General features: G+C 59.7%; 100 protein-coding genes, 1 tRNA gene and 2 pseudogenes (1 of these 103 only partly in view). 41 read left to right on the top strand and 62 right to left on the bottom strand.

Annotated features, from left to right (window positions below):
* From OIS53_RS04485 to mnmA, 3 genes are all read right to left on the bottom strand, one after another.
* A protein-coding gene (locus tag OIS53_RS04485) for a S8 family serine peptidase (RefSeq protein ID WP_264681197.1) crosses the window boundary here: on the bottom strand, positions 1-116 show its 5' portion. Its footprint begins 1,579 nt before the window's first position; 116 of the gene's 1,695 nt are visible here — the first part of the coding sequence; the start codon lies at positions 114-116; its stop codon lies off the left edge, out of view.
* A gap of 159 nt (positions 117-275) precedes the next feature.
* On the bottom strand, positions 276-1,022 hold the full coding sequence (locus tag OIS53_RS04490; protein ID WP_264681198.1) for a hypothetical protein: 747 nt from the start codon (positions 1,020-1,022) through the stop codon (positions 276-278).
* Positions 1,023-1,214: 192 nt separating this feature from the next.
* Entirely contained in the window at positions 1,215-2,363 is a 1,149-nt protein-coding gene (gene mnmA / locus OIS53_RS04495; RefSeq protein ID WP_264681199.1) for a tRNA 2-thiouridine(34) synthase MnmA, read from the bottom strand.
* Between the two features lie 235 nt (positions 2,364-2,598).
* Between mnmA and OIS53_RS04500 the strand changes: the two genes are divergently transcribed.
* The gene (locus tag OIS53_RS04500; RefSeq protein ID WP_264681200.1) at positions 2,599-3,222 is read left to right on the top strand and encodes a beta/alpha barrel domain-containing protein; all 624 of its coding nucleotides are present in this window, start codon (positions 2,599-2,601) and stop codon (positions 3,220-3,222) included.
* Between the two features lie 55 nt (positions 3,223-3,277).
* Here OIS53_RS04500 and OIS53_RS04505 read toward each other — a convergent pair whose 3' ends face one another.
* The 14 genes from OIS53_RS04505 to OIS53_RS04570 all read right to left on the bottom strand — a co-directional run bounded on the left by OIS53_RS04505 (position 3,278) and on the right by OIS53_RS04570 (position 18,215).
* Positions 3,278-4,117 carry a maleylpyruvate isomerase N-terminal domain-containing protein gene (locus OIS53_RS04505; RefSeq protein WP_264681201.1) on the bottom strand — a complete coding sequence of 280 codons (840 nt, stop codon included), beginning with the start codon at positions 4,115-4,117 and terminating at the stop codon, positions 3,278-3,280.
* Positions 4,118-4,363: 246 nt separating this feature from the next.
* Positions 4,364-5,026, bottom strand: coding sequence for a tRNA (guanosine(46)-N7)-methyltransferase TrmB (gene trmB, locus OIS53_RS04510; protein WP_264681202.1), 663 nt, complete (start codon positions 5,024-5,026; stop codon positions 4,364-4,366).
* A 130-nt stretch (positions 5,027-5,156) separates the two neighbouring features.
* Positions 5,157-6,458: a bifunctional folylpolyglutamate synthase/dihydrofolate synthase gene (locus OIS53_RS04515; RefSeq protein WP_264681203.1), complete on the bottom strand. Its 1,302-nt coding sequence runs from the start codon at positions 6,456-6,458 to the stop codon at positions 5,157-5,159.
* A gap of 177 nt (positions 6,459-6,635) precedes the next feature.
* Positions 6,636-7,520, bottom strand: a complete 885-nt coding sequence (locus tag OIS53_RS04520; RefSeq protein WP_264681204.1) for a hypothetical protein — start codon at positions 7,518-7,520, stop codon at positions 6,636-6,638.
* Between the two features lie 143 nt (positions 7,521-7,663).
* On the bottom strand, positions 7,664-8,068 hold the full coding sequence (locus tag OIS53_RS04525) for an ExbD/TolR family protein (RefSeq protein WP_264681205.1): 405 nt from the start codon (positions 8,066-8,068) through the stop codon (positions 7,664-7,666).
* Positions 8,069-8,187: 119 nt separating this feature from the next.
* Positions 8,188-8,925 (bottom strand): MotA/TolQ/ExbB proton channel family protein, encoded by a 738-nt coding sequence (locus OIS53_RS04530; protein ID WP_264681206.1) that lies wholly within the window; start codon positions 8,923-8,925, stop codon positions 8,188-8,190.
* A 98-nt stretch (positions 8,926-9,023) separates the two neighbouring features.
* Positions 9,024-10,205 (bottom strand): HU domain-containing protein, encoded by a 1,182-nt coding sequence (locus OIS53_RS04535; RefSeq protein WP_264681207.1) that lies wholly within the window; start codon positions 10,203-10,205, stop codon positions 9,024-9,026.
* Between the two features lie 204 nt (positions 10,206-10,409).
* Positions 10,410-12,104, bottom strand: coding sequence for a TonB-dependent receptor (locus OIS53_RS04540; protein ID WP_264681208.1), 1,695 nt, complete (start codon positions 12,102-12,104; stop codon positions 10,410-10,412).
* Between the two features lie 274 nt (positions 12,105-12,378).
* Entirely contained in the window at positions 12,379-15,561 is a 3,183-nt protein-coding gene (locus OIS53_RS04545) for a tetratricopeptide repeat protein (protein ID WP_264681209.1), read from the bottom strand.
* Between the two features lie 197 nt (positions 15,562-15,758).
* Entirely contained in the window at positions 15,759-16,004 is a 246-nt protein-coding gene (locus OIS53_RS04550; protein ID WP_264681210.1) for a hypothetical protein, read from the bottom strand.
* Between the two features lie 160 nt (positions 16,005-16,164).
* On the bottom strand, positions 16,165-16,899 hold the full coding sequence (locus tag OIS53_RS04555; RefSeq protein ID WP_264681211.1) for an ATP-grasp domain-containing protein: 735 nt from the start codon (positions 16,897-16,899) through the stop codon (positions 16,165-16,167).
* A gap of 24 nt (positions 16,900-16,923) precedes the next feature.
* Positions 16,924-17,187 carry a hypothetical protein gene (locus OIS53_RS04560; protein ID WP_264681212.1) on the bottom strand — a complete coding sequence of 88 codons (264 nt, stop codon included), beginning with the start codon at positions 17,185-17,187 and terminating at the stop codon, positions 16,924-16,926.
* Between the two features lie 104 nt (positions 17,188-17,291).
* Positions 17,292-17,750 carry an RES family NAD+ phosphorylase gene (locus tag OIS53_RS04565; RefSeq protein ID WP_264681213.1) on the bottom strand — a complete coding sequence of 153 codons (459 nt, stop codon included), beginning with the start codon at positions 17,748-17,750 and terminating at the stop codon, positions 17,292-17,294.
* A gap of 3 nt (positions 17,751-17,753) precedes the next feature.
* On the bottom strand, positions 17,754-18,215 hold the full coding sequence (locus OIS53_RS04570; protein ID WP_264681214.1) for an MbcA/ParS/Xre antitoxin family protein: 462 nt from the start codon (positions 18,213-18,215) through the stop codon (positions 17,754-17,756).
* 193 nt (positions 18,216-18,408) lie between these two features.
* On the opposite strand from OIS53_RS04570, the gene OIS53_RS04575 reads away from it, so the two are divergent.
* Positions 18,409-20,145 carry an alpha/beta fold hydrolase gene (locus OIS53_RS04575; RefSeq protein WP_264681215.1) on the top strand — a complete coding sequence of 579 codons (1,737 nt, stop codon included), beginning with the start codon at positions 18,409-18,411 and terminating at the stop codon, positions 20,143-20,145.
* A gap of 97 nt (positions 20,146-20,242) precedes the next feature.
* Here the strand turns inward: OIS53_RS04575 and holA are convergent, their stop codons facing one another.
* Positions 20,243-21,313, bottom strand: coding sequence for a DNA polymerase III subunit delta (gene holA / locus OIS53_RS04580; RefSeq protein WP_264681216.1), 1,071 nt, complete (start codon positions 21,311-21,313; stop codon positions 20,243-20,245).
* Positions 21,314-21,531: 218 nt separating this feature from the next.
* Between holA and tyrS the strand changes: the two genes are divergently transcribed.
* Complete coding sequence (gene tyrS / locus OIS53_RS04585) at positions 21,532-23,049, top strand: tyrosine--tRNA ligase (RefSeq protein WP_264681217.1); 1,518 nt, start codon at positions 21,532-21,534, stop codon at positions 23,047-23,049.
* A gap of 434 nt (positions 23,050-23,483) precedes the next feature.
* Here tyrS and OIS53_RS20355 read toward each other — a convergent pair.
* A pseudogene (locus tag OIS53_RS20355) lies at positions 23,484-23,651 on the bottom strand (histone H1); the annotation flags it as partial.
* A 244-nt stretch (positions 23,652-23,895) separates the two neighbouring features.
* Complete coding sequence (locus OIS53_RS04595; RefSeq protein WP_264681219.1) at positions 23,896-25,146, bottom strand: aminotransferase class I/II-fold pyridoxal phosphate-dependent enzyme; 1,251 nt, start codon at positions 25,144-25,146, stop codon at positions 23,896-23,898.
* A gap of 332 nt (positions 25,147-25,478) precedes the next feature.
* On the opposite strand from OIS53_RS04595, the gene accC reads away from it, so the two are divergent.
* On the top strand, positions 25,479-26,990 hold the full coding sequence (gene accC / locus OIS53_RS04600; protein WP_264681220.1) for an acetyl-CoA carboxylase biotin carboxylase subunit: 1,512 nt from the start codon (positions 25,479-25,481) through the stop codon (positions 26,988-26,990).
* Between the two features lie 169 nt (positions 26,991-27,159).
* Here accC and OIS53_RS04605 read toward each other — a convergent pair whose 3' ends face one another.
* From OIS53_RS04605 to OIS53_RS04655, 11 genes are all read right to left on the bottom strand, one after another.
* Positions 27,160-30,306: an STAND family AAA ATPase gene (locus OIS53_RS04605; protein ID WP_264681221.1), complete on the bottom strand. Its 3,147-nt coding sequence runs from the start codon at positions 30,304-30,306 to the stop codon at positions 27,160-27,162.
* Between the two features lie 278 nt (positions 30,307-30,584).
* A complete protein-coding gene (locus OIS53_RS04610; RefSeq protein WP_264681222.1) occupies positions 30,585-30,803 on the bottom strand; it encodes a hypothetical protein in 219 nt (72 codons plus the stop codon).
* Between the two features lie 120 nt (positions 30,804-30,923).
* Positions 30,924-31,601, bottom strand: coding sequence for a membrane-associated protein (locus OIS53_RS04615; RefSeq protein ID WP_264681223.1), 678 nt, complete (start codon positions 31,599-31,601; stop codon positions 30,924-30,926).
* A 288-nt stretch (positions 31,602-31,889) separates the two neighbouring features.
* Complete coding sequence (bshB1, locus tag OIS53_RS04620; RefSeq protein ID WP_264681224.1) at positions 31,890-32,609, bottom strand: bacillithiol biosynthesis deacetylase BshB1; 720 nt, start codon at positions 32,607-32,609, stop codon at positions 31,890-31,892.
* Between the two features lie 99 nt (positions 32,610-32,708).
* The gene (locus OIS53_RS20360; RefSeq protein WP_319805475.1) at positions 32,709-33,851 is read right to left on the bottom strand and encodes a M23 family metallopeptidase; all 1,143 of its coding nucleotides are present in this window, start codon (positions 33,849-33,851) and stop codon (positions 32,709-32,711) included.
* 135 nt (positions 33,852-33,986) lie between these two features.
* The gene (trxB, locus tag OIS53_RS04630) at positions 33,987-34,934 is read right to left on the bottom strand and encodes a thioredoxin-disulfide reductase (protein WP_264681225.1); all 948 of its coding nucleotides are present in this window, start codon (positions 34,932-34,934) and stop codon (positions 33,987-33,989) included.
* A gap of 336 nt (positions 34,935-35,270) precedes the next feature.
* The gene (locus OIS53_RS04635) at positions 35,271-36,134 is read right to left on the bottom strand and encodes a sigma-70 family RNA polymerase sigma factor (protein WP_022823752.1); all 864 of its coding nucleotides are present in this window, start codon (positions 36,132-36,134) and stop codon (positions 35,271-35,273) included.
* A 135-nt stretch (positions 36,135-36,269) separates the two neighbouring features.
* Positions 36,270-38,435: a polyribonucleotide nucleotidyltransferase gene (pnp, locus tag OIS53_RS04640; RefSeq protein ID WP_264681226.1), complete on the bottom strand. Its 2,166-nt coding sequence runs from the start codon at positions 38,433-38,435 to the stop codon at positions 36,270-36,272.
* A 214-nt stretch (positions 38,436-38,649) separates the two neighbouring features.
* Positions 38,650-38,925, bottom strand: a complete 276-nt coding sequence (gene rpsO / locus OIS53_RS04645) for a 30S ribosomal protein S15 (protein ID WP_264681227.1) — start codon at positions 38,923-38,925, stop codon at positions 38,650-38,652.
* A gap of 314 nt (positions 38,926-39,239) precedes the next feature.
* Positions 39,240-40,673 (bottom strand): LptF/LptG family permease, encoded by a 1,434-nt coding sequence (locus tag OIS53_RS04650; RefSeq protein ID WP_264681228.1) that lies wholly within the window; start codon positions 40,671-40,673, stop codon positions 39,240-39,242.
* 113 nt (positions 40,674-40,786) lie between these two features.
* Entirely contained in the window at positions 40,787-41,200 is a 414-nt protein-coding gene (locus OIS53_RS04655; protein ID WP_264681229.1) for an START-like domain-containing protein, read from the bottom strand.
* Positions 41,201-41,337: 137 nt separating this feature from the next.
* On the opposite strand from OIS53_RS04655, the gene OIS53_RS04660 reads away from it, so the two are divergent.
* Positions 41,338-41,411: transfer RNA gene (locus tag OIS53_RS04660), tRNA-Met, on the top strand.
* Positions 41,412-41,584: 173 nt separating this feature from the next.
* Complete coding sequence (locus OIS53_RS04665) at positions 41,585-42,019, top strand: hypothetical protein (protein WP_264681230.1); 435 nt, start codon at positions 41,585-41,587, stop codon at positions 42,017-42,019.
* A 158-nt stretch (positions 42,020-42,177) separates the two neighbouring features.
* Here OIS53_RS04665 and rplT read toward each other — a convergent pair whose 3' ends face one another.
* From rplT to OIS53_RS04715, 10 genes and pseudogenes are all read right to left on the bottom strand, one after another.
* Positions 42,178-42,522 carry a 50S ribosomal protein L20 gene (gene rplT, locus OIS53_RS04670; protein WP_264681231.1) on the bottom strand — a complete coding sequence of 115 codons (345 nt, stop codon included), beginning with the start codon at positions 42,520-42,522 and terminating at the stop codon, positions 42,178-42,180.
* A gap of 169 nt (positions 42,523-42,691) precedes the next feature.
* Positions 42,692-42,886 carry a 50S ribosomal protein L35 gene (gene rpmI / locus OIS53_RS04675; protein WP_264681232.1) on the bottom strand — a complete coding sequence of 65 codons (195 nt, stop codon included), beginning with the start codon at positions 42,884-42,886 and terminating at the stop codon, positions 42,692-42,694.
* 173 nt (positions 42,887-43,059) lie between these two features.
* Positions 43,060-43,617 (bottom strand): annotated as a pseudogene (infC, locus tag OIS53_RS04680) (translation initiation factor IF-3); the annotation flags it as partial.
* A gap of 343 nt (positions 43,618-43,960) precedes the next feature.
* The gene (gene thrS / locus OIS53_RS04685) at positions 43,961-45,904 is read right to left on the bottom strand and encodes a threonine--tRNA ligase (RefSeq protein WP_264681233.1); all 1,944 of its coding nucleotides are present in this window, start codon (positions 45,902-45,904) and stop codon (positions 43,961-43,963) included.
* A 303-nt stretch (positions 45,905-46,207) separates the two neighbouring features.
* Entirely contained in the window at positions 46,208-47,332 is a 1,125-nt protein-coding gene (locus tag OIS53_RS04690) for a tetratricopeptide repeat protein (protein ID WP_264681234.1), read from the bottom strand.
* A 48-nt stretch (positions 47,333-47,380) separates the two neighbouring features.
* Positions 47,381-48,244 (bottom strand): tetratricopeptide repeat protein, encoded by an 864-nt coding sequence (locus tag OIS53_RS04695; RefSeq protein WP_264681235.1) that lies wholly within the window; start codon positions 48,242-48,244, stop codon positions 47,381-47,383.
* 104 nt (positions 48,245-48,348) lie between these two features.
* On the bottom strand, positions 48,349-51,303 hold the full coding sequence (locus tag OIS53_RS04700; protein WP_264681236.1) for a DNA gyrase/topoisomerase IV subunit A: 2,955 nt from the start codon (positions 51,301-51,303) through the stop codon (positions 48,349-48,351).
* A 108-nt stretch (positions 51,304-51,411) separates the two neighbouring features.
* Positions 51,412-51,990, bottom strand: coding sequence for a PIN domain-containing protein (locus OIS53_RS04705; RefSeq protein WP_264681237.1), 579 nt, complete (start codon positions 51,988-51,990; stop codon positions 51,412-51,414).
* Positions 51,991-52,527 (bottom strand): hypothetical protein, encoded by a 537-nt coding sequence (locus OIS53_RS04710; protein ID WP_264681238.1) that lies wholly within the window; start codon positions 52,525-52,527, stop codon positions 51,991-51,993.
* Between the two features lie 24 nt (positions 52,528-52,551).
* Entirely contained in the window at positions 52,552-54,465 is a 1,914-nt protein-coding gene (locus OIS53_RS04715; protein ID WP_264681239.1) for a DNA topoisomerase IV subunit B, read from the bottom strand.
* A 196-nt stretch (positions 54,466-54,661) separates the two neighbouring features.
* On the opposite strand from OIS53_RS04715, the gene OIS53_RS04720 reads away from it, so the two are divergent.
* From OIS53_RS04720 to OIS53_RS04730, 3 genes are all read left to right on the top strand, one after another.
* Entirely contained in the window at positions 54,662-55,852 is a 1,191-nt protein-coding gene (locus OIS53_RS04720; RefSeq protein ID WP_264681240.1) for an AI-2E family transporter, read from the top strand.
* Positions 55,853-55,989: 137 nt separating this feature from the next.
* Positions 55,990-56,460, top strand: a complete 471-nt coding sequence (locus tag OIS53_RS04725) for a ferritin-like domain-containing protein (RefSeq protein ID WP_264681241.1) — start codon at positions 55,990-55,992, stop codon at positions 56,458-56,460.
* Between the two features lie 162 nt (positions 56,461-56,622).
* A complete protein-coding gene (locus tag OIS53_RS04730) occupies positions 56,623-58,116 on the top strand; it encodes an exonuclease domain-containing protein (protein ID WP_264681242.1) in 1,494 nt (497 codons plus the stop codon).
* Between the two features lie 175 nt (positions 58,117-58,291).
* On the opposite strand, the gene OIS53_RS04735 is transcribed toward OIS53_RS04730, so the two are convergent.
* Positions 58,292-59,899 (bottom strand): hypothetical protein, encoded by a 1,608-nt coding sequence (locus tag OIS53_RS04735; protein WP_264681243.1) that lies wholly within the window; start codon positions 59,897-59,899, stop codon positions 58,292-58,294.
* Between the two features lie 154 nt (positions 59,900-60,053).
* On the opposite strand from OIS53_RS04735, the gene OIS53_RS04740 reads away from it, so the two are divergent.
* On the top strand, positions 60,054-61,652 hold the full coding sequence (locus tag OIS53_RS04740; protein ID WP_264681244.1) for a hypothetical protein: 1,599 nt from the start codon (positions 60,054-60,056) through the stop codon (positions 61,650-61,652).
* 264 nt (positions 61,653-61,916) lie between these two features.
* On the opposite strand, the gene OIS53_RS04745 is transcribed toward OIS53_RS04740, so the two are convergent.
* Positions 61,917-63,047 (bottom strand): DNA topoisomerase IB, encoded by a 1,131-nt coding sequence (locus OIS53_RS04745; protein WP_264681245.1) that lies wholly within the window; start codon positions 63,045-63,047, stop codon positions 61,917-61,919.
* A gap of 662 nt (positions 63,048-63,709) precedes the next feature.
* Here OIS53_RS04745 and OIS53_RS04750 point away from each other — a divergent pair.
* Positions 63,710-64,519, top strand: a complete 810-nt coding sequence (locus OIS53_RS04750) for a M48 family metalloprotease (RefSeq protein ID WP_264681246.1) — start codon at positions 63,710-63,712, stop codon at positions 64,517-64,519.
* Between the two features lie 119 nt (positions 64,520-64,638).
* Here OIS53_RS04750 and OIS53_RS04755 read toward each other — a convergent pair whose 3' ends face one another.
* Positions 64,639-65,085, bottom strand: coding sequence for a PBECR3 domain-containing polyvalent protein (locus OIS53_RS04755; RefSeq protein ID WP_264681247.1), 447 nt, complete (start codon positions 65,083-65,085; stop codon positions 64,639-64,641).
* A 147-nt stretch (positions 65,086-65,232) separates the two neighbouring features.
* On the opposite strand from OIS53_RS04755, the gene OIS53_RS04760 reads away from it, so the two are divergent.
* Positions 65,233-66,396 (top strand): App1 family protein, encoded by a 1,164-nt coding sequence (locus OIS53_RS04760; protein WP_264681248.1) that lies wholly within the window; start codon positions 65,233-65,235, stop codon positions 66,394-66,396.
* A gap of 209 nt (positions 66,397-66,605) precedes the next feature.
* Here the strand turns inward: OIS53_RS04760 and OIS53_RS04765 are convergent, their stop codons facing one another.
* Positions 66,606-67,055, bottom strand: coding sequence for a YybH family protein (locus tag OIS53_RS04765; protein ID WP_264681249.1), 450 nt, complete (start codon positions 67,053-67,055; stop codon positions 66,606-66,608).
* A 118-nt stretch (positions 67,056-67,173) separates the two neighbouring features.
* Positions 67,174-67,923 carry a monofunctional biosynthetic peptidoglycan transglycosylase gene (gene mtgA / locus OIS53_RS04770; protein WP_264681250.1) on the bottom strand — a complete coding sequence of 250 codons (750 nt, stop codon included), beginning with the start codon at positions 67,921-67,923 and terminating at the stop codon, positions 67,174-67,176.
* 131 nt (positions 67,924-68,054) lie between these two features.
* On the opposite strand from mtgA, the gene OIS53_RS04775 reads away from it, so the two are divergent.
* Both OIS53_RS04775 and OIS53_RS04780 read left to right on the top strand, forming a co-directional pair.
* Positions 68,055-68,690, top strand: coding sequence for an LON peptidase substrate-binding domain-containing protein (locus OIS53_RS04775; RefSeq protein ID WP_264681251.1), 636 nt, complete (start codon positions 68,055-68,057; stop codon positions 68,688-68,690).
* Between the two features lie 107 nt (positions 68,691-68,797).
* A complete protein-coding gene (locus OIS53_RS04780; RefSeq protein ID WP_264681252.1) occupies positions 68,798-70,027 on the top strand; it encodes a metallophosphoesterase in 1,230 nt (409 codons plus the stop codon).
* On the opposite strand, the gene OIS53_RS04785 is transcribed toward OIS53_RS04780, so the two are convergent.
* Positions 69,995-70,921, bottom strand: coding sequence for a diacylglycerol/lipid kinase family protein (locus tag OIS53_RS04785; protein ID WP_264681253.1), 927 nt, complete (start codon positions 70,919-70,921; stop codon positions 69,995-69,997). The two genes, OIS53_RS04780 and OIS53_RS04785, sit on opposite strands and share 33 nt — an antisense overlap.
* A 125-nt stretch (positions 70,922-71,046) precedes the next feature.
* On the bottom strand, positions 71,047-71,856 hold the full coding sequence (locus OIS53_RS04790; RefSeq protein WP_264681254.1) for a M48 family metallopeptidase: 810 nt from the start codon (positions 71,854-71,856) through the stop codon (positions 71,047-71,049).
* Between the two features lie 181 nt (positions 71,857-72,037).
* On the opposite strand from OIS53_RS04790, the gene OIS53_RS04795 reads away from it, so the two are divergent.
* Positions 72,038-72,232 carry a hypothetical protein gene (locus tag OIS53_RS04795; RefSeq protein ID WP_264681255.1) on the top strand — a complete coding sequence of 65 codons (195 nt, stop codon included), beginning with the start codon at positions 72,038-72,040 and terminating at the stop codon, positions 72,230-72,232.
* A gap of 93 nt (positions 72,233-72,325) precedes the next feature.
* Here OIS53_RS04795 and OIS53_RS04800 read toward each other — a convergent pair whose 3' ends face one another.
* Positions 72,326-73,111 (bottom strand): murein L,D-transpeptidase catalytic domain family protein, encoded by a 786-nt coding sequence (locus OIS53_RS04800; RefSeq protein WP_264681256.1) that lies wholly within the window; start codon positions 73,109-73,111, stop codon positions 72,326-72,328.
* A 175-nt stretch (positions 73,112-73,286) separates the two neighbouring features.
* Here OIS53_RS04800 and OIS53_RS04805 point away from each other — a divergent pair, with 175 nt between their 5' ends.
* Positions 73,287-73,637: a hypothetical protein gene (locus tag OIS53_RS04805; protein ID WP_264681257.1), complete on the top strand. Its 351-nt coding sequence runs from the start codon at positions 73,287-73,289 to the stop codon at positions 73,635-73,637.
* Positions 73,638-73,816: 179 nt separating this feature from the next.
* Here OIS53_RS04805 and OIS53_RS04810 read toward each other — a convergent pair whose 3' ends face one another.
* Both OIS53_RS04810 and OIS53_RS04815 read right to left on the bottom strand, forming a co-directional pair.
* The gene (locus OIS53_RS04810; RefSeq protein ID WP_264681258.1) at positions 73,817-74,224 is read right to left on the bottom strand and encodes a hypothetical protein; all 408 of its coding nucleotides are present in this window, start codon (positions 74,222-74,224) and stop codon (positions 73,817-73,819) included.
* Positions 74,225-74,515: 291 nt separating this feature from the next.
* Entirely contained in the window at positions 74,516-74,989 is a 474-nt protein-coding gene (locus OIS53_RS04815) for a DUF4199 domain-containing protein (protein ID WP_264681259.1), read from the bottom strand.
* A gap of 292 nt (positions 74,990-75,281) precedes the next feature.
* Here OIS53_RS04815 and OIS53_RS04820 point away from each other — a divergent pair, with 292 nt between their 5' ends.
* Positions 75,282-76,904 (top strand): ABC-F family ATP-binding cassette domain-containing protein, encoded by a 1,623-nt coding sequence (locus tag OIS53_RS04820; protein ID WP_264681260.1) that lies wholly within the window; start codon positions 75,282-75,284, stop codon positions 76,902-76,904.
* Positions 76,905-76,923: 19 nt separating this feature from the next.
* The gene (locus OIS53_RS04825; protein ID WP_264681261.1) at positions 76,924-77,703 is read left to right on the top strand and encodes a hypothetical protein; all 780 of its coding nucleotides are present in this window, start codon (positions 76,924-76,926) and stop codon (positions 77,701-77,703) included.
* Positions 77,704-77,806: 103 nt separating this feature from the next.
* On the opposite strand, the gene OIS53_RS04830 is transcribed toward OIS53_RS04825, so the two are convergent.
* On the bottom strand, positions 77,807-77,974 hold the full coding sequence (locus OIS53_RS04830; protein WP_264681262.1) for a lmo0937 family membrane protein: 168 nt from the start codon (positions 77,972-77,974) through the stop codon (positions 77,807-77,809).
* A gap of 326 nt (positions 77,975-78,300) precedes the next feature.
* On the opposite strand from OIS53_RS04830, the gene OIS53_RS04835 reads away from it, so the two are divergent.
* Both OIS53_RS04835 and msrA read left to right on the top strand, forming a co-directional pair.
* On the top strand, positions 78,301-79,191 hold the full coding sequence (locus OIS53_RS04835; RefSeq protein ID WP_264681263.1) for a 3-hydroxybutyryl-CoA dehydrogenase: 891 nt from the start codon (positions 78,301-78,303) through the stop codon (positions 79,189-79,191).
* 276 nt (positions 79,192-79,467) lie between these two features.
* Positions 79,468-80,016: a peptide-methionine (S)-S-oxide reductase MsrA gene (gene msrA / locus OIS53_RS04840; protein WP_264681264.1), complete on the top strand. Its 549-nt coding sequence runs from the start codon at positions 79,468-79,470 to the stop codon at positions 80,014-80,016.
* Positions 80,017-80,156: 140 nt separating this feature from the next.
* Here msrA and OIS53_RS04845 read toward each other — a convergent pair whose 3' ends face one another.
* Positions 80,157-80,966, bottom strand: a complete 810-nt coding sequence (locus OIS53_RS04845; protein ID WP_264681265.1) for a hypothetical protein — start codon at positions 80,964-80,966, stop codon at positions 80,157-80,159.
* Positions 80,967-81,185: 219 nt separating this feature from the next.
* The gene (locus OIS53_RS04850) at positions 81,186-82,010 is read right to left on the bottom strand and encodes a 2,3,4,5-tetrahydropyridine-2,6-dicarboxylate N-succinyltransferase (RefSeq protein ID WP_264681266.1); all 825 of its coding nucleotides are present in this window, start codon (positions 82,008-82,010) and stop codon (positions 81,186-81,188) included.
* Positions 82,011-82,087: 77 nt separating this feature from the next.
* Here OIS53_RS04850 and OIS53_RS04855 point away from each other — a divergent pair, with 77 nt between their 5' ends.
* The 5 genes from OIS53_RS04855 (at position 82,088) to OIS53_RS04875 (ending at position 88,404) form a co-directional block, all read left to right on the top strand.
* A complete protein-coding gene (locus tag OIS53_RS04855) occupies positions 82,088-83,329 on the top strand; it encodes a glycosyltransferase (RefSeq protein WP_264681267.1) in 1,242 nt (413 codons plus the stop codon).
* A 98-nt stretch (positions 83,330-83,427) separates the two neighbouring features.
* A complete protein-coding gene (locus OIS53_RS04860) occupies positions 83,428-84,441 on the top strand; it encodes a 3-oxoacyl-ACP synthase III family protein (RefSeq protein WP_264681268.1) in 1,014 nt (337 codons plus the stop codon).
* Between the two features lie 159 nt (positions 84,442-84,600).
* Positions 84,601-85,260 carry a metal-dependent transcriptional regulator gene (locus tag OIS53_RS04865; protein ID WP_264681269.1) on the top strand — a complete coding sequence of 220 codons (660 nt, stop codon included), beginning with the start codon at positions 84,601-84,603 and terminating at the stop codon, positions 85,258-85,260.
* 237 nt (positions 85,261-85,497) lie between these two features.
* Positions 85,498-86,889, top strand: a complete 1,392-nt coding sequence (mnmE, locus tag OIS53_RS04870) for a tRNA uridine-5-carboxymethylaminomethyl(34) synthesis GTPase MnmE (RefSeq protein WP_264681270.1) — start codon at positions 85,498-85,500, stop codon at positions 86,887-86,889.
* Positions 86,890-87,114: 225 nt separating this feature from the next.
* On the top strand, positions 87,115-88,404 hold the full coding sequence (locus tag OIS53_RS04875; RefSeq protein WP_264681271.1) for a citrate synthase: 1,290 nt from the start codon (positions 87,115-87,117) through the stop codon (positions 88,402-88,404).
* Positions 88,405-88,511: 107 nt separating this feature from the next.
* Here OIS53_RS04875 and OIS53_RS04880 read toward each other — a convergent pair whose 3' ends face one another.
* The 5 genes from OIS53_RS04880 to OIS53_RS04900 all read right to left on the bottom strand — a co-directional run bounded on the left by OIS53_RS04880 (position 88,512) and on the right by OIS53_RS04900 (position 93,556).
* On the bottom strand, positions 88,512-88,874 hold the full coding sequence (locus OIS53_RS04880) for a hypothetical protein (RefSeq protein ID WP_264681272.1): 363 nt from the start codon (positions 88,872-88,874) through the stop codon (positions 88,512-88,514).
* Between the two features lie 201 nt (positions 88,875-89,075).
* Positions 89,076-89,456, bottom strand: coding sequence for a hypothetical protein (locus OIS53_RS04885; protein ID WP_264681273.1), 381 nt, complete (start codon positions 89,454-89,456; stop codon positions 89,076-89,078).
* Between the two features lie 298 nt (positions 89,457-89,754).
* Positions 89,755-91,707: an OmpA family protein gene (locus tag OIS53_RS04890; RefSeq protein WP_264681274.1), complete on the bottom strand. Its 1,953-nt coding sequence runs from the start codon at positions 91,705-91,707 to the stop codon at positions 89,755-89,757.
* Between the two features lie 14 nt (positions 91,708-91,721).
* On the bottom strand, positions 91,722-92,372 hold the full coding sequence (locus OIS53_RS04895; protein ID WP_264681275.1) for a 7-carboxy-7-deazaguanine synthase QueE: 651 nt from the start codon (positions 92,370-92,372) through the stop codon (positions 91,722-91,724).
* 278 nt (positions 92,373-92,650) lie between these two features.
* Positions 92,651-93,556, bottom strand: a complete 906-nt coding sequence (locus OIS53_RS04900; protein WP_264681276.1) for a bifunctional 5,10-methylenetetrahydrofolate dehydrogenase/5,10-methenyltetrahydrofolate cyclohydrolase — start codon at positions 93,554-93,556, stop codon at positions 92,651-92,653.
* Between the two features lie 107 nt (positions 93,557-93,663).
* Here OIS53_RS04900 and OIS53_RS04905 point away from each other — a divergent pair, with 107 nt between their 5' ends.
* A complete protein-coding gene (locus OIS53_RS04905) occupies positions 93,664-94,020 on the top strand; it encodes a DUF805 domain-containing protein (RefSeq protein WP_264681277.1) in 357 nt (118 codons plus the stop codon).
* Between the two features lie 64 nt (positions 94,021-94,084).
* Here the strand turns inward: OIS53_RS04905 and lepA are convergent, their stop codons facing one another.
* Positions 94,085-95,872 carry a translation elongation factor 4 gene (gene lepA, locus OIS53_RS04910; RefSeq protein ID WP_264681278.1) on the bottom strand — a complete coding sequence of 596 codons (1,788 nt, stop codon included), beginning with the start codon at positions 95,870-95,872 and terminating at the stop codon, positions 94,085-94,087.
* Positions 95,873-96,222: 350 nt separating this feature from the next.
* Between lepA and OIS53_RS04915 the strand changes: the two genes are divergently transcribed.
* From OIS53_RS04915 to OIS53_RS04950, 8 genes are all read left to right on the top strand, one after another.
* Positions 96,223-97,089: a carboxypeptidase-like regulatory domain-containing protein gene (locus OIS53_RS04915; protein ID WP_264681279.1), complete on the top strand. Its 867-nt coding sequence runs from the start codon at positions 96,223-96,225 to the stop codon at positions 97,087-97,089.
* 53 nt (positions 97,090-97,142) lie between these two features.
* Positions 97,143-97,745 carry a Uma2 family endonuclease gene (locus OIS53_RS04920; protein ID WP_264681280.1) on the top strand — a complete coding sequence of 201 codons (603 nt, stop codon included), beginning with the start codon at positions 97,143-97,145 and terminating at the stop codon, positions 97,743-97,745.
* 79 nt (positions 97,746-97,824) lie between these two features.
* Positions 97,825-98,691, top strand: coding sequence for a carboxypeptidase-like regulatory domain-containing protein (locus OIS53_RS04925; RefSeq protein ID WP_264681281.1), 867 nt, complete (start codon positions 97,825-97,827; stop codon positions 98,689-98,691).
* A gap of 87 nt (positions 98,692-98,778) precedes the next feature.
* Positions 98,779-102,273 (top strand): methylmalonyl-CoA mutase family protein, encoded by a 3,495-nt coding sequence (locus OIS53_RS04930; protein WP_264681282.1) that lies wholly within the window; start codon positions 98,779-98,781, stop codon positions 102,271-102,273.
* Positions 102,274-102,310: 37 nt separating this feature from the next.
* The gene (locus tag OIS53_RS04935) at positions 102,311-102,970 is read left to right on the top strand and encodes a hypothetical protein (protein WP_264681283.1); all 660 of its coding nucleotides are present in this window, start codon (positions 102,311-102,313) and stop codon (positions 102,968-102,970) included.
* The gene (locus OIS53_RS04940) at positions 102,967-103,134 is read left to right on the top strand and encodes a hypothetical protein (protein WP_264681284.1); all 168 of its coding nucleotides are present in this window, start codon (positions 102,967-102,969) and stop codon (positions 103,132-103,134) included. The genes OIS53_RS04935 and OIS53_RS04940 overlap by 4 nt, the downstream gene beginning before the upstream one ends.
* Before the next feature lie 96 nt (positions 103,135-103,230).
* A complete protein-coding gene (locus OIS53_RS04945) occupies positions 103,231-103,890 on the top strand; it encodes a phospholipase D-like domain-containing protein (RefSeq protein ID WP_264681285.1) in 660 nt (219 codons plus the stop codon).
* Between the two features lie 21 nt (positions 103,891-103,911).
* The gene (locus tag OIS53_RS04950; protein WP_264681286.1) at positions 103,912-104,607 is read left to right on the top strand and encodes a J domain-containing protein; all 696 of its coding nucleotides are present in this window, start codon (positions 103,912-103,914) and stop codon (positions 104,605-104,607) included.
* A 6-nt stretch (positions 104,608-104,613) separates the two neighbouring features.
* On the opposite strand, the gene OIS53_RS04955 is transcribed toward OIS53_RS04950, so the two are convergent.
* A protein-coding gene (locus OIS53_RS04955) for an IS5 family transposase (protein ID WP_264681287.1) occupies positions 104,614-105,416 on the bottom strand; the annotation gives its coding sequence in 2 pieces (ribosomal slippage) (positions 104,614-105,086 and positions 105,086-105,416; 804 coding nt in all).
* Between the two features lie 101 nt (positions 105,417-105,517).
* Here OIS53_RS04955 and OIS53_RS04960 point away from each other — a divergent pair.
* The 3 genes from OIS53_RS04960 (at position 105,518) to OIS53_RS04970 (ending at position 108,951) form a co-directional block, all read left to right on the top strand.
* Positions 105,518-105,802: a tetratricopeptide repeat protein gene (locus OIS53_RS04960; RefSeq protein ID WP_264681288.1), complete on the top strand. Its 285-nt coding sequence runs from the start codon at positions 105,518-105,520 to the stop codon at positions 105,800-105,802.
* Positions 105,803-106,428: 626 nt separating this feature from the next.
* Positions 106,429-107,367 carry a hypothetical protein gene (locus OIS53_RS04965; RefSeq protein ID WP_264681289.1) on the top strand — a complete coding sequence of 313 codons (939 nt, stop codon included), beginning with the start codon at positions 106,429-106,431 and terminating at the stop codon, positions 107,365-107,367.
* Between the two features lie 543 nt (positions 107,368-107,910).
* Positions 107,911-108,951, top strand: coding sequence for a Fic family protein (locus OIS53_RS04970; RefSeq protein WP_264681290.1), 1,041 nt, complete (start codon positions 107,911-107,913; stop codon positions 108,949-108,951).
* Between the two features lie 204 nt (positions 108,952-109,155).
* Here OIS53_RS04970 and OIS53_RS04975 read toward each other — a convergent pair whose 3' ends face one another.
* Positions 109,156-109,284, bottom strand: a complete 129-nt coding sequence (locus OIS53_RS04975) for a hypothetical protein (RefSeq protein WP_264681291.1) — start codon at positions 109,282-109,284, stop codon at positions 109,156-109,158.
* A gap of 625 nt (positions 109,285-109,909) precedes the next feature.
* On the opposite strand from OIS53_RS04975, the gene OIS53_RS04980 reads away from it, so the two are divergent.
* The 4 genes from OIS53_RS04980 to OIS53_RS04995 all read left to right on the top strand — a co-directional run bounded on the left by OIS53_RS04980 (position 109,910) and on the right by OIS53_RS04995 (position 113,994).
* Positions 109,910-111,004: an OmpA family protein gene (locus OIS53_RS04980; RefSeq protein WP_264681292.1), complete on the top strand. Its 1,095-nt coding sequence runs from the start codon at positions 109,910-109,912 to the stop codon at positions 111,002-111,004.
* A gap of 25 nt (positions 111,005-111,029) precedes the next feature.
* Positions 111,030-112,295: a DUF3370 domain-containing protein gene (locus OIS53_RS04985; RefSeq protein WP_264681293.1), complete on the top strand. Its 1,266-nt coding sequence runs from the start codon at positions 111,030-111,032 to the stop codon at positions 112,293-112,295.
* Between the two features lie 301 nt (positions 112,296-112,596).
* Positions 112,597-113,424 (top strand): rhomboid family intramembrane serine protease, encoded by an 828-nt coding sequence (locus OIS53_RS04990; RefSeq protein ID WP_264681294.1) that lies wholly within the window; start codon positions 112,597-112,599, stop codon positions 113,422-113,424.
* A gap of 111 nt (positions 113,425-113,535) precedes the next feature.
* Positions 113,536-113,994 (top strand): hypothetical protein, encoded by a 459-nt coding sequence (locus OIS53_RS04995; RefSeq protein ID WP_264681295.1) that lies wholly within the window; start codon positions 113,536-113,538, stop codon positions 113,992-113,994.
* Positions 113,995-114,034: the final 40 nt, after the last annotated feature.

Genomic DNA, 114,034 nt, shown 5'->3' on the forward strand with positions numbered 1-114,034 from the left:
CGGACGGTGCCCGTCGGCCGATTCGAGGCTGGGGGCGGGTCGTGCGGACGCGTGGGGGCGGCCAGTGCCGCCGGCGCCCACAGGCTGGCCAAGAGAAGAAGCCGGGGGAAGTGCATAGGTATCACCAAGTCGCCTGGTAAGCAGGCGGAAGTTACGCAGGATTCCAGGAGAATTGCACTTTTCTGCCGAGCATCCGGGCCTGTTCAACGAGCAAGCGGCTGGCCCTACCCAGAACCAGCCGCTCGTAAAGCCTCTCTTTTCTTGCGGCAGCCAGGCTACCGGCCGCTTTCCACCAGGATTTCGCTGCGCGACTGGCCCTGGTGAATGTAGGTGGGCCGGGGCACGCAGGTAGGGTCGTTGCTGCAAAACGTGAAGCGGCGCCGCACCCGGTACACCGGCCCCACGCCCTGGGCAAACACGTCGCGCCGGATGGTGGCGTAGAACGCGTTGACGTCGTAGCGCACGTCGTTGATGGTAGTTACGGTGTTGGGGTACTGAAACTGCCGGCCGTTGCTGCTGACGGTCAGGGGCCGGCCCACGTGCACGTACAGGCGGTTTTCGGCCTCAATGGTGTCGAGCGTATTAAAGGCGTTCAGGTTCCAGACTTTGCCTTCTTCCACCGGAAACACCAGCTCCACGGTGCGGCGGTTGTTGCGCGCAAGCAGCACGTGCTTGGGCGTGGCCGTTACGGTAAACACACTGTCGAACTGCCAGCTGTCGGCCGGGGTGGCGCGGCGGCTGCGGATGATGCGGTAGGCCGGCTGCCCGGTGGCGTCGGGCTCCATCTGCGCATCTACCTGCTCCCGAAACTGGAAGCGGCTCACCGTGGGCACGTTGGCCCGAAAGGTGGTGTCGGCTACGTCGTAAATGCGGTACGAGCCCAGCTCCAGCGGGTAGTAGCTCTGGCCCTGGTCGGGGGCGGGCTCGGTTTCGGTCTGGCAGCTGGCCGCCAGCAGTCCGGCGCCAGCCAGCAGCAACTCCGCCACCTGCTTAATGCGGCGCGGGGCTTTCGTAATCATCATTGAAACGTAGGAATGGAACATATATTCAGGCCTTATACATGAGAATGTAGCGCGTAAACAGTGAATGCACTGCTAATCGGGCGTGGTAGTTTCTTCAGCCAGCAAGATACGCAGGGAACAGCCACCGCAGTTTGTCAACGGCCAGCTTCCGGCTAGTGGTATACCGGGAGCTGGCCGTTGAAAGAAACCACCTTAGCCAGCCGCGGCCACGGCCGCCGAGGGCTCGGGAATCTCGCCGATGGTGTGGCGCTCAATCCAGCCCCCGCCCAGCACGTCGGGCCCGTCGTAGAACACGGCGGCCTGGCCGGGCGTGACGGCGTGCACGGGCGCCTCGAAGTAGACGTAGATTTTGTCGCCGTGTTGCTCCAGGAAGGCCGGGGCCCCGTCGTGGTTGTAGCGGATTTTGGTGATGCTGGGCACCAGCCCGCGGCCTTCCAGCGTGGCGTACTTGCCCATGTTGAGCTTGCCCACCACCGTGCGGGTGCTGGCCAGCTCCTCGAAGTTGCCGAGCACCACCTGGTTGGTATCGGGGCGGATTTCGGTGACGTAGGCCGGGAAGCCCAGGGCCACGCCCAGGCCCTTGCGCTGCCCGATGGTGTAGAACGGGTAGCCCTCGTGGCGGCCCACCACGGTGCCGTTGCGCAGCACAAACTCGCCGCCGGCCACGCGCTCCTCCAGGCCCGGCACCCGGCGCCGCAGAAAGCCGCGGTAGTCGTTGTCGGGAATAAAGCAGATTTCGTAGCTCTCGGGCTTGTTTACCAGCTCCGTAAAGCCCCGTTGCCGGGCAAAGTCGTAGATGGCCGTCTTGCGCAGCTGGCCCAGCGGGAACAGCGTGCGGGCTAGGCTCTGCTGGGTGACGCCCCACAGAGCGTAGCTCTGGTCTTTGTTGTCGTCGAGGCCCTTGCTGATGACGTAGCGGCCGTTTTCATGGCGCACCTGGGCGTAGTGGCCGGTGGCAATAAACTCGCAGCCAAGCTGGTCGGCGCGGCGCAGCAGGGCGTCCCACTTGATGTGGGTGTTGCAGAGCACGCAGGGGTTAGGCGTGCGGCCGGCCAGGTATTCTTCGGTGAAGTTGCTGATGACAAAATCCCCGAACTCGTCGCGAATGTCAATGATGTAGTGCGGGAAGCCCAGGTCCACGGCAATCTGGCGGGCGTCGTTGATGGAGTCCAGCGAGCAGCAGCCGGTTTCCTTTTTGCTGCCGCCCGCCGAAGCGTAGTCCCAGGTTTTCATGGTCATCCCGACCACCTCGTAGCCTTGCTCGTGCAGCAGCACCGCCGCCACCGAGCTGTCGATGCCGCCGCTCATGGCAACCAGCACCCGTCCTTTCGAAGTTTGCATAGTAACTGAAAAAGCGCCCGAAGCGTGAAAGGTTCCGGCCGAATACGCAAAGGTAAGGGCTGGCGCGCGGTTCGTTTTTTTGTTGTTCGCCGTTCGTTTGTCGTCTTTTGCGGCTCGTTTCAGCTTTCGGCGCTTGGTTTCGGCTTGCTGAAAAGCGGCCGGCATCTGGCTCGGCCATGTCGTACGCGGCGTCCAGGCCCTTCTCGAACAACGAAAAACAAAAAACCAACTCCCTATGTCCTTGCTTGTTCCCGTCATGGTGCGTGGCATCAACAACCTGTCGGATGCCCGCTACTGCGCCGGCATGGGCGCCGACTCGCTCACCTTCCGCCTCGACCCGGCCCTGACGGAGGCCCTCACGCCCGAAGCCGTGCAGGAGCTGAGCGGCTGGGTGGCCGGCGTGCAGCTCATCGGGGAGTTCGACACGCTGCCGGTAGCCGACATCAGCGCCGTGGTGCAGCAGTGCGGCCTGCACGCCGTGCTGCTGCACCGCCGCCGCCCCGCCCACGAGCTGGCCCAGCTACCCGTGCCGGCCCTGCGCCTGCTGCCCTGGGTTCCCGACATGCTGCCCGAGGACGTGGACCTGCGCTTCCGCGAGTTGGCCTCGCACCACCACGGCTTCGTGCTGGCTGCTCCCCCCACCCCGCTGCCCACACCCGCCGACCTGGTTCGCCTCACGGAGCAGGCCCGCACCTACCCCCTGTGGCTGAGCGCCGGCTATGCCCCTACCACACTGCGCGACTTCGTTGAACTGGTGCAGCCCGCCGGCATCGTGCTGGAAGGCGGCGACGAAATCAAGCCCGGCCTGCGCGACTTCGACGAAATGGAAGCCGTATTTGAGCAGTTGGAAGAGCAATAGTCAAAAACAGAAACCGCCCCGCAGCCAAGCTCCGCAGCGGTTTCTGTTTTCTATCCTAACCCATTACTGTCACCAGGGAAAAAATGGGTTGCGTCAGCTCCGTGGGGCCTTGTAAGCGCAGGTGCGACGCGGCTTCGGCCGGGGGCAGGCTTTTGGTGAACAGCCGCCAGGCCACTAGCCCGTCCAGCTCTATTTCGGCTTGCACCGGGCCGGGGTAGTGCTGGCCCAGCGTCCATCCCGTGGCGGTACGCACCAGAAACCACGTATTGGCAGCCGGGCCGCTGATATGCAGGCGCACGGCCACACCGGGCGCGGCTGGCACCGGGCGGTAGTGGTGCGGTAAAGCCTGTACGCAGGTGGCCAGAAAAGGCCCGTACAATTCGGGACGCAGCAGCGGCTCCTCCTGCCCCACCGCCTGGCGAATCTGCTGCTGGTGGTGCCATTTTTCGGTGTACTCCCGCGCTACGTGAAAGTGGTTGGATGAAGTGGTTTCCCCAGCCCAGGCTACGGCGAAGGCGGCCGGAGTGGCTGGGTCCAGGGTGGCCAGGAAGCCGTTGTAGGCCGGCCCCACCAGCTCCAGCAGCCACGTCAGCACCGCCGGGCTCAGGCGCTGCCCGGCCTGCACCCAGGCACCGTTCAGCGCATTCAGGTAGCGCACCACGTCGGTGTACTCGCCGCTGGCCGGTCCCGTGCCGGCAACGTGGCCGTCGCGCAGCATCGACAACGTACGCAGGCTGCCATCGAGCAGGTGCAGAGCTACCTCGTGCACCCGCCAGCCAGGGGACAGCGTGGGCCACTGCCACTCAGCGGGCGGCAGGCCGCGCAGCACCTCCAGCAGCAGTCGGTCCAGTTCCGGGAATAAGGGCAGGGTTTCGGGGATGGGAGCCGCTTGCATGAGGTTGAAAAACAACGATGTGGAACACCATGCGGCGCAAATCGTACCCTGCCTCTTTCGGTAGGGCGACCTGGGGCGCTTAAGGAGCGGTTGGAGTTATTGGTCGAGAGGCCAGCGCGGGGTAGAGACGCGACCCTTCGCGTGTCCCCGCCGAACAGTACGCCCGCGAAAAGACCCAGGATGTTGCGTCTCTACACCGGTCAACCAACCTGGTAGCGTAACGCAAACCGCTTCTAACCCAGCCTTCTAACCCAGCCGAAATTGCAGGTACTTGATGGGCACGCCCAGGGTGCGGTATTTCCGCTCGAAGGTGGTCTGGATGTCTTCGGCGTGCGGGAGCAGCTCGGGGGTGGCGTAGAGGTCCTTGGTGTGGGCCAGGATGGTGGCGCCGGGGCGCCGCTGCACGGTGGCCAGGGTGAAGTCGAACAAGTCCTCGTTGTCGGTTTTGAGGTGGACGAGGCCGCCGGGACGCAGGAGCTGCTGGTAGAGGTCGAGGAAGCGCGGGGCGGTGAGGCGGCGCTTGATGTCCCGGTCGCGGGGGCGCGGGTCGGGAAAGGTAATCCAGATTTCGTGCAGCTCCTGGGGCGCGAAGTGCGTGAGCAGCTCGTGGGCCCGGGTGCGGATAAAGCCCACATTCAGCAGGCCCAGGGCCTCGGCGCGGGTGCTCCCCCGCCAGATTCGGTCGCCCTTGATGTCGAGGCCCAGGAAGTTGCGCGCGGGGTAGCGCGCGGCCAGGCCCACGGTGTACTCGCCTTTGCCGCAGCCCACTTCCAGGGTAATCGGGTTCGGGTTTCGGAAAAACGCCTCGTGCCAGCGCCCACCCAGCTGCTGGTAAGTAGGCTTGCCCGGTTCCACAACGTCGGCCCGCTGGGCATTATCGGCAAAGCGCTTCAGTTTAACGCGACTCACGGGGAAGTTAGAAAGGTAAGAAGTGGTGAAGTTGGGAAGTGAAGGTCAGCGGCGCGGCGTAGGCGTCCGAGCAGCAGGCCCGCTGGAAAGCAGGGTGCAGAATGGTGGTTGCCTGGCTTGCGCCGCGCGGCTACAGCCCCTCCACTTCCGCTACCACAAAAGTACTGCCCCCAATGAAGACCACATCTTCGGGAGCGGCGGCGGCACGGGCGGCGGCTACGGCGGCAGGTACCGGCCCCCACTCCTGCCCTACCAGGCCCACGGCCGCCGCTTGGCTGGCCAGCTCTCCGGCTGGCAAGGCTCGCGGAATGTTGGCCTGGCAGAAGTAGTATGTGGCTTCTTTGGGCAGCAAGGCCAGCATCTTGCTCATATCCTTGTCATTGACGACGCCCAGCACGAAGTGCAGCCGGCGGTAGGGCAGCCGCGCCAGCTGGCCCGTAATGAAGCGGATGCCCGCCTCATTGTGGCCCGTGTCGCAAACCACCAGGGGGCGGCGGCCCAGGACGGTCCAGCGGCCCCGGAAACCGGTAAGGCGACCTACCTCGCGCAGGCCCTCCCGCACGGCCGCTTCGGGCAGCTCGAACCCCTGGCGGCGCAGCTCATCCAGGGTGGCCAGCACGCCGGGCAGGTTCAGGCGCTGGTAGTCGCCCACTAGGCCTAGCTCCAGCTCATCCAGGTACAGGCGGCCGTCGTGGTCCACGCGCAGGAGCTGGGTGGCTTCGTCGGGGGCCGGCTCGCGCAGCAGGGTCACGCGGTAGTGCTGGTCGGCCAGCAGCAGCGGGGCTTGCTCCTGGGCGGCTTTCTGCTCGAACACGGCTTGCACTTCGAGCTGGGTCTGGCTGATGATGGCCGGCACGCCGGGCTTGATGATGCCGGCTTTTTCACTAGCAATCTGGGGCAGCGTGTCGCCCAGCAGGGCCTGGTGGTCGTAGCTGATGTTGGTGATAAGCGAGACCAGGGGCCGGATGATGTTGGTCGAATCTAGCCGCCCACCCAGGCCCACTTCCACCACGGCCACGTCTACCTGTTCGGCGGTAAAATAGTCGAAAGCCAGGGCCACGCACATTTCAAAAAACGAAGGCTGCACCTCGTCAAAGAGCCCGCGCCAACGTGCCACCCAGGCCACCAGGTAGTCCGGGGCCAGGTCCTGGCCGTTGACTTTGATGCGCTCCATGAACTCCTTGAGGTGGGGCGAGGTGTAGAGGCCTACCCGGTAGCCGGCGGCTTGCAACACCGCCGCCAGCAGGTGGCTGGAGCTGCCCTTGCCGTTGGTGCCGGCCACGTGCACGCAGTGCAGGCGCCGCTCGGGGTTTCCCAGGGCGGCGGCCAGTTGCTCGGTGCGCTCCAGCCCCGGCTTGTACCCCGCCGCCCCCACCCGCTGAAACATAGGCAGCTGCTGGTAGAGGTAGTCGAGGGTTTGCTGGTAGGTCATCTGAATCGCGGATTGAACGGATTTAAGGATTGCGCGGATTTTGGTGACGGCTTGGTTCAGCTAAGGCACGTTAGGCTACGGCCCGGTTCGGCTACGGCCCGGTTCGGCTACGGCATGTTAGTCTAGCTGCTTCGTAAGCAAAATCCGCACAATCCTTAAATCCGTTCAATCCGCGATTCAGCGCACCGTAATGCGGAAGGTGTAGAAACCCGTGGCCCCGCCCTCAGCCGAGCTGGTGCGGCGAAACTCCACGTTTTCCAGAGCGTCGCGGCAGGCTTTTTCCTGGGCCGGCGTCACGTTGCCCGATACTTTAGTTACGGACTCAATCTCGCCGTCGGCGTTAATCTTGATTTTGAAGCGCACAAAGCCCGAGGTATTGTCGATGGCCGGGGCTACGGGCTTGCTCACAAAGGCCCAGCCGGCCATTTCGAGGCCGCCGCTGCCGGGGCTGGTGCCACGGCCACCGCTGCCTGGTTCGCCGCTGTAGGCCGTGCCGCCGTAGGTGCCGCGCGGGTCACCCTTGTCGCCCACGGTGCCGGGGTTGTCGCCGTTGTTGTTGCCGGTGGGCGCGTTGCTGGTGCCGTTCACGCCGTTGCCGCCCCCGTCAGTGCGGTTGGCGCGGGGCGTAAATACGGCCCGCTGGTCTACTTTCGGGCGCGGGGGTTCGGGCTGAACTTCTTCCTTAGGCGGAGCAGGCTTTTCCACGGGCGGCACCGTCACGGGGCTTTCCTCGGCTTCGCTGGTGACGACTCGCTCCTCGCTGGGCGGGGTCGGGTCGGGTTGGGCTACGGGCTGGGGCGGCGTGGGGTCGGGCTGGGCGGCCGGCGGGCGGCTGTCCTCCCGGTTCGGTGACTCATTGGCCGGGGCCTGGCTCTGCACGTCGCCGGAGCCCACTTCGTCGACGCCGTAGTTCAGCTCCACGCCGTCGCCGCCCAGGGTTTCCAGCGGCGGGTCGGGGCCTTTGAACACGGTAAACACAAACAGCGCCGCCAGGGCCGCGTGCAGCACCACGGTCCCAATTACTGCCTCGCGCCGGTGTTCTTCCCGATACTCCATGTTCATTTTTCGTGGTTTGTTGCTAGCAGACCGTCCTGCTCCATCTGGCGTCCGCTTGTCGAAGCATCTCTACCGCTTCGTTGCAGTGCTATTGATTAGCCAGAGGGAGAGATGCTTCGGCTCCGCTCAGCATGACGGTCTTTTCTAACTCACTTCCCCTGCTGGGCCTGGGTGGCCATGACCATTTTTATCTTCAATCGGTTGCCAATTTCCAGGATGTCCACCAGCTTCTGGACGTTCAGCGAGGCATCTACGCGCAGCACGGCGGTGGGGCTTTCCAGGCCCTGTACGCGGCGGGCCAGCTCGGGTTCCAGCTGGGCCGGGCTGATGTTCTGCCGGTCGATAAAGTACTGCCCGGCCGCATCCACCGACACGGTAATGGGCTGCTTCATGGCCTGCTTGCCCGAGCGGGCATTGGGCAGCATGAGCTTGATGACATTGGGGTTCACCATCGTGGACACAATCAGGAAGAACAGCATCAGAAAGAACATGATGTCGTTCATCGAGCCCGTCTCGACGTGGGAAGAAAGCTTACGGCGCCGGCTGAGGTCCATGCAGTAGTTGAGAAGTTGGGAAGTTAAAAAGGTAGAAAGTGCGTGAGGTGCGTTAGAAGCAGGTGTCAATCAGTCCTTTTACTTCCTAACTTCTCAACTTTCTAACTTTTTAACTGACCTTAATTATCCTGAAGGATGTCCATGAACTCGATGGCGGAGTTTTCCATGCGGAAGACCATGCGCTCCACCATGATGCTGAGCCAGTGGTAGCCGATGTGGGCGATGATGCCCACGATGAGGCCGGCCGCCGACGTTACCATCTTCGTGTACAAGCCGCCGGAAATCTGGGCAATGCCGAAGTCGCCGGTGGAGCTGATGGCGTAGAAGATTTTGATTACGCCGATGATAGTACCCACGAAGCCCAGCATGGGCGCCACACCGGCCACGATGCCCAGCACGTTGATGTTCTTTTCGAGGCGGGCAATTTCGATTTTGCCCACGTTCTCCACGCTGGTTTCGATTTCCTTGAGCGGCAGGCCCACCCGCCGGATGCCTTTCTCTACCATGCGGGCCAGAGGCGTGGGGTTCTGGGCGCAAAGCATTTTGGCGCCCTGCAAGTCGCCCTTCACCATCAGTCCCCGGATGCCGGGCATAAACGACTCGGGCACGGCCCCGGCCTTGCGGATGGTGAGGTAGCGCTCCAGAATGATGTAGATGGAGATGATGGAGAGCAGAAACAGCGGCACCATAATCCAGCCCCCGGCCAAGATCAGGTCAATCAGCGACAAGTCCGAAGCGGCGGCGTTGGCCGTGGCATTGGCCGCCGTGGCGGCGGAGTCGGCAGCGGCGGGGGCGGCGGCGGCGGGGGCGGCGCCGCCCACTTGCATTTGGAGCAACAGAGAAAGCAAAAACGTCATGCGAGCTTGAAATGGGAGAGCGTAAACGGACAAAGTGAGAAGCGAGGGAGCTTAGGCCGTCCGCTTCTCACTTTCGCTGGCGTACTGCCCCGCGGTAGTTAATAATTCAGCACCCACAAGTTGCCCATGCGCTTGCGCAGGATGCTGGCCTGGCGGTCGGCGGAGGTGCGGTCGGCGAAATCGGCCACTGACAGCTTGAACTGGCGGCTGCCGGGCTGGGGCAGAATCACGCGGGCCGGGTGACCCAGCCGGGCCAGGGCCTGGCGGCCCTTTTCGGCGTTTTTAAGGCTGGTGTAGGAGCCGGCCACCACGAAGAAACGACCGGTGCGGCCTTTAATTGTCGTGGCCGCTGACCCGGCAGCAGCATTCGTAGCGGCGGCTTTTTCCCAGCCGGGAGCTTTGGGCTTGGCCTTGGCCGGGGTTTTGGCCGCGGGCTTGCGGCCCTGGCCGGCGCCCGTAGCCGCCAGCTTGGCGGCCCGCGCCGGGGTCTTGGCCTTAGCTGGCGCCGGCTTGGCGGCGGCTTTTGCGGGCTGGGCTGGGGCCACCGTGGGCGCCGGCGCGGCCGTCAGCTCCGAGGTAGAAGCCAGGGCATTGTTGCCGAGGGCGGCTTGCTGGCGCTGCATGGGCTGGGTGTCGGCAGCCGGCTGGGCGGTGGATTGGGATGCCGCCGACGCCGCGTCCGACAGGCGCCAGGATTCGGGCAGGTAGTTGTAGCGCTCGGCCACCAGGTAGTTGGCCGACAGCACCAGGCCGGTAATGACCACGGCCGCTGCTGCGCGAAACAGGCGCAGGGCGCGGGGGCTGCGGCCACTGGCCAGCAGGGGCGCCGGAGCCGGCCGCTCCCGCGCCAGCAAGGCATCGGTAGCCCGCACGGGCCTCGACACTAATTCGGGCAGGCCGAAGCTGGCGTTGAGCAGGTTTTGGGCGCCGGTGTACTCAAACTCCACCCCGCGGCCGGGGGCGCGGCGGAAGTTGCCCACCCCGCTCAGCTCCACGCGGCGGCCGTTTTCCAGCTCCTGCTGCATGCGCAGCACCGCTTCGCGCACCAGCTGCCGGGCCTGGGCCGTGCTCACGCGCAGCGCGCGGCTCAGCGCATCCACCAGCAGTCCGTCGTTGCGGGTCAGGGACTGGTTGAAGGCCACGCGCTTGGCCGGCGGGGCCAGCGTGTGCCGCACCGGATGAATCTGGGCGGGCGCGTAATCGGCAATCAGGCCGCCGAAATCGGGGATGATAACGCAGTCATGGTCCCGGAGCAAGGTGCGGATGTGGTCGGATAGCATGCTGGAAATGTGCAAAGGTGAAGGCGGAGCGAAGGCAGGCTGGCAAGCAAAGCACTTGTCGTCTAACGTACGCAGCGCGCAGGACCTGCTCACGCAAGAACGATGGTCGTACCAACGACCCGTTCTCACGTGAGCAGGTCCTGCGCGGTGCTCAGGATGACGGTTGATACTGCTGCTTACTGTCTTGCATCAAGTCCGGACAAGTTAAAAGTCGTAGGTAACGCCGGCCAGCACGTTGATCTTCTTCACCGGATAGTTCAGAAAACGCTCGTTGCTACGGCCCAGCAAATTGTTGCCCAGAGCAAAGATGGACAGATTTTCCAACATCCGATAGTCGGCCCGCAAGTTCAGGTCGATGACTGTCTCGGTGGGCTGCACCACTTCGCGGAAGGAAACCGGCAGTGGCGCCACGCCGCCCTGGCGGCGCAGCACCGAACCGTAGCTCGAGCTAATCGTGTACAACTCCGCGCCCAGCAGCAGCTTTTCGTACACGTTGTAGGTGCCGAACAGCACCGACTGGAAGGCCGGGCGGTGGAAGGCCTGGGCCAGGGTTTTCACGTTGTAGCCGTTGTAATCGGCCTTGAAGCCCAGGCGAAACTGCTCGGCCTGGTTGTAGATGATTTCGCCGTGGATGTTGACAAGCTGGGTGGCCTTGGGGTCGTACACCAAGTCGAACTTGCTGGAGTCGCGGCGGGAGTTGTTGTAGAAGTACAGGTTCCGGTCGTTGGCCAGGGTAAAGCGGGCGTTGACCTCCAGGTTGCGGGCGGGCGTGGCGTTCAGGCCGGCGTAGAACGTGGGCCCGCGGCGGGTGTCGGCCACGCGCACGTTGGGCGCCAGCCAGGGGTTTTCGGTGGTCAGGTCATACAGCGTCACGCGCTGGATGGCCCCGCCCAGGCCCGCAAACACTACCAGCTTATCCTCGGTCACGGTGTAAGCGGCGCGCAGGGCCGGGTAGGCGTTGAACTGCCGGGCCCGCTGGATGGTGTCGCCGGTGTAGCCCAGCGTGGCCCCGGCCGATACCACCAGGCGGTTCAGGGTCAGCTCGTAGGCCGGCGTCACCTGCACGAAGGGCCGCGAAACGGTCAGGGAATCCTTGTGCGAGATGAAAGACAGGTCGCCGTTGATGTTCACGCGGCTGGTTTCGGAGAGGCGGTAGCCGGAGCGCAGGGCGGCGTAGATTTTGCTTTCGCGGGCCTGGTAGTGGTCTTTCCAGAAGTTGTAGCCCAACGTTAGGTCGTACTGGAAAGCGGCATCGGCGGCCCGGTTGCGGGCGTACACTTTGAGGGCGGCCCGGCCAAACACCTGCTTGATGCTGTCCGGCTCGGGCAGCTCGCGGAAGTTGCGGTTGTAGCCGTAGAAGTTGTACCGCTCCCGGCCCAGGTCCAGGCGGGCGCCCAGGGCGGTGCTGCCGCTGTAGGTTTCGCCGTTCAGGCCCAGGCTGGTCTGGCTCTGGGCGGAGTTCCGGCGGTCCACCGGCCCCCGGCTCGACGACAGGTGCTGGAAGTTCAGCCCGTAGGAGGCGGCGTCGGAGCGGGTGTTGTGCAGGTAGCCGCGGGCGTAGAGAGTGCCGTAGTTGCCGAGGGCACCCTTGAGGTAGTTGCCGGTTTGCGGGGCCAGCTCCTCCTGCCGGATGGTCAGTACCCGCACCGAGGGGTTGAGCTTGTCGGCGGGCAGGCGGAAGTCAGGAAAGGTGTAGGAAACCTGCTTCTCGGTTTTGGTCGGGGCCTCAATCTTTACCTTTTCGAAGTTGCGGGTAGCTTCGGGCAGCTCGTTCACCCGCTCCTTCACAATCTCGATTTCGGCGTCCTCAATCTTGCCGCGCGACTTCTGCGCCCAGGCATCTGTAGCGGAAGCAGTGGCAGTGAACAGGGCCGCGGCGGCCAGCAGTTTATGGGTCATGTGGTAGGGACTTAGGGGCTTGGGGGCTTAGAGACTTGGGTGTTGTTTTGGCGGCATCTTTTCCCTATACCTCTCCCCTATTTATTTCTCTTTATCAGTTATTTGCGTACGCCTGCTTGATGTATTGGTGCAGACTGTAGAGACGCGACCCTTCGCGTCTCCTCGTCGGTGCCGGCTGGCTATTTCACTCGTTCGGCCGGGTGCGTCGCTGAGCAGTTGGCTGGGCACGATGACGTCCAGACGGCGCGGCCGGCCGGGCGCGTGCGACGCGCCCCTACTCCTCGGCCGGCGCGGCTGTGGAGTCGGCGGGCTGGGCGTTGGTGGGTACCAGGGAGTTGCGGCCGGCGGTTTTGCCGGGGGCCGGCCTGCCCGTGGGCTTGGTGGTCGGCTTGGTGGGAGCGGGTTTGGGCGCGGGCGTGGCGGCAGGGTCGGCGGGCAGGGCAGCCAGCTTCTGCCGGGCGGCTTCCACGATTTCGGCTACCGGGAATTTGTTGTCAATAATGGAGTTGAGCGTGGCGCGGGCCTGGAAGATTTCGTTCTGGGCCGTGTACACATCAGCAATCAGCAGGAAGGCCCGGCCCAGCCATAGGTCGTAGTTGGCGAAGTCGGAGTTGCTCTTGTAGGCGGCGTCCAGGGCTTCGGGAAACTTCTTCTGCTGGTACAGAGCCTCGGCCAGCAGGTACTGGGCTTCGGCGCCGCTTTCGTCTTTGGCGGTGCTGGCAGCGGTGATCAGCTCCGCAACGGCTTGGTCGAGGTTGCCGGCCCGGTAGCTGGCCTTGCCCAGGTAGAGCAGGGCCAGGTTGGTAGCGTTCAGCGAAGCCCCGCCCTGGGCTTGCAGCTCCTGGGCCACGCGGCGGGTGCCCTCGTAGTCGCCGGACTCGAAGTAGCTTTTCATCAGCCCGATGCCGGCGTTGGCCACCTCCCGCTTGTTCTGCGACACTTCGCGCAGGCGGGTGTAATACTTGGCGGCCTCGGCGTAGTTTTTATTTTCAAACTCCAGGTCGGCCACCCGGCCCACAGCCCGGTTCACAAACTCGCTTTTGCCTTCTTCGACCACGGCTTTCAGGCGCGGCAGGGCGTCGGCTTTGCGGCCGGTGCGCAGGTAGGAATCGGCCAGGAAGTAGCGGCCATCCACGGCCAGGGCGTTGTCGGGGTACTGCTTGAGGTAACTTTCCAGGCGCGGAATGGCCTGCTGGTACTTCTCAGCCAAATACAGCGACTTAGCCGCTTCAAACTCCACGCTCTGGGCGGCCTTGCTGTCGGGGTTCTGCTGGCGGAACGTGGCCAGGTACTGGTCAAACTCCTCGGTCTTGCCCTGGGCCGATAAGCTTTCCTGCAAGCTGTAGATGGCGCTCTGGGCGGCTTTGGTGCGCGGGTACTCGGCCAGCACTCGCTTGAAGTCCTCGGCGGCTTTGGCGTGCTGCTCCAGGTTCTGGTAGGCCACGCCCCGCTTCTGCAAGGCCGACGGAATCAGGGGGGAGTTAGGGCGGTTCTGAATCAGCTTGCTAAAGCCCTCCACCGCCGGCTGAAAGGCCCCGGCTTCGTAGTCGAGCTGGGCCTGCTGGTACACGGCGTCATCGGCGTAGCGGGAGGTGGGCGCGGTTTTGAGTAGGGTAGCCAGGGTGCGCGAGGCTTCCTCGCGGCGGCCCATCAGCCCCAGGGTCACGCTCTTCTGGTAGTAGGCGTAGTCCTTGTCGGCGGCGTTGGCCTGAATCACCTTGTCGTACTGCTCCAGGGCCTGGGCGTACTGCTTGCCGATGTAGTAGGTGTCGCCCAAGCGCAGGGTTACGTCGTAGTAGTTGGGGTCGGTGGGCTTGGCCGCCGGGTCTTGCAGCCAGGCCTGGAACTGCTGCCGGGCCCGGTCGTACTGCTTGGTGTTGTAGTAGGCGTAGCCCAGGCCGTAGCGGGCCTTCTGGTCGAAGTCGGTGGCGGCAGCGGCGCCGTCGCGGGCGGTGCGGGCGGCGGCGGTATAGGCCGTAATGGCGGGCTGGTACTGCTGGCCCACGGAATAGATTTCACCCTTGAGCACCTGAGCGGCGGCGCGCAGGGCGTCGTCCTGGGGGTGCTTCAGGCTCTTGTCGAGCACGGGCAGGGCCTCCTGGTAGCGGTTGTTGTTGTAAAGGGTGGCTGCCTGCAAATAGGCCACGCGCTGGTAGGTGGCGTTGAGGCGGGGGCTGCGCTCCTCCAGGTTGTCGAGGTAGGCCAGGGCCTGGGAGTAGTCGGAGGAGTTCAGGAAACTCTCGCTCAGAATATCGTCCACGGCCGCCTGGTTTTTGGAGCGCGGAAACCGTTTCGGGAAGTCGCGCACGGCGGCAATGACTTCCTGGGTGTTGCCCAGCTCGTAGCTGACCTGAGCGTAGCGCACGGTGGCGTTTTCGCTGATGTTCTTGTCGAAGCTGAGCTTGCGGGCCGCGTCAAACGAGTTCAGGGCCAGCTGCTTCTGGTTGGTTTTGAGGTAGCTCAGGCCCAGGTGGTAGGCCGCGTTCTGGCCCAGGGAGTCGCGGCGGGCGGCCACGCCTTTCAGGCTGCCGATGGCGCCCTTGAAGTCGCCCTGCTTGAAGTTAGCGTACCCGATTTTGTACTGCACCTCGGGGTCGATTTTCTTGCGGCCCGCGGCGTATTTGTCGAAGTACTCGGCGGCCTTGGCGAAGTCCCGCTGCTGGTAGTAGGCGTCGCCCACCAGCAGCTGAATCTCGTCGGCGCTCTGGGGCGGCGGGGTTTGCTTCAGGGCCGTGGCGGCGTAGTCAATCAGCCCGGCGTAGTCGCCTTCTTTATAGTAAATCTGGGCCATAACGGCCGGCACCACGGGGCGGTAGGCGTCGTTCTGCTCGGCCACGGCTAGGTCGGTGCGGGCGCCCTTGTAGTCGCCGGCCCGGTAGGCCAGGTAGCCGGCGTAGTAGGCGCTGGCGTAGCGGTACTGGTGCTGGCCCTGCTTGTTGCGGTCAAATTGCAGCTTGGCCTTATCGAACTCCTTCTGGGCGAAGTAGGCGTAGCCCAGCTTAAACTCCGACTCGGCCCGCTGCTCGTCGGTGAGGTTGTCGGGCCCCACCTTTTGCAGGTAGCTCACGGCGCGGGCGTAGTCCTTTTTGTCGAAGTAGAACTTGCCCAGCTCGAAGTAGGCCTGGGCGGCTTTGGGGTGGGCCGGGTTCTGGGAGGCGAAGCCCAGGATGCGGTCCTCAGCATCGGGCCGGAACAGGTAGAGGCCGGTGAGGGCGGTGTAGTATTCGGCGTCGATGGTGCGGCCGGGGGCCAGCTCGGCGTGGCGGCGCTGGGTCAGGTCGAGGTAGCGCTGAAAGGCCTGCTGGGCGGCGCCGTACTTGCCCCGGTCAAACAGCTCGAGGCCTTCCTGGAAGTGGCGCTCATCGTTGGTGAACACCTGGGTTTGCTGGGCCAGGGCGGCGGCAGGCGCGGCCGTGGTCAGCGTGGCGGCCAGCGCCAAACGGGGTATCAACTTCATTCTGGAGAGTTACGCGGAGAGAGGCCAAAGCCGCCAGGGCTTCGGAGCTAAACCAAAAGTAGCGAAAAGTTCGGCCGGGGTTGCCCCGGAAACGGCCTTTTTGCCCGTGGTAACGCGGTGCGGGGTGGGTTTGGTGTGGAAGATGGTTGGAGGCTGATGTAAGAAAAAAGCCTTGCTTTTACGGGCAAGGCTTCCATTCACTCCTGATTTTTTCGCTTCAGGGCTGCTCTACCTAATGAAAGCGCGCACCCCAGTGTAAAGAAAAGAGCGGTGAACTTTGCCGTGGCGCTTAAGAAACCAGGAATCAGGTTTATTAAAGACCCACCGCCGCGCTCTACGTATCGTGTCAACAGTAGCACCGCCACCATCAGCCCAGAATACCCCGCTATCTGTGGCAGGGTCTTCACCTCCTTCTTTATAATCTCTATGTCGAATAAAGGCATACACTGAGAGTTTGAAACAGGGTACAAGATAAAAAACAGGCCCGCCCTCTGTCTGCGCTTGTAAGTTAGTCGGCCTTTCCTATCTCCCGCCAGCACCAGGATACTCCGTCTGACCAAACCCGTTCGGGCCCAATTGACCGGAAGCAGTTGCTGGCTTCGCTCAGAAGTTACAGTAATCCTGGCTGCCCGTCATCTGTGCCCACCGCGCCGAGAGCAGCTTGGCGTAGCTCAGCGGCGTCAGGCCATAGGCGCCCAGCGAGTAGCCGTCATTGACTTCCACCACTACAGTGCGGCCGTCGTCCGTCAGGCCCACGTCGAGCGAGTAGCCGGCGGGTGCATCGGCGTAGGCGGCTACGGCCTGCTCGACTACGCGGGCGTCGAAGTGCACCCGCCAGTCGCCGCGGTAGTGGCGGGCGTCGAGCACCTGCCCGTAGCGCACAAAGCAGCGCCACTCGGCCACAAAGCTGACCGGCTCCGAGCACCACACGGGCGTGTCTTCCTGTTGGTCGCCGCAGCCTACCAGGTCGCGGGTGCCGCGCACGAGTACGCCCGTAAACTTCTTGGCCGCATAAATAGGCTTAACAAAGACCGGCCACAGCTCCGGGCTGCTGGCAATGGTGTTGATGGTAGATTGCCACAGCCGCCGTCCCAGCCAGGGCCGAATAGCCACCGGATAGCCCAGCTCGGCCGGCACGTCCCGGCCCAACTGCCGCAGGGCGTACCGCACCTGCCCAATGTGGCCTACTACCACTTCGTCGGGGGCGTTGCCTTGCAACTCACTGGCGCCGACGAACGGCACTATCTCCCAGCCCATAAGCCGGAAGCCTTCGAGGGCCACAAAGCCGTTGACGCTCGTGCATTCGCCGTCGGCCCCTTTCTGAATGTACACTTTCATACGTGGCGCCGAAGCTAGCTGAAATTACGCCACCCGCTCCAGCGTCACCTCGTCGCGGGTGAAGTCGAAGCGGCTTTTGTCGACGGGGCCGCGGCACACCACGGCGCGGGGCGGGGCCAGCTTGCCACGGCGGCCGGCTTCCAGCTCGGCTTCGCCGGTTACGTCCAGGGTGGCTACCAGCTCGCCGTTGCAGCGCAGTTCCCAGGACCCGGCCTGCACGGGGCCGGTAGGGTAGCCAATCAGAAACGTTTCCTGCGGGGAGAAGCGGATGATGTCGAGGACTCGCATAGGTGGGCGTGAGGCAGGAATAGTGTGGGGACAAGTGTCGTTGCACGGAGTTGCGTGGTAAAACCCCTATCGGCACAAGCTAAAGCGTGTGCTACAAGCATGTGCTACACCTCATCCGACTTGATGCGCGGGTCGAACCGAAACTCCTCGCGGCCCACGATGCGAATACGCTTGAAGTCGGGGTGGCGGCTGTGCAGGATGTAGTTGTGCTCCTGGGGCACGATGGACGAGGGCACGCGCAACACGGCCGAGGTGCGCCGCTCGTACCAGGCGCTGCCCAGGGGCTGGCACACGGCGTAGCGGCTGGCCCGCTCCCACTGCTCGGGCAACTCGGCCACCGGGATTTCCTCAACCAGCAAGTCGTCAGGTACGTCGATGATCAGCACCCGGAAGTGCTCGGTGAGGCCCTCTCCGCTGCGGTGCACCACGTTTTCGAGGCAGGCCAGGGCCCGACTGGCGGCGGTGTAGATGACAAACTGGTCTTTGTAGTTCCACCGCGCCCGGTAGCCCGAGGCAAACAGGTCGTCGGCGTAGCGGGCCAGGCAGATGCGGTAGATGAGCATTGCCTACGATAAGTCGCCGTAGGCAATGCGGGCCAACTCCTCGGCTACTAGGTCGATGCCGCCGCTGGTTTCGAGCAGGCGCAGGGGCAGCTCCCCGTCGAGGCCGTGGGCGGGCTTGCCCAGCCAGCGCAGGAACGCCGCCGCGTCGCCGAACACCTCCACTCCGCGGTGGTAGAGGCTGATGATTTTCAGGGTCTTTTCGCTGCTGGCGGCGCTCAACAGCTTGTTTTCCTGGGAGTAGGTGCGCAGGGTCTTAGTGGATAGCTCGTAAATGGCTTCCAACTCCGGCGCTTGCAACTGGTAGGCCTCCGCCACCTCAAACGCCGTGGCCGCCGGCACGCCCTTGCGGGCTTCCATTACCAGCGTAAACGAGTCGTGCCCGGCTTCGCTCCAAACGGCCCATTTCTGGCGCAGGAAAACCGGCATAACGGCCGTGATTTTAGGTTGGTGGGCAGCAGTGGGCATAAGCTTGTGATTAGATAAACCGAAGCTAGAGAAATTTTTCTTAGCAACATGGAAAAATTTCTCTGAGTTCTTATAGGCTCCCCATACGCCCGCTTTTACCCCAGGGTGGAAGGGACAAACATATCCAGTTGGTCGAAGTGCTTTCTTGCTGTTGTCACCAGTAAGTGGGGAGGTGTTTTCTAAATAGTGTATCTTGTTTTTAGAATATCAAGCAGATGTGATGAGGATTACTGGCCTACTGATTTTGCTACTCCTGCCTTTCGCAGTACCGGCTCAGGACCTGAACGCTGCCGTGTATGACCGTTACCTGGGAACATATCAAACGGCTGACCACAAGGAGCTAGTAATAGGCAGATCATTTGTCCGGCTATTTTCTTTTGACCCACAAACATTCGATTTCCGAGGACTGTACCGCTTAAACGATACGACGTGGTTTTCGGGGAAGACTATCCTACCGGACACTCCCAGGACTGCCTCCACCACCATTACATTCCTATCCGCTAGCCAAGGACCAGTACCGCAAGTTCTGGTAGCCAGCCCGGCAGGCACGGCGCAACGTGCGGTAAGAGCCACTCTGCTGTATCGGGAGGAAGCCGTACGCTTCAAGAATGGTAACACCACGCTTTCCGGCACACTGCTCCTACCTGACCAGCCGCGCCGAGTGCCTGCCGTCGTGCTCCTTCACGGTTCTGGCGAACAAAACCGGCACGGCTACGCCTCCTACATGCGCATTATTGCCGACCACCTGGCAAAAAACGGCATTGCGGTGCTCACCTATGACAAGCGCGGTTGCGGCAGCTCGACGGGCCGCTGGCAAACGGCTTCTTTTCGGGAGCTAGCGGAGGATGCACTGCAAGCCCGGCAGCTCTTGGCTCACCACCCGCGCATAGATCCGCGGAAGATTGGTTTTGGGGGCAGCAGCCAAGCTGGCTGGATACTGGCCAAGCTCACGGCCCTCCAGCCCGACACGCCTTTTATTTTTTGCCTGTCGGGCGCGGGCATGGGCACTAGCGCGGCTCAGCAAAACCTGTACAATACCGCCACTGAGCTGCGGGCCAACGGCGCAACCGAAGCCCAGGTAGCAGCCGGCGTACAGGCATGGCGCAATCTGTACAACTACGTCGGTTCCCGCCGCCCCGAGGACGCCAGCAAACTCGATGCTTCAGTGGCTGGCCTAGCCTCTACGAGCCCGGTGCGTGACTTCTTGCCGCCGCTGTCGACTAGCATCGACTTCCAGAAAACAGATCAGTGGTTTCAGGCCCTGGAAATCACCTACGACCCTACCACCGATTGGGCAGCCTACCGGGGTAGCTTGTTGGCTATGTTCGGCGAGCTGGACGCGTCTACTCCAGTACAGGAAGTAAGCCAGGCGTTAACTCGCAGTCTGACAAAAGGCCGGGCAAAAAAGTCTACTGTCATTATCTACCCCCAAGCCAATCACCTCCTGCTGCGCGCCTCAACGCGAAGTGACAGTGAGTTTGGACGACTAACGTCCTTTGAGCCGCACTTCCTGCCTGACTTGAGCAATTGGCTGCTGGCGGTAACTACCAGCGAAAGCGCAGCTATTACGCAGGTCAAGCAAGCGGAAAGAGCGTGGCTGACGGCTTACGAACAGGGCGACACCGCCGCCATGAAAAACATTCTGGCCGACACCTTTACGATAACCTTCCCCAATGGCCTGACGCAAACCAAGCAGCAGGTTGTGAAGGAACTACCCAACTTGCGCATCTGCTGCCCAGGCGCCAGGCTCTATACCTCCGTGCAGCGAGCCGCTGACCACGGAAAAACCGTGGTCCTAACGGGCGTCGTGACCACAGAATTCCTTAAAAATGGCGTGCCCGAGGTTATCCGGCAACGATACACCGATACCTACGCATACACCGGCCGCCGTTGGCAAGTAGTGACATCACGGCTCGTTGACTACAAGTAGCGTTTTACCCCGCTTTCAGTAGTCCAAGGCTACCGTGGTGCAGACAAGGCAAAATTTCCAGATGCCATACGTACCGCCGGTTTTTCGTAGCCTAAAACTACGCTCCCACCACCGCACTCAGCGGCACCGGGTGCAGAATCAGCCACACCAGCTCCCGCAGAATCTCGCCGTCGGTCATGGAGCCGGCGTCGATGCCTTTGCTTTGGGCGTCGGCGCGTCGTATCAGGTGCACGATGTCGCGGGTGCGGGCGAAGCTGAACACCTTCAAGCCGGTTTGGTAGTCGCGGCGGGCGAAGGTGCTAGCCAGGTTCAGGCGCTTCCAGTCGGCCTCGGTGGGGTTGGGCAGCTGGTGCAGGGCCAGCAGGCGGGAGAAGTAGTTGAACAGCAGCGTCAGGTTCGGGATGAGCGGATTGGCCTTGGGGTTGGCCTCGAAGTAGAGCAGGATGCGGTTGGCCTTGAGCACGTCGCGCCGGATAAGGGCGCTTTGCAGCTCGAAGATGTTGTACTCCTTGCTGATGCCCACCATGCGCTGCACCAGGTCCTCGTCGATGGCGTGACCGGGCAGCAGGTTGAGCAGCATCTTGTCCACCTCGTTGGTCAGGCGGCCCAGCTCGGCCCCGATGTACTCGGCCAGCATGGCCGTGGCCTGGGGCGTAATCTGCTGGCCCTTGCTGCGCACGTACTGCGTGAGCCAGGGCGCCACCTGGTTGTCGTAGAGCTTTTTGCTCGTCATGAGCACCGTGCCGGCCGGGGCGGGCTCCTTCTTGTCGCCGGTCAGTAGCTTGCCCAGCTTCTTGCGCGCATCCAGGGTTTTGTGCTTGTAGCACAGCACCAGCACCGTGCTGTGCAGCGGGTTCTTCAGATACGCCTCCAGAAACGGCCACGCCTTTTCCGACTCCAAATCAGCCACGGCCTGGGCCTCTTTCACAATAACCACCGAGCGGTCGGCCATCATCGGAAACCGTTTGGCCTGGCCCAGAATGCCGGCCACGTCGGTGTCCTTGCCGTAGAGCACCACCTGGTTGAAGCCCTTCTCGTGTTCTTGCAACACCGTGCGCTCCAGCAGGTCGCTTACCAGGTCGATGTAGTAGGGCTCCTCCCCTTGCAGGAAATACACGGGCGCAAACTGCCGCTGCTGGAGCTGCTTGAGAACTTCGTCGGGGGTCAATTTTTACTTGGTAAGTAAGAAGTAGCAAGTAAGAATTTACCTACGGCAGCTTGCTAGGCTATGCCGGCAATTCTTGTCCGCCAAAGGTACAGCCTGCCTCTTACCTTTGCGGCCTGACTGGTAAGAATCAGGTCTGATTGGCATTGCGTGGATGATCTTCTGTTGCTTGCGCCATCAGACAAATTCTTAATTACTAATTCCTAATTACTAATTCACCCTTGGACCTGATAGAAGAACTGCGCTGGCGAAAGATGCTTCATGACAAAGGCATGATGCCCGGCACGGCCGAGCACTTACGTGCCGGCGCGCCTGTTACTGGCTACATCGGCTTTGATCCCACGGCCCCGTCCCTGCACATCGGCAACCTGGCCACCATTATGCTACTGGTGCACCTGCAGCGGGCCGGCCACCGCCCCGTGGCCCTGGTGGGCGGCGCCACCGGCATGATTGGTGACCCATCGGGCAAGTCGGCGGAGCGCAACCTGCTGGACGAAGACGCCCTGCGCCGCAACCAGGCCGGCATCCGGGCCCAGCTGGAGCGGTTCATTGAGTTCAACGACTCGCCCACCGGTGCGCTGGTCGTCAACAACTACGACTGGTTCAAGGACTTTGGTTTTCTGCAGTTTCTGCGCGAAGTAGGCAAGCACCTTACCGTGAACTACATGATGGCCAAAGAATCCGTCCAGAAAAGAATAGGAATCAATAAGACCATGGAGCGTATCAATGTAGGTATCGATGACACGGTATCTTATGTTGACGGCATAATTAACTTGCTTGATGACCCAACAACAGACATTCAAAGTGTTCAAAAGAATTTGTCTGAGCTAAAAGGTGCGTTGCTAACTCTTAAGCACATTTCAGAGCCTGACTTTGAAAAAAAGGCTGAAGCATCCAGATCATTCCTTCAAGAAACCATTTTTCGCAAAGCAGAAGAGGCGGGCATCAGCTACACCGAGTTTAGCTACCAACTGCTGCAGGGCTACGACTTCTACCACTTATATAAGGAGTTGGGCTGTACCCTGCAAATGGGCGCCTCCGACCAGTGGGGCAACATCACTGCCGGCACCGAGCTAATACAGCGCATGACGGGCGGCGAGGGCAAGGCTTACGCCCTCACCGGCCAGCTCATCACCAAGGCCGATGGCACCAAGTACGGCAAGAGCGAAACCGGCACCGTGTGGCTCGACCCCACCCTGACCTCGCCCTATCAGTTCTACCAGTTCTTCCTCAACGCCGCCGACGCCGACGCGCCCCGCCTCATCCGCGTCTTCACGCTGCTCAGCCAAGAGGAAATCGAAGCCCTAGAAGCCGAGCACGCCCAGGCTCCGCATCGGCGGGTTCTGCAAAAAGCCCTGGCCCAGGACGTAACCACCCGCGTGCATGGGGCCGCAGCCTACGAAGCAGCTCTGGCCGCCTCGCAGGTGCTGTTCGGGGGCGGCGACCTGGCCTTGCTGGATGAGGCTACCCTGCTCGACGTGTTTGCCGGCGTGCCCCACGTGGAGGTGGCCCAAACCGAGCTGGCCGGTATGGACGTCCTCACGCTGCTGAGCACAGCCACCGGCAACGTTATCTTCTCCTCCAAAGGCGAGGCGCGCAAAATGGTGCAGAACAACGGCGTGAAGCTCAACCGCCAGAAAGTAACTCCCGACCAGTCGGCCACGGCCGTAGCGCCCCTGCCAGGCAACTACCTCGTTGCGCAGAAGGGGAAAAGCTATTTCCTCATTAAGCTGATCTAACCGGCCGCGTCTTTATCTAAGCAGCGGTTTGGATTAGCTAACTAGTTGGTTAGCCCACTGTAGAGACGCAAGATGTTGCGCCTCCTCGTTGAACGACCAGCGAAGAACAATGCCGTTCTAGTGGCGCGGACGCCGAGACGCGAACCGTTGGTCGGCGTAGCCAAGGGTCGCGTTTCTACAGTGGCTAGACGCTGCAACAACTAACGCCAACCGCTTCTAAGCTTTACATGAAAAAAGCCTCCCGAGTGGGAGGCCTTTTTATTGGGAGAGAGGTTCGTCCACAAAATCCGACTCATCCGAAAAATCCGGATGAATCCGTGGTCTTACTTCTTTTTCGCCGGAGCGGCTTTCTTAGCGGCGGGAGCGGCGGCTTTCTTGGCCGGAGCAGCTTTGGCAGCACCGTTGCTGGCGCCACCGGCAGCAGCACCGCCTTCGTTCTTCTTGTTCTGCACCTCGGTGCGGATGCTCTGGGCCATATTCTTCAGCTCCTGCATGCCCTTGCGCACGCGGGTACCAGCGGCAGAGTTGTTCTTGTCGTAGAACTTCTCGAAGTCAGCTTCCAGCGACATCACGAGGTCTTTCAGTTGGCTAAAATTGTTCATGGGGGAAGAGGGTTATGTGGTGTGGAAAAATGTGTTTAACGGGCCCTAATATACAGGGATTTCAAATACAAGCAAGTTGCCAACTTTTTTTATCAAACGCCCTTACCGGCTCGTACAGGGCATTTTTACCCCGCAATAGCTGCCCCTCTTCTCCCCTCCACTTAGCTTCTCACTAGGAATAGTCCTAAATACAAAAGCCGAGCACCCGCTGGACACCCGGCTTTTGTATTTAGCAAAGCACAGGCTAAGCCTGTAGCCCCGCAGGCACTTCGGCTTTGGAGTAAAGCCCTTTTGAGAGCTTTTCCTGCACCGCCTCAAAGGCCCGGATGGTGGTGGCTACATCGTCGAGGGTATGGACGGCGGTGGGGATAAGGCGAAGCATAATTACGCCCTTGGGCACCACCGGATACACCACAATAGAGCAGAAAATGCCGTGATTCTCACGCAAATCGAAGGTAATCTGCGTGGCGTCGGGAATTTGGCCCTCCAGCAGCACCGGCGTCACGCACGAAGTGGTGGTGCCGATGTTGAAGCCTTTTTCGCGCAATCCGCTCTGCAAGGCCCGCACGATAATCCAGAGGTTTTCCTTTAGCTCGGGGCGGGTGCGCAGCAGCTCCAGGCGTTTCAAAGCACCCACCACAAGCGGCATGGGTAGGCTTTTGGCGAAAATCTGGCTGCGCATGTTGTAGCGCAAATATTCAATTACGTTCTCGGGGCCGGCTACGAAGGCGCCGATGCTGGCCATGCTCTTCGCAAAGGTCGAAAAATATAGGTCGATGCCGTCCTGCACCCCCTGTTCTTCGCCGGTTCCGGCGCCCGTAGCGCCCATCGTGCCGAAGCCGTGGGCATCATCCACGAACAGGCGGAACTGGTATTTCTCTTTCAAGGCCACCACGCCGCGCAGGTTGCCCTGGTTGCCCGACATGCCAAACACGCCCTCGGTAATTACCAGAATGCCGCCGCCGGTTTCGTCGATGATGCGCTGGGCCCGCTCCAGCTGCTTTTCCAGGCTGCCCATGTCGTTGTGGGTGTACACAAACCGCTTGCCCTGGTGCAGGCGCACCCCGTCGATGATGCAGGCGTGCGACTCGGCGTCGTACACAATCACGTCGTGGCGGTTCACCATGGCATCGATAATGCTCACTACGCCCTGGTAGCCGAAGTTCAGGAGCATGCAGTCGGGCTTCATCACAAACTCAGCCAGCTCACTTTCCAGCTGCTCGTGCAGGTTGGAGTTGCCGGACATCATGCGCGCGCCCATGGGCAGGGCCATGCCGTACTCGGCGGCGGCCTCGGCGTCGGCGCGGCGCACCTCGGGGTGGTTGGCCAGGCCCAGGTAGTTGTTCAGGCTCCAGGTGAGCACCTCTTTACCGCGGAAAATCATGCGGGGCTTAATCTCGCCTTCCAGCTTGGGAAACGTGAAATAGCCGTGTGCATAGTGCGAGTGGCTGCCCAGCGGGCCGCGGTTGGCGGCAATCTTCTCAAATAGATCCACGAGGGAACGGGTTGAATGTGAAAGAAATCAGGAGGTTACACAGGGGCGTAACTCCCGGAAGATGTACAAAGTTATGGCAATCCGCAAAGGTAGCCGCCCGCAGGCCGGCAAACAACCGCCTAGGAATTGCCCGCGCGCGTTTTACGGTGCCAGTGGAATGACGTTTCTTTGGGTAATGAACAGCATTATTCAGCTGCCTTGAATAGGCATGTCATTCCGAGCGAAGCGAGGAATCTGAGTTAGCCTCTTGGAAGTAACCCAGATTCCTCGCCTCGCTCGGAATGACACCTTTTTCTACCGTACCTCTCTCCCACCCGCATCCGCTCCCTTACATGAAGAAAATTACCAAGCTGCTGGTCGCCAACCGGGGCGAAATTGCCTTGCGCGTGCTGCGCTCGGCCAAGGAAATGGGCCTGCACACCGTGGCCATCTACTCAGAAGCCGACCGCAACGCCCTGCACGTGCGCTACGCCGACGAGGCCGTGTGCGTGGGCCCGCCCGCCTCGAAAGACAGCTACCTGCGCGGCGACAAAATCCTGGAGGTGTGCCGGCAGCTCGGCGTCGATGCCATCCATCCCGGCTACGGCTTCCTGTCAGAAAACGCCGAGTTTGCCCGCATGGTGCAGGAGGCGGGGCTGATTTTCGTGGGTCCTTCGCCGGAGGCCATGAACATCATGGGCGACAAGCTGTCGGCCAAGCAGGCCGTGAAAGCCTACAACATCCCGCTGGTGCCCGGCACCGACGAGGCCATCCAGGATGTGGAAGAAGCCAAGCGCATTGCGGCGGGCGTGGGCTTTCCGGTGCTCATCAAGGCCTCGGCCGGGGGCGGCGGCAAGGGTATGCGCCTGGTACACTCCGAAGCTGAGTTCGAGGAGCAGATGCAGCTGGCCGTGTCGGAGGCCACGTCGGCGTTTGGCGATGGGGCGGTATTTATTGAGAAGTTCGTGACCGGGCCGCGCCACATCGAGATTCAGGTGCTCGGCGACGAGCACGGCAACATTGTGCACTTGTTTGAGCGGGAATGCTCCATCCAGCGCCGCCACCAGAAGGTGATTGAAGAGGCCCCCTCGTCGGTGCTGACGCCGGAGCTGCGCGCCGAAATGGGCCGCTGCGCCGTGGACGTGGCCCGCGCCTGCAACTACACCGGAGCCGGCACCGTGGAGTTTCTGCTGGACGACCAGCGCAACTTCTACTTCCTGGAAATGAACACCCGCCTCCAGGTGGAGCACCCCGTCACGGAGCAGATTACGGGCCTCGATCTGGTGAAAGAGCAAATCCGCGTAGCTGAGGGCCACCCCCTGCCCTTCCGCCAGGAAGACCTTACGATTCAGGGCCACGCCCTGGAGCTGCGCGTGTACGCCGAAGACCCGCAAAACAACTTCCTGCCCGACATCGGCACGCTGACTACTTACGTGCGCCCCCAGGGCCCCGGCGTGCGGGTGGACGACGGTTTCGAGCAGGGCATGGACATCCCGATTTACTATGACCCCATGATTGCCAAGCTCGTCACCTTCGGGGCCACCCGCCAGGAGGCCATCGAGCGGATGCTGCGCGCCATCGACGAGTACCAGATTACCGGCATCGAAACCACCCTGGGCTTCGGCCGCTACGTGCTGCAACACCCCGCTTTCGTGAGCGGCAACTTCGACACCAACTTCATCAAGGACCACTTCACCCCCGAAGCCCTCCGCCCCGCCGCCCCCGACGACTCCACCGCCAAGCTCGCCGCCGTGCTCACCGCCATGCTCCTCACGGAGAAGAAGCCCAGTTCTACTGCCGCTTCGGCAGATGCGCCGGCCGCTACGGGCTCGGCGTGGAAGCGGAATCGGTTGGGGGTGCGGTAGGGTAACGGGTTAAAAAACGTAGCTCGGTTTTGACTAGCTGGGCTGCGTTGTGAATCTTCACTTTTGACTTGCCTACTTCGCGGGGAAGTTTACATAATCAAAAGAGCCTCAGCAACATTAATTACTGAAACTCTTTTGATTAAAAGAACATAATAGACAAATTGATTTACTAACTAGACACTTTTTTTGCCCCACCTTTAATCATCTTGTGCGCTGGATTGACGCTCGATGAATTAATATACTTCACTTTAAGAACTGCACATGCTTGTTGTTTAACTGCAAAAGGCGTGTTAAAAAGATAAAACTGATTAAATGTTAAGCTTTTCAGCACTTCAAGCGCAAGTGTATTATTTTTTACTTTATCATAAGCTTTAGTCAACACATTAACTGGAAATGTATTAGAATGGTCAAAATTCAGCGAAGAGTATACTAGCTGAGTTGCGGGAGATGAATCTACCTCGATCATTTTTTCATAAACTTGAGTTAATTGCGGTGAGCCTATTGCATTCGAAATTCGTTTCACAATAGCATATGTGTTCATATGAACCACACTGAATAAAGATGCAATTGCCCTTTCTGTAGCATCGCGTTGAGTTAGATTAGGACTTTCATTTCGAAAAATCGTAGACATAGTTTCCAGAAAAAACTCTTTATTTGATTCCAATGAGTTCATCAGAGAAGCCAGTGTTCTAAAGCCAATACCTTTGCATTCATTCACAAGTATGGTTTTAGTCGGACCATCCATTGTACCAACATAGTTCTTCAATAATTGTCCTAGTATTTGTAACGTTTTCATTGCTACACCTATATTTTTCATATACTCTTCCTGTTCTTTTGTTATAGCTATAGTTTTTCCATCATCTTCCTTGTAGGACAATTCCTCTATCGCCTCAACTTCTTCAATATTTCTATCTTTTTGACTGTACTGCATTTCAATTTCATCTAATCTCTTATTCTTAGCATCTCTTGATTCTGTTACATCTCTATCTTCATAACTCGCCTCAATAAATGTATTCAAATCAGAAAATACGTTAACCTCCGATAGCATGTTTTCACTTTTGACAGATGAAAATACACCTTTAGCTGCAATTATCATCTGGTCGATTATAAATCTATCTTTTGTCAAGTGAGTCAAAAACAGAAGTATATTGGCACTTTCCTCCTCATGCAACGTAGACGCTAGCCGTGTAACATCAGCTTTCGCACCATCGTCAGAAAGTCTATCACGCAGGCTTGATGCAATGAAATAATAAAATATGTATGGGTACTTAAATGCATAAAAATCACCCCTAACTTCAATAAGGTGAGTTTGGATTAACACTTCAATTATTGACGAATAATTAACAGATATAAAATATTCATCTTCGTATCTTGAGTGGAATTCACGTAATTGTCGCTCTGTCAATCCACGCAATTCTTGCTCAAACATAAACTTGGCGAGAAATGTTAAATAGCCATTTTTAACATCAGAGGATACAACATTTACTCTTTCTGTTAAAGACTTAATAATAAGCAGCTCATAAAAGTACCCGTATGTACTAGCATTTGTATTTACTTTCTCATTATGCTGCTGCGCAAGTAACAGTGGTAAAAGCACTACTGGATAAGGGGGTATATAGTTGTTTCCAATTATCGTATCAAGCAACTTTTTGATTTCTTCAACTTTTCGAATAAACTCTCCACTATTTTCCTCCAATGTATCATCAAAGCCAATCCATTTTTTCACCAATAATTCTCGACGATAGTGACCAAATGGCTGTATTCTATATTGTTGAAAAGTTTTTTCTCCTTCAGTTATGAATGCAAAACCTTCACTTGCCATCTCGGACGCATGCAATGCTAAGTCATTCGAAAACAGTATTACATACTGCGCAAATCCAGTCATTAGCTCAACAACACTTTTGACGGACCTACCTCCCTTTTTGAATTTTATCTTATCGAAATTATCGATTATAATTATCCTTTTATCCTTATCTAATTGCCGATATTCCTCGGCGCTCATACCAGTATATTGCTCGGTAAATTCCGATAATATAAAAGCAATACCTCGCTCATCGCCTGCTATAGTTTTACCACTTCCACCATTTAGGTACAGTGGTATTATTCCTTTGTGATAAAACTCCTCAAAATATTGCTTGGCTAAAGTTGTTTTACCAGCATCATCCGTTCCTGATATAATAATTCTATTAAAATCGACAATTTTATCCAATATTTCTTCTCCTTTAATATAGCGTACAGATTTTTTTCGATAATTATCATCGCGCAAATCAGGGTATACAAATATATCATTACGTCTGAGCAAACCCTTATTGGGATGCCTAACCTGTAATCCAAGGTCAGACAACCATTTGGTCATAGATTCGCTTAACGCAAACTCATTTTTACTTCGTATACGATTAGGTCTATAGTCTGACCACACCAAGCTTTGTGTATTGCCATGATAAAGTCCTTCACTCCATCTGAATGGAATAATAGCATTACGCTTCTTATGTGTGTCTATCAGAATACAATTAAACTCGCTAGTCGTATTATTGTAAGAATCCTGCAATGCTCCTCCTTCAACATATGTATTGTGCTGGTGCCTACCGGAAGATGAAACTCGCTGAGTCATATCATGTTCATGTCCAGTTATAATAAGGTCAGACACCTCTTCTATCTTCTTCCTGAACTCTCGTCCATTATCCGGTGAAAGCCAGTTGTACGGATGGTGAAACATAGAAATTACGAATTCCGAACCAATACTTTGATTTGGAATATAGCTCACTGGATAGTACATCTCGCCTGGCTTTTCTCGAAGCTCAGAGTTCCAAGCAGTATTATAACATCTAAAAAGTAGTTCCTGGCCTTTTGCGTCGAATTTATATTCCCAATATAGTTTATTAAAAAAATGAACATTTCTTGAGAAATAAATTTTAAATAGCTCGAAAAAGTTATTTTGCACATTTGTGCAAATATCAATTATCGAATCATCAATAATATTGTTTACGCGCATAGACTTAATTATACTCTCACGAGCTAAACCAGGGTTACCAAAATCACAATCATGATTTCCTGGTATCGCGACCATATGAACAGGGACGGCAGTACCTAAGTCTTTCTGAAGTACGTGGCGTATATGCTCAAAAAGTTCTAGCGACTCTGCGTATTGCGTTTCACTGCCAGCATATGCTATATCACCTGTGACAGCAACAATACACATATCCAATTCAAAAGTCATATTCCGGACTGCTTCCGCAATCTTGGTCCTTCTTGCAAGAACTTTATCTTGTGCTCCCTTTATGTGAATGTCGCTGAGTTGGATGAGGAGAAGTTTCATGTACTGATGTCAATGATTGTGTACTGTTTCTTATTGAGCTGCTGGTGGTTAAATATTAACATCAAATAAACAAAAATAATATATAATATATAATTTTTGCTTATCGAATACTAGAATGCATAATACAACAAAAAAATCTGTTTATAAATAGGCTTTTTTTATATAACATCTAAAGCGTATGCTCTACAAAGCCGTATACACATCTAATTACAATTGGCAACACGGCCCGCGCCGGCAGCGCCTCGCCACGCCGAATGTGTTGAAGCACCAGGTTGGTATCAAAGACCATCTGCTTCCCGCTCGTCCTGCGTCAACTGGTCCATGCGCTGCTGCTCCTCCGGCGTGAATCCGAGGTCAGGAATGGCAAACGGGGTTTGAGGAGCCACTTCCGCCATAAACCGCTCTACCCCCCACCGTTTGATGTCTTCGGGACGAAATGTACTGACGCGGCCCAACTGCAGAGATGGTAACGCTTCAGGGATTTGCGGATTCAGCATATAGATGTTGTTACAAGCGGACAAATGGATTAGCAACACAATGTAGTCACAAATAAGTCTTCCCTATGCTTGATCCATATCACGTAGGAGCAGCGTCGCGCAACGTGTATATGTGTTCTACTAAGCTGCCACTGGCTCCATGGAACGGGGTACAGCAACTTCCTCCTTCTTTCCCAGCCACTTCCGTAGCACCAGGTGCGTGGGCAGGTACGCTACCACGAACAATGCCGCCATCCAGGCTACCAGGTACACCGGGGCGGGCAGCCAGGTTTGGGGGTGGGCGTCGTCGAAGCCGAAGACGTAGTTGATGTTGACGGGGATTTTGGGGTCGGGCATGACGGCGCCGGCGGGCGGCAGCAGGAAGTAGGCTACCAGGCACAGTCCCCAGGCCAGGCCGGTCCAGGCCCAGAGGGCGCGCCGGTCGTAGCCGAGGCGGCGCACCAGATACACCAGCAGGAACGGCAGCCAACCGTGGAAAAACGACAGGCCCCGCAGAAACAAGGAGCGGTTCGCATCGAACATGTAGGACGTCATGCCCAGCAGACGCACCCCGCACAACTCGCCCAGGAAATCGGCGCACCACAGGATTTGGGGCAGCAGGATGCCCACGGCGGCCATGGAAGCGGGCAGGCGCCGCTCGGTCCAGATGCTGATGAGGCAGAGCAGCAGGGCCACGTCGCAAAAGTACAGGAAGTTGGTAGGGCCATAATTGACCCAGTACACCGGCACCATGACGGCCAGGAAAGCGGTGAAAAGTAATTTTAGGCTGAGAGGAAGGCGGGGCTGCGTAGTGTGCATAAGGCGAAAAGCAGGAGGTGAATTCGTGAACTGCGGCCGGAAGTAGCAGAAAGGGTTTCACCTGCCCAGCTCAAGATTTCACCTCATCAGACTTTTCAGCACACTAGCTTTCAGCCCTATATTGGGCGTAAATTGGTTTACCTGCTTTGTAAATAGACTTTTTACGGGGCTTGTATTGCTTACTCATTTAAAGAGAAGCATGACGGTCATAGGCCCCGCTATTCCCCCGTCACCAATAAAAAAGCCCGGCCTGCTGAGCTGGGCTTCTATTTTCACTGCGCAAATTGCCTACAGCAGCTCCGTCACTTCACGCACGCCCAGGGGACGCTGGCGGGTGAAGCCCTCCCCGAATTCTACGCCAATCAGGTGGCCGAACTCTCTAGCCCGCGCTTCCATAAACTTGCTGAACTCAGGGCTCGACAGGTAGGTGGTGGGCTCGGTGCTTTCGGGGTCGTAGAACTGCGTTTTGTAAGCCCGAATGGCCTCCCACTTCTTGAGCCAGTGGGCGGTAATATCCACCACAAAGTCGGCGGGCAGCTGGCGGTCCTGGATGTAGTGGTATACCGCGCGGGGGCGCCAGGGCTCCTGCGGCTGGCCGTCGTGCCCGTGGGTTTCAATCCGGCGCAGGCCGCTCAGAAAGCAGGCGTCGGTGGCAAGCTGGGCGCCGCGGCCGTGGTCGGGGTGGCGGTCAGCGGTGGCGTTGCACAGCACCACGTCGGGCTGGTAGCGGCGCAGGGCGGTAATCAGGGGCAGCTGGTGCTCCCGGTCGTTGCGGAAGAAACCATCGGGCAGGCCCAGGTTTTCGCGGGCACTCAGGCCCAGAATGCGGCTGGCAGCCTCGGCTTCCTGGGCGCGGGTTTCCGCAGTGCCGCGGGTGCCCAGCTCACCCCGCGTAAAATCCACGATGCCAATCCGCTTGCCGGCCGCCGCCGCCGCCAGCAGGGTGCCGGCACACGACATTTCCACGTCATCGGGGTGGGCCCCGAGGGCCAGAATGTCAAGTTTCATTTTGTAGGGGCTTGGGGACTTAGGGGCTCGGGGACTTAGGGTTTGCTGAATGCCACTTGCACGTCAACCAAGCCCCTAAGTCCCCAAGCCCCTAAGTCCCTACTTTATTCTCAACGTGCGGCCGGGGCGCAGGGTACCGACGCTGCCATTCAGGCGGCGCAGCTGCGCCTGCGACACGCCATACTTATCGGCAATTTCCGACAGCGTGTCGCCCGGACGGATGCGGTGCGTGACCGTGCGCCGCGCCTGGGTGGGCTTGCCGCTGCTGCGGCTACTACTGCCGCTACCCGCGCCCGGTACGCTGCCGCCCCGGTAGCGCAGGGCCTTGCTGTAGTAGGCAAACAGAGCCGCCGTAACCTGGAAGTTGTCCTGGATAAGCTTGTAATCCGGGAAGTCGTACATCTTTTCCGGGTCGATGGGGTTGCCTTCGTAGCGCACCTCAAAGTGCAGGTGGGAGCCGGTGCTGCGGCCCGTGCTGCCGCCGTACCCAATCAGCTGCCCGGCTTTCACGAAGGTGCCCGGCGTCACCAGCGACTTCTGCAAGTGGCCGTACAGGGTCTCAATGCCGTTATAATGACGCACGAGGATGTAGTTGCCGTAGCCGGAGCCGTCCCACTTGGTTATGCGCACCACCCCGTCAAACGCCGCTTTCACCGAGTCGCCGGTGTTCAGGTCCAGGTCTACGCCGTAGTGCCAGCGGTAGCCGCGGAAGCCGAAGTCCGAGGTCAGGGGCGTGCTGTTCAGGGGCATCTTGGCGTAGCGCTGGCGCTCCGGCTCCGTGAGGCGCAGGTTCAGCGTGTCCTTGATGCGGCGGCCATCCACGCGGTAGGGGTTGATGTTGTGCGTGTCCCAGATGGCGTAGTAGCCGGCCACCTGTATCCACGACGAATCAATCTGCACCTCTTCCTTGACTTCCACAATTTCCTGCCCGCCCTCGTTGAGCGACGACGTATCCTCGCTCACGATGGACAGCTTTTTGGCCGGGTTGAAGAAGATGGACTTGGCCGCGTCCGAGCTTTCGTCGGGCAGCTCCTCCGTCTCAATCAGGATGGTGGTATCGGGCCGCACGTAGCGGATGGTCGGGGATTTGATGCGAAAGAAGTCCTTCCGCTTGCCGGCCGAACCCGCTTTGGCTTTTGGCTCGGGCACTTTGCGGCGCTGGGCCCGCAGCTGGCCGGGCAAGCCTACAAACAGCCCGATCAGTAGCAGCGGCAGCAGCCAGTGTCTTACAAAATATAGCAAAGGCGAAGAGTTAATGAGTGAATGAGCGAGTGAGCGAATGAGTGAAGGAAGAACGGGCAACCTGAACGTACCAACCCACTATCAAAGTGCAGTACCAACTTGCCTACTCACTCATTCACTCATCCACTCACTCACCTAATGGTCGCCTAGCGCGGCCAGGTAACGCTCGGCGTCGAGGGCAGCCATGCAGCCGGAGCCGGCGGCCGTCACGGCTTGGCGGTAGGTGTAGTCCTGCACGTCGCCGCAGGCAAACACGCCGTCCACGTTGGTTTTGGCCGTGCCGGGCAAGGTTTTCAGGTAGCCCTGCTCGTCGTGCGTCAGGTAGGGCTGGAAGATTTTGGAGTTGGGCTCGTGGCCGATGGCCACGAAAAAGCCCTTCACCGAAATCTCGCGGGTGCTGCCGTCCAGCGTGCTCTTCACCCGTACGGCTTCCACAGCGTGCTCGCCCAGGATTTCGTCGGTTACGGTATTCCAGAGCACCTCAATCTTTGGGTTGTCGAGCACGCGCTTCTGCATGATTTTCGAGGCGCGCATCTCCCCTTTCCGCACAATCATGTACACCTTGGAGCACAGGTTGGCCAGGTAAGTAGCTTCCTCGGCCGCCGTGTCGCCGGCGCCCACAATGGCCACGTCCAGCCCGCGGTAGAAAAACCCGTCGCACACGGCACAGGCCGACACGCCCGAGCCGTTCAGGCGCGCCTCCGAGGGCAGCCCCAGCCACTTAGCCGACGCGCCCGTGGCAATTATCACCGTGTCGGCGGTGAGCTGCTTGGTTTCATCCACGGTGATGCGGTGCGGATGGCCCGAAAAGTCCACGGCCGTCGCAATGCCGTACCGAATATCAGTGCCGAAGCGGGCGGCCTGCTTTTTCAGGTCTTCCATCATCTCCGGCCCCATGATGCCGTCGGGGTAGCCGGGAAAGTTTTCCACGTCGTTGGTGATGGTGAGCTGCCCGCCCGGTTGCAGGCCCTGGTACATCACCGGCTGCAAGCCCGCCCGCGAGGCATAAATAGCGGCCGTGTAACCAGCCGGACCCGAACCAATAATTAAACACTTTACGTGTTCCGAGGTCGTATTTTCCATAGGAGGAAGAAAGCTCAGGCCCAGGCCTGCGCCATGAAAGGTTTAGTTGGGACGGCAAAGGTAACACGAGCCGCTCGTGTGTAGCACGCGGCTGTCATTCCGAGCGCAGCGAGGCATCTGGGTGCTGACGCCTGAGTGGTATTGTCCTGCTGAGCTTGTCGAAGCATCTCTCCCGCTTCGTTGCAGCCGTTAGAGGTTAGCCAGCGGTAGAGATGCTTCGCAGGGCTCAGCATGACCGTTAGCTTCTGGTGTCAGCATAACATCTTAACACTCTCCCAAAGCACAACAAAAAACCCCAACCAGCGGCCAGGGTCTTTTGCAACGGGGTAAGAATCGTTACCCCAGATACGGTTTCAGCGCTTTGGAGCGCGAGGTGTGGCGCAGGCGGCGAATGGCCTTTTCCTTGATCTGCCGAACCCGCTCGCGGGTCAGGTTAAACTTTTCGCCGATTTCTTCCAGCGTGAGCGAATGTTCTCCGTTCAGACCGAAATAAAGCGTAATCACATCGGCTTCGCGCTTGGTGAGCGTGCTCAGGGCGCGCTGCACTTCCTTGCGGAGCGAGTCGTTCATCAGCCCCGTGTCGGGCGACTCTTCGTCTTCGTTTTCGAGCACGTCAAGCAGGCGGTTTTCCTCGCCCTGCACGAAGGGGGCATCCACCGACACGTGGCGGCCCGAAATCTTGAGCGTGTCCACCACTTCTGAAGTGGTTAGCTCCAGCACTTCGGCAATTTCCTCGGGCGAGGGCTCCCGCTCAAACTTCTGCTCCAGCTCCGAAAACGACTTGCTGATTTTGTTCAGCGAGCCAACCCGGTTCAGAGGCAGACGCACAATGCGGCTTTGCTCGGCCAGGGCTTGCAGAATGCTTTGGCGAATCCACCACACGGCGTAGGAGATAAACTTAAAGCCGCGGGTTTCGTCGAAGCGCTTGGCAGCTTTGATCAGGCCGAGGTTGCCCTCGTTGATCAAGTCGCCCAGCGACAGACCTTGGTTCTGGTATTGTTTGGCCACCGACACCACGAAGCGGAGGTTGGCCTTGGTCAGCTTCTCCAGCGCTTGCTGGTCGCCTTCCTTAATGCGTTGCGCCAGCGTCACCTCCTCATCGGGGGTCAGCAGGTCCACCTTGCCAATCTCCTGGAGGTATTTATCCAGCGACTGGCTTTCGCGGTTGGTGATCTGCTTGCTGATTTTTAGCTGTCTCATTGCGGGCGCGAGAAAGGTAAATTGGGGGGTTCTAGAAACGTCGTTAGTGAATAGTCCGGTATACGGAGGATACCTAACACGGGTATCAGGATGATGTTGAGAGCAACACCCCGATACCCGCGAAAGTTCGGCGGTTTACACCTGAGCCGTACCGTTGGAATCGGCGGCCCGCTCAGGCTTGGGCAGCAGCACCTTGCGCGAGAGGCGGTACTTGCCGGTTTTCTTGTCGATGTCGAGCAGCTTCACGTCAATCTCCTGCCCTACTTCCAGCACGCCGTCCAGCGAGGCCAGCCGTTCGTGCGCTACTTCCGAAATGTGGAGCAGGCCGTCTTTGCCCGGCATAATCTCCACGAAAGCACCGTAGGGCTGAATGCTGCGCACCTTGCCTTTGTAGGTTTCGCCTACTTCGGGCACGGCCGCAATGGCGCGGATGCGGCTGATGGCAGCTTCCATGTCCTCCTGGTTGGAGGCGAAGATGCTCACGTGGCCTTTTTCTTCTTTTTCTTCAATAATAACTGTGGCGTTGGTGTCCTTCTGAATCTGTTGAATGACCTTACCGCCGGGCCCAATAACCGCGCCAATAAACTCTTTATCGATGAGCATCTTGTGCGAGCGGGGCGTGTGCGGCTTGAGGTCAGCGGCTGGCTCGGCAATGGTCTTGGCCATTTCGCGCAGGATGTGCAGGCGGCCTTCGCGGGCCTGATGCAGGGCCGCGGTTAGGATTTCGCTGCTCAGGCCCTGGATTTTGATGTCCATCTGGCAAGCCACAATGCCTTTCTCGGTGCCCGTCACCTTGAAGTCCATGTCGCCGAGGTGGTCTTCGTCGCCCAGAATATCGGACAGCACGGCGTATTCGCCGGTTTCCCTGTCCTGCACGAGGCCCATAGCAATGCCCGACACGGCGGCGCGCATCTTAATGCCCGCATCCATCAGGGCCATGGAACCGGCGCACACCGTCGCCATCGACGACGAGCCGTTCGACTCCAGAATGTCCGACACCACGCGGATGGTGTAGGGGTTTTCGTCTTCCGGGGGCAGCACCTTCTTCAAGGAGCGCATGGCCAGGTTGCCGTGGCCTACTTCGCGGCGGCCGGGGCCACGGTTGGGCTTCACTTCACCGGTCGAGAAGGCCGGGAAGTTGTAGTGCAGCATAAACTTGTTGTAGCCCGACACCATGGCCGAGTCCACAATCTGCTCGTCGAGCTTGGTGCCCAGGGCCACCGAGGTCAGCGACTGGGTTTCGCCGCGGGTAAACAGGGCCGAGCCGTGGGCGCCCGGCAGGTAGTTGATTTCCGACCAGATGGGGCGGATTTCGGTCAGCTGGCGACCGTCGAGGCGGGTGCGCTCCTTGATCATCATGTCGCGGATGGCCTTCTTCTCGGCCGAGCCGTAGTAGCGCCCGAACATTTTCAGGTCCAGCTCCGGGTTTTCGGCCTGCAACTCTTCCAGCAGGGGCTTCTTGATAGCGCCGAAGCCTTCCTTACGGCCCGACTTGCTGGTGTTGCCCGACTTGGCTACCTCATAAGCCTTCTGGTAGACGGCCTGCGTGATGCGCTGCTTCAGCTCGTCGTTCTCGTCGTACTTGGGATAGTCGCGCTTCACGTGCGACTTCTCGATTTCGGCGGCCAGCTCCTGCTGCACGCGCACCTGCTCCTTGATGGCTTCGTGGGCGTAGGCAATGGCCTCTACCATTTCCTCTTCGCTCACCTCGTTCATCTCGCCTTCCACCATGGCCACCGAGTCGATGGTAGCCCCCACGATAAGGTCGATGTCGGCCCGCTCGATGTCGGCGGTTAGGGGGTTAATCTGGAGCTTGCCGTCGATGCGGGCTACGCGCACTTCCGAAATGGGACCCGCAAAGGGAATATCCGACACCGACAGAGCGGCCGAAGCGGCCAGGGCGGCCAGGGCGTCGGGCTGCACATCCTTGTCGGCTGAAATCAGCGAAATCATCACCTGCACCTCGTAGTGGTAGTCCTTGGGGAACATGGGGCGCAGAATCCGGTCCACGAGGCGCGAAACGAGCACTTCGTAGTCGGAGAGGCGGCCTTCACGGCGCTGGAAGGAGCCGGGGATTTTACCGGCCCCACCGAACTTCTCCTGGTAATCAACGGACAAGGGCAGGAAGTCCACGTCGCCGCGGGCGCTGGGCTGCGACACCACCGTGGCCAGCAGCATGGCGTCGCCGAGGCGCACGACCACGGCGCCGTCGGCAAACTTGGCCAGCTTGCCGGTTTCGATGGAAATCTGCCGGCCGTCCGGCAGGGCAATGTGTTTGGTAACCGCGTTGTAATTGGGCATCTTCTAAGGGTGCTTGAAAAAGCGTGCAGCGGGCGAGCAGCCAAAAAAACGGGGCCGCCAGTGGCCCCGCTTTGCTCTAGGGAGGAAGAGCGTTGTTCCTCGGGAAAGATAACACCGAAACCGGCGGCAACATTCAGCCGGCCCCGAATCTGGACTAAAAAAAGAGCAGGGAACCTCTCGTTGCGGAAAGGCTCCCTGCTCCGGGAACGGGGGCTTATTTACGGATGCCCAGTTCTTTGATAATAGCGCGGTAGCGGTTGATTTCGCGGTGCTGGAGGTAGTCCAGCAGGCGGCGGCGCTTACCAACAAGTTTCAGCAGACCCAGGCGGGTCGAGTAGTCCTTTTTATTCACCTTGAGGTGCTCCGTGAGGTGAGTAATGCGGTGCGTGAACAGCGCAATCTGCGACTCGGCCGAGCCGGTGTCGTTAGCGGACTTCTGTAGGCTATTTTTCTCGAAAATGGCCTGTTTTGCTTCAGTAGTGAGTTTCATCGGCAGATAGGTTTCCCCGTCTTGGATTTAAAATATGAGAAAAAATCACCCCGCACCTCGGGGTGGCCGCAAAGGTAAGCGGTTACTATGAGAAATGTGAAGTGAATGTGAAGAATGTGGTGGAATGTGAGAAATGTGGTGAATGTGGGAAATGCGTAGCCCCTGCGGGGTAACACCTACCGTCCATGAGCGGCTGTGTCCTTCCGGTGGGGCTTTGTCATTCTCATGTACTATTCATTGCCGATATGTCGCCCTACTGAGGCTACGCATTTCCCACATTCACCACATTTCTCACATTCCACCTCATTCACACCTTACGCTGCCTTCCAGTAGCCCCGCAGCGGCCAGCGCAGCCAGGTGGGCGCGAGGCGCTGCCAGTTTACTTCCAGCAGGCCGGAGTCGCGGCGGGCTTGGTAGAGGAAAAACAGCCCGGCGGGCAGCAGCAGCGCATTGGCCATCCACATTCCCACGCTTACCGGCAGGATAATCTCGCGGCCGTACTTCTCGCCCATGATGGAGAGGACGTAGTAGATGATAAAGAAGACAATTGAAATCAGAATGGGCACGCCCAGGCCGCCCTTCTTGATAATGGCGCCCAGCGGAGCCCCAATTAGAAACATCACCAGAATGGCTACCGACTGGGTGTACTTCTTGAATAGCTCGATGCGGTAGTTGGCTGTGTCGCGCTGCAGGTTGGTGAGCCGTTCGGCCGAAGTACCCAGATAGGACCGCACGTTGCGGGCCCGGTTGGCGGCGCGCTGGGCTACGTCGAGGTCGACGGCGTGCAGGCGCCGGGCGGGTACCTGCCAGCCCGCCACCCGCCGCGCAGCAGCCTGGTCGGTGGTGTCGAAGCGCACGTAGGTGTAGTAAGGCGTGAGTTGCTGCACCAGCTGCCCACGCTCCGTATTCAAGCGCATCCGCAGCGAGTCCGTGACGTGCGTCAACTGCTGGGTATTGAGCATCATCTTGTTCTGGTTGAACAGCTCCTTCTTGGTGCGGTCCAGGCCAAACGACGCCAGGGAAAATGTAATCAGGTTGCGGTCGAAATTCTGGCGGGTGAAGCTGGCACCCGAGCGGTTCTCGACGCTGGGTTGCTCCATGTAAGTACGCCCTTTAAATAGCTCCAACCCCAGGTACTGCCCCTCAAATCGGCTGAACATGCGCCCTGAATCAGCTAGGATAACAACACTACCTCCGCGGGTCTGAGTGTGCTCATAAATCATGATGCCCTTGAGCAGGTCACCGTTTTCGCCTAGCTTGCGGTTTACCTTGATGGTGTAGCCCGGAATGCCATTATAAAACACGCCCTCCCGGATGTCGAGGGCCAGTTTTTGCTGGCGCACGTCCCACAGCAGGCTGTAGGCTTCCAGATTAGCCAGCGGCACAATGGTGTTGTTGAACCAGAAGGCCCCGCCGGCCAGCAGGGCGCACACCACCATTACGGGCCGCAGAATGCGCGTCAGCGAGATGCCCGAGGTTTTGATGGCGGTTAGCTCGTGGTGTTCCCCCAGCGTGCCGTAAGTCATCAGCGAGGAGAGCAGCACGGCCAGCGGCAACGAAATCGGGACGATAAGCACGCTGAAGTAGAACAGCAGCTGCAGAATCACGCTCAGGCCCAGGTCCTTGCCCACCAGGTCGTCCATGTACTTCATCATGAACTGCATGAGGAAGATGAACTCCACAACGGCAAAGGTCAGAAAAAACGGACCGGCAAAGGCCCGCAGAATTAGCTTATCAAGTTTTTTCATACCACGTGGCCGCCCCTAAACCCGCGGGCAGCGGCCTATAAAAAGAAAGAGCAAACGGGAAACGAAGATACGCCTCGTTTCGCGTCTGCTCCCCTGCCAACGCTAAACCGCCGTTAGCCGCCTACCTGTTCCCGCAGCTTCTGAATCAGCCCGTCCCACATCTCCTGCAGCTCCACGTCGTCGGTTTCCTCGGAGTAGTCAATCACGCGCAGGTACACTTCCTGGGTGAGTTGCGACTCTTCCAGCAGAAAGTCCAGGTAGTTGGCGTCGGGCGTGTGGCGCTTGTTGTCGTCGAGGAACACGTAGCGCACCGAGCGGTTGGTGCGGTGCGAGTTCATCTCGGCGTAGTGGGGTTGGTTGTCCCAGATAAAGTTGTAATAGTGGTGGTCTTCCAGCCGCACATCCTGACAAAACCATTGCGTCAGCCCCGAGGCCGTAGCCAAGTACGGATACAGAATCTTGGGCGAAGCATTAATGGGGTATTCGACCGTAAACCGGTGTTTGAGGCGGGTGGCGGAAAGCGGCATAAGCTAAACGAGGTGAAGAATTACTGGGGTCGGCTTCCAGCTGGAAAGTCGCCCGGCAGCCAATATACGCGGGTTTTTTTTTGCACAACGCTTGCATTGGGTTAAATCTTGTCCCTACCTTTGCCCCACCAAAACGAGGCGGGGTAGCTCAGTTGGTTAGAGCACAGGATTCATAACCCTGAGGCCACGAGTTCAAATCTCGTCCCCGCTACACCACGCACCGCACTGGCTCTGGCTGGTGCGGTTTTTTGTTTGGGTGTTGGCAGGGGCAGGCAAGCTCGACAGTGCAGTTTTTAGCCTCGGCAAACGGGTATTCTACCGACGCAAAGGTGCTGTTAGTCTAAAAAACTTGTGCAGGCCGGGCCATCCTTCCTTCTTGGCTGCATGCGTCAAGAATTTGCCAACTCGTATGGCTCTACGTACCTAACCGTCGAGTACGACCACCAGAATAACTGGATTTACAACGACTGGCACGGGTTGCTCAGCACAGCCGACGTAATTGAGGGCGCCACGGGCGTGCTGCACGTGCTGGAGCAGTTGCGCTGCCCCTACATGCTGAACGATAATACGGCAGTGCTAGGCTCCTGGAAGCAGGCTAACGAGTGGATTGAGCAACACTGGATACCACCGGCCCTTAGTGCGGGCTTGCAGTACTATGCCCATATTGTGGCACCGGGCGTTTTCGGGCAGGCCTCTGCCGAAGACCTGCACCTGCGGGCGGGGCTTCGCATCGAAATGCGCCTGTTTGAAAATGGCCCCGAAGCCCGGCACTGGCTGCGCACCATGCAGCAAGCCAATCCACAAACCGCCCGCGCCTAAACTACCGACCTAGGTACAGGCAACGGTAGGCGCGCTTCCCTGACTGATGTGCTGTTTTGCGCGCTGCCAGGCGCACCTTGTGCGCTTCTGGTAGCATAAAAAAAGCGTCCGGCTCAGAAGAGCCGGACGCTTTTTCGTGTGTCTCAACCAAGCGGGGTCTACTTGATTTTCTCGATGATACCCCGGAACGCCTCGGGGTGGTTGAGAGCCAGGTCAGCCAGCACCTTGCGGTTCAGGTCGATGCCGGCTTTTTTCAGGCCGCCCATGAACTGCGAGTACGACAGGCCGTGCTCACGGGCCCCGGCGTTGATACGCTGAATCCAGAGGGCACGGAACTCGCGCTTCTTTACTTTCCGGTCGCGGTAGGCATACAGCAGACCTTTCTCAACCGCGTTTTTAGCAACGGTCCACACGTTTTTGCGACGGCCGTAATAGCCTTTCGCCAAACGCATTACTTTCTTCCGACGGTGGCGCGAGGCCACGTGGTTGACACTTCTTGGCATAACCTGCTTTGTTTTTGGCGGCCGGCGGCGGCTTTTCTGCCGCGGCTTATGGGGCTACCGGACGCCTGGTTTTGAATGAATTAAAAAATTAAAAATTGAGAATTAAAAATTAGCGTAATGAGGCGTACAGCGTCAACTCTTAATTTTTAATTGTCAATTTTTAATTCATTTAGATGTTGAGCATATCCTTCACCCGGCCCATGTCGGCGGGGCTCACCAGGGTGGCGTGCGTAAGGGCGCGCTTCTGCTTGGTGGTCTTCTTGGTCAGGATGTGGCTCTTGAAAGCGTGCTTGCGCTTTACTTTGCCCGTGCCGGTCAGCGAGAACCGCTTTTTGGCGCCGGACTTGGTTTTTACTTTCGGCATTGTGCTGGAGGTAAGTGGTGAAAAACTGCGGCGGTCGGCTGCCTAGGGCCGGTGCGCCAGCTGGAAAAACGGAGCCGCAGCTCCGGAGTAGTAAGCTATTCGGTGTCTTGGTCCGAGGCGGTAGCGGCGGGCTTGGCCTCTTTGCTGCCTTCCTTGGTGGGGGCAGGCTTGGGTTTGGCCGGGGCCGCTGCCTTGGGCGCCAGGTACAGGAACATGCGCTTGCCTTCGAGCTTGGGCAGCTGCTCTACTTTGCCGAGGTCTTCCAAGGCTTGGGCAAACTTGAGCAGCAGAATTTCACCCCGCTCCTTGAACACGATGCTGCGCCCCACGAAGTGCACGTACGCCTTGATTTTAGCGCCTTCGCGCAAAAATTCCTGGGCGTGCTTGAGCTTGAAGGCAAAGTCGTGGTCGTCGGTGTTGGGTCCGAAACGGATTTCCTTAATGACGACCTTGGTTTGCTTGGCCTTTAGCTCGCGGGTCTTTTTCTTCTGCTCGTACTTGAATTTCGAGTAGTCAATAACGCGGCAAACGGGCGGGACGGCAGTAGGCGAAATCTCTACTAAATCAAGATTTTGCTCCTGCGCCATGCGGCGGGCCTGCTCAATCGAGTAAATGCCCTGTTCCACATTGTCGCCAACCAGGCGTACTTCGCGGGCCGTAATCTTTTGGTTGATTTTAAACGGCTCCTCGACCTGGGTGCGAGGGATATAGCGGCGGTTGGGGGTAGCTATGGCAGTTCTCCTTAAGGTGAAAGTCGATTTTCAGTGGCTGAAACGCCAACAGGCAAGCCCGGTGGGTTCAATCAGCGGGCGAATATCCGGCATTTTTTCCAAACGCTGAAAAAAAGGCTATATAAAATTGGCGGTCAACTATGTTCTGCTCTCTTGTAAGCAAGCCTGGCCAAGACCTACAGCGGCGGCTACGTGACGTCTTCTCTCCTACTACCCCACTGAATGCAAAGCCCCTGACGCTGGTGCGAACGTCAAGCTGGTGTGAACGTCAAGGGCTTGCTACACTCGGGCGTTTTCAGAGACAAGCGGCACCGTTTACCGCCGGCCCGCCAGAACCCGGTGGTTATTTGCCGTCCATCATGTCATTCACCTGTGTTTGGAAGCTGCGGATGAAAGCGTCCAGGGGCATGGAGCCCACGTCGCCCTCGCCGTGCTTGCGCACCGACACGATGTTGTTCTCTTGTTCCTTTTCGCCCACGATGAGCATGTAGGGCACTTTCAGCACTTCGGCGTCGCGGATTTTGCGGCCGATTTTCTCGTCGCGGTGGTCTACAGTGCCGCGCAGCTCGGCGGCCTGGAGCCGGTCGTAGATCTGCTGGGCGTAGTCGTGGTACTTCTCCGAGATGGGCAGCACGGCAAACTGCTCAGGCGTGAGCCAGAGCGGGAAATTGCCACCGCAGTGCTCAATCAGCACCGCCACAAACCGCTCCAGGGACCCAAACGGGGCCCGGTGAATCATGACGGGACGCTGGCGGGAGTTGTCGGAAGCCACGTACTCTAGCTCAAACCGCTCGGGCAGGTTGTAGTCGACCTGAATGGTACCGAGCTGCCACTTGCGGCCCAAAGCGTCGCGTACCATGAAGTCGAGCTTGGGGCCGTAGAAGGCGGCCTCGCCCAGCTCAGTTACGGTGTTGAGGCCTTTTTCGGCGGCAGCTTCCTGAATGGCGGCTTCGGCGCGGGCCCAGTTTTCATCGGAGCCGATGTACTTGGCCTTGTTTTCCGGGTCGCGCAGGCTGATTTGGGCCGTGAAGTCGGGGAAGTCCAGGGCTTTGAGCACGTAGAGCACAATGTCAATCACCTTCAGGAATTCCTCCTTCACCTGGTCGGGGCGGCAGAAGATGTGGGCGTCGTCCTGGGTGAAGCCCCGCACGCGGGTCAGGCCGTGCAGCTCCCCGCTCTGCTCGTAGCGGTACACGGTGCCAAACTCGGCCAGGCGCACCGGCAGGTCGCGGTACGAGCGAGGCTTGCTGCGGTAGATTTCGCAGTGGTGGGGGCAGTTCATGGGCTTGAGGAAAAACTCCTCGCCCGGATTGGGGGTCTTAATGGGCTGGAAGGAGTCGGCCCCGTACTTTTCGTAGTGGCCGCTGGTCACGTACAGCTCCTTGGCCCCGATGTGGGGCGTCACGACGGGCTGGTAGCCGGCCTTCATCTGGGCGCGGCGCAGAAACTGCTCCAGCCGCTCGCGCAGGGCCGTGCCCTTGGGCAGCCACAGGGGCAGCCCCGCTCCTACCTTTTCCGAAAACGTGAACAGCTCCAGCTCCTTGCCCAGCTTGCGGTGGTCACGGCGCTTGGCTTCCTCCAGCTTTTCCAGGTATTCGGCCAGCTCCTTGGCTTTGGGGAAGGTAATGCCGTAGATGCGCGTGAGCTGCTTGTTCTTCTCGTCGCCGCGCCAGTAGGCCCCGGCCACGTTCAGCAGCTTCACGGCCTTGATGGGCGAGGTATCGGGAATGTGGGGCCCGCGGCAGAGGTCGGTGAAGCTGCCCTGGGTGTAGAAGGTGATGGAGCCGTCTTCGAGACGCTCCAGCAAATCCAGCTTGTAGGGGTCGTTTTTCTCCTGAAAGTAGGCTACGGCATCGGCCTTGCTGACTGCGCGGCGCTGGTACTGGCTTTTCTGCCTGGCCAGCTCCAGCATTTTGGCTTCGATTTTGGCGAAGTCGTCGGTGGAGATGGAGCGGCCCTCGCCCAGGTCAATGTCGTAGTAGAAGCCGTTTTCGATGCTGGGGCCGATGCCCAGCTTCACGCCGGGGTACAGGGCTTCCAGGGCTTCGGCCATGAGGTGAGCCGAGGAGTGCCAGAAGGTGGCTTTGCCGTCCGGGTCGTTCCAGGTCAGGATTTCCACGGTGGCATCCTGGTCAAGGGGGCGGTGCAGGTCGCGTACTTCGCCGTTGACGCGCACGCCCAGGGCATTGCGGGCCAGGCCTTCGCTGATGCCGGCGGCCACATCGTAGCCCGTGGCGCCATCTACAAACTGGCGCACCGAGCCGTCGGGGAGGGTAATCTGTAACATAAAAAAGAGGAATTATGGCTATACAACCAGCCGTGAGGCCGCAAGATAGGGAAAGAGGGACTTAAGGTCTTGGGGACTTAGGGGCTTAGTTGCCGTTCTAGCGTCATCCTGAGCATGTTGCGCATCAAGCGAAGATGAAGCTTTTGTTATGGCAGAATGACGTACCTGTACGGTAAAGCCATTTTGCCGTCATGTCCTCAGGTGAGCAGGTTCTTTATGGTGTGGATGCCTGATGAGGGGATGACACCAGCATGATAAACCAAGTCCCTAAGTCCTAAGCCCCCAAGACCCTAAGCCCCTATCTCACAACCCAGAACGCTGCACACTGATGGGCTCGATGAGCTCTACGGCTTGGCGGGGACGCTCATCCACGATAATGCCCTTGGCGCGGTTGCCCACTTTCCAGACTTTGTAGGTCCAGTGACGGTTGCCGGGGTTTTCCAGCACCAGCAGGCGGTACTGGTCGGTGGCTTCCTGGTAACGGCCGAGGCTTTCGAGACTTTCGGCCAGCATTTGGCGGGCGCCGGCCAGGCGTGGGGCGCGGCGCAGAGCCCGCTGGAGGTAGGGCACGGCCTGGGCGTACTGCCGGGCTTTGAAGGCCACCAAGCCCAGGCGGTAGTCGGCGCGGTAGAAGGTGGTATCGAGCTGCACCACGCGGGCGTAGCTGCGGGCGGCGCTGTCGGGTTGGTTTTGCAGCTCGAACTGCCGGCCGTAGTCGTACCACAGCGGGCCGTAGTCGGGAGCCAGCTTCAGGCCTTGGGCGGCATACATGGCGGCTTCGGCCGGCTGCCGAAACGCGTTCAGCAGAAACGCCAGCTGGTGCAGGGTTTCGGGCTGGCGTGGGTCGCGGGCCAGGCTGGCCCGCAGGTAGTCGAGAGCCTGCACCGTGTCGCGCAGCCCCACGAAGGCCATGCCTTTGTAGAACAGCGCCGCCGTGTGGTCGGGCTCCTGCTGCAAGGCCCGGTCGAGCTGGTCGAGGGCCGGCTGGTACTCGCGCCGGGCCAGGTGCATCTCCCCTACCAGCAGGTTGAGGTCGGGGGAGGAAAAGCCGCGGCGGGCGGCTTCGGCTGCGGCGGCCAGGGCTTCCGGGAGCTGGCCTTGTGCCCGCAGGGCGCGGGCTTTGGTGAAGTAAAACTCGCCGGGGGCGTCGTCGAGGTCCAGGGCCTGGTTGATGTCTTGCAGGGCCGGGCCTACCTGGCCGGCATCGAGGCGAAACGCGGCCCGCCGGGCGTACAGCGACGCATTCTGGGGTTGGCGGGCAATGGCGCCGTCCAGCTCCTGGGCCTGAATGGCCGGCCCACTTTGCACGGTGCGCAAATTCACCATGCGGGCCGGCTGCTCCACGGGCACTTCGGCGCAGCCCGCCGCCAGGCCGGCGGCCAGCACCAAGAGCAGACGAGCAGCAACAGGAGGCATCGTGGTCAGCATAGCTACGGGCAAAGATACGGCGCGGGGCCCCGCCAACGGGCCGGCCTGCTACAGCGTTTTGACGCGGCGGGCAATCTGGCGGCGCAGGTGGCGGTTCTGCTGCTCCAGCAAGCGGCGGCAGCGGCGGCTCAGCTCCAGCTCATCGGCCGTAACGGGCTCCATGGTCACGGCTTCCTGGAGCACACTAATGGCCTGGCGGCGCTGGCCCTGGTTGAGGTGGACGCGGGCCAGGTCGTAGGCAAACTGAATGCGCTGGGGCGCCAGTTCGTGGGCCCGGCCCAGGGCTTCCAGGGCTTGGCGGGTGCTGGCCCCGCTGGGCGTACCGCCCAGAAGCACCCGGCTGAACACCCGTTCCAGCAAGTTGTAGTGGTCGACGCGGTAGTGCCAGCGGCCCAGCAGCTGCCAGGCGTCGGCCCAGGTGGGGCGGGCGGCCACGGCGGCCTGCACGTGGGGCTTCATTTCGCGGTAGGCCAGCAGCCGCCCCCGCGCCGACAGCAGGGTGGCTTGGTTGGCCAGGGACAGGGCTTCGGCGTAGTGCCCTTCGGCGCCGTCGGGACGCACCACCAGGGCGCGGTTGGCGTAGAGGTGGGCCGCCGCGAAGTAGGCAGCTTTGCGGGTTTCGTCGGTGTAGCGGGCCCCGATGCGGACACTAAGCACGGCCGCCTGCCATAGCGCCTCGTACGTGGCCGGAGTCCGGCCCAGCACTTCCTCATACGTGGCCAGAGCTTCCGACTCTTTGTACCGGGCTTGCAGCTCCTGGGCCTGCCGCAGCAGCCTATCCACTTCGCTGGAAGGAGGCGCTTCCACGGCGGGCTTGGGCGCAGGCTTGGCCTTGTGCAGCTGGGCCTGAGCCGGAAAAGCACCCAGCCCCGCCAGCAGCCCCAGGACAAACAGACAAATGCACAACCTCATACCTCTGAATAAGCTCTCAAAGCTGGGGCTTTTCTGGCAGATGCCACACGCTAAGCAACACAAAAAACCCCGCCGCGAGGTGCAGCAGGGCTTTTGGGGTAAGATTAAAACAGCTTCAGCTGGGACTTCGGCGTCTTGAGCACGGCCTGGGCCTGGGCAATGTCGGCTTCCGAAATATCCACCGGGCCGCTCAGCTCCGGCAGGGGCGCTTCGGGAGCTGCGGTGCTGCTGCCAGCAGCGGCCGGACGCGGAATGGTGGCCGGACCGGCCTTTTTCTTTACGGCTTTGCGCTCCGGCTCGGGGCCTTCGTCGGTGAGCAGGGTGAGGGCGTGGATTTTGAAGTAGTTGAGTTTGTTGCCCAGGGCTTTCCAGCCTTTCACGTCGATGAACTCGTGGAGCAGGTGCTGCACGGTTTCTTTCTCGGCTTTTTTGTCGCGCTGCAGCTTCACCTCAATCCGGGGCTCGGCGTGGCAGGTGGCGCACAGCAGCTTCGAGCCCTTGGTTTCCGAAATGAAGGTGAAGCGCTTTTCCAGGGTGCTGGTTTCGATTTTGAACCGCTTGACGTAGTGCGTCTTGGTTTCGCCCTCCACGTAGGCGCTGCTGATGACCGTTTCGGGCTCCAGCTTGCGCAGCAGCACAATGTTGGGCACGTCGGCGTGCCAGGCCAGGTCCGGCAGCCGCACCTCGTAGGAGCCGTCTTTGTACACCACCAGCAAAGTGTCGTCGGTGTCGAAGGTGCCCAGGTAGCGGCCGTGGCCGGCGTGGTTGAGGCGGCCCACCACCACGTCGAAAAACACCTCCCGGCCGCCCAGCGTCGAGTCGCCCACGGCTTTGCGGGTGATTTTCTTGATGGGCTGCTTGGTCACGATGTTGCCCATGGAGCCCTTGCCTTTGATGGCCAGCTCGGCAAAATCAAAGTCGAACTGCTTGACCCGCGCCGGGGCCTTGTCCGAAAGTTGCACGCTTACAATCTCCGACTCCGAGTTGGGGTTGGCCGTGAGATAGAGCACCTTGGTGCCCTTGGTGCCTTTGGTCAGGTCGTAGGTTTTGTCGCGGGTGATGCCCGTCACGAGAAAACGCTTGGCAAAGGAGATGCCCGAAGCCCCGTCCTGGTACACCAGGTTGTACACCAGCCGGTCGTCGTTTTTGTTGTAGACGCCCACGTGCAGGATGTCCTTGCCCACGAAGGTTTTCTCGGCAATCTTGGTCACCATGAACGTGCCGTCGCGGCGGATGGCAATGATGTCGTCCAGGTCCGAGCAGTCGCACACAAACTCGTCTTTCTTCAGCCCGTAGCCCACGAAACCGTCCTGGCGGTTCACGTAGAGCTTCTGGTTGGCCACGGCTACTTTCTGGGCCGTTACCACGTCGAAGGTGCGCAGCTGAGTGCGTCGCTCCCGGCCGGCGCCGTATTTTTTCAGCAGGCCCTCGAAGTAGCCGATGGCGTAGCGGGTGAGGTTGGCCAGGTGGTCGGCCACCTCGGCCAGCTCAGTTTCCAGCTTCTGGATGTATTCCTCGGCCTTGAAGCCGTCGTACTTGCTGATGCGCTTGATGCGGATTTCGGTCAGGCGCGTCAGGTCGTCCTCGGTAATGGCGCGGCGCAGCACCAAGCGCGGGTCGTTGGCCTTGGGCTTTTCGCCGTCGATGCGCACGAACTTGCGCAAGCCGGCGTCAATGGTCTGGAGAATGTCTTCCCAGGTTTCGCACTCCTCGATTTTGCGGTAGATGCGGTTTTCGATAAAGATTTTTTCCAGCGAAGCCGAATGCCACTTCTCCTGCAGCTCCTCCTGGCGGATTTCCAGCTCCCGCTCCAGCAGGCGCACCGTTTTCTGGGTGCTCAGGCGCAGCATATCCTCCACTCCCACAAAGCGCGGCTTCTCGTCGATGATGACGCAAGTGTTGGGCGAAATGCTGATTTCGCAATCGGTGAAGGCGTAGAGGGCGTCCATGGTGAGGTCCGGGGAAACCCCGGCCGGCAGGTGCACCTGGATTTCCACCTCGGCCGCCGTGTTGTCCACCACCTTCTTGATCTTGATTTTGTTGGCCTCTGAGGCCTTCACAATGCTTTCCATCAGCGCCGTGGTGGTGGTGCCGTAGGGAATGTCGCGGATGACGAGCATCGTTTTGTCGACCTTCTCGATGGTGGCGCGCAAGCGGATTTTAGCCCCGCGCAGGCCGCCGTTGTAGTTGGTCACGTCGCAGAGTCCGCCCGTGGGGAAGTCCGGGAACAGCTGGATGTCGCGGCCCCGTAGCACGTCGATGCTGGCCTTGCACAGCTCCCGGAAGTTGTGGGGCATAATTTTGGTGCTCAGGCCCACGGCAATGCCCTCCACGCCCTGGGCTAGCAGCAGCGGGAACTTCACCGGCAGCGTGGTCGGCTCCCGCTTGCGGCCGTCGTAGCTCATCTGCCACTCCGTAATGTCGGGGTTGAACACCACGTCCAGGGCAAACTTGCTCAGGCGGGCCTCAATATAGCGGGGCGCGGCGGCGCCGTCGCCGGTGCGGATGTCGCCCCAGTTGCCCTGGGTTTCAATGAGCAGGTCTTTCTGGCCCAGGTTCACCATGGCGTCGCCGATGGAGGCGTCGCCGTGGGGATGGTACTGCATGGTCTGGCCGATGACGTTGGCTACTTTGTTGAAGCGGCCGTCGTCCATCTCCTTCATGGCGTGCAGGATGCGGCGCTGCACGGGCTTCAGGCCGTCCTCAATAGCCGGCACGGCCCGCTCCAGAATCACGTAAGAAGCGTAGTCCAGAAACCAGTTCTGGTACATGCCGTTCACGGTGGCCACGTCGTGAATCATCTCGCCGGGCGCAAACTTAGGTTCCTCCTCGGCTTCTTCGGTTACCGGCTCCGGCTCGGTCACAGCCTGCACGTCAGCCGACGATTCGGCCAGCAATAATTCGCCGGTTTCGCTCACCACGAGTTGGGGCGTAGTGTCGTCGGCATCGGCTGGGCCGGCCGGCTCGGCCCCGAACTCAAAGGAGTCGCCGGCACCAAACAGGTTGGGCGCTTGCTCGTCGTTGCGGTTCAGGTCCTGGGGGTCTTTCTCTTCTGACATAAGGGGTGTGGCCGGGGGCCACGGTTGTTGTTCTTGTACCTCTCTTCCGCTTGGCGGGGCGGAAGGACAATTCTCAATTAAGATAACCGCAGATAGTTCACTGCGGCTTCAAAGCTGTTTATATCGACAACGCTGCACCCGCAGCTCCTGCACCAAGCGAGTCGCTTTGAACGCCTTTTCATCGCGCGATACAAACAGGCATTCTTCCTGCTCTGGCTCGTTCAGCAATTGCTGCTGCACGCTTGCCAGCACCAGCGCGTCGTGCAGGCTCAAGCTGTTTTCAACGAAAGCCCGTTGTCCGGCCACTACGATTTCGGGAGTTATGGAAATCATGGTAGCTGAACGGGTAAACCGTTCCACAACCTGAAACAGCCGTTCGGTTTGGGTTGCCGTGCGCGCTAGCAGCACGCCCCGCAACAACCGTCCGAGTGTTTCCATATCGTCGGCATCGGCTCCGGCTTCGCGTTGATGCTGTTTTATTTCTTCCTGAATAGCAGCCACCAACTCATCCCGTCCCTGCTTTGCGGTCCGCAGCCTGTTAAATACTTCAGACAGCCCATAAACAGGAGCTATTAGGCGGATGACATGCTGCTCGGCAGCTTGCAGTATTTTCTCGCAAAACGATGCTTGTTCTTGTTGAAAGGCCAACTCCAGCAAAAAATTGGTTTCTACAAAGACCCGTCTCATTCAAGCGGCCTGAAGCTGAATGTCGCCGTGATAAATAGCTTCGTAGAGGCCAGTATCAACCAACCACCGCTGCGCGGGCTCGTCGATTAGCTGTTGCTTTGGCTTAAACTGGCTAAACATCAGCCAAGAATAAACAACGGATTCTAGGTTGCGCTCGTCCAGCCGCGAGAGCGGGAACCGCTGCACATCCAACTGCCGCTCCAGAACTGCGCTTGCGTCAACGATGATGTCCGGTGCGCGGCGCGGTGCGGCGCCTGGTCGCCACAACGCAATTTGGCGGGGAGTCACCAACATGAAGTAGTAGTCGTTGTGCCATGTGGCTGGCTCAGCGCTAGGCTTAGCAGGATCTGGGAACCACGTTTCGGTCAACTCCTGGAAAAAGTTTTCCTGCCAATCCTGCTCGTCCCATGCGGCTAAGTCTTGGCTGGCCCAAAAGGCACCGGCCTTCACTTCCACCAACAGCCGCAGCTCGTGCCGGGCTGAATAGCCCACTAGGTCGGCTACGTAGTGTTCGGGAACTCCAAAAGGGTTTGCCATAGCACTTGAAAGTTTAACCAGCTCTTACACCGCCTCCGCCTCCACTACCTCGCTTACGGGCAGCACGTCGGATGTCACTAAATCCTTCTCCAAACGCAGGTTTTCGATGATGAATTCCTGGCGGGCGGGGGTGTTCTTGCCCATGTAGTAGTTGAGCACCTGCTGGATGGAGCGGTCCGACTGCAAAATCACGGGCTCCAGCTTGATGTTGTCGCCGATGAAGCGGCCGAACTCGTCGGGGCTGATTTCGCCCAGGCCTTTGAAGCGGGTAACTTCGGGGTTGCGGCCGAGCTGGCGCATGGCGGCCTGTTTCTCCTGCTCGTTGTAGCAGTAGATGGTGGTTTTCTTGTTGCGGACGCGGAACAGCGGGGTTTCCAGGATGAACACGTGGCCGTTGCGCACCAAATCAGGGAAGAATTGCAGAAAGAAGGTCAGCAGCAGCAGGCGGATGTGCATGCCGTCCACGTCGGCGTCGGTGGCAATGACGACGCGGTTGTAGCGCAGGTTCTCAATGCCTTCCTCGATGTTGAGGGCATGCTGCAAGAGGTTCAGTTCCTCGTTCTCGTACACGATTTTTTTCTTCAGCCCGAAGCAGTTCAGGGGCTTGCCGCGCAAACTGAACACGGCCTCTGTCTCCACATTGCGGCTCTTGGTGATGGAGCCCGAGGCCGAGTCACCCTCGGTGATGAACAGGGTGGTAAGCAGCTCTTTTTCGGCGTCTTTGGTTTCGCCCAAGTGGAGGCGGCAGTCGCGGAGCTTGCGGTTGTGCAGGTTGGCCTTTTTGGCCCGCTGGTTGGCCAGCTTCTTCACCCCGGCCATGTCCTTCCGTTCCCGCTCGTTCTGCTCGATGCGCTTTTTCAGAGCTTCGGCCGTTTCGGGATTCTTGTGGAGGAAATTGTCGAGGTGCTCTTTGACGAAATCCAGAATAAAGCCGCGCACGGTGGGGCCATCGGGACCCATGTTGATGCTGCCCAGCTTCGTTTTCGTCTGGCTCTCAAACACCGGCTCCTGCACCCGCACCGAAATGGCCCCGATGATGGACCCGCGCACGTCGGCGGCGTCATACTCCTTCTTGTAGAACTCGCGCACGGTTTTTACCACGGCCTCGCGGAAGGCGGCCAGGTGGGTGCCACCTTGGGTGGTGTACTGCCCGTTCACGAAGGAGTAGTACTCCTCGCCGTAGTCGTTGCCGTGGGTGAGGGCCAGTTCGATGTCGGGGCCTTTGAGGTGGATGATGGGGTAGCGCAGGCTCTCCGGGTCGGCTTTGCGGGCCAGCAGGTCCAGCAGGCCGTTTTCGGAGTAGTACTTCTGGCCGTTGAAGTTGATGGTCAGCCCGGCGTTCAGGTAAACGTAGTTCCAGATCTGGTTTTCCAGGTACTCCGGGATAAAGCGGTAGTTGCGGAAAATCGTGTCGTCGGGCTGGAAGGTAATCAGCGTGCCGTTGCGCTGGCTGGTCTTCTGGGGTTTAGGGTCCTGCACGAGCTTGCCTTGAGCAAACTCGGCCGACTTCACCACGCCGTCGCGCACGCTCTGCACCAGAAAATAATTGCTCAGGGCGTTAACCGCCTTGGTGCCCACGCCGTTCAAGCCCACAGACTTCTGGAACACCTTGCTGTCGTACTTGCCGCCGGTGTTGATTTTGCTTACCACGTCCACCACCTTGCCCAGCGGAATACCGCGGCCGTAGTCGCGCACCTGCACGCGGTGGTCCGAGATTTTCACTTCGATGGTGCGGCCGTGCCCCATCACGTGCTCGTCAATGGAGTTGTCGATAACTTCTTTGACCAGCACGTAAATGCCGTCGTCGTAGCTGGAGCCGTCCCCGAGCTTGCCGATGTACATGCCCGGCCGCAGGCGGATATGCTCACGCCAGTCCAGGGAACGGATACTGTCTTCGGTGTAGCCGTGGGTGGCGGCAGGTACTTGTTCTTCAGCCATTAGAAAACCGGAAATCAAATTTGAGGTAAAATAACGCAGAAAATTGACCTTTTCCGCTTTTGATTTTCGCTAGCCAAGTTAGCAAAAACTTCTTTCTCAACCTAACCTCATCAGGCTTGGTTCCCGGAAAATAGCCAGCTCAGCGCACTCCATTCGTTTCCTTCCCACGCCCGCTACTACTAACTTCATTAGCAACATGCGACTTCCCGGTACTCAACATCATCTTCCACCGACTGCCCCCAAAACCAAGCCCGAGGTAAAACAGGAACCCATCGTGCAGTTTGCCTTCTTTATGGTGGGCGCTGTGCTGCTGGTGTATTCCCTGCGCGTCCTCGACGACATTCTGCTGCCGCTGCTGTTTTCGGCCTTGTTTACGCTGCTGCTGCTGCCGCTGTGCCGGTGGCTGGAGCAAAAGGGGGTGCCGCGGGTACTGGCTATTACGGTGTGCTTGCTGGTGTTGCTGCTCATCATTGCGGGCATTATCCTGGCTTTCGGGTCCCAGCTTACCAATTTCAAAGACGAGCTGCCCAAGCTTCAAACCAAGCTGATAGAGTTTTTTGAGCAGGGCCAGCGCTGGGCCCACGACCGGTTTGGCTACCAGCCCATGAGCCTGGAAGAACTGAAGGACTCGACCGTAAATGCCCTGAAAAAGTCGGGCGGCACATTTCTGGGCACTACGCTCAACACCACTACCGCCACGCTGAGCAACCTGGCCCAGGTGCTGATTTACATTTTCTGCTTGCTGCTGTACCGCGACCATTTGCGGCAGTTCATGTTCCGGTTTGTGAACCCTGAAAAGCGCACGGCCGTGCTGCACACCGTGGATAACATTCAGACCGTGGTACAGGCCTATATCTCGGGCTTGGTGAAGGTGATTGTGATTGTGGCCGTGCTCAACGCCATTGGATTGCTGGCCCTGGGTGTCAAGTTTGCGGTGTTCTTCGCCATTTTCGCCTCGGTGCTGGCAATCATTCCCTACATCGGCATTATGCTTGGGGCGGCCCTGCCCACCATTGTTACGCTGGTTGAAACGGGCTCGGTGGTACAGGCCGCGCTGGTGGTGGGCGTGTTTGTGATAGTGCAGTTTCTGGAGGGCAACTTCATTACGCCCATGATTACCGGCACCTCGGTGAGCATCAACCCGCTGGCTGCCATCCTGGCCCTGATTCTGGGGGCCGAGCTGTGGGGGACGCCGGGCATGATTCTGAGCATTCCGCTGGTGGCCGTAATTAAAGTGGTGCTTGACGCTAACAAGACCACCGAGCCCTGGGGTTTTTTGCTGGGCGACACAGCTGAGGGCGAAGACTCCACCAAACCCGGCAACGAGCGGCCGGGCTTTGTGCATCGGTTGTGGAACCGGATGCTGGGCAAAGTAGCGGCCAAATAGACCGGCCTGCGGGGTGGCTGCCCGAATTTTGTACTGCCCGCCAAGTAACCCCAACCGGAGCGGAACGGTATAAAGCCCAGGTTGCCGCTGCACTGGCGGCATACTGCCTTGAACCACCACCTAACCTCCTTCTAGTTATGGCAGCTATTTCCGGCGACACCGCCCGCGCGTACAACGACCTCGTAGAAATCAACAAAACGGCCGCTAAAGGCTATCAGGAAGCGGCTGAAGGCATCAGCAGCCCCGACCTCAAATCGAAGCTCAGCCAGCTGAGCCAGCAGCGCGCCCAGTTTGCTTCGGAACTCAGCCAGCACGCACGGCAGTACGGCATCAATGCCGAAGACGGTACCACGGTAGAAGGCCTGGTGGCCGACGCCGCTGCCGCCGTACACCGCGGCTGGATCAACATCAAATCGGCCATTACGGGCCAAGACGACTCGGCCATCCTGGGCGAGTGCGAAACCGGCGACGCCGTAGCCTTGCAGTCGTACGAAACGGCGCTGAAGTCGGCAGAGCTGCCGGCTGAGGCTCGCAACGTACTGCAAAAGCAGCACGGCGAAATTCTGCAAGCCAAAAACTGGATTACGCAGCAAAAAGGTGCCCGCTAAGCTTTTTAGCGCATCACTTGTTAAAAGACCCGCTTCCTGGCGGGTCTTTTTTTGTGGGGTTACGGACTAGTACTGCCCTGCTTTGGCCGCTGCAACCATCCGGACCGGTATCTTTGTTACTACTTACATTAGCTCATCTCGTTACCCGATTCTCTGCCGCTTTTGTACGCCATCGTCGACCTTGAAACGACCGGGGGCCAGCCCACCCAGGACCGCATCACCGAAATAGCCATCTACATTCACGACGGCGAAAAGGTGGTGGATGAGTTCAGCACGCTGCTCAACCCCGGCCGACCGATTCCCTTCTTTATCACCCAGCTCACGGGCATCACCGACGACATGGTGCGCGAGGCACCCAAGTTTCATGAGGTGGCCCGCAAGATTGTGGAACTGACGGAGGGCTGCGTGTTTGTGGCGCACAACGTCCGGTTTGACTATTCTTTTCTGAAAAAGGAGTTTGCCGACCTGGGCTACAACTACTCGCGCAAAACCTTGTGCACCGTGCGCCTGAGCCGCTCTTTGCTGCCGGGCCAGCCCAGCTACAGCCTGGGCAAGCTGTGCCAGAACATCGGCATTCCGCTGCACGACCGGCACCGCGCCGCCGGCGACGCTGCCGCCACGGCCATTCTGTTTGGGCGCTTGCTGGGCATCAGCCAGCAGGCTGAGGACCTGGCTGCCCCCGGCCGCAGCCCGGCCGAAACTCTGGCCGCCGTGGATGCTACGGCGCCGGCCGGCCGGCGGCCCGGCGCGGCGGTTGGGGAAAAGCTGCCCTCGGCGCGCAAGATTAAGGCCGTGCAGGAGGCCATCCGGACGGCCCTGCTGCCGCCCAACATCACGCCCGAAAAGATGGCCACGCTGCCCCAGGAAGCCGGCGTGTACTACTTCCACAACGAGCAGGGCGAGGTTATCTACGTCGGCAAGAGCATCAACATCTACAAGCGTATTCAGCAGCATTTCGCCGTCGATTACAAGTCCCGCAAGAGCATCGAGTTCAAGAACTCCATTGCCGATATCACCTGGGAGCTAACCGGCTCCGAGCTGGTGGCTTTGCTCTACGAGTCGCACGAAATCAAGCGGCTGAAACCTTTGTACAACCGGGCCCAGCGCCGCTCGGTGTTTCCAGCGGGCATCTTCCTGCGCACCGACGAGCAAGGCTACAAGCACCTCTACTACGGCCGCGCCGACGACCACGCCCAGTCGCACCCGCTGATTGCGCTGGGCAACCAGTACAAGGCCAAGGGCTTCCTGTTTCATAAGGTGGCCAAGTTCAACCTCTGCCAGAAGCTGTGCGACCTGTACAAAACCAACGGCTCCTGCTTCGACTACCAGGTGCACCGCTGCAAGGGCGCCTGCGTGGGCCTGGAGCCGCCCGAGGAGTATAATCTGCGGGTGGAGGCGGCCATTGAGTCGTTTACCTATGAGCACGGCTCGTTTGTGGTCATCGGGCCGGGCCGACACGCCACCGAAAATAGCGTGGTAGTAGTGGAAAACGGCCGCTACCTGGGCTTCGGCTACGTGGACGAGTCCTTTTCGGCCCGCCGCCTGGGCGACTTCCGCGAGGTTATTACCCGCTACAACGACAACAAAGATGTGCAGCAGATTATCCGGCAGTACCTGCGCACCAAGCACAAGGATAAAGTGAAGGTGTTTCAATAGCGCCTGGGCGGCTGCAAGTTGTGCACCGGGTTTTAATAAAAACCAAACGAAAATTCAGACCGTCATGCTGAGCCCCGCGAAGCATCTCTCCCGCTTCGTTGAACGATTGAAGTTACCCGCGGTAGAGACGCTTCGGCTGCGCTCAGCATGACCGTTCTAGGTTTTCAGTAGGCTGTTAATACAGCCGGTGCCGGAGCAGCCAGCCGGCGCCGTCGAACTCGTGGGCGGGGGGCTGGTATTTTACCGCCCGGATATTGCGCAGGCGCAGGGTGTTGCCGTCGCCGCTGTCGTAGATGGTGACGCGGCCCCGGAGCCGGTCGGGCAGGTTATCGGCCTGGATGACGTCCTGCCCGGCGCCGTCGTAGATGCCGATTTCGAGGTGGCGGTCCGGGTCGCCGCGCAGTTCAAACAGGTCGTTACCGCCGAGGCCAAACAGGCGCAGGCGGCGGGTAAAGCGGGCGTCGTAGGTGCGCTGGTGCAGCAACTGGGCCGGGCCCTCGGCTACCCGCCGAAACACCTGCACCCGCACCTGGTTCGGGGCCACGGCTTCTACCACAAACCGTTCGGCCTCGTCGGTGCCGGGTAGCTCCACGTCGCGGGTCAGCAGCTCGGCGAAGCGGGCCGCCACGGCGGGTAGCTGCTCCCGGCGGGCGCGCAGCTTGCGCGTAAACTCCTCGGTGCTCAGGGCCCGTACCTCCGGGGGCCACACGGCCAGGGCTTCGGCAATTACCTGGTCCGAGAGTTGGTGGCGGAGGGAGTCGGCAATCTGCTGGAAGTCCTGGGGCGTCAGGTACGCCAGCAGGCTTTTGTCCATGGGCCGGGCGGCACGGTTGAGGCCCTCCACGTTGTGCAGGCGGATGGTTTCGTGGAAGCTTTGGTAGGTGGGCCGGAACTGGGCAATCAGCCAGGTGAGCAGGCCGTCATCGAACTGGAAAAAGGCATGGTCCCGGTCGCGCGGGATGGGGCGGTACACGGTGCGGCCCCCGCGGCCCTCGAAAGCGGCCCAGCGCCACTGGTCTTCGCGCCGGCTCCAGTCGCCCAGCCACATATCAAACAAGCGGCTGCGCAGGTAGTGGCGGGCATCCACCTGAAACCGAGAGCTGGCCACGAGGTTGGTAAACACCAGCCGGGAGCTTTCGACGCGGGCCGAGTTGCCGAAGCTGCGCACGGCCCGCTGGTCGCCTTCGGGGCGCTCCTCAAACAAGTACAACGCGTGGGCGAACTGCTGCCGAAACTCGCCCAGGCCGGGGTCGTCGGCCACATATACCAGGCGGGGATTGGTGTGGTACACCCCGGCAGCCTGGGCCAGGCGCGGCACGATGTAAGCGCCGTAGGGGTGAATAACGCTGGTTTGGTCTTTCATCAGCCGCCCGATGGGCCCGTTCTGCAAGCCTTCGGGCAGGGCTTTGGTGGCATCTTTATCTACGGAGCGGAGCACGTACTGCACCCCAGTGGCACTCACCAGGCGCAGGTTGCGGGTCTGGAAGCTGCCGCCCTCCTTTAGCGGCGTCAGCCCACCGGGCACGGCCGTGCGCAGGCTGAACACCCGCGCCGTGACGGGCAGGCTCCACAAGGCCCGGTAATGGGTGCCCCAGAAAAATCGGTGCACGGCGCCGCGCTGGTACTGGGGCCCGGCCGCCACAAGCACTGTCGAATCGGGGCGGATGGGGGGCGGCCCGGCTTGCAGGGCGGCGGCGGGCGGGTCCGAACACGCCAGCAGCGGGCTTAGCAGTAGCCCAGCAACCCGGCCCGAAGGACGCAACACGGAAGAAAGAAAGAGCACGCAGGCAGAAATAGAAAGTGAGCAGGAGCCACCAGCCGAAGCCGGTCCGCCTGTATACCGCAATCCGCCGGCCCCCGGTTGTGCCGGCTCCGGCCGGATTGACTTTTCCGCGTCAGTTGCGTTGAAGGAGGCAATCTGCGCTTTTTTGCTTTGCATGAACCACCGCTTCTCTTTTCTGCTGCTTCTGCTGGCCGCTTCTGGCTGCGGCCGGGAGTCGTACTTTCAGCCCGATGCCCGCCTGGTTTCTTCCCCTCTGCCTGCCTCCGCCGACAGCGCCCGCGTCACGGCCGGGCGCCACTACCAGCGTGGCCCGTTGGGCCGGCTGCTGCTGGGGCCTCACTACCGCCGGGCCTGGGCCACGCCCGTGACGCTGCCGGTGCTACCCCCCGCTACGGCCGTGCCGGGTGGGCTACGGTTTGGCAAGATGGGCGGCGGCTTTCAGACTACGAGCATGACCCTGGTGGCTCCCGACGGCCGCGGCTACGCCCTGCGCAGCATTGACAAAGACCCCTACCGAACCCTGCCCAAAGCGTTGCGCCAGGGCTTTGTGCTGACCACCGTGCGCGACGCTACCTCGGCCGGTATGCCCTACGGGGCTTTTGTGGTGCCGCCGCTGGCTGAAGCGGCCGGCGTGCCCCACACCAATCCGCGCCCCTTCTACGTGCGGCCCGATGAGCAGGGCCTGGGCCCGGCCTCGGAGCGGGTGCAGGGCAAGGTGGTGTTGCTGGAAGAAAAGATGGAAGGGCGCGAAAATATTGCCGGCCGCCTGCCCGGCGCCCAGCAGCTAGAAGAATCGGACGGGATGCTGGCCGCGCGGTTTGCCAACCCGCGCCACGCCATTGATGAGGAAGCTTTTTTGCGGGCGCGGTTGCTCGACATCTGGCTGGGCGACTGGGACCGGCACGAGGGTCAGTGGACCTGGGCTGCCTACGCCCAGCCGGACGGCCGCACGCTGTGGCGCCCCATTCCGCAGGACCGGGACCAGGTGTTTTTTCGGTTTGATGATGGGGTTATTTCCTGGGTGGTCAGCCGGCTGGTGAGCAAGTTCCGCACGTTTGGGCCGCGCTACGAAAGCATTGAGGGCTACACCCGCAACGCCCGCTTCATCGACGAGCGGGCCCTGGCCAGCCTGCCGCGCACCGCTTACCAGCGCACCGCCCGTGACTTGCAGCAGCGCCTGACCGATGCCGTGATTGGGCGGGCCGTGCGCCAGGGCCTACCACCTGAGGTATACACTCTGGAAGGCCCCCAAATGGAAGCGGCCCTGCGCGCCCGCCGCGACGCCCTGCCCGAGGCCGCCGAGGAGTTCTACCAGCTCCAAGCCCGCCGCGTGCTAGTCGCCGGCACCGACCAGGACGAGCGGTTTGTAGTAGAGCGCCTCAACGACACGGCCACCGTGGTATCGGTGTACCGCGTGCCCGACGAAGACGATAAGAAAGCCACCCGTACCCAGCTGCTTTACCGCCGTAGCTTCAACCCGCGCGACACGCGCACGGTGGTGCTGCGCGGCCTCGAAGGCAAGGATGAATTCATTGTGCGAGGCCAGGTGCGCCGCTCTCCCTTCATCGACATCTACGGCGGCCCCCACGAAGACACCGTGCAGGACAGCTCCCGCGTGGCCGGCCTGCGCAAGCGCACCCGCTTTTTCGATTCGCGCCGGAACAACGTGCTCGAAGCTGGCCCCGAAACCAAAGACCGCACCGAGCACCACGTCCTCTACCACGCCTTCGACCGGGACGGGTCCGGGAGGTGAGGTAGTGAATTGCCATTGCGAGGACGAAGGACGAAGCAAGCTGTCCTTTTCAAGCCGTAGAGCATCCGAATACGCCAAGCCCCTGACATCTGCTTAGATGTCAGGGGCTTGTTGTTTCATCAGGCTCCCCCTCTCCCTTTTCGGAGAGGGGGCCGGGGGGTGAGGCGTACGTCAGGGCTTTGAGAATTCAGATGCTTTACGCCTTGAAAAGGACGGCTTGCTTCGCCTTCGTCCTCGCAATGACAAGACAATTCACTACCTCACCTACTCACCACTGACCAGCTGCTCCTCCAGCTCCTGCAACATATCCAGGACCATGTGCTCGGTGGGGGTGAGCAGGTCGTTTTCGCTGGGGTCGGCGTCGTGGCGGCGGAGGTAGTCGATGAGCTTGTCGGAGTTGAACAGCTCGACCACCTGGGGATGAATGTAGTAGCGGGAGCACACGGTGGGCGTGTTGCCCAGGTTTTTGGCCACGTCCTTCACGGCCTGCTTGATGGTTTTGTCTTTCGGGAAATCCGGGTTTTCGTTCAGAATGGCCTCCAGGCACTCCACCATCTTCACGGTGCCGCCCCAGGTGCGGAAGTCTTTAGCCGACAGCTTCAGCCCCGTCACCTCCTGCAGGTACTCGTTCACGTCGCCCGATTCCAGCTCGTGGCGGTGGCCGTCGGGAGTGTAGTACTGAAACAGGTGCTGGCCCGGAATTTCCTTACACTTCTGCACCAGGCGGGCCAGCTTCCGGTCGTGGATGGTAAGGTCGTGGGCCACGCCTTTCTTGCCCACGAAGCTAAAGCGCACGTCACTGCCTTGCACCTGCACGTGCTTGTCGCGCAGGGTGGTGAGGCCGTAGGTTTTGTTTTTCTTGGCGTACTCCCGGTTGCCGATGCGAATAAACGACTGGTCCATGAGCGTGAGCACCAGGGCCATGACTTTGCGCTTGTCGAGGCCGGGGCGGGCCAGGTCCTGGTGCATCTGCCGGCGCAGGTCGGCCAGCTTCTCCCCGAAGGCCCGCAGGCGGCTGAACTTGGTGAGGCTGCGGGCCTGGTCCCAGGCCGGGTGGTAAAGGTACTGCTTGCGCCCCTTGGCGTCGCGGCCCGTCACTTGCAGGTGGGAGTTGGCCGAGGGCGAAATCCACACCTCGGTCCAGGCCGGCGGAATCACAAAGCTGCTGATGCGGGCCAGGGTTTTTTCGTCTTCAACTGGCTCCCCTTTAGCCGTGAGGTACTGAAAGCTGCCGTCGCGGGTGGGCTGGCGGGTGAGGCCGGGCTTGGTGTCGGCGAGGTAGCGCAGGCCGGCCAGCTCGGCCTGGCGGGCGGGGTCTTTGTACAGCTCGTGCGCCTCCGGCAGCGGGGCGAGTTTCTTTTTGCGGGTTTTAGGGCGCGGGGCTAGTGTGCTCATACGGAGTGGTGGGCAGCGCGCAATTCGGGCGCCGTCGTAAGCAGTGCTTTACGGCAAAAGCTCGGCGGAGGGTGCCAAGCCGGGACCGGGCACGGCCCCCCGGCTTCCGCGCAGGCTGCCCCGCTCCGGTTGCCTTCCGGCCCGAACTAGTTCACTTTCTTAGGTAGCTGGTTTAGGTCTAACCCGAACTAGTTGCCTGAAAAGCGGAATTAGTTTGGGTAGAGCCTAAACCAATTGCCTAAAAAGGGAAACTGGTTTGGGTTGGACCCAAACCAATTGCTCGAAAAGAGGAATCAGTTGTTCTCTTTCAGCAGTCAGTTGCCCGAAAAGGAAAACCAGTTGCCCTCTTCAGGCAACTGACTGCCAGAGACAAGCAGTTGGCCCGTACACCCAACTAGTTATGCTTTTTGCATACTCACTTGCCATACGCTTTCGGCCTGGGGTCAGGCTGGAGCAGTGGAGCAGCACCTCGGTGGTATGGCTGCGCGTACCGGAGGCCGCAGCATACGATACCCTCTGATTTCTCGTTTTTTAACGTCTGCGGGCCCTGCGCCGAGCAACTCCGCGCTTCCGGAGACGTACCGGCTTCCGTAGTTTTGGCACCGTTTTTTCAAGGTGGCCACCCATTCGCTTTCGCATTTCCCCTTTTCTGTTCTGTTTCTATGCATCGTTTGCTTCGTAAAACCTGGCTGCTCCTAGGCCTGGCCGCTTCCCTGGGCACCGCCGCTTCCTGCTCCAAAGACGGCGACGGCGTGCTGCTGTTCTCCGTCGAAGACGACAAAGCCCTCGGCGACAAGGTCGCCGCCTCCACCGACTCCACTTTCCGCGCCAAAGGTCAGCTGGTGGAGCGTTCCGCCAACCCGCGCGCCTACGACTTGCTGGGCCAAATCGTGAACCGCGTGCTGAACTCGGGCCAGTTGCAGTACCGCAACGAGTTTCCCTGGGATGTCAAGATCATCAAAGACGACCAGATGCAGAATGCCTTTGCCACGCCCGGCGGCCACATTTACGTGTACTCGGGGCTGATCAAGTTCCTGGACAACGAAAGCCAGCTGGCCGGGGTGCTGGGCCACGAAATTGCCCACGCCGACCGTCGCCACACCTCCCGCCTGCTGCAAAAGGAGTACGGCATCAACGTGCTGCTGAGCCTGCTGCTGGGCGAAAACCGCGGCCAGGTAGTGCAGATTGCCTCCAGCCTGGGCCAGCTTAGCTTCAGCCGCGACTATGAGCGGGAGGCCGATGAGTATTCGGTTATCTACCTGAACGGCACCAACCACTACCCCTGCGACGGCGCCGCCGGCTTCTTCATCAAGGCCGAGCAGCAGGGCCAGGCCGCCCCGCCCGAGTTCCTGAGCACCCACCCCAACCCCGGCACCCGCATCCAGGACATCCAAACCAAAGCCGATGCCCTGAACTGCCGCCAGCGCACCGCTTCCAGCGACACGTTTAATCAACTGAAGGCGGCGCTGTAGTGAAACTGTTTCTGGATATACACTATACATTTGGGCAAAAGGAGTGGTCCGTTTCGGACGCTTAAGAGGAGGACGTGCTTCGGCGCGGTGCATCCATCGCCACTCGCTAAGGCCAGCCGCTACTGCGACTGGCCTTTTGTTTTGTGGATGGTCTTAACAGCCAAATACTGACGCCGCTTGCCCGGATGGACGTTCAGTATAACGTTCCCTGATGCAGTAACAAGAACAAACTTCAGGCTGGCAACCTCCTGCCCTGGTTTTTGCCCGGCGTCATAGATCTGCTGAGGAGCTAGGATGCCTTCTTCAAGAACTAAAAAATCATCTGGTTCAACAGGTATTTGGCCACGCAACCGCTCCCTGCTTCCTCCATGCTGCTTGATTGTGTGCCGGATAGCTGAGTTATTAATGGTAATCTGGTACTGGTGTACGCTTTTTCCAGTGGCCTCCCAAATAGTGTCTGATAGCTGCTGTGATACATGACCAAAGGTATACATGCCTTTGTCCTGAGGCCCATCTTGTAAAGCGTATTCTACCAACTCTTGAATGGTTTGGAACTCTTGATGCATTTAGTTAAGAAAATCCTATTTCAGAGAAAATAAGGAACACTCTATACCCTTGTTTTCGAGCCATAACTGGCGTATCGCATAGTCGTTGGCAAAATATCAGCTTTTATTTCTTAGCATCAATTTGCCCTATTGTCGCGTATTTGCCGCATGTCTTCTCTCCTCGATAAACTCAACAGCTGGGCCGAGCGGGCCGACGAGCTGCTCACCCGCGGCCGGGCCCGGCTGGGGCTGCTGCACCCCTTGCAGCTGGTACCCTACCGCAGCTACGGCACTGCCAGCCGCCTGTACGTGAAAGGACGCCTCCTCACCGATAGAGGAGTGCAGGAGCCCGCGGCCGATGCCTCGCGCTGGCAAAATCTGCTGAACATGTACCGGCGCTTCGACAGCAATGAAATCAGCGGGGCCGAGCTGCGCGTGCGCCCCGCCGACGGCACCGATCACACCGTGGTGACTGACGAGGAAGGCTACTTCACGCTCAACCTCCAGCCCCGGCAGCTGCCCGAGCCCATTGACTACCTCTGGTACCCCGTGGAAGTACTGGTGCAGCAAACTCCCCCACCCCTGCCCGCGCCGGCCGGGCTCAGCGGGCAGGCTCTGGTGCTCATCCCGCCCCCCGACGCCGAGTACGGCATCATCTCCGACCTCGACGACACCGTTATCCAGACCTCGGCTACCGACCTGCTGCGCATGGCCCGCATCGTGCTGCTGCGTAATGCCCGCTCCCGTCTGCCGTTTAAGGGTGTGGCCGAGTTCTACCGCCAGCTCCAGCTGGGCCGCAACGGCAAGCGCAACAACCCGTTTTTCTACGTCAGCTCCTCGCCCTGGAACCTGTACGATTTGCTGGAAGACTTTCTCCAGCTGAACGATATCCCGCCCGGCCCCCTGCTGCTGCGCGACATGACCCTGAAACGCAAGCAGACCGGCGACGCCTCCGAGCACCACGGCCACAAGCTCCGGGAAATCGAAAACCTGCTACTCACCTATCCCACCCTGCCCTTTGTGCTTATCGGCGACTCGGGCCAGGAAGACGCCAACATCTACCGCGAAGTAGTGCGCCGCCACCCCGGCCGCATCCTGGCCATCTACATCCGCGACGTGCTGCGCCCCGACCGGGCTGTGCTGGTAGAACAGGTATCGGAGGACCTACGCGACGACAAGGTGGAGATGCTGCTGGTGCAAGACACCGTGCAAGCCGCCGAGCATGCCGCCCGCACTGGCCTCATCTTCCAGGAAGCCATTCCGGCCGTAGAAGAGGACAAACGGAAGGATGAGACGGCGGAGGAGAGTGATGAGGTAATGGGTAACAGGTGACAGGTAACAGGTGACAAGTGGACCGTCCTGCTGAGCGCAGCGCAGCGGAGTCGAAGCATCTCTCCCGCTGGCTAATTCTAATCATCAGCAACGAAGCACCCATTTGCAACGAAGCGGGAGAGATGCTTCGACTCCGCTGCGCTGCGCTCAGCATGACGGTCACCTGTCACTTGTCACTATTCACCTCCTCACCCCAACCCCTCCTCACCTCAACTCGAATGGTCGGCGACGATAACCCAGCGGCCGTTGATACGACGGAAGATGAGCAGGAAATGGCCTTGCAGGTCGCCCTGGGTGGGGCGGGCCAGGTGCCAGCGGCCGATAACGTGCGCGGCATCAGGGCTTAACGGCTGAATGCGCAGGCCCGTGAAGTCCAGCTGGCCCATGGCGGCGGGGCTGGGGTAGCTGCGGCGGTAGTTGTCGAGGGTAGGTTGCCAGCCGTAGGTAAGTCCGCTTTTGCCAATAAACACCAGGGAGTCGCTCTGCCAGTAGCCCTGCATGAAGCCGGCCACGTCGCCGCGGTTCCAGGCGGCCGTTTGGATGGCCAGCACCTGCGCTATGTCGCGGCGCGTGGCGGCTGGGTCGGCGGCTTGCGGACGGGCCGGGGCGCAGGCCGCTAGGGCGGCTGGGAGTAGTAGAAGTAGAGCCGGACGTTTCATGCCGGAAGATAGACGCTGCCAGAATATTCCGAAGCCAAAGGCATTGGAAAGGCTATTTCAGGCCAGGTGAGCTATTTGCCTTGCTAAAGTCTAAATCGGCAAGCCGACTGTTGGCGTTCTACTGCTCCAGCAATGCCCGCACGTAGGCCGTGCCGCCCAGGCGGCGCATGTTGCGCAGCACGCGGCGCTGCTTGGCGCGGGCTTGGGGACCGGGGCTACCGGCCTGAAACTTCAGCGGGTTGGGCAGCACGGCGGCCAGCAGCGCGGCCTGGGCGGAGGTGAGCTTGCGGGCCGGGCGGCCAAAGTGCTTCTGCGCCGCGGCCTCGGCTCCGAAAACACAGTCTCCCATTTCAGCCACGTTCAGGTACACTTCCATGATGCGGCGCTTGTCCCAGAGCAGCTCGATGAGCACCGTGAAGTAGGCTTCGGCGGCCTTGCGCAGGTAGCTGCGGCCCTGCCACAGAAACACGTTCTTAGCCACTTGCTGCGTGATGGTGCTGCCCCCGCGGATGGGTCCGTCGCCGCCGAAGTTATGCTTGGCCGCCTTCCACATGGCCTCGGTGTCGAAGCCGCGGTGGATGAGGAAGCGCTGGTCTTCGGCCGCTACCAGCGCCAGCGGCAGCTGCGGCGACACCTCGTCCAGGTGCACGAAGCTGTAGTGAATGCGGCGCGAGGCGCCTTCGGGCAGCAGGCCGCCGTAACTGGCTTGCGGGCGGTGGCTGCGGCGCTCCAGCATCAGCCAGGTGGCGGGCGGCGACACCCAGCGGTACACCAGCACCCAGGCCACCGACGTCAGAAACAGGGCGGCGGCCACCTGAAGCGCCACTTGCCCGGCGCGGCGGGCGGCTTGCCTGTAGTCAATCCCCATCAGCTCGGGCCTGTTCGTATGGAAAGGTAAAAAGGATGATTCGGGGCAAAAGTAGCGGATTTTTCAGCTGGCTTCTGCCCTTTTCTTCCTCGTTCGGCCGTACATTATCGGCTCCTCTCGGTTGTATGCCTATGACTCGCTTGCTTGCCCTGTTTCCGCTGAACCTGGTGGTGTACCCCGACGAAAAGCTTAATCTGCACATCTTCGAGCCCCGCTACCGCCAGCTCGTGCACGACTGCCTGGCCGAGGGCATTACGTTTGGCATTCCGCCCTTCGTGCAGAACGCCGTGAGCCCCATCGGCACTGAAATGCGCCTGGTGGCCGTGGAGAAAACCTACCCCAACGGCGAAATGGACATCCGGACCCAGGCCCTGGGCCGGGTCGGCCTGCGCACTTTCTACCGGCAGGCACCGGGCAAGCTCTACGCCGGCGCCGACGTGGAAGACCTGCCCGACGACCCCGCCGGCGACGCGCTGCTGCACGCCCACATCCGGGAATTGGTGGAGCGGCTCTACGACCTGCTGGGTTTGCGCCGCCTGCTGCTGGAGCTGCCGCCCAACTTCCGCGTCTACGACGTGGCCCACCACCTGGGCCTGAGCACCGAGCAGGAATACCAGGTGCTGGAGACTTCCTCGGAGGCCGAGCGGCAGCAGCTGGTGCTCAGCCATCTGGAGCAGGTGCTGCCCGTGCTGCAGGAAACCGAGCGGCTCAAGGAGCGGGTGCGGCTTAACGGCCATTTTAAGAACCTGACGCCGCCTAACTTCTAATGCCGGGCAGCTCCTTCTGCCGCGCCCGCCTCAGCCGGCCGAGGCCGTTAACCGCCGCTGTGCTTCGGTTTGCGTACTACACTCACCTTTCCTTTTGCGCCTGACCTGTGGCTGATTCATCGTTGCTTATCTACCTGCTGGCGGCCGGCGCGGCCCTGCTCACGGCCTGGCTGCTGCGGCGCTACTGGCAGGAGCGGCAGTACCGGCGGCAGCCCTACGTGGCCCCGGCCCACGCCCGCTGGGCCGAGCAGCCGCCCCCCGCTGCCCCGCCCCGCCACCGCGTGGCCCTGCTCGGCGACCCCGGCGCCGTGGCCACCGATGGCGCCGACCCGGTGCTACAGCTGCTGGCGCAGTGGCAGCACGAAACCGGCCCCGACGGCACCGTGGTGCTGCTCGGCGACAACGTGTACCCCACCGGCCTGCCCCTGCCCGGCCACCCCGGCCGCCCGGCCGCCGAAGCCCGGTTTAAGGCCCAGCTGGATGTGCTGCGGCAGTTTCCGGGCCGGGTGGTGTTCCTGAGCGGCAACCACGACTGGAACAAGGGCCGCCCCGATGGCTGGGAATACCTGCGCCAGCAGGAAGCCTTCGTGCGGGAGCACCTGCCCACGGCTCACTACCTGCCCCCCGACGGCACGCCCGGCCCCGCAAGCCTGCAATTGGCCGAAGGGCTGCTGCTGGTGGTGCTGAACACCCAGTGGTGGGTGCAGCGCGGCCCCCGCCCCGCCTCCGACCCCAAGGAGCCCCTGCGCCAGCTCTGGAACCTGCTCGATGCCAACCGCCACCAGCAGATCCTAGTGGCCGGACACCACCCGCTGTACTCCAATGCTATTCACGGGGGCAAGTTCACGGCCAAGCAGCACGTGTTTCCGCTGACTACCATCCACAAGCAGGCCTACGTGCCCCTGCCCCTGGTGGGCTCCCTGCTGCCCCTGTACCGCAAGCTGGTGGGGGCCGCCGAGGATATGGCTTACCCGCCCTACCGCAAGCTGCGGCGGCGCCTGCTGCGGGTGCTGCACCAGTTTCCCAACATCATCTACGCCGCCGGCCACGACCACAACCTGCAATATTTTCACTACCGCGGCGGGCACTACCTGGTGAGCGGGGCGGGCAGCAAAACGGCCTTTGTGCAGAAGGGTGGCCGGGCTACGTTTGTGCACGAGCACAAAGGCTTTTTCAGCCTCGACTTTTATGCAGGCACCGACGTATGGCTCCGGGCCCTGGAACCAGGCGCGGAGACTGGCAGCGGGTCCGAAGTTTTTCGGCTGAAACTGCCCAACACCACCCAGCTGGCCCCAGCCCCCACCTCAGCGGGCGGCCGGGGGCACCAGCACCCGTAGGCTGCGCGGGGCTATGCTAACCTCAACCGGGGCGGGCAGGTGGTACGGCTCGCCATCTACCTGTACCAGCACCTCGGGCTGGCCGGGCACCGTGATGCGCGCCCAGCGGCAGCGCAGGCGGCGGGTATAGTCGGAACGGTCGAAGCCGCTGGTGTAGAGGCGGTACAGGATGCCGGGCGCCGCTGTGCCGGGGAAGGGCTCAATCACGCAGATTTCAAACTGCCCGTCGTCCAGCTGGCTGTCGGGGTTGATGATGACGTTGCTGCCGAAGGTGGCGGCGTTGGCAATGGTCAGCATAAACGCCGCGCCCTCCCAGGTTTCGGCGTCGGTTTCCACGTGGTAGGTGGCTGGCGAGTAGCTCAGGTAGGTTTGGGTGGCAATGCGCACGTACGCGGCCGGGCCGCGCACCTTGCCCTGGTCAAACTCCTCTACTACCACGGCATTGAAGCCCAAATCAGCCAGGTGAGCCGAAAACTTACCGCCCACGCGCAGGGTGTCAATTACCCGCACCTCATGCTCCCAAACCAGCCGCAGGGCCTCTTCTACTTCCTGCGGAATGCCCAGGTCCTTGGATAAGCCGTTGCCGGAGCCCAGCGGCAGAATGCCCAGCGGAATCGGGCTGCCCACCAGGGCCTCGGCTACCAGGCTGGCCGTACCGTCGCCGCCCGCGGCAAAAGCGGCATCGGGTGGCCGCTGTTGCAGGGCGGCCCGTAATTCGCCCAGGTCGTCGTGGCCGCAGGTGTGGTGGAAGCGGGCCGTGCGGCCATGTTCGGTACAATAGCGGCTGATGGTTTCTTCCAGCTTGGTCTTGTCAATGTCGCCCGACACCGGATTGAGCACGAACAGGATGTCGCGCAGCAGCAATTCGGGGGAAGATGTGGCAGCAGCCGTCATACGCACGTCAACTAGAACTATCCTACACTGGCGGCGCCATTCCAGCGCCGCTACCGCCTATACGTACGCATGGCCGACGGGAAGGTCGGCCATGCGCAAAATTGAGGTACGGTAGTAGCTCTGCCTCAGGGCTTGAGGCCCGCGGGCACACCCTGCGGAAACTCGGCTTGAATCTCGCTTTCCAGCTCCTGAATCCGGTTGCCGGGGTTGGGGTGGGTGCTCAGAAACTCTGGCTGCCGGGAGCCGCCCCCGGCCTGCTCCAGCACCTGCATCACCTGCATCATGGCGCGCGGGTCGTAGCCGGCCTGGGCCGTAAACTGCACCGCCAGCCGGTCCGACTCCAGCTCGTCTTCGCGGCCGTAGCGCAGGGTCAGGAGCTTGCCCACCATGGCGGCGGCGGCCGAGCTGGCCATGGTACCGGGCCGCTCGGGGTCATACAGGCCGATGGCGGCGGCGCCGGTCAGGCCCTGGGTGAGCTGGGACTTGGCAATCTGCTCAGCCGAGTGGCGGGCTACCACGTGGGCCACTTCGTGGGCCAGCACGCCGGCCACCTGGCCCTCGGAGCGCAGGTTTTTCAGCAGGCCGGCCGTAATGAAAATCTGGCCGCCAGGCAGGGCGAAGGCATTGATGGTGTTTTCGTCGGCCAGCAGGTGAAACTGAAACCGGTAGGGCGTTTGCGACGCTTTGGTGCGCTGCACAATTTCCTGCCCAATCCGCTCCACGGCTGCGCTGGCCTGGCGGTCGGGGTGCAGGCCGCCGTACTGCTGGGCCATTTCGGGCGCGGCTTGCAGGCCCAGGGCTATTTCCTGCTCGGCGGTCATGTCGACGTGCTGCACTTCGCCGGTTACTTCGTTCACCGAGCGTTTGCAGTAGTACGATATCAGCGTGAAGCCTGCCATCAGCAGGGCTATCAGGTAGCGAAGATTTCCTCTCATGGGTGTAGGGGTTGAAAAATGGCCACACAAGCCCGCAAGGCCGGGGCTGGCCTTCTAACGCGAGCGGCACGGTTGGGTTGCTGGCCGGGCTAACCTCAACCGTGCTGCTCGCGTTAGAAGGCTCACTCTCCCCAGGGCCAGTGCTGGCCCTGGGCTTGGTTTCCCCCAACTCCCTGTTCCCATGAATCAGAAACGCACTTTCGGCAGCATCCTCACCATCCTGGGTATCATCGGCATCATTGCCGGCGCCCTGGGCTACCTCCAGATTGGCGGGCTCGGCCTGAGCAAGCTCAACTCCCTGGTTCCCTTTCTGGTAGGACTTATTTTCTTCTTCGCCGGCATCAACCTGGTCAAAACCACCGGCGACCGGGCCTGATGGGTTGAATCAGTAAGCTATTCTCCACAGGAAAGCCCCGGCTGCTGATTGCAGCCGGGGCTTTCCTGTGCAAGAAGCAGGCTATCTGCTGCGCTAACTCAGCAGGCGGCGGCTGCGGGCAAACGCCAGCACGGCCTGGTCCAGGTTCAGCCAGCTCGACGCGTATGCCGTGGTAACCGGGCCGTGAATAAACAGCACCGTTCCTCCCTTGATGGCGTTGATAACGATAGGAGTTTCGGCTACGGGCAGGGCCGGGCAGCCCTGGCTGCGGCCCAGTCGGCCGTGCTGGCGCGCAAACGCCTCGCTCACGTAGTCGGCGCCGTGCACTACCACGGCCCTGGCAAAGGCATTGGTATTGTAGCCGGGGTCGAGGCCGTGCAGCTTCAGCGACAGGCCGTGCTTGCCCTGGTAGGTTGTGCCCGTGAGGTAGAAGCCCAGGCTGCTCATCTCCGAGCCTTCCTGATTGGAAAAGTTGCGGGCCAGGTCCTCGCCGGTATTTCGGCCGTGCGCCACCAGCGTGTGGTGCAGCAGGCGACCCCGCACCACGTCCAACACCCACAGGCGCTTCTGCCGGCTGGGGCGGGAAAAGTCGATGATGGTGAGCGTGGGCCGGGCGGGCACTGCTCCGCGCTGCTGCATGCTGTAGTACCCTATCAGGGCCCGCCGGTAGGCCTCCACGGGCAAGCCTGTGCCGGCCAGGCCGGCCTGGGCGTAGCTTAGCAGCACGTGCTGGTCGAAGGCAGCGGTGTGGGCGGCGAGCCGGGCGGCACCCACGGCAGGCTTTTTGGGGCGGCCGTCCCCGGAAGCGGCCGGGCTAAGGCCGCACATGGTTAGCAACACAAACAGCAGGCTGGCAACGGCAGTCGGCTTACGTAGCATAGGCTGAACAAGTCGTGGCGGAGCAGATAAACTCCGGGAGGTGCTGAGGAGGCAGGCAAAAATAGTATTTTTGCTTTACCTATTTCCGGGCCCTAACTTCATTTTTGTGCATCTGGTTCCTCGTTCTCCAGGCAAGCCGTACGGTTGGCTGGCTCTGGTTCTCCTCTCGGCTACAATGCTAACCGGCTGCGGCCGGGCCCTGCCGGAGCTGCCCGGCTTTGATGCTCAGGCGTGGCGCCAGGACCCCTACGGCTGCCAAAGCCGCCGCGCCGGCCAGCTGCCCGTGCTGGAAAAGCTGCGCGACCAGCTCTACGACGCCCGAATCAGCGACGTAGACGCCGTGTTCGGCCACCCCGATGAAGAAGAGCTGAGCGAGCAAAGCGAAAAGGTGTACATCTACTACACCCGCTCGGGGCCTCAGTGCCTGGCCGGCCACCCGCGGGTAGCCACCGGCCGGGTTATCTTCCGCTTTGGCGCTACGGGCGTGCTTACCGAAGTTATGCTGCCCGTGTCAGGCCAGCCCTGAGCCAGCTGAACTCTATTCCTTCTCCGCCATAGGGGTATGGCGCCACCTTCCTATTCCAGTCCCGAATACCATTTACACGCCCGGAAAGGTTGCTCATTTGGCTGACTTGTAAACATGCAAAAAGCCGCCTCCTGACAGCTCAGGAAGCGGCTTTGGTATATGCGTTTTGCAAACCAGTGTTAGCCGATGCCGCCTTCGGTAGAGTTGACGGGCTGAGTTGGTACGGAGTCCCGCTTCTGCTCTTCGCGAAGCAAGGTCAGCTGCGAAGGCGTCAGGATGCGGCTGCACTCGTTTTCGTACTGCGACTCCAGCTCCATCAGCAGGGCGTTGCGGCGGGCGGGGTCATTCTGGTATTCCCACTGAATCTCATCCATGCGGGCCAACTTAACTTTATTGATGGCCCGGAGCTGAATGTACTGTGCTTCGTTGAGGCGGAGCTGCCGGCTCATCTGCCGGGTTAGCTCATCGACTCGCGCCGGGGCGGGCTCAGTGGTACCCGGCCGCTCCGAGTGCCGGTCCTTCATTTGGGCCTGAGCGGCGGTGCTCAACCCCACAAGTAGCAATAGGGTAAAAAGTGCGGTTCTCATAGGAGAAAAAGAGCAGAAAATGGCAGTAAAAGCTGATTCACGCGGATAAACCCTGCTTGCCTTCAGAAAATTCCAAGCTCATCAACAGATTCAGCTACAGTAGCGTTATTGGCTAGCTGCATCCAAAAATATGTTATTAAAAGCAAATTAGCAAACGTTATTTATTTATTTTGTATAGTTTTTTATTGGAATAATTACGTTGAAAAGTAACATCAACTAACTCCTGTTTTGCGGTGAGAAACAAAAAAGCCGGCTGTCCGGCCGGCTTTTGACAGACAAGGATTTCTGGCACTATTCCACGCCCGTCATGGGCTTATGGTCGGCGCTTTTGAAATACTGCATGGCTATCAGCGAGATGATAACGCCGCCCATAGCGCCTTGGAGCATAATGGCCAGAAAGGCAATGGTAACGGACAAGTCAAACCCGAACAGGTCGGTGCCCCGGATGCCCTCCATGATAGCCCGGTTGAGGACCCCGGCGTACACAATAAAGAAAAACCCAAATACCACCGAGGCTACCGACGCCGTAATAATGCCGGTGCCAAAGCCGTGCAGATAAGGCATCCGGTCTTGGCGGTACCGCTTGTAGTTGGCAATGGCCAGGCAGATACCCACCGTCAGAATGACCAGGTTCAGAAAGCTAAACTCAATACGTGCGTAGATACCGAGTAGGGAAGCCAGCACAAAGTACGCCATCATGCCGACGCCCGTATAGAGGCCGTAGCGGACGCCGTTGGTTTCGGGGGTGATGCGGGAAGCAGCCATAGAGGAAAGAACAGGGGTTGGGTGAAGGTGAGTGGTGGCGGAAGAGCAAATAGCCCGCCGCCCCGGAACTGCGCGGCCCGCGCGGGTTGTTGCCAACGCGCTGCCCGGCAGGGCCACGGGCCTTTGGACTATACCCGTGGGCTGTCCGGCTTGTTGTGCTTTTGGCCGTTTTTTTCGGTGAGGGCCGGGCCCAGGGTGCCGGTGCGCCGCTGACAGCCAGGGCATTTTGCGTAGTTTTGCGGCCCGAAGCCCCGGCGGGCCCCAACGTTTTGTTTCTCCGCACCCATTTCATATGATCAGCACCACCAACGTAAGCCTGCGCTACGGGAAGCGCGTATTGTTTGAAGATGTTACCATTAAGTTTATGCCCGGCAACGTGTACGGCCTCATCGGGGCCAACGGAGCCGGCAAATCCACGTTTCTGAAGATTCTGTCGGGGGAAATTGAGCCTAACACCGGCTCGGTGGATATGCCGGCCGGCGCGCGCCTGTCGGTGCTAAAGCAGGACCAGTTTGCCTACGACCAGCACCCCGTGCTCCAAACCGTAATCATGGGCCACCAGCGCCTGTGGAAGGTGATGGAGGAAAAAGACGCCCTCTACGCCAAGCCCGACTTCTCGGACGCCGACGGGGAGCGGGCCGCCCAGCTTGAAGGCGAGTTTGCCGACCTGGAGGGCTGGAATGCCGAGTACGAAGCCGCCGAGCTGCTTTCGGGCCTGGGCATTTCGGAAGACAAGCACTACTCCATCATGGGCGACCTGGGCACCTCCGACAAAGTGCGGGTGCTGCTGGCCCAGGCCCTGTTCGGCAACCCCGACGTGCTGCTGCTGGACGAGCCCACCAACGGCCTCGACGCCGAAACCGTGCTGTGGCTGGAAAACTTCCTCGACTCGTTCCAGAACACGGTGATTGTGGTGAGCCACGACCGGCACTTTCTGGATGCGGTGTGTAACTACATGGCCGACCTCGACTTCTCGAAGATTACCATGTACCCCGGCAACTACTCGTTCTGGTACGAGAGCAGCCAGCTGGTCCTGCGCCAGCGCCAGGAGGCCAACAAGAAAACCGAGGACAAGCGTAAGGAGCTGGAAGAGTTTGTGCGCCGCTTCTCGGCCAACGCCTCCAAGAGCAAGCAGGCCACCTCGCGCCAGAAGCTGCTCCAAAAGCTCACCTTGGAAGACATCAAGCCCTCCTCGCGCCGCTACCCTTACATTGCGTTCAAGTCGGAGCGGGAAGCCGGCAACCAGCTGCTGACGGTGGACAACCTGAGCAAGTCGGTGGACGGGCAGACCATCTTCCGCAACGTGTCGTTTTCGCTCGACAAGAAGGATAAGGTGGCCATCATCAGCCGCGACGACCGGGCCGCCTCCCTCCTCTTCGACATCCTGTTCAACGAAACCAAGCCTGACACCGGCGAGTTTAAGTGGGGCACCACCATCACGCCCAGCTACTTTCCCAAGGAAAACTCTGAGTTCTTCAACACCGACCTGAACCTGGTGGACTGGCTGCGCCAGTACAGCACCGAGAAAGACGAGTCCTTTATCCGGGGCTTCCTGGGCCGGATGCTATTCTCGGGCGAGGAGTCGCAGAAGAAGTCGAACGTGCTGAGCGGGGGTGAGAAGGTGCGCTGCATGCTGTCGAAAATGATGATGGAGGGCGGCAACGTGCTCGTGCTCGACGACCCCACCAACCACCTCGACCTGGAAAGCATTACGGCCCTGAACAACTCGCTCAAGGAATTTACCGGCACGCTGCTGTTTGCCTCCCACGACTTGCAGGTGGTGGAAACCGTAGCCAACCGCATTATCGAGCTGACCCCGGACGGCATCATCGACCGGCGCATGAGCTACGAGGAGTACCTGGCCGACGAAAACATCAAGGCCCAGCGCCAGCGCATGTATCAGTTGGTGTCGTAATTACGTTAGCAGCAGCACTATGCAACGCCTTCTGCTTCTTACGTTATTAAGTGGGGCCAGCCTGGGGCTGGCCCCCGCCGTTTGGGCCCAGCGCACCGACAGCACCCGCACGGCTGCTCCGGCCAAGCCCCAGCTGAACACAGCTCCGCCGGGCGCCCAGCCTGCTCCGGCACCCCGCCCGGCCGCCCAGCCGGCCCCGGAGCCCCAGCCGGCGCCGGCCGTGGAGCCCGGCGTACCCGCCTCCCGCGCCCCCTACGACCCGGCGCGGCCCTCGGGTATGGAGCTGCCCCAGCGGCCGGGCACAACGGCCGCGGAGCCGCCCCTGCGGCGCTACTTTCTGTACAGCAACTTCGGGCTGGGGTTCAGCAGCATCTACGGCTTTAGTCAATTTAGTGCCAGCCTGGCCCCGGCCATTGGCTACCGCGTCAGCAAGCGGTTTGCCTTGGGGCCCGGCATTTCGTATGCCTACAACAGCTTCTCGGCGCGGGGCGCTGAAAGTCTGCGCACCAATAGCTTAGGCATCAAAGGCTTTGCGCAGTTCATGGTATTCAACCAGTTTTTCCTGCACGGCGAATACGAAGTAACCAGAGCTGAAGTCCTGTTCCAGGACCCCAATACCGGGGTGCTGTTTCCTCAGAGGCTGACGGTACGGACGCCGCTGGCCGGGGCCGGCTACCGCCAGCAAATCGGCGACCGGGTAGCGGCGGATATTGTGGTGCTGTACAATTTCAACGACGGCCTCTACGACATCTACGGCCAGCCGGTCATTCGCTTCAGCTTCCTATACGACCTCAAATAAGGCGCCTTACCCCACACAAAAAAGCCTTCCTGCGTGCAGGAAGGCTTTTTTGTGTTTTTTGGAATACCAGGTTCATCCTACAACCCGTGCAGGATGCCTCGGGTTAGACAACCCGTCCGCCCCGAATGACGCGCAGCAGAATGGCAATGATGGCAATAACCAGCAAGATGTGAATCAGGTTGTTGTTGGCCAGGCCGCCAATCACGCCGAAGAAGCCGAGCGCCCAAATGATGATCAGGATGACGGCGATGATATACAGGAGATTTCCCATGGTGGTGAGTGTGTAAGGAAGTGAAGGGAGAGATGAAAGGGAATCACTGGGAGAGTGATTTGGGGGGTTGTACGCACCAGCTTTTGGAAAAGGTTTAAGCTGAACTGACTTTTTTTAGAAAATACCTATATCTGAGTTGTTCCGCCGTCTGTTTGCCTGGGCTTATGGAGCAGGTAAAGCGGGCGTACATCTGCGGCAGCCAGAACCCTTACCGAGGAGCCAGGGCAGCTAAGCCGATTGGGCAGGTCGGGTTTCCGAGTAGCTTTGCAGCCGCAGCCCGCCGCGGTGCGGGCCACCCCGTTTCCCACCCTCCATTCATCAGCAGTATGCTCAACGTCGCCGTTATTGGCTCGGGCACCATGGGCAATGGCATTGCCCACGTATTTGCCCAGCACGGTTTCCCCGTCTCCCTCATCGACATCAACCAGCCGGCCCTGGACCGGGGCCTGGCTACCATCGGCAAAAACCTGGACCGGCAGGTAGCCAAAGGCGCCCTCTCGGAAGCCGACAAAACTGCCACTCTGGGCCGCCTGACTACGTTTACCAGCGTGGCCGAGGGCGTGCGCGCCGCCGACCTGGTGGTAGAAGCCGCCACCGAAAACGTGGAGCTGAAGCTGAACATCTTCCGGGAGCTAGACCAGCACGCCCCGGCTCAGGCCATCCTGGCTTCCAACACCTCGTCTATTTCCATTACCCGCATTGCCGCCGTCACGCAGCGCCCCGACAAGGTGATTGGCATGCATTTCATGAACCCCGTGCCGGTGATGAAGCTGGTGGAGGTAATCCGCGGCTACGCCACTTCCGACGAGGTAACCCAGCGCATCATGGACCTGTCGCGGGAGCTGGGCAAGACGCCCACCGAGGTTAATGACTACCCCGGCTTCGTGGCCAACCGCATCCTTATGCCCATGATCAACGAGGCCATCTACAGCCTGTACGAAGGCGTGGCCGGCGTCGAAGAAATTGACACTGTAATGAAGCTGGGCATGGCCCACCCTATGGGCCCCCTGCAACTCGCCGACTTCATCGGCTTGGATGTGTGCCTGGCTATTCTGCGGGTGCTGCACGAGGGCCTCGGTAACCAGAAATATGCCCCCTGCCCCCTGCTGGTGAACATGGTAACGGCCGGCCGCCTGGGCGTAAAGTCCGGCGAAGGCTTCTACTCCTGGAACCACGGCACCAAAGACCTTGTGCTGGCCGAGCGGTTTCGGAAGTAGAGTTTTAGAGTTTTAGACCTGAGACTATGCGAAGTGAGAGGTGAGACGATGTTCTAGCAACAAGTAGGTCGTCAGGACGAAGTCTCACCTCTCACTTCGCATAGTCTCAGGTCTACACTGATAGTCTCGGGTCTACACTGAAAACTTTTTTCCCTCCAACTTCCTTTCCTTCGTATGGTACGAATAGTAAGTACGGTTCTGCTGTGGGTGGGGGCGCTGACGGCGGTTCTGGCTCAGCAGACAACCCTCACGAAATCAACTACGAAACCCCAACGAATGGAACAGGCAACGTTTGGAGCCGGCTGCTTCTGGTGCGTGGAGGCTGTTTTTCAGGACCTCAACGGCGTCGAGAAAGTGGTGTCGGGCTACACGGGTGGGCGCATTGCCAACCCGACTTATAAAGAAGTATGCAGCGGCCTGACTGGCCACGCCGAGGTGGCGCAAATCACCTACGACCCCAGCAAGATTAGCTTCGAGGAGCTGCTGGAGGTGTTCTGGAAAACCCACGACCCCACTACCCTCAACCGCCAGGGCGCCGACGTGGGCACTCAGTACCGCTCGGCCATCTTCTACCACAACGATGAGCAGCGCCGCTTAGCCGAGGAATACAAAAAGAAACTCAACGACGCCCACGCCTTTCCTAATCCGGTAGTGACGGAAATCGTGCCGCTCGAAAAGTTTTACGCCGCCGAGAACTACCACCAGAACTATTACAACCAGAACAGCCAGCAGCCCTACTGCCAGTTCGTGGTAAAGCCCAAAGTGGACAAGGTGCGCCAGGTCTTCGCCGACAAGCTTAAAATAGAAGTGAGTACGAAGAAGTGAGACGTGAGCCGTTGTTCACTGCTTCGTTTCCCTGACTTAGCCATCTTGCTCCAACAAAAAAGACGCTCGGGTGAGCGTCTTTTTTGTTGGAGCAACCTGTCAGCACGAAGTCTCACTTCTCATGTCTCACCATCTCATGTCTACATCTGCTCTACCAGCTCGATCTGGAAGGGGCCGTGTTCCCGGCCGAGGGCGTAGAACATGGCTACCTGGTTCATGAGCGTGCGGGTGTAGAGGTCGAGGCCGCGGGTTTCCAGGATCTGGTTGTTCTTGACGATGATAAAGCTGACCAGCTCGCCGGGGTAGGCGCCATCTTCGCCCAGGGGCGGAATAGCCTCGAAGGGCGAAAACGACTTCACGGGAATAAACTCCTGCTTGGGCAGGTCCATCAGGGTTTTCTCCTCACTATAAGGAATGAAGCCTTTGAGGTGAGAATACCGATAGTTCGGGTTCCAGACCCAGCTGCCATTGAAGATGTAGTACTCGTCGGTGCCCAGGCGCAGGAACTCCCGCAACGATACGTTGACGCCGATGCGCCAATTGGTGCGCTCCTCCAGAGCCTGCTTAATAACGGCCAGGCGCGTAGGGTCGGGCACATCGGTGAGGGGCTGGGTGAGGCGGGCCTGCACCACCAGCTCGCAGCCGGCGTAGAGGTTGAGTAGCTGCTGGCGCCAGGCATTTTGGGTGCCTAGTTGATAAGCATCGGCGCGGCTAAACTCAAAGAAGTTGTGGGTGTAGGGCCCGGCCAGCGCCACGCCATCGCGGCCGTTGGGCTCGGCCCACTCCACCAGAAAGCACGGCCGGGTGCGGCCATCCACCCAAGGTAGCTCCCGGTTGAAGGCTACGCGGGTTTGAATGGAACCGGGTTCAATGCCCAGCTCCTGGGCTACGTAGTCGCGCACTTCGTCGCGGGCCTGAGCGGCCGATACAACTGGTCGAAGGGTACTCATTAAGCAAAAAGAAAAAGGAAGCGGGCCACCCGACCGATTACTGCCCTGGCCACGTCTTACAATGTTAGCAGTTTTGGCAGAAAGATGTAACGCGAAGTTGTACTTCGCGAAGCGCAAGAACGAAATCATAGACCCGGTATCGTCCCGCCGCTTCGTGAAGTACAACTTCGCGTTACATTTTTTGGTTTGCTTGTGCGCGAACCACAGCTAGAACTTCCCCTACACTGCTACGTTATGCTCCCGCAGGGCGTCGTTGAGGGAGGTTTTCAGGTCGGTGCTGGGCTTGCGCTGGCCGATGATAAGGGCGCAGGGCACGTGGTACTCGCCGGCCGGAAACTGCTTGGGCAACGAGCCGGGAATCACTACCGAGCGGGCCGGCACATGGCCGCGGTACTCCTTGGGCTCCGGGCCCGTCACGTCGATGATGCGGGTGCTGCCGGTGATGGTAACGCCGGCCCCAATCACAGCCTCCCGGCCCACAAAGCAGCCCTCCACCAAAATGCTGCGGGAGCCGACGAAAGCGCCATCCTCCACGATAACCGGCGCGGCCTGCACCGGCTCCAGCACCCCCCCGATGCCCACGCCCCCGCTCAGGTGCACCCCGGCCCCAATCTGGGCGCAGGAGCCCACCGTGGCCCAGGTGTCTACCATCGTCCCCTCGCCTACCCAAGCCCCGATATTGACGTAGCTCGGCATCATAATGACGCCGGGGGCCAGGTAAGCGCCGTAGCGGGCCACAGCCGGCGGCACCACGCGCACGCCCTGCTGCTCGTAGCTGGTTTTGAGTTGCATTTTGTCGCGGAACTCGAAGGGGCCGACCTCCAGGGTTTCCATCTGGCGAATGGGAAAATACAGGATGACGGCTTTCTTTACCCAGTCGTTTACCTGCCAGCCGGCGCCCTCGGCGGCGCCGGGCTGGGCCACGCGTAAGCGGCCTTTGTCCAGCTCTTCGATAATGGTGTGGATGGCCTCGATAGTGGCCGATTGTTGCAGCAGGCTCCGGTCGTTCCAGGCAGCCTCAATTAGGGGTTGAAGTTCAGACATGTGGCTTGATTTCTGATGGCCTGGCCGGCCGTGCTGGCGCCGGCCAGAAGCCCAAAAGTACCATCTTCACGGCCAATATGCCGCCTCCGCTACCGATTTTGCTGGCCTCCGTGCTCAAGCCCCTCGACGACACCCGGATGCTGGGCAAGTTCGGCCGCACCCTGGCCAGCCGGCCGGGCGCGCAGGTGCACGTAGCCGGGCGCGCCGCGCCGCAGCCCGCTGGCTTGCCCGCCAACCTGCACACCCACGCCCTACTGGCCGGCTCCCGCCTCAGCCTAGCCCGCCTGGGCGCCCAGCTCCGCTACTGGCAGCTGCTGCGGAAGCTGCGCCCCGGTGTGGTGTTCGTGCACGCCCCTGAGCTGCTGCCGGCCACTATGCTCTGGCAGGTGTTGGGCAGGGGCCGGCGGTTTGTGTACGACGTGCGCGAGAACTACGCCCTTAACATTCAGACCCAGTGGGTGTACCCCGGCTGGGCACGGGGCCTGCTGGCCCGCTTGGTGCGGGGGTTGGAAACGCTGGCCGTGCGCCGGGCCAGTGCCGTGATACTGGCCGAGCGAAGCTACGCCGAGGAGCTGCCGTTTGCGGTAAGTGCGCAGAATGAGCAGGGCGGCTCCGGCCCGGCGCAAGCTGAAGCTCACACCCCATCAGCCCCCGAAAAATCAAGAGCCAAAAACCAAAAACCAGTCCTCATTCTCGAAAACAAGTACCAGCCCTACGCTGCGGAGCCGGCGCCTCCCCTGCTGCCCCGCCGCTTGCCCCCACCCACTGAGCCGCTCCGGCTACTGTACTCGGGTACCATCTCGGAGCTGAACGGGGTGTGGGAAGCCATTCGGTTTGTGCAGCACCTGCGCACTGCCTGGCCGCTGGCCCACCTCACCATCATCGGGGCCTGCCAGCAACCGGGGCTGCTGCCGCGCCTGCACGCCGCCGTAGCCGAAGCAGGTGACGCGGTTACCTTGCTCGGTGGCGCGGAGCTGGTGCCGCACGCGCGGGTGGTGGCCGAAATCGGGCGGAGCCACGTGGGCCTGCTGCCCTACCGGACCCACCCCAGCACGGCGCGCTGCGTGCCTACCAAGCTGTTTGAGTACCTGGCCCACGGCCTACCGTTGGTGGCCCCGCCCAATCCGCTTTGGCAACAGCTGGTGCAGCGCCACGGCGCGGGCTTCTCGTTCGACTTCCAGCAGGCCGCCTACCCGCCCGCCGCGGAGCTGGCCGACTGGCTGCGCCAGCCCGCTTACTACCCGCACGGAATTCCGCCTGAAGCCTTCTGGGCCTCAGAAGCCGAAAAGTTGCACGGCCTCCTGGATTCTATCCGGTAACTGCCGACCTTTGCGGCCCGTTTACGGGGCAGAGCGCCGAAAATTGCTACCTTCGGCTCCTTTTTTGCTGTTCTCCGCGCCCCGCAAATTCCCCACTGATGAACAACACCCTTCGACAATCTGAAATTGCCGGCGTGGGCCACTACGTGCCCGACCGTGTGGTAACCAACGCCGACCTCACCACCATCATGGAAACCACCGACGAGTGGATTCAGGAACGCACCGGCATCCGGGAGCGGCGTTGGTTTGAGGAAGGCAAAGACACCACCGCCAACATGGGCGCCAATGCCGCCCGCAAGGCCCTGGAAATGGCCGGCCTTCAGCCCAACGACGTGCAGATGATAGTGTTTGCTACCCTGTCGCCCGACTACGTGTTTCCGGGCTCGGGGGTGCTGATGCAGCGGGAGCTGGGCATTGAAGCCCCTATTCCGGCCTTCGACATTCGTAACCAGTGCTCGGGCTTCGTGTACGCCCTGAGCATGGCCGACCAGTTCATCCGTACCGGCATGTACGACACGGTCTTGGTGGTAGGCTCCGAAATCCACTCCTCCGGCCTCGACAAAACCACCCGCGGCCGGGCCGTGTCGGTGATTTTTGGCGACGGTGCCGGAGCCGTGGTGCTACGGCCCAGCACCCGCGAGGGGCACGGTATCCTGAGCACCCACCTGCACGCCCAGGGGGAGCACGCCGAGGAGTTGATTGTGAAGGAGCCCGGCTCGAACCGCGAAAACCGCGTGCAAGTGGCCATGGACAACCACCTCGACATGTACCCCTACATGAACGGGCAAAACGTGTTCAAGCACGCCGTGGTGCGCTTTCCGCAGGTTATTAAGGAGGCCCTCGACCAAAACGGCTACCAGCCCCAAGATATCACTCTGCTCATCCCGCACCAGGCCAACCTCCGCATCACCCAGTTTGTGCAGCAGAAAATGGGCCTTTCCGACGACAAGGTGTTCAGCAACATCCAGCGCTACGGCAATACCACCGCCGCTTCCGTGCCCATTGCCCTGAGCGAAGCCCTCCAGGAAGGCCGCATCCAGCGCGGCGACCTGGTGTGCCTGGCCGCCTTCGGCTCCGGCTTCACCTGGGCCTCGGCATTGATTAAGTGGTAATTGGTTAGAAGTGAGATAATAGAAGCGAGAAGTGAGACTGGCTGCTGAGAATATCTTAGCTCCAGTCTCACTTTTTCATTTGATTTTTGTCTATATCCCTGCTCCTATACTTCCCGTCCTGCCTCTCACTTCTCACCTCTAACATCTCACCTCTATATAATGCCCAGCTACACCGAGGAAAACTATCTGAAGGCTATTTATAAGCTGGCAGAAGCGCAGCCGGGCACCGAAGTCAGCACCAACAGCGTGGCGGAGGAGCTACAGACGCGGGCCGCTTCGGTGACGGATATGCTGCGCCGCCTCAGCGAGAAAGGGCTGCTGCACTACACCCGCTACCGGGGTGTGACGCTCAGTGAGGAAGGCCGCCGGCTGGCCCTGCTCACCATCCGCAAGCACCGGCTCTGGGAAGTGTTTCTGGTGCAGCACCTAGGCTTCAGCTGGGACGAGGTGCACGACGTGGCTGAGCAGATGGAGCACATCGACTCCGACCTGCTCATCCGCCGCCTCGACGAGTTCCTGGGCCATCCCCAGCACGACCCCCACGGCGACCCTATCCCCACGGCCGAGGGTGTGCTGCACCGCCCCCAGCACCGCCTGGTAGCCGACCTGCGGCCGGGCGACAAAGGCACAGTGGTAGCCGTGAAGAATACGTCAGTTTCCTTTCTGCAGTACCTCGATAAGCTGGGTCTTACGCTGGGCACCCGGCTTGAAGTGCTAGATAAAATACTGTTCGATAACTCGCTTGAAATCAAGGTGCACAACAAGGAAAAATATTTGATTTCCGCCGAAGTCAGCCGCAACCTGTACGTCGCGGAGTAAGCGCAGTTAGGCGTCTGTAAAGCAGCTGCCCCAGGGCGGTGCTTCGGTCCCGGGTGACCTGTCATGCCGAACCCCGTAAGGAATCTGAGTTAGCCCCCTGCGAGGTATTCAGGTTTCTTGCTGCGCCCGGAACGACATTCTCAATGAGCTAAAGTGCAATGCAGAGGCAGCTGCTTTTTTGCTGCCTTCCTCCCGCTGGTAGCCCTACCTTTGCAGCCGAAACCATTTTGCGCCGCTGTGGCAATTGATTTTCCTCCTTCGCTCACCGATACCATCGTGGCGCTGTCTACGCCGCCTGGGGTGGGCGCTATTGCCGTGGTGCGTCTCTCCGGCCCCGATGCCATCCGCCTCACCGACGAGGTATTTGCCGGCAAGCGCCTGCGCGACCAGCCCGGCCACACCCTGCACTACGGCACCATCCGCGACGATGGGCGCATCCTGGACGAAGTAGTAGTCAGTCTGTTCCGCGGGCCGTACTCCTACACCCGCGAGGATGTGGTGGAAATCAGCACCCACGGCTCCGACTACATTGTGCGGGAGCTGCTGGCCTTGCTGCTGCGGCGCGGTGCCCGCCTGGCCGAGGCCGGCGAGTTTACCAAGCGAGCCTTTCTGCACGGGGCCTTCGACCTGGCCCAGGCCGAAGCCGTGGCCGACCTGATTGCCGCCGACTCGGCTCTCTCGCACCAGGTAGCCCTGCGGCAGATGCGCGGGGGCTTCTCCCAGGAGCTAAAAGACCTGCGCGCCCGCCTCGTTAAGTTTGCGGCCCTGCTGGAGCTGGAGCTGGACTTTGGGGAGGAAGACGTGGAGTTTGCCGACCGTACCGGCCTGACGCAGCTGCTCCAGGAGGTGCAAACGCTGGTGCAGCGCCTGCTGCGCTCCTTTGAGCTAGGCAACGTCATCAAAAACGGTGTTACCACGGTTATTGCCGGGCGGCCCAACGCGGGCAAAAGCACCTTGCTCAATGCCCTGCTCAACGAGGAGCGCGCCATCGTATCGGACATTGCCGGCACCACCCGCGACTTGATTGAGGATGAAGTCAGCCTCGACGGCATCCGCTTCCGCTTCGTGGATACGGCCGGCCTGCGCGACACCACCGACGTGGTGGAGTCCATCGGCGTGGAGCGGACTCTCAAGCGCGTGCAGCAGGCGGCTATTGTGGTATATCTGTTTGATATTACGACCACTAGCCCTGCGCAGCTTGAAGCGGAGATTGAAGCCCTGCCCTTACCGACCGGCACCACGGTACTGGCCGTCGGCAACAAGCTCGACGCAGCTTCCGAAGCCCAGCCAGCCGCCTTCCGTGCCCGGCCCGGCACCGTGCTGATTGCCGCCTCCCAGGGCACCGGCCTCGCCGAGCTGCGCGAGGCCCTGCTGGCTCAGGTGCGCGGCGCGGGGCTCGACCGCACCGGCCAGAGCACCATCGTGACCAACGTGCGCCACGCCCGCAGCCTGGAGCAGGCCGCGCAGCATCTGGCGGCCGTGCTAGCGGGCCTGGGGGCCGGAACCGGCACTGAGCTGCTGGCCGCCGACCTGCGCCACGCCTTGGCCGCGCTGGGCCAGATTACGGGCGAAATCAGCAACGACGACCTGCTAACCAGCATCTTCACGGAGTTCTGCATCGGGAAGTAGCCTGCTGGCATTGCGGAGAAGTGAGGCTGGCCGGCGCCGGACTTCCAGAAAAAGCGCGGGAATATGCCGCATATGTCGCGCGGTGGGCCTTTCTTTGCGGCCTCCCTGAACTGCAAACAACAACCCCGGTGGAATTGTAGTATAGCCTGCGAGACGCTGGGAGGCTTTCGGCCTTGCCGGTAATTCTTTAGCTTCGCCCCGCAACCCACCCTTCACCCCACGCTTATGGCAGAATCTGCTGAACTGATCCTCGACGGCAAATCCTATACCTTGCCCGTCATCGAAGGCACCGAACGCGAAAAGGCGTTTGACATTGGCAAGCTGCGCGACCAGACCGGCTACGTGACCCTGGACTCGGGCTACAAGAATACCGGCGCCACCAAAAGCGCCATTACCTTCCTCGACGGCGAAGAAGGCATTCTGCGCTACCGTGGCTACCCTATCGAGCAGCTGGCCGAGAAGTCGAGCTTTCTGGAAGTAGCCTACCTGCTGGTCTACGGCAAGCTGCCCTCCCAGGCCGAGCTGGATGGCTTCAGCAACCAGATTACCAAGCACACGCTGGTGCACGAAGACGTGCGTAAGATCTTCGACGGCTTCCCGTCGGCGGCCCACCCTATGGCCATCCTTTCTTCCCTGATTTGCTCGCTCACGGCTTTCTATCCCGAGAGTGTATCGCCGGACCTGAGCAAGGAGGAAATCGACCTGAACGTGATTCGCCTCATGGCCAAGCTACCCACTATTGCGGCCTGGACCTACAAAAACAACATGGGGCACCCGCTGAACTACCCGCGCAACGACCTCGACTACTGCTCGAACTTCCTGTACATGATGTTCAGCTTCCCTACCGAGAAGTACGACATCAACCCCGTGGTGGTCAGCGCCCTCAACAAGCTCCTCATCCTGCACGCCGACCACGAGCAGAACTGCTCTACCTCCACGGTGCGTCTGGTAGGCTCGGCCAACGCTTCGCTCTACGGCTCGGTTTCAGCTGGCATCAACGCCCTGTGGGGCCCGCTGCACGGCGGCGCCAACCAGGAAGTGGTAGAGATGCTGGAGGAAATCCAGAAAGACGGCGGCGACACAAGCAAGTTCATTGCCAAGGCCAAGGATAAAAACGACCCATTCCGCCTCATGGGCTTCGGCCACCGCGTGTATAAGAACTTCGACCCGCGCGCCAAAATCATCAAGAAGGCTGCCGACGAAGTGCTGACGGCCCTGGGCATCGAAGACCCGCTGCTGCGCATTGCCCAGGAGCTGGAGCAAGCTGCCCTCACTGACCCCTACTTTGTGGAGCGCAAGCTTTACCCGAACGTGGACTTCTATTCGGGCATCATATATAAGGCCATCGGCATCCCCACCGAGATGTTCACGGTGATGTTTGCCCTAGGCCGCCTGCCCGGCTGGATTGCCCAGTGGAAGGAGATGCGCGAAAACAAAGAACCCATCGGCCGCCCCCGCCAGATCTACACTGGTGAGACTGAGCGCGACTACGTGAGCATCGAGCAACGGTCGTAGCTCTCAGAGCAGTTAGCATAGCCTCCTAACAACAAAAAAGCCCGCTTCGGCGGGCTTTTTTGTTGTGTAAGCTATACTGCTACTTCAGCAAGCTAAACAACTAGCTCTCAGCGTACAGTGCTAGCCGTAAAGTTGGTTTTGAGGTCGTCGTAAGCGGCCAGCTGCTTAGGGCCCAGAATGGCGGCCAGGTCCCATTCGTAGTGTAGCTGCGCTTCAGCCATGGCCTTATCCAAGGCGGCCTCGTCATTGGCGTAGCGCCGGCGCAGCTCGGATGTTTCAGTCAGCATCTGCCGGTTGAGCTGCCTGACTTTCACGTATTGTCCTTCGCTCATGCGGGTGCGCTCGGCCATGCGGCGGGTAAGCTCGGAGGCCCGGGCGTTGATGCGTCCTCCATCGCCTTGGCCGGCTTGCGCGGGGCCTTCTAGGCACAGTGCGGAGGTGAAAAGGATAGCAGCGAAAAAGTTTCTCATGGTTGTGGTGGTTTTGAGTAGTGAAAGTTGTAAGAACCAGCGAATGCTCTAAAGCTTCAGCTCAAAATGCAAATTATTTTAGATAATAGCAATATTTTTTATTGCTATTTATTTCTGTCGTTTTATGTGATTTGGAATGCTGGTCCGAGCTGGGAAAGCCGGTGTACCCCGGCCCTCCCAACTCAGGACTTGGCGCATTATTTAGCGCGTGCCGCTGCCAAGGGCCGTCATGCTATTCCGGTTTTCCTGATAGACGGCCAGCTGGGCCGGACGCAGCAGTGTCGTCAGGTCGGCCTCGTAACGAGCCTGGGCGTCGGCCAGGCGCTCATCCAGAATGGCGGGGTCGGCGGCGAAGCGGGTTTTAAGATCTTCCATTTCCGAGAGCATGCGGATGTTCAGCTGCTTCACGCGCAGATACTGGCCTTCGTCCAGGCGGGCCTTTTCGGCAATGGCACGGGTAAGGGCTGTTGCGCGGGCCTGAATGGAAGTCGGGCCATCGGACTTCGGGCGGTAGCCTGTAGCTACTACCGTTGCGGCTTGCAGGCTAATCAGAAGAGCAGCCAAGACACATACTTTTTTCATACAAGGGAGAATGAAGTGGTGAGAAGTAAAAATGAATGTTCCAACTATGACGTCTAATCCTAACAAGTGCAAAACTGCCGTCTGCCTCTCGTTATTGGACACTGCCAAAAGTAGAACAATTTCTTAAACTAAAAAAAGAATTTTTATAACTATTCTACTCAAACACTTTTTCACACAGTAATCAAACGTCTCATAGTGAGCTTTTTATAAACATCACCAAAAAGGATTACTCCAATAAAAAAACCTGCCTACACAGTAGACAGGTTAATAGATTATACCTGCAAAGTGCAAGTCGTAATTAAAGAATTCTCAGTTCAATGCGGCGGTTTTGTTGGCGGTGACTTTCCGAATCATTTGCCATCAGGGGTTTCGTTTCGCCGTAGCCGCGGTAGCGTAGCCGGTCAGCCTTCACGCCCTGCGACACCAGATAGCTGTACACCGACTTCGCCCGGTTTTGCGACAGGGCGAGGTTGTCTTCATCGGAGCCTACGTCGTCGGTGTGTCCGGATATTTCAACCTGCACCTCCGGGTACTGCTTCATAAAGCCTACCAGCCGGTTCAGCTCGGTCCGCGACTTAGGCTTTAGCTCGTATTGCTTTGTGTCGAAGAACAGGTTGTTGAGCACTATGCTGCGGCCGGCGCGCACGGGCTCCAGGTAAATATCCAGCGTGAGGGGGTCGAAGCTGCGCTTGTCGCTGTAGTCGAAGCTCAGGCTCTTCATCAGGTACTTGTCGGCGGCGGCGTACATGGCGTACTGCCGGCCTTCGTTGAGTACCACGGTGTACTCGCCGTTTTCGGCGTCGGAGCCCACGTATTGCACTAGCTCGTCGGTGTTGAGGTCGTAGAGCTGCACGTCGGCGCGGATAGGCTTTTTGGTAATGGCGTCGAACACGCGGCCCTGGGTGTAGGTGCTGGTTTCGCGGGAGCGGACTTCCTTGGGCACCTCAAAGCCAAACAGCTCCACGGGGCGGTCCTGCTCCTTACGCACGCCCGGCTCGGCGGCCCGGGAGCGGGAGCAGAACCCCCGGCGGTTGTCGGAGGCAATGAACAGGGAGGCCTCGTTCTCGAACGTGTTGAGCGGGTAACCCAGGTTTTGCGGTTCGCCCCAGGTGGCGGCGCCCTGCTGCTCGCAGCGGTACACGTCGAGCCCGCCCATGCCCACGAGGCCATCGGTGACGTAGTAGAGCGTGGTGCCGCTGGCGTGGATGAAGGGCGCCATGTCCTTGCCGGCGGTGTTTACCGGCGTGCCCAGGTTGCGGGCCACGGTCCAGTTGCCATCGGTGCCGAGCGTCGTCACGTAGATGTCTTCCTGCCCTTTGCCGCCGCGCCGGGTGCTGGTGAAGTACAAGGTGCGCCCGTCGGCCGAAAGCGTAGGCTGAGAGTCCCACTCCGGCGAGTTGACGTTGCGGCCCAGGTTCTGGGGCTTACTCCAGGCGTTACCGGTGCGCCGTGAGATGTATAGGTCGCAGTTGCCCACGGAATTAGGCCGGTCGCAGGACGCAAACACCAGCGTTTTGCCGTCGCCGGAGATGGTGCCGGCGCCTTCGTTGTAGGGCGTGTTGATGGCCGTGGAAATCTGCTGGGGCTGGCCGAAGGAGCCGTCCTTGTTTTGGCGGCTGATGAACAGGTCCTCGCCACTGTCGGCGGCTGGCCGACCCGTATACAGCAGGAAGCGGTTGTCGGCCGTGAGGGCGGGGAAATACTGAAATCGGAACGTGTTGAGAGGCTCTGACAACCGCTCGGGCTGCACACCGATGGGCGCGGCCATAGCTTTCTGGGCAAACTCGCAATTCTGGAGCTGGCGCTGAGCCCGGCCCACGTTGCGTTGGCTTTTCGGGGCGGTTTTGATGTACTTCTTGTAGGAATCGGCGGCCACAGTGTAGTCGCCGAAGCTCATGGCCAGCTCGCCCAGGGTGTAGTAGTCGTTGGCGCGGGCCGGGTCCAGGGCCATCTTGCCCAGGCCGTCGCGGTAGGCGTCGAAAGCCGGGCGGTTTTCGCCCATGGCTTTCAGCAAAGAGCCTTTCAGCAGGTACGGTTCGCCCAGGGACGGAAACTTTTGGTTGAGCAGGGTCAGCGTTTCAATGGCCTTGCCGAAGTCCCGGTCTTTGGCTTGGGTCTGGGCTTTTTCCCACAGGTTGCGGGCTTTGGAGTTGGTGGTACTCAGCCGGGCGCCCTGGGCCGCTACTTCGGCCGGCACCAGCATTCCACACGACAGCACTAGAACAAGCGGGGCAGATAGCAGACAGCGCATACGGGGCTTTAACGCTACGGAATATCGAGGAACTTATGGGTTTGCAGCGACACCTGCCAGCGCGGGTTCTCTTTCACGTAGTCGACAATCAGGGGCATCATCTGGGGAGCCTTGCTCCATTCGGGCTGGAGGTAGAGCCGGCAGCCGGGCCCCACCTGGGCCGCGTGCTGCTCGGCCCAGGCAAAGTCCGACTTGTTGTAGACAATGATTTTCAGCTCGTGGGCGGCGGCCAGCACGCCGGGCAGCGGGGCCTTAAACTTCTTGGGCGACACGCAAATCCAGTCCCACTCCCCGCTGAGCGGGTAGGCTCCGCTGGTTTCAATCCACGTCTGGCAGCCGGCGGCGTGCAGGGCCTGGGTCAGGGGGCCGAGGTCGTGCATGAGCGGCTCGCCGCCCGTAACAACCACGTTGCGGCCGGGGTGGGCCGTGGCGGCCTCCACGATGCCGGCCACCGCCAGGCGCGGGTGGGCGTCCACGTCCCAGGATTCTTTCACGTCGCACCACACGCAGCCCACGTCGCAGCCACCCAGGCGCACGAAGTAGGCGGCGCGGCCGGTGTTGTATCCTTCGCCCTGAATGGTATAAAACTGCTCCATCACGGGCAGTGGAGGCGCCGCAGCCCCCTGGGCCGGGGCCGCCGACGTAACAGGAAGTTCGTGCAGCAAAACGCGGGTATTCTGGATAAACGAGCCGAGCCGCTGGGGCGAAACAGAACGTGCTAATGCCCCACTCTTTCTCACGGCCCGACTTTAAAAGTAGTACACTGCCCCGAAATCTAAAAGCCGGAGGCGGTTTTAATTGAAACTGAATCGCGGATTGAACGGATTTCTTGGATTGCGCGGATTTTGGTTAGAAGGCAATTCATCTGATAAGACGTTGACCAGAGCCAGGCGTAACCAAAATCCGCGCAATCCAAGAAATCCGTTCAATCCGCGATTCAGACTTACTTCGGATACACCTCGCCTTTGGCAGCGCGCAGAGTATTGAGCAGCAGCATGGCAATGGTCATGGGCCCGACGCCGCCGGGCACGGGCGTGATGTAGGCGGTTTTGGGAGCTACCTCGGCAAAGTTGACGTCGCCCTTCAGGGCCCAGCCCGACTTCTTACTGGCGTCTTCCACGCGGGTCGTGCCCACGTCGATAACCACGGCGCCGGGCTTCACCATGTCGGCCGTGACGAACTCCGGCCGGCCCAGAGCGGCCACCAGAATGTCGGCGGTACGGGTAATATCGGCCAGATGTTGGGTGCGCGAATGGCATAAAGTCACGGTGCAGTTGCCAGGCTCTAAGTTCTTCGCCAGCAAGATGCTAACTGGCGTCCCGACGATGTTGCTGCGGCCGATAACCACGCAGTGCTTACCGTCGGTGGGCAGCTCGTAGCGGCGCAGCAGCTCCACGATGCCGGAAGGCGTGGCGGGCAGCAGAGCCGGCAGCCCAGCCACCATGCGGCCGATGTTCATGGGGTGGAAGCCATCCACGTCTTTCTCGGGCCGGATGGCTTCAATCACCTTGTTGGTGTCGATGTGGCGGGGCAGTGGCAGCTGCACAATGAAGCCATCAATCCTGGGGTCCTGGTTCAGCTCCTCCACCTTGGTCAGCAGCTCGGCCTCGGTAATGTCGTCTTCGTAGCGGAGCAGGGTGCTCCCGAAGCCCACCCGCTCGCAGGCCAGCACCTTGTTGCGCACATAGGTTTCGGAGCCGCCGTCGTGGCCGACAAGGACGGCGGCCAGGTGCGGCACCTTTTCGCCGGCGGCGCGGCGCTGGGCTACTTCGGCGGCAATTTCCTCCTTGATGGTTTCGGCAGTTTGCTTGCCGTCGATGAGGCGGTAGGCAGTAGTGGTAGTAGGCATGGTATCGGAAGTTGAAAGGAAGCTCGTCTTAAAAAATTCTGAGATTATTGGGTAAAACTCTATATTGGCCACTCACACATCTTTTCACCAACTCACTTTCTTTGCTTATGAAGTACTACTTACAAGTCATTAAGGACAAATACGCCACCTTTAGTGGACGTGCCCGCCGGGCGGAATACTGGTATTTTACCTTATTCCACGTCATTATCTCCTTTGTTCTCGGCTTTATCGACGGTATTTTGTTTCAACGCCAAGTCATCAGCGCCCTGTATGGCTTAGCTGTTATTATCCCCGGCATTGCCGTAGCAGTGCGCCGTATGCACGATGTGGGCAAAAGCGGCTGGTTTATTCTCATTCCCTTTTATAACTTGATCCTGGCTTGCACTGAGGGCGACAAGGGCGCAAACGAATATGGGCCAGACCCCAAAGGGGCAATTGAGTCCTCTTATTCTGCCACCATCTAGCTCTTGAATCAGAACAGCAGAAAACAAAAGGGCGGCCTCCATTGGGAAGCCGCCCTTTTTGCGGTTAATCAATTTTCAGTACCGCCAGGAAAGCTTCCTGCGGGATTTCCACGGAGCCGACCTGACGCATCCGTTTCTTGCCTTCCTTCTGCTTTTCGAGCAGCTTCCGCTTCCGGCTGATGTCGCCGCCGTAGCACTTGGCAATTACGTTTTTGCGCAGGGCCTTCACGGTTTCGCGGGCAATGATTTTCTGGCCGATGCTGGCTTGGATGGCAATTTCGAACTGCTGGCGCGGCAGCAGCTCCCGAAGCTTTTCGCAGAGGCGGCGGCCCCAGTCGTAGCTCTTGGAGCGGTGCACAATGGCCGACAGGGCATCCACTTTCTCCCCGTTCAGCATGATGTCGAGCTTCACCATGTCGGACTCGCGGAAGCCAATCAGCTCGTAGTCCAGGGAAGCGTAGCCGCGGCTAATGGTTTTCAGCTTGTCGAAGAAGTCGAACACGATTTCCGACAGCGGCAGCTCAAAGGTCAGCTCCACCCTTTCGGAGGTCAGGTAGCTCTGGCCTTTGATGATGCCGCGCTTGTCCATACACAGCGTGATGATGGCGCCCACGTACTCGGCGGCCGTGATAATCTGGGCTTTGATGTAAGGCTCCTCAATCAGCTTAATGGCGTTGGGCTCCGGCATTTCGGAGGGCGCGTTGATGGTCAGCAGCTGGTCTTTGGTGCCGATGGCGTGGAACTGCACGCTGGGCACGGTGGTAATGACCGTCATGTTGAACTCCCGCTCCAGGCGCTCCTGCACGATTTCCATATGCAGCATGCCCAGGAAACCGCAGCGGAAGCCAAAGCCCAAGGCCGCCGACGTTTCGGGCTCCCACACCAGGGCCGCATCGTTGAGCTGAAGCTTTTCCATCGAGGCGCGCAGCTCCTCGTACTCGCTGGTTTCCACGGGGTAGATGCCGGCAAATACCATGGGCTTCACATCCTCGAAGCCGTGAATGGGCTCGGTGGTGGGCCGGGCCACGTGCGTGATGGTGTCGCCCACTTTCACCTCGCGGGCTTCCTTGATGCCGGAAATCAGGTAGCCCACGTTGCCGGCCGAAATTTCGGGCCGCGGCTCCTGGTTCAGGCCCAGGATACCAATTTCGTCGGCACCATACTCCTTGCCGGTGGCCATGAAGCGGAGCTTGTCGCCCTTGCGCATGGTGCCGTTCTTGATGCGGAACAACACCTCGATGCCGCGGTAGGAGTTGAATACCGAGTCGAAGATGAGGGCCTGCAAAGGCGCGTTCGGGTCGCCCTGGGGGGCCGGGATTCTTTCGCAGATGGCATCCAGGATTTCCTTGATGCCGATGCCGGCCTTGCCCGAGGCGGGAATGATTTCGTCCCGGTCGCAGCCGATGAGGTCCACGATTTCGTCCGATACCTCCTCCGGCATAGAGTGGGGCAGGTCGATTTTATTAAGGACCGGAATAATAGTCAGGTCGGAGCCAATGGCCAGGTAGAGGTTGCTGATGGTCTGGGCCTCGATGCCCTGGCTGGAGTCCACAATCAGCAGGGCGCCTTCGCAGGCGGCAATGGAGCGGCTCACCTCGTAGCTGAAATCGACGTGGCCGGGCGTATCAATCAGGTTGAGCGTGTAGGGCTCGCCCTTATACTGATACTGCATCTGGATGGCGTGGCTCTTGATGGTAATGCCCCGCTCCCGCTCCAGGTCCATGTTGTCGAGCAGCTGGGCCTGCATGTCGCGCTGGGCCACGGTCTGGGTGAATTCCAGCAGGCGGTCGGCCAGGGTGCTCTTGCCGTGGTCGATGTGGGCGATAATGCAGAAATTACGAATGTTCTTCACTAGAAGCTAGGGGCGGTTTTTTCCAACCGCGAAGGTAGCAGATCGGGCGTGGAAAAACTAGCCAGTTCGGTGTGCAACGCCCTTCTTCTGATCAGAGCACGGGGATGCAGCCGTACGCATCTGGTGGCTACTCGCCGGCAGCGTTTCAGTGCCGGCTCTCCGGGCAGCATTCTACCTTATAGACCGTAGCAGATCCCGCCAGCGGGCAGTGAGTTTTCGGCCTCAGCCGCGCAAGTGCGCGTTCGGCAAGCATTCCTTGCGGTTCACCGAATACCGGGCCCGGTTGCCATAGCAAGGCCCCATCTTAGCGTCGGCATCAGCCTCACCTTTCCTCACTTCGGCGCTTTTCTATGCTTCAACGGCTACTCATTACCGGGGTGCTCAGCACCTTCTCTTTTGTATCGTTTGCCCAAACCACACCGGCCCCAACCTTGGCTTTGGAGGGCCAGGTGGTAAATGCCAGCACGGGGGAACCGGTGCCGTTTGCCACGCTGGGCGTACCCCGCCGCGGCCTCGGCACGGTGGCCGACGAGCAGGGCCGCTACCTGCTCCGCTTGCCTAGCCTCAACGACACGTTAGTGGTAACTTCCGTAGGCTTCTCGCGCGAAGTGATACCGCCCCAATACCTGGTTGGCGGGCAGCGGGTGTTTCGCCTGGAGCCGCAGCAGCTCACCCTAAAGGGCGTCGTCATCGAGCACGACCGGCTCACTCCCGCTCTGCTGGGCCGTAATACCGAGAAAGGCGACGTGCTCTGGACGGGCGGTTCCAGCGGCAAAGAAACTGTGGACGACGAGTGGGGCTGGGAGTTTGGTACCCTGCTCACACCCCCCAAGCGCACGGTGCTGGAAGAATTCCACGTGTTTTTATCGGCTAATAAGTATGAGCAGCTGCGCTTCCGGCTCAACCTCTACACCGCCGAAAAAGGCCGGCCCGGCAAGCGCCTGTTGTCGAAAGACGTGCAGCTGGTGTGCGCCAAGCAGCAGCACGGCTGGCTGACGGTGGATTTGCGCCCTTTCGAAATCAGCTTGGAGGCCGAGCCCATTATTGCCACCATTCAGTGGCTGCAAAGCGAGAAAACCGACCCCTGGGACAAGTACTTCTCGATTCCGGTGAAGCGCCAGTCGCGGCAAGTAACGGTGGAGCGCGAGAACAGCGAAGCCACCTGGACCATCCACGCCATGCAGCCCAGCCTGTATTTTACGGTGCTAATGGAGTAATGTGAAAGAAAGGAGGCCGGCCCTTACTTGGTGTTTTTGCGTATTTTCGCTTTATGCGTACTTCCTTTGAATCCGGCAATATTCTATTGGGTGGGCCATACCTGGGGCGCATGACAGATGACGAGTTTTTCGCTTTCTGCCAGCAGCACCCCGAGTTGCGCATAGAACGCACGTCCAACCACGAAATCCTGATTATGTCGCCCACCGGCAGCCGCTCAGGCAACCGTAATTTTCGCCTCAACCTTCAACTGGGTAAATGGTGGGAGCGGCATCAGCATTTGGGTGAGGCTTTCGACTCCAATACTGGATTCACACTCCCCGACAGCTCCGTATTATCACCGAATGCTTCTTGGGTTTCGGCTGCCAAGTGGAATGCGCTGACGTTGGAGCAACAGGACAAATTTGCGCCCGTGTGCCCGGAGTTTGTAGTAGAGCTAAAATCGGTAACGGATTCCTTGAAAACGCTTCAAGCCAAAATGCTCGACTGGCTGCGCAACGGTGTGCAACTGGCGTGGCTGCTAGTGCCTGAAACGGAAACCGCCTACATCTACCGCCCCAGTCAAGCGGAGCCAGAAGTGATACAGGACTTTGACAGGGAGCTGTCCGGCGAAACTGTGCTGCCAGGGTTTCGGCTGCGGCTGGCAGAGTTACGGTAGTCAACTTATTTGTACATGATAGTGCAACGTTCGGTGATGTAGATATGCTCATTTGGGCGTATTCAAAACCACTTTTCGCATGCGCCTGAGCCTCTTGTTGCTAGCTTGCAGCTTACCCCTACCACTTCTTGCCCAGAGCTTCCGCGGCCGCGTACTGCACGCCGATTCCACTGCTGCGCCAGTGCCTTTTGCCTCTATTGGCGTAAAGGGCAAGGCAGCGGGTACAATCGCCGATGCCCAGGGCCGTTTTCGCTTCTCCGACTCGCCCGAATTAGTAGCCACCGATTCGGTTATCGTAACGGGTGTGGGCTACCGACCCGCCCGGCTACTACTCGAGCAACTTAGGCAACCTGGCTTTACCATCCGACTGAAGCCCCAACCCCAGGCCCTGCGCGAGGTAGTGGTGCGCCCCCGGCAGCTGCGGCCGCAGGTGCTGGGCCGTACCGGCACCGGCGGCGTTGCGCACTGGGGAGTGAGCAGCATTGTAAAGGACAGCATCCGCCGCCGCGAAATGCTTGGCTCAGAGTTTGGCACCTTTCTTACCTCGTCCTACAATTGCTATGTAGACAATTTTAACGTGTATGTGCAGGCCAATCCGTTTCGGCAAGTGCGCTTACGGCTGCTGTTCTACGCCGTGCGTAACGGCCGACCGGCCGAACAATTATTGCCCGCTGATATCCAATTAGTGCTTGCGGAGCAGCAACGGGGGTGGATTACGATTGATTTGCGGCCGTATAATCTGCAATTCAGTGAAGGGCAAAAGGTGGTAGTAGCGTTGCAGTGGCTTGATGCGGTGGGGCAAACGCCCGGCTACCAATTCTTCGACATTCCGGCGCTACTTCCTTCTCCCCTACACCGCGTGTATACTCGTAATAAAAGTCAGGCCAATTGGAAATTCTACCCTGCTCAACCTAGCATCTACTTAAATGTGCAAAGCTGGAAATAAGGCCTAACACCCGTTAGCCCCGCCCACCCCCGGCGGGGCTTTTTTCGTACCTTCACCACCCCAATTTCCACCCAACCACCACCCGCCATGCAAGCCGCTCCTGTAGCTCCGTATAAGCCCCAGCACCACATCCGCATTGTGACGGCGGCGGCCCTGTTTGATGGGCACGACGCGGCCATCAACATCATGCGCCGCATCATCCAGAGCAGCGGGGCCGAGGTCATTCACCTGGGCCACAACCGCTCGGTGCAGGAAATCGTGGACTGCGCCATCCAGGAAGATGCCCAGGCCATTGCCATTACCTCCTACCAGGGCGGGCACAATGAGTACTTCAAGTACATGCACGACCTGCTGCAAGAGCGCGGCGCCGGCCACATCCGCATCTTCGGCGGCGGCGGCGGCGTCATCCTGCCCAGCGAAATCGAGGAGCTGCACCAGTACGGCATCACCCGCATCTATAGCCCCGACGACGGCCGCGCCCTGGGTTTGCAAGGCATGATCAACGACCTGCTCGAAAAGTCGGACTTCCCCACCGGCCAGAACCTCAACGGCGAAGCCAGCCACATCAAGGAGAAAGACGCCCGCAGCATCGGCCGCCTCATCTCGGCCGCCGAAAACTTCCCCGAAGAATTCGAGCGGGTCCGCCAGCAGCTCGTCGCCGACTTCCAGAAGGCGGAAAACGGCCAAAGCAGCCAGCAGAACGAAACCCAAGACCCTAAGTCCCTAAGCCCCCAAGCCCCTATTTTAGGCATCACCGGCACCGGCGGCGCGGGCAAGTCGAGCCTAGTCGATGAGCTGGTGCGCCGCTTCTTGCTCGACTTTCCGGACAAGACCATTGCCATTATTTCCGTCGACCCGAGCAAGCGCAAAACCGGCGGGGCCCTCTTGGGCGACCGTATCCGGATGAACGCCATCAACAGCCCCCGGGTGTACATGCGCAGCCTCGCTACGCGCCAAAGCAACCTGGCCCTCTCGCGCTACGTGCAGGACGCCGTGGACGTGGTGCGCGCCGCCGACTTCGACCTCATCATCCTCGAAACCTCCGGCATCGGGCAGTCGGACACCGAAATCATCGAGCACTCCGACGTGAGCCTGTACGTGATGACGCCCGAGTACGGCGCCGCCACCCAGCTCGAAAAAATCGACATGCTCGATTTTGCCGACGTCATTGCCCTCAACAAGTTCGACAAGCGCGGTGCCCTCGACGCCCTACGTGACGTGCGCAAGCAGTATCAGCGCAACCACCAGCTCTGGGACACGCCCCTGGAGCAGTTGCCCGTGCACGGCACCATCGCCTCGCAGTTCAACGACCCCGGCATGAACCGCCTCTACCGGGCCGTATTGCAGGTGATTGAGCAGAAGACGGGCGTCAGCTTCGCCTCCCAGCTCGAAACCACGGCTGAGGAGTCGGAAAAGGTCTACATCATCCCGCCCCACCGCACGCGCTACCTTTCTGAAATCACCGAAACCATCCACCAATATGACCAGTGGGTCAATAAACAAGCCGCCGTTGCCCAGCAGCTCTTCGGAATTCGAGAAGCCCTCGGTGCCGTCCAAAGCCTTGCCGCCGGAAGCCAGCCGCAGCCCGGAACAGTTAGCGCCGGGGACGGCCGCGACGGACTCGCACCCGGAAGCCTCGTGGCCGGCCTGGAGAGCACCTTCGAGGAGGTCAAGCTTCGGCTGGACGGCCAGAACTGGAAACTCCTGGAGACCTGGCCGCAAAAAGTAGCCGCCTACAAGGGCCCGGAGTTCATTTTCAAAGTGCGCGACAAAGAGCTGCGCCTGAAAACCCACACCGAAAGCCTCTCCCACCTCCAGATTCCCAAAGTCTCGCTGCCGCGCTACACCACCTGGGGCGATTTGCTGAAGTGGCAGCTCCAGGAAAACGTGCCCGGCGAGTTTCCTTACACGGCCGGGGTGTTTCCCTTCAAGCGCGAGGGCGAAGACCCCACCCGCATGTTTGCCGGCGAAGGCGGCCCCGAGCGCACCAACCGCCGCTTCCACTACGTGTCGGCCGGCCTACCCGCCAAGCGCCTGAGCACGGCCTTCGACTCGGTGACGCTCTACGGCGAAGACCCCGACCACCGGCCCGACATCTACGGCAAAATCGGCAATTCCGGCGTGAGCATCTGCTGCCTCGACGACGCCAAAAAGCTCTACTCCGGCTTCAACCTCGCCGACCCGCTCACCTCGGTCAGCATGACCATCAACGGCCCCGCCGCCCAGCTGGCCGCCTTTTTCATGAACGCCGCCATCGACCAGCAGTGCGAGCTGTACATCAAGGAGCAGGGCTTAGAGAATGAAGTCAACCAGAAAATCGACGCCATCTACCAGGAGCTAAGCCAGCCCCGCCCCCGCTACCAGGGCGAGCTGCCCGCCGGCAACGACGGCCTGGGCCTGCTGCTGCTCGGCGTCACCGGCGACCAGGTGCTGCCCGCCGAGGTGTACGCCAGCATCAAAGCCCGCACCCTGAGCCAGGTGCGCGGCACCGTACAGGCCGACATCCTCAAGGAAGACCAGGCCCAGAACACCTGCATCTTCAGCACCGAATTTGCCCTGCGCCTCATGGGCGACGTGCAGGAATACTTCATCAAGGAAAAAGTCCGCAACTTCTACTCGGTCAGCATCTCGGGCTACCACATTGCCGAGGCCGGGGCCAACCCCATCACCCAGCTGGCCCTCACCCTCAGCAACGGCTTCACCTTCGTGGAGTACTACGTGAGCCGGGGCATGGACGTGAACGACTTCGCCCCCAACCTGTCGTTCTTCTTCTCCAACGGCATCGACCCGGAGTACGCCGTCATTGGCCGGGTGGCGCGCCGCATCTGGGCCAAGGCCATGAAGCTCAAGTACGGGGCCAACGCCCGCTCCCAGATGCTGAAGTACCACATCCAGACCAGCGGCCGCAGCCTGCACGCCCAGGAAATCGACTTCAACGACATCCGCACCACGCTCCAGGCCCTCTACGCCATCTACGACAACTGCAACTCCCTGCACACCAACGCCTACGACGAGGCCATCACCACCCCCACCGAAGAGTCGGTGCGCCGGGCCATGGCCATTCAGCTCATCATCAACCGGGAGCTGGGCCTGGCCAAAAACGAAAACCCGCTGCAAGGCTCCTTCATCATCGAAGAGCTAACCGACCTGGTAGAAGAAGCCGTGCTGCTGGAGTTTGACCGCATCACCGAGCGCGGCGGCGTGCTGGGCGCCATGGAAACCATGTACCAGCGCGGCAAAATCCAGGAGGAAAGCCTCTACTACGAGACCCTCAAGCACACCGGCGAGTACCCCATCATCGGCGTGAACACCTTCCTCTCCTCCAAAGGCTCGCCCACCGTCATCCCCGCCGAGGTTATCCGCGCTACCGAGGAAGAAAAGCAGTACCAAATCACCATGCTCCAAGCCCTGCACGCCCGCCACGCCGGCACGGCCGAGCAGCGCCTGAAGCAGCTGCAACACGTGGCCGTGCAAAACGGCAACCTCTTCGAGGAGCTGATGGAAACGGTGAAGTTCTGCTCGTTGGGGCAGATTACGAATGCGCTGTTTGAGGTTGGGGGGCAGTATAGGAGGAATATGTAGCCCACAGAAAAGAACGTCATGCTTCGGCAAGCTCAGCATGACGTTCTTTTCTGTATTGTTTTATTTTCCACTCATTATGGCCTATACAGATTTCACCGTTTTCGACCTTCGCCAGCAATTCGGCGTGCATTTTCGAGCGGCACAGCTTTTCCCTGACCTCACCCCCGTTGAGCCAACTGACTGGTTGCGGCATTCCCTTCGCATTGGTCAGGAAGTAGGATTCAATAGCGAAAAGTCCCGCTCCGAACGCCTGGTAACGCCGGTGCTGCTGGAGCTGTGTGAGCGGAATAACCGCTCGTTTTCTATCTACTCCGGCATGAACCTCGACATCGACCCAGCTCAAGGCTTGCGCGGGGAGTGCGACTTTATCTTCTCCTTTAGCCGCATTCAGGACTTCATCACGGCGCCGGTATTTTGCATTGCTGAAGCCAAGAAGCAGGATTTAGAGCAGGGGGTTATCCAATGCGCCGCGCAGCTCATTGCGGCCCGCAAGCTCAACGAGCTGGAAGGCAACTCCCTCCACACGCTCTATGGCTGCTCTACCACCGGCACCGAGTGGCGCTTTCTTAAATATGAGGGCAACGATATGGTATTGGATGAGAAAAGATACCATCTCACCGAATTGCCGGCGCTGCTGGGCGTGCTGCAAGCTGTACTTGACCATTCATACAAACAGCTTGCCCCCGAAGCTTCATGAAAGCAGCTAAACCCGCCAAAACCTTCGACGCCGTAGAAATGATGCGCACCATCCGCGAGAACATCACGCGGGAAACCGAATACATGAGTTTCCAAGAGTTGCAGCAGTACATGCAGCAAAAGCTTAAAGCATCTGGCTTCCATCCTACTCCGCCCAGTTCCTGAGCCCTCTATGCCCGCCACGCCCACACCGCCGAGCAGCGCCTGAAGCAGCTGCAACAGGTACCCACGGCCGGCTAACAGTGGTACTACGCTACCGAAATGATAGTTACTGAGGCTTTATTTGCCGGGATTAAAGACCGGATTCATGCAGAAATTACGGCGGCTCGACGCTCCATTTTTGTAGCCGTTGCCTGGTTTACTGACCGGGACCTTTTTGCCGCTTTAGTGGAAAGGCAGCGGGCCGGAGTTGCCGTGTCGTTGGCAGTGGTACAGGACAGCATCAACGCCGCCATGCCGTTTGAACAACTGGCGGCAGAAGGCGGCACGTTTTTCCGGCTGGACGGGGCCTTGATGCACAACAAGTTTTGCATCCTTGATGGCCGCGACGTAATCACGGGCTCCTATAACTGGACGTATAAAGCCGCGCAGGAGAATTTTGAGAACATAGTTGTAACCAGCGGGGACTATGACTTGGCGTTCCGGTTTATTGCCGAGTTCAAGCGAATCACCGGCCACGCGGATGCACCAACGGCCGCGCAGGTTGATTTGGCAAAGGTCGTTCGTCGGTTGAAGGCCATCAGCAGCCTGATTCAGTTGGAGGAGGAAGAGGATATTTTGCGCCAGGCCCGGCGCTTGCAGGCCGAGTGGCCGGACGAGTTAGCCAATACTGTTGCGCAACACTTGGAAGCACGGCAATACGTGCAGGCGTCACGGGAAATACAGACGTTTTTGGATGCGCACGCGCGGGTAACAGTGTAGGAAGACCCACGGTTAGCCGCGTTGAAGCTCGAAATAAAAAACTTGGAGTATGAGGTAGTAGCCGTAGAAAACGAGCTTGCCGACATCGACCAGCGCATACGCCGGTACAACCACGAATTCGCGCTGCGCCTGGGCCTACTGGTGGAGGAAATTTTGCAGCTGAGGCGCGACTACGCGCAGCAGCACCAGGCTAAAAGCGCGTTTACGCAGCAGCAGTACGAGCAGGCGCGGCAGCAATACGAAGATTTCCGGCACGAGCGACTAATCGAGGAACAGACCACGTTCAATTCACTGGAAGAAGAGGAGCTGGCCCGATTGAAAAAGCTGTACCGGCAGTGCGTGGTTCGCTGCCACCCCGACAAGGTGGCGGAAGCCCAGCAAGCGGAAGCCACCGAGCTGTTCCGGCAGGTGCAGCAGAAGTACGAGGAGCAAGACCTGGCCGCGCTGGCCCGGCTGGCCGAACAGTTGGAGCGCAACGACTTCTGGGCGGCGGACAACGCCCTGTCCCAACTCGACCAGCTGCTTACGCGCCGGGAAAAGCTGGCCGACCAGCTTGCTGAGCTTAAGCAGGCATTGGCCGACACGATGGCAAGCACCGTGTACCGCGAAATCATCGGCATTGCCGACCTTGAGCAGCACTGGCAAACCCTCAGGCAGCAACTCGAACAGGAACTTGCAAGCTGGAAGACACTAACCCATGAATCAGCAACTATCTAAGAGTGTCTAACAAAACCTCAAGCATGCTTTAAGCGTGCTGAGGGCGCAGGCCAGCTTCGTGAAGGCCAGGTGGATGTCGTCCCGGCGTTCGTAGCGCACGCGCCGGCGCCGGAAGCGGTTGAGCCAAGCGAAGGTGCGCTCGACCACCCAGCGGTGGCGTCCCAGCCGCTCGCTCGACTCGATGCCACGCCGGGCAATGCGGCTTTTGATGCCACGCCTGCGTAGCGCCACACGACACTTGCGGTAGTCGTACCCTTTGTCGGCGTGTAACTGGGCGGCACGCTTGCGCGGACGGCCACAGGCCTGGCGCACAGGCTGTACCGCGTCCAGCAGCGTGTCGAATACGGTCGAATCGTGGCAGTTGGCCGCGCTCAGCTTCACCGCCAGCGGCGTGCCGCGCCGGTCAACAAGCAGGTGGCGCTTGGTGCCGGCCTTGCCGCGGTCCGTCGGGTTGGGACCCGTATGCGCCCCCCTTTTGCGGCCGGGATGCTTTGTGCGTCCAGGCTGGCGCGGGACCAGTCCAGCTGCCCAGCGACGCCCAAGCGGTCAAGCAGCACCTGGTGCAGGCGCTGCCAGACGCCGGCTTCGTGCCAGTCGCGCAAGCGCCGCCAGCACGTCATGCCCGACCCGCATCCCATTTCCGCCGGCAGCAGCTCCCACGGGATGCCGCTGCGCAGCACGAACAAGATGCCCGTCAGCGCTGCTCGGTCCGCTACGCGCGGACGGCCGCCCTTGGGGTATGTCGGGGCTGGTAGGAGCAAGGGCTCGACCACTCGCCACAGTTCATCGGTGACCAATTGCTTTGCCATACCACCAGCTTACGAAAACCGGTTTTGTTAGGTGCTCTAAATACACCGGCTCGGCCCACGTAATGAAGCGGGCGGCGCTAAGCTTGTCCACGGTAAACTCGTTGCTGGCCGAAGCTCGCGCGGAGCATTGGTACGAGCGTGCACTTGCCTATAAGAACGAAAAGGATTGGATAAACGCGGCTTACTGTTTTGAGCAGGTTGTACGGATTGAACCGGAGAACTGGCGGGCATGGCTGTTTGGTAGTATTGCTCATGCTTATTTAGAAGACGCTGACAAAACTAGATATTATTTTATAAATTTTGTTGTTAATAAATGTGATGACTTGGATGATGAAATTGAAGTTCAAGAAATATATTTTTCTAAATTAGAATGCTATAATACTTAGGTCTATGCTGGCTGTTATTTGGCTCAAGATATTCCAAATGGTTATTACAACATTTTTAGTAAAACCATTGCCATCTGGGAACATGGAGACAAGTGCAATAGAGAGCCTAAATGGCCTGAACCAAATACTTATTTTCATCTACATGGGTATTCTACTCAAACGCTAAATTATGTTCTTGCTCCTTCGTGCTTCGCGTGGTTTTGTTGGACCAATAAAATCGCATCTCACTCTCACCGAGGCATGTGCGTAGCCACTTCACACTTAATCATGGTGTTATTTTATTATGTTTAAAAAAGGCAAAACTATTCCTAAATATACTATTATGCTATTAGATATTTTAATTACAAATAATTTTTATCAATACATTATAGAAGGATGTGGCGACTACTCATTAATAAATTTATATCCAATAATCAATTCAATCAGTCACGAACATTTACAAGAATCGATTTATATTAAATATCATCTTGGAATTTTCCTTGAATCATTAGACTCACCAATAAGTCAAAAAATTACACATATTAATTATATTATACAATTAACTAACAATAATATTATTAAACATATATATAGATTAGATTACATGAAATTTTTTAATGAAAAATTTATTGAATTAAATCTTAAATATGATGCATGTAATTGATAAAAACAGAGATATTTGCAATCTTTTTCTACACGCAGATGCTAGATGTCGACAGGATTTGCACGAAGGTTACCTCGTTTCTGAACGAGATTATATATCGGCTTTCTGCACCCATATCCGTTATCCGCTAGGCCCATTGGTGGGAAATTTACTCAAAGAGGAATCTATAGAGTGCCTGCTTAAATCGTTTCCTAAAGTGATGGGCATCACAGTTCCTGGAACCACCGAAAAGGCTTTTGGCTGCGATGGAGCTATTCTAATTGGGGGTATTCAATTTGGCAGTGGACGGGAAGTATTCAAGCTGGGTATGTTTGAGGCAAAATGGCCCCGCCTCCACGGCGGCTTTACGCCCACTAAGTCCGAGAAATCTTATCGTTGGGACAAAGACAAACGATTCAGTCGCCAATTATCTTCGCAACGGAGGCTTGTACAACAAGGAGTTGCGGTATGGGAACAATTTATTTGCGAGGCAGACCCTACACAAGATTTTCGTACAACCTCTGGTATGTCCAACACTGGCTCAACCTGCGTATGGCACGATGATGCACTTGGTTTTGCGTTGAACAAGGGATTAATTGGAAAGCCCTGGAATGCTCACTTACTCCAAAAGTTGCTACGAAAACACGGCTGCTCGTTTCAGGATGTCATCAACGCTATTTGCAGTTGTAAAGCAGGGGCACCTGTGTACCTGGAACAGCCAGGCAATGAACTCTATTTCGGTCAGGAAACAGGCAAGTCGCCTATGGTTATACACGAGGACAATTTTTCCGATAACGGTAGGCAAATAGATATCAATCCTGTGCCGCTGTTTGAATCAGTAGCTGATATTCCGGCTGTAAAAGCCTTTATGCGAAGAACCGGAATTTCTATGTACTGCTTTGTTGACATGCGGACAATGCCCACTGAACAAAAGGATTTTTAAGCCAGACATAGCTAATGCACTGATACCAGGTCATCATTATACTATAAACCCAAATCTTTTCATAACTCAGACTGCTTCCACACACTAACCAGCGGCCCATGACCACCGATAACCTCACCAGACCCAATTCTTACGAAATCAACCGTGAATACCTTGAAGTGCAAGGCTTACCAGCGCCTTCGCATGTGAAGTTCAGCCGGGAATACCTGGATTATTTAAAATCCACACCTGAACCGTCCCAACCATCGTCCGCGAAGCCGCTACTTCCTCCGAAGGATACTGTGTGGCGCCGATTTCTATTGCAGCCTCGACAATTGGCACGCTTGCAGTAAGCTTGTGCTGAGTTGCTTGCTTCATTTGAAGCAGGCATGGTCAGCCACGCCTAGCGCCCAGCCCTGACCGAGAAGCCCCAACCTCCCTAAGCCGCCCCAGCGGCCAGCCGGTACCGTGCCGCTTGGAGTCGTCTGGGTGGTGCGGTTTATTTGTATCGTATCACTACCGTATCAAATCGTATCAAATCGTATCATTCTATACCTTCACGGTATGAATGAACACGTGCATACCGTTCGAGTAACGCTGGATTGGACTTTGCTGGGCATCATCAGCAAGCTGGACCGATTTGATGCCAGTTGGTCGGCTATTGAGCGGCGGGAAGGTCAGACGCTCAAGCAGCTCAAAGCCATTGCTACGGTGCGCAGCGTAGGCGCCTCTACCCGCATTGAAGGCTCACGTATGAGCGACGAGGAAGTGAACGTGCTGCTGCAAAACACCGACATCAGCAAGCTCGAAGACCGGGACTCACAGGAAGTAGTCGGCTACTTCCAGGCGCTGGATTTGATTTCGGAGTCGTACACGGACATCGACATCAGCGAAAACAGCCTCAAAGGGCTACATAACCACTTGCTGCGCTTCAGCCGCAAAGACGAGTGGCACCGTGGCAACTACAAGCAGCACAGCAACGCCGTGGAAGCCTCGTTGCCGGACGGTACCCGGCAGATTATCTTTCAGACCACCGCGCCGGGCTTCGCCACCGAAGACGCCATGCGCGAACTGGTAGCTTGGTACCACCGCGACAATACTACACACCCCCTGGTGAAGTGCGCCCTGTTTGCCTACGATTTCGTGAGCATCCACCCGTTCCAGGACGGCAACGGCCGCCTGAGCCGCTTGCTGGCCACCCTACTCCTGCTGCGTCACGGCTACGTCTGGATTCAATACGTGAGCCTGGAGCACGAAATCGAAAGCCGCAAGACCGAGTACTACCGGGTGCTACAGCAGTGCCAGTCGCAACGGCCGGGTGAAAATATATCTACCTGGTTGACCTTCTTTTTTGATGCCCTGCTGAACGTGCAGCAACAGTTGCTACAGAAGCTTACCGTGCAGGAGTCAGCCACGCACCTGTCGCCCCGCGAAAAAGCGGTAGTTAGCTTTATCGGCAATTATCCCGGCAGCAAATCCGGCCAGATTGCCGAAAAACTTGGCATTCCTGGGCCGTCGGTCAAACGTACGCTAGCCGAACTCCTGGCCCAAGGGCGCATTGAGAAGCAGGGTCAAGGTCCGGCTACGGCTTATTATTTGGTGTGAGCTAAAAGCCCCAGCCGCCCCAGCGGCCAGCCGAACCCGTGCCACCTAGAGCCATCCGGGCGGCCCGGTTGCGTCAGTTGAACCAGAAGTTGCCCGTTATTGCTTGAGTTGCCGCAACTTTTGCATCTTTACGCAACTTCCGGCGGCTGGGCACGGTTAAAACGCAAAGCAGAAAGAGCTTACCGCCCTTCCTGCCCGGCTAGGTTAGTGGTGTAGCAGCACGTAGAGGCTGCCGGCTACCACCAGCCACCGGCCAAGCTGCGCTAACAGCCTAACCGGGAGCCTGACGACGATTACCACGTAATCGTCGCCACTGCTTGGTTTGTTCTCCATGACTTCGCAAATTGGAGGCGAACAAATCACCCACTTTTTCGAAGCCCGTGGTGCCAGCCACGGGCTTCGCTCGTTTCGGCCGAGGCCAAATTGAGCACCGTGGTTGGCGGGAGACTACCGCACAGCAGGGCAAAGCTACTCAGCTGGGCATGGTTTGCAAGTGCAGTGTTGGCATATGGGCTGCACCACCCCAGCGGCAAGTCGATACCGCGTCGCCGGGAGGTATCTGAGCGGCGCGGTCTTTTCCTATCGTATTAACAACGAATCAAATCGTATCGAATTCGTATCACGAGGGCAGCCGTTAGGACCTACCCCTTGGCTTATTCTCCTCTGCCAGCAACGCCACTACTTCCTGCTTCAGCTGCGGCAAGTGGCGCACCACGATGCGCCACATCATTCACCGCGGTATTGTATTTTCAAACAGTATCTAACTTCTCTGCTACTACCCACCGAATAAAGCAGAACGTTTCCCGACTAATCAAAAACCTACCCCAACCTGGGGACTTACTTGCCGGTCAACATCCAGCCTCGGCTACGCATAAGGAGCAGCCGGGTACGGGCGCAGCCAATAGCATCAATAATCCGTACTTTAGGCCCGGATAAAGTGCAATGCTTTCCTATCGAAATGATACGCTATATCGGGTACGTCCTGGTGTTACTGCTGGCACTGCCTGCCCGCGGCCAGTCTCTGACCGGTATCTGGCAGGGAGTCGAAACAGATGAGGAAGAGCCGGGCGCCACTTGGCCCGCCGAGCTGCGCTTGCAGCAGGGCAAGGGCGGCGGGCTGTTTGGGGTGCTCTACCAGGAAGCCACTGGGCGGCCGGGGGTGTCGGTGACGTTTGAGGTGCGGGCGGCCCGCGCCGCGGCGGGCCTGCGCCTGGAGCACGTGCGCAAGCTCAGCGAAACCGGCCGCACTCTCTTCAGCTACTGGTGCGAGGGCTACATCAGCCTCACCTACGACCCGCAGCAGGAAAAGCTGACCGGCCGCGCCACCTACCGGCCCATTGGCGACTGTGACGCGGGCAGCTTCACGCTGTACCGCATCAAGCTGAAATCGGCGGCCACGGTGCCAGCTGGCGCTGAAACCACCCTTCGCGTATCGGGCCGCGACGTGACCTGGTACGCCGATGCCGACCGGAAGCAGCCCCTAGCTACCGGCAACACCTACCGCACCCGGCTCAGCAAACCCACCACCTTCTACCTCACCCAGGGCTACTACGCCACGGGCCAGAGCGCCGTGGTACCCATTACTGTCAACGTGGCCAGGTCCTCTGCCCCAGTAGCGGCCCGCCCGGCTCCCATTGAGCTGCTGCGCCCCGTTCAGGTGCCGGTTGAGGTTGATACGACCAGCCTGGCTCCGGCTCCGCCGCCCGCGCCCGCCCTCATTACCACCACCCCCGTAGCCTTGCCGACGGTGCTCTTCCGGCTAGGTACCGCTGAGTTGCTGCCGGAGTCGCGGCCGGCGCTGGAGCGGCTGGCCGCCGAGCTGCAAGCCCGGCCCGCGCTGAGAATCCTCGTAGCCGGCCACACCGACCGGATTGGGGAGCCGCAGAAAAACCAGGTGCTGAGCGAGCAGCGGGCCGAAGCCGTAAAGGCCGACCTGGTGCAAGCCGGTGTGGCCGCCGACCGTATCAGCACCATCGGCTACGGCGACGCCCGCCCCCTGCACCCCTCCCCCGATGCCCGCAACCGCCGCGTGGAGGTGCAGGAAGTACCGTAGCGGACGACTGACTATCCACCCAACCATGCGTATCCTCGTGTGCAACAGCGCCTTCCTCTTTGGTGCGGGCGGCCGGCGCCTGCTACTTGGTGTGGGGGCCGCATTGCTGACGGGTAGCCGCCAACCCATCGGCTTGCTGGCCGGCTTCGCTCCGGCCGCTACCCAACTACCAGCCGATTCGGGTAGCGCGCCGCTGGTCTGGAGCCCTGGCACCCTGCCCCCCACCGACCTGCTGGTACCGCCGGCCCGGCTGCACCCGCTGCGGATAGTGAAAAGCGGCGTGCCCATCTACAAAAGCAACAACCCGGAAGTATTCAGCGGCACGGGGTGGCTGATGCAGAACGCCCGCCGCGACGCCAGCCGCGGCGGGCGACGGCAGTACTTGACGGGCCGGAATGTGCTTTACTTGTTTCACATCAACAAAAGCGGCACACCCAAGTACCTGCACGTGCTGGCCGCCAATCCCTCCACCCGCCCGACCAGCGTAACGTACCGCGGCTCCTGCTACACCAACGCCACGTTTCCGCTGACCGGCGCGGCCACGGGCCCAAGCTACCACGTGGCCCACGACTGGCTAACGGGCACCTTTCCGGTGGCGGGCACCACCGGCGACTTTGGCCGAGGCATGGTGCAGGAGCTGTTTCGCACGGCCCTGGCCAACAGCAACATGGTGGACGGCCGCCTGGAAGTAACGTCCACCAAGCCCACCGTGTACTACGTGGTGGTAACGGCCGGCGGCACGCTGGCCGAGGCCACAGCCGCTGCGCAGGGCGCGGGGGCAGCCGGCGAGTACTACCCGGAAGATGCCAACCGCTTCGGCCGCGAAGCCGGCATCTACGCCTCTTCCGAAGTCAGCGCCGACAACACCCTGGACCTGCCGGCCGGCCCGGCTTACCTGGGCTTCTGCCTGAACACGACCAGTAAGTTTGCGCCCGTGGAAAACCAAACCGCCGACTCGCTGATGACCCTGAAGGCGGCAGCCTCCCGAACGTACGGCAACTACGGCCACCACTACCGGCTGACGTTTCGGCTGCGCAACGCCACCAGCACCTCCCGGAAAGTGCGGGTGTACTTCGCTTCCAACGCCACCAACCCGGCCCGCTCCAACGCCACCTGGAACGGCCCCGTGCGCGCCGACACCACCATTGTCGCCGTGTATACCACCTTAAACAAGCCGCGCATCGTGCTCAGCGAGTGGACCATTGCTCCCGGCCAGAGCCGCCACACCATCGAGTTTTACGTGCCCGGCCTGATAACTACCAATCAGCAGCTCATCTTCCAGGTGATGTAGGCCCGTGGTTAGGCCACCGCGTTAGCCTTTGCTGGACGCTCTACCAACCCCGCTAGTTACGGCCGGTAAGAGGGCTCCTGCTTTCGTGAAGTGTCGGTCATTGCTTGATAATTGCATTATTCAAACTATCCTAAACTCAGGTTGAGGCGCTGACCTTTTTATAAACTTCTGCCTGTATTATGTAAGTAACTCAGCACAGGTGCTGTTTCAGGCATTTTATCCTGTATCTTGCCAGAGGATGCCAGAGTCAGCTAGGCAGGTGGCTTGACATTCTTCTTTCTCGTTTTTATTGCACGTTATTATGAATGAGTTAGGCATTGTTGGCCTTGTTGTGTTGCTGGCCACGGTGTTTGTTTCGTATAAAGGCTTTCAGGAACCGGCTTATTTCGAGCGGTATGCCTTTGCCGTGGATGCCATTCGGCACCGGCGCGAGTACGAGCGGCTGCTGACGTCGGGCTTCCTGCACACGGGCTGGCTGCACCTGGCGTTCAACCTCCTGACCTTGTGGTGCTTTGGTGGCGTCCTCGAGGCCCTGGTGGGCGTGCAGCACTTCCTGCTGCTGTACTTCGGTAGCCTGCTCGGCGGCAACCTGCTTTCCTTGTGGCTGCACCGCCATGAGCCGGCCTACCGGGCCGTGGGCGCTTCGGGAGCCATTAGCGGCCTGGTGCTGGCTTCGATAGCGCAGTTTCCGGGCCTGGAGGTAGGAATGCTGGGCTTCTACCTGCCGGGCTGGCTGTACGGGCTGCTCTACGTGGTGGTATCGGCTTACGGCATCAAGGCCCGCCACGGCAATATCGGCCACGATGCCCACCTGGGCGGCGGGCTGGTGGGCCTGCTGACGATGGTGGCTCTGCACCCGCAGCTGCTCCGCCTCAACCCCCTGCCCATTGCGGCCATGCTGCTACCCGCCGTGGCCTTCGGCTACTGGCTGGTGATGAAGCCGCACGCCTTCAGGCAGGACCGTTTCTCGCCTCCTGCCGACTCCTACACATCTACCGACGACCGGTACTACGCTCACCACCGACAGCAGGAAGCCGACTTGGACGGACTGCTGGACAAAATCAGCCACAGCGGCCTGGACAGCCTGACCCCGCACGAAAAGCAGGAGCTGAAGAGGCTTTCCCGCTAACGGCCCAGGCCTCGGCCGCACGCCACACGGGCCCACCACTGCCGGGAAAGTGCTTAACATTACGTCCGCACTCATCACATCCGCTATTTTCTTTACTTATACTCATTCGGAATGAAGCACCTGATTTGGGGTTCCCTGCTAGCCGCATCCTTGTCTTCCTGCAGCGCCTTGTTTGGCGAAGAAGTAGCCCGCCTGCCGGTTAACGCCGTCAGCACCGCCGGGCGAGAGGTGGTGCGGGAAACCTCCCTGCCCCTGCGCAAAGACGACGTGCTGGCCGTGTGGTCGGACATGGACATGGCCTACGACGGCGAAGCGCCGGTGCGGTTTCAGATTTTGGTGTTGAAGAATGGCGCCCCGTTTAACCAGCTCGAAATAGACCCTACCGAGAAGAACGTCAGCGTGGGGGAAGTCAAGACCTCACTCAACGGCAAAACGAACTGGCGCTTTTCCGGCAAAAATGCGGAGGTGACCATTCCGGAAAATGCCACCTACACGTTCAAGGCCCGCCTCATTGCCGCCAACAACCCCACCCTGCTCATCAAGCGGGCCGAAGTGGTGTTGAAAAAATAAGTGGTTCGGTTCCGGCCCGCGCGGCTGCGCGGCCGCCAGG

Origin of the sequence: Hymenobacter sp. YIM 151500-1 (assembly GCF_025979885.1) — a bacterium.
GTDB lineage: Bacteria > Bacteroidota > Bacteroidia > Cytophagales > Hymenobacteraceae > Hymenobacter.

Excerpts from the sequence above, each read along its gene's own strand:
- OIS53_RS04935 (WP_264681283.1), top strand. The coding sequence starts at position 102,311 with ATGACGTTCTTTTCTGTATTGTTTTATTTTCCACTCATTATGGCCTAT.
- OIS53_RS04830 (WP_264681262.1), bottom strand. The coding sequence starts at position 77,974 with ATGGGAAATCTCCTGTATATCATCGCCGTCATCCTGATCATCATTTGG.
- OIS53_RS04550 (WP_264681210.1), bottom strand. The coding sequence starts at position 16,004 with ATGCCTTTATTCGACATAGAGATTATAAAGAAGGAGGTGAAGACCCTG.
- OIS53_RS04725 (WP_264681241.1), top strand. The coding sequence starts at position 55,990 with ATGGCAGCTATTTCCGGCGACACCGCCCGCGCGTACAACGACCTCGTA.
- OIS53_RS04980 (WP_264681292.1), top strand. The coding sequence starts at position 109,910 with ATGATACGCTATATCGGGTACGTCCTGGTGTTACTGCTGGCACTGCCT.
- rpsO (WP_264681227.1), bottom strand. The coding sequence starts at position 38,925 with ATGAAACTCACTACTGAAGCAAAACAGGCCATTTTCGAGAAAAATAGC.
- OIS53_RS04850 (WP_264681266.1), bottom strand. The coding sequence starts at position 82,010 with ATGTCTGAACTTCAACCCCTAATTGAGGCTGCCTGGAACGACCGGAGC.
- OIS53_RS04505 (WP_264681201.1), bottom strand. The coding sequence starts at position 4,117 with ATGCAAGCGGCTCCCATCCCCGAAACCCTGCCCTTATTCCCGGAACTG.
- OIS53_RS04970 (WP_264681290.1), top strand. The coding sequence starts at position 107,911 with ATGAATGAACACGTGCATACCGTTCGAGTAACGCTGGATTGGACTTTG.
- OIS53_RS04965 (WP_264681289.1), top strand. The coding sequence starts at position 106,429 with ATGATGCATGTAATTGATAAAAACAGAGATATTTGCAATCTTTTTCTA.
- OIS53_RS04765 (WP_264681249.1), bottom strand. The coding sequence starts at position 67,055 with ATGAAACGTCCGGCTCTACTTCTACTACTCCCAGCCGCCCTAGCGGCC.
- OIS53_RS04715 (WP_264681239.1), bottom strand. The coding sequence starts at position 54,465 with ATGGCTGAAGAACAAGTACCTGCCGCCACCCACGGCTACACCGAAGAC.
- rpmI (WP_264681232.1), bottom strand. The coding sequence starts at position 42,886 with ATGCCGAAAGTAAAAACCAAGTCCGGCGCCAAAAAGCGGTTCTCGCTG.
- OIS53_RS04615 (WP_264681223.1), bottom strand. The coding sequence starts at position 31,601 with ATGCACACTACGCAGCCCCGCCTTCCTCTCAGCCTAAAATTACTTTTC.
- OIS53_RS04900 (WP_264681276.1), bottom strand. The coding sequence starts at position 93,556 with ATGCCTACTACCACTACTGCCTACCGCCTCATCGACGGCAAGCAAACT.
- OIS53_RS04635 (WP_022823752.1), bottom strand. The coding sequence starts at position 36,134 with ATGAGACAGCTAAAAATCAGCAAGCAGATCACCAACCGCGAAAGCCAG.
- OIS53_RS04945 (WP_264681285.1), top strand. The coding sequence starts at position 103,231 with ATGATAGTTACTGAGGCTTTATTTGCCGGGATTAAAGACCGGATTCAT.
- trxB (WP_264681225.1), bottom strand. The coding sequence starts at position 34,934 with ATGGAAAATACGACCTCGGAACACGTAAAGTGTTTAATTATTGGTTCG.
- OIS53_RS04825 (WP_264681261.1), top strand. The coding sequence starts at position 76,924 with ATGCAACGCCTTCTGCTTCTTACGTTATTAAGTGGGGCCAGCCTGGGG.
- OIS53_RS04820 (WP_264681260.1), top strand. The coding sequence starts at position 75,282 with ATGATCAGCACCACCAACGTAAGCCTGCGCTACGGGAAGCGCGTATTG.
- OIS53_RS04710 (WP_264681238.1), bottom strand. The coding sequence starts at position 52,527 with ATGGCAAACCCTTTTGGAGTTCCCGAACACTACGTAGCCGACCTAGTG.
- accC (WP_264681220.1), top strand. The coding sequence starts at position 25,479 with ATGAAGAAAATTACCAAGCTGCTGGTCGCCAACCGGGGCGAAATTGCC.
- OIS53_RS04855 (WP_264681267.1), top strand. The coding sequence starts at position 82,088 with ATGCCGCCTCCGCTACCGATTTTGCTGGCCTCCGTGCTCAAGCCCCTC.
- OIS53_RS04885 (WP_264681273.1), bottom strand. The coding sequence starts at position 89,456 with ATGAAAAAAGTATGTGTCTTGGCTGCTCTTCTGATTAGCCTGCAAGCC.
- OIS53_RS04650 (WP_264681228.1), bottom strand. The coding sequence starts at position 40,673 with ATGAAAAAACTTGATAAGCTAATTCTGCGGGCCTTTGCCGGTCCGTTT.
- OIS53_RS04605 (WP_264681221.1), bottom strand. The coding sequence starts at position 30,306 with ATGAAACTTCTCCTCATCCAACTCAGCGACATTCACATAAAGGGAGCA.
- OIS53_RS04555 (WP_264681211.1), bottom strand. The coding sequence starts at position 16,899 with ATGAAAGTGTACATTCAGAAAGGGGCCGACGGCGAATGCACGAGCGTC.
- thrS (WP_264681233.1), bottom strand. The coding sequence starts at position 45,904 with ATGTTACAGATTACCCTCCCCGACGGCTCGGTGCGCCAGTTTGTAGAT.
- OIS53_RS04815 (WP_264681259.1), bottom strand. The coding sequence starts at position 74,989 with ATGGCTGCTTCCCGCATCACCCCCGAAACCAACGGCGTCCGCTACGGC.
- OIS53_RS04695 (WP_264681235.1), bottom strand. The coding sequence starts at position 48,244 with ATGAGGTTGTGCATTTGTCTGTTTGTCCTGGGGCTGCTGGCGGGGCTG.
- OIS53_RS04800 (WP_264681256.1), bottom strand. The coding sequence starts at position 73,111 with ATGCTACGTAAGCCGACTGCCGTTGCCAGCCTGCTGTTTGTGTTGCTA.
- OIS53_RS04690 (WP_264681234.1), bottom strand. The coding sequence starts at position 47,332 with ATGCTGACCACGATGCCTCCTGTTGCTGCTCGTCTGCTCTTGGTGCTG.
- OIS53_RS04995 (WP_264681295.1), top strand. The coding sequence starts at position 113,536 with ATGAAGCACCTGATTTGGGGTTCCCTGCTAGCCGCATCCTTGTCTTCC.
- OIS53_RS04700 (WP_264681236.1), bottom strand. The coding sequence starts at position 51,303 with ATGTCAGAAGAGAAAGACCCCCAGGACCTGAACCGCAACGACGAGCAA.
- OIS53_RS04890 (WP_264681274.1), bottom strand. The coding sequence starts at position 91,707 with ATGCGCTGTCTGCTATCTGCCCCGCTTGTTCTAGTGCTGTCGTGTGGA.
- OIS53_RS04515 (WP_264681203.1), bottom strand. The coding sequence starts at position 6,458 with ATGACCTACCAGCAAACCCTCGACTACCTCTACCAGCAGCTGCCTATG.
- OIS53_RS04750 (WP_264681246.1), top strand. The coding sequence starts at position 63,710 with ATGCATCGTTTGCTTCGTAAAACCTGGCTGCTCCTAGGCCTGGCCGCT.
- OIS53_RS04540 (WP_264681208.1), bottom strand. The coding sequence starts at position 12,104 with ATGACCCATAAACTGCTGGCCGCCGCGGCCCTGTTCACTGCCACTGCT.
- OIS53_RS04705 (WP_264681237.1), bottom strand. The coding sequence starts at position 51,990 with ATGAGACGGGTCTTTGTAGAAACCAATTTTTTGCTGGAGTTGGCCTTT.
- OIS53_RS04570 (WP_264681214.1), bottom strand. The coding sequence starts at position 18,215 with ATGCCCACTGCTGCCCACCAACCTAAAATCACGGCCGTTATGCCGGTT.
- OIS53_RS04790 (WP_264681254.1), bottom strand. The coding sequence starts at position 71,856 with ATGAGAGGAAATCTTCGCTACCTGATAGCCCTGCTGATGGCAGGCTTC.
- OIS53_RS04740 (WP_264681244.1), top strand. The coding sequence starts at position 60,054 with ATGAACCACCGCTTCTCTTTTCTGCTGCTTCTGCTGGCCGCTTCTGGC.
- OIS53_RS04845 (WP_264681265.1), bottom strand. The coding sequence starts at position 80,966 with ATGAGTACCCTTCGACCAGTTGTATCGGCCGCTCAGGCCCGCGACGAA.
- OIS53_RS04915 (WP_264681279.1), top strand. The coding sequence starts at position 96,223 with ATGCTTCAACGGCTACTCATTACCGGGGTGCTCAGCACCTTCTCTTTT.
- rplT (WP_264681231.1), bottom strand. The coding sequence starts at position 42,522 with ATGCCAAGAAGTGTCAACCACGTGGCCTCGCGCCACCGTCGGAAGAAA.
- OIS53_RS04500 (WP_264681200.1), top strand. The coding sequence starts at position 2,599 with ATGTCCTTGCTTGTTCCCGTCATGGTGCGTGGCATCAACAACCTGTCG.
- OIS53_RS04760 (WP_264681248.1), top strand. The coding sequence starts at position 65,233 with ATGTCTTCTCTCCTCGATAAACTCAACAGCTGGGCCGAGCGGGCCGAC.
- OIS53_RS04490 (WP_264681198.1), bottom strand. The coding sequence starts at position 1,022 with ATGATGATTACGAAAGCCCCGCGCCGCATTAAGCAGGTGGCGGAGTTG.
- OIS53_RS04545 (WP_264681209.1), bottom strand. The coding sequence starts at position 15,561 with ATGAAGTTGATACCCCGTTTGGCGCTGGCCGCCACGCTGACCACGGCC.
- OIS53_RS04875 (WP_264681271.1), top strand. The coding sequence starts at position 87,115 with ATGGCAGAATCTGCTGAACTGATCCTCGACGGCAAATCCTATACCTTG.
- bshB1 (WP_264681224.1), bottom strand. The coding sequence starts at position 32,609 with ATGAAACTTGACATTCTGGCCCTCGGGGCCCACCCCGATGACGTGGAA.
- OIS53_RS04565 (WP_264681213.1), bottom strand. The coding sequence starts at position 17,750 with ATGCTCATCTACCGCATCTGCCTGGCCCGCTACGCCGACGACCTGTTT.
- OIS53_RS04535 (WP_264681207.1), bottom strand. The coding sequence starts at position 10,205 with ATGCTATCCGACCACATCCGCACCTTGCTCCGGGACCATGACTGCGTT.
- OIS53_RS04930 (WP_264681282.1), top strand. The coding sequence starts at position 98,779 with ATGCAAGCCGCTCCTGTAGCTCCGTATAAGCCCCAGCACCACATCCGC.
- OIS53_RS04610 (WP_264681222.1), bottom strand. The coding sequence starts at position 30,803 with ATGCTGAATCCGCAAATCCCTGAAGCGTTACCATCTCTGCAGTTGGGC.
- pnp (WP_264681226.1), bottom strand. The coding sequence starts at position 38,435 with ATGCCCAATTACAACGCGGTTACCAAACACATTGCCCTGCCGGACGGC.
- OIS53_RS04925 (WP_264681281.1), top strand. The coding sequence starts at position 97,825 with ATGCGCCTGAGCCTCTTGTTGCTAGCTTGCAGCTTACCCCTACCACTT.
- OIS53_RS04860 (WP_264681268.1), top strand. The coding sequence starts at position 83,428 with ATGAACAACACCCTTCGACAATCTGAAATTGCCGGCGTGGGCCACTAC.
- OIS53_RS04560 (WP_264681212.1), bottom strand. The coding sequence starts at position 17,187 with ATGCGAGTCCTCGACATCATCCGCTTCTCCCCGCAGGAAACGTTTCTG.
- OIS53_RS04990 (WP_264681294.1), top strand. The coding sequence starts at position 112,597 with ATGAATGAGTTAGGCATTGTTGGCCTTGTTGTGTTGCTGGCCACGGTG.
- msrA (WP_264681264.1), top strand. The coding sequence starts at position 79,468 with ATGGAACAGGCAACGTTTGGAGCCGGCTGCTTCTGGTGCGTGGAGGCT.
- mtgA (WP_264681250.1), bottom strand. The coding sequence starts at position 67,923 with ATGGGGATTGACTACAGGCAAGCCGCCCGCCGCGCCGGGCAAGTGGCG.
- OIS53_RS04755 (WP_264681247.1), bottom strand. The coding sequence starts at position 65,085 with ATGCATCAAGAGTTCCAAACCATTCAAGAGTTGGTAGAATACGCTTTA.
- OIS53_RS04920 (WP_264681280.1), top strand. The coding sequence starts at position 97,143 with ATGCGTACTTCCTTTGAATCCGGCAATATTCTATTGGGTGGGCCATAC.
- OIS53_RS04720 (WP_264681240.1), top strand. The coding sequence starts at position 54,662 with ATGCGACTTCCCGGTACTCAACATCATCTTCCACCGACTGCCCCCAAA.
- OIS53_RS04975 (WP_264681291.1), bottom strand. The coding sequence starts at position 109,284 with ATGGAGAACAAACCAAGCAGTGGCGACGATTACGTGGTAATCGTCGTC.
- OIS53_RS04795 (WP_264681255.1), top strand. The coding sequence starts at position 72,038 with ATGAATCAGAAACGCACTTTCGGCAGCATCCTCACCATCCTGGGTATC.
- OIS53_RS04775 (WP_264681251.1), top strand. The coding sequence starts at position 68,055 with ATGACTCGCTTGCTTGCCCTGTTTCCGCTGAACCTGGTGGTGTACCCC.
- OIS53_RS04785 (WP_264681253.1), bottom strand. The coding sequence starts at position 70,921 with ATGACGGCTGCTGCCACATCTTCCCCCGAATTGCTGCTGCGCGACATC.
- OIS53_RS04940 (WP_264681284.1), top strand. The coding sequence starts at position 102,967 with ATGAAAGCAGCTAAACCCGCCAAAACCTTCGACGCCGTAGAAATGATG.
- OIS53_RS04905 (WP_264681277.1), top strand. The coding sequence starts at position 93,664 with ATGAAGTACTACTTACAAGTCATTAAGGACAAATACGCCACCTTTAGT.
- OIS53_RS04835 (WP_264681263.1), top strand. The coding sequence starts at position 78,301 with ATGCTCAACGTCGCCGTTATTGGCTCGGGCACCATGGGCAATGGCATT.
- OIS53_RS04805 (WP_264681257.1), top strand. The coding sequence starts at position 73,287 with ATGCTAACCGGCTGCGGCCGGGCCCTGCCGGAGCTGCCCGGCTTTGAT.
- OIS53_RS04810 (WP_264681258.1), bottom strand. The coding sequence starts at position 74,224 with ATGAGAACCGCACTTTTTACCCTATTGCTACTTGTGGGGTTGAGCACC.
- OIS53_RS04880 (WP_264681272.1), bottom strand. The coding sequence starts at position 88,874 with ATGAGAAACTTTTTCGCTGCTATCCTTTTCACCTCCGCACTGTGCCTA.
- OIS53_RS04665 (WP_264681230.1), top strand. The coding sequence starts at position 41,585 with ATGCGTCAAGAATTTGCCAACTCGTATGGCTCTACGTACCTAACCGTC.
- OIS53_RS04745 (WP_264681245.1), bottom strand. The coding sequence starts at position 63,047 with ATGAGCACACTAGCCCCGCGCCCTAAAACCCGCAAAAAGAAACTCGCC.
- OIS53_RS04530 (WP_264681206.1), bottom strand. The coding sequence starts at position 8,925 with ATGACGTTTTTGCTTTCTCTGTTGCTCCAAATGCAAGTGGGCGGCGCC.
- OIS53_RS04865 (WP_264681269.1), top strand. The coding sequence starts at position 84,601 with ATGCCCAGCTACACCGAGGAAAACTATCTGAAGGCTATTTATAAGCTG.
- OIS53_RS04520 (WP_264681204.1), bottom strand. The coding sequence starts at position 7,520 with ATGAACATGGAGTATCGGGAAGAACACCGGCGCGAGGCAGTAATTGGG.
- OIS53_RS04655 (WP_264681229.1), bottom strand. The coding sequence starts at position 41,200 with ATGCCGCTTTCCGCCACCCGCCTCAAACACCGGTTTACGGTCGAATAC.
- OIS53_RS04525 (WP_264681205.1), bottom strand. The coding sequence starts at position 8,068 with ATGGACCTCAGCCGGCGCCGTAAGCTTTCTTCCCACGTCGAGACGGGC.
- OIS53_RS04985 (WP_264681293.1), top strand. The coding sequence starts at position 111,030 with ATGCGTATCCTCGTGTGCAACAGCGCCTTCCTCTTTGGTGCGGGCGGC.
- mnmA (WP_264681199.1), bottom strand. The coding sequence starts at position 2,363 with ATGCAAACTTCGAAAGGACGGGTGCTGGTTGCCATGAGCGGCGGCATC.